The 111022-nt window shown below is 63.8% G+C and carries 107 protein-coding genes, 2 tRNA genes, 1 other RNA gene and 1 pseudogene (2 of these 111 only partly in view); 46 read left to right on the plus strand and 65 right to left on the minus strand.

Features of this window, described 5'->3' with window-relative positions; all coding sequences use genetic code 11:
• Together ACX0MV_RS16855 and ACX0MV_RS16860 are read right to left on the minus strand one after the other, a co-directional pair.
• On the minus strand, positions 1-21 hold the 5' end (the start) of the coding sequence (locus ACX0MV_RS16855) for an EthD family reductase (RefSeq protein WP_458983675.1). 285 nt of this gene lie to the left of the window's left edge; the window shows 21 of its 306 coding nt (coding positions 1-21); it begins with the start codon at positions 19-21; the stop codon falls past the left edge of the window.
• 88 nt (positions 22-109) lie between these two features.
• The gene (locus ACX0MV_RS16860) at positions 110-1087 is read right to left on the minus strand and encodes an NADPH:quinone oxidoreductase family protein (RefSeq protein ID WP_458983676.1); all 978 of its coding nucleotides are present in this window, start codon (positions 1085-1087) and stop codon (positions 110-112) included.
• A 242-nt stretch (positions 1088-1329) separates the two neighbouring features.
• Between ACX0MV_RS16860 and ACX0MV_RS16865 the strand changes: the two genes are divergently transcribed.
• Positions 1330-1740: a flagellar basal body-associated protein FliL gene (locus tag ACX0MV_RS16865; RefSeq protein WP_458983677.1), complete on the plus strand. Its 411-nt coding sequence runs from the start codon at positions 1330-1332 to the stop codon at positions 1738-1740.
• A 24-nt stretch (positions 1741-1764) separates the two neighbouring features.
• Here ACX0MV_RS16865 and ACX0MV_RS16870 read toward each other — a convergent pair whose 3' ends face one another.
• Complete coding sequence (locus ACX0MV_RS16870; protein WP_458983678.1) at positions 1765-2214, minus strand: EVE domain-containing protein; 450 nt, start codon at positions 2212-2214, stop codon at positions 1765-1767.
• Positions 2215-2323: 109 nt separating this feature from the next.
• Between ACX0MV_RS16870 and ACX0MV_RS16875 the strand changes: the two genes are divergently transcribed.
• Positions 2324-2458 carry a hypothetical protein gene (locus ACX0MV_RS16875; protein ID WP_458983679.1) on the plus strand — a complete coding sequence of 45 codons (135 nt, stop codon included), beginning with the start codon at positions 2324-2326 and terminating at the stop codon, positions 2456-2458.
• A gap of 46 nt (positions 2459-2504) precedes the next feature.
• On the opposite strand, the gene ACX0MV_RS16880 is transcribed toward ACX0MV_RS16875, so the two are convergent.
• The 4 genes from ACX0MV_RS16880 to ACX0MV_RS16895 all read right to left on the minus strand — a co-directional run bounded on the left by ACX0MV_RS16880 (position 2505) and on the right by ACX0MV_RS16895 (position 3881).
• Positions 2505-3101 carry a 5-formyltetrahydrofolate cyclo-ligase gene (locus tag ACX0MV_RS16880; RefSeq protein WP_458983680.1) on the minus strand — a complete coding sequence of 199 codons (597 nt, stop codon included), beginning with the start codon at positions 3099-3101 and terminating at the stop codon, positions 2505-2507.
• A 49-nt stretch (positions 3102-3150) separates the two neighbouring features.
• A non-coding RNA gene (gene ssrS, locus ACX0MV_RS16885) (6S RNA) lies at positions 3151-3329 on the minus strand.
• 31 nt (positions 3330-3360) lie between these two features.
• The gene (locus tag ACX0MV_RS16890) at positions 3361-3675 is read right to left on the minus strand and encodes a cell division protein ZapA (RefSeq protein WP_458983681.1); all 315 of its coding nucleotides are present in this window, start codon (positions 3673-3675) and stop codon (positions 3361-3363) included.
• Positions 3675-3881 (minus strand): TIGR02449 family protein, encoded by a 207-nt coding sequence (locus ACX0MV_RS16895; RefSeq protein ID WP_458983682.1) that lies wholly within the window; start codon positions 3879-3881, stop codon positions 3675-3677. The genes ACX0MV_RS16890 and ACX0MV_RS16895 overlap by 1 nt, the downstream gene beginning before the upstream one ends.
• A 156-nt stretch (positions 3882-4037) precedes the next feature.
• On the opposite strand from ACX0MV_RS16895, the gene ACX0MV_RS16900 reads away from it, so the two are divergent.
• The 9 genes from ACX0MV_RS16900 (at position 4038) to gcvH (ending at position 13590) form a co-directional block, all read left to right on the plus strand.
• Positions 4038-4592, plus strand: a complete 555-nt coding sequence (locus tag ACX0MV_RS16900; RefSeq protein WP_458983683.1) for a YecA/YgfB family protein — start codon at positions 4038-4040, stop codon at positions 4590-4592.
• A 33-nt stretch (positions 4593-4625) separates the two neighbouring features.
• Positions 4626-5960 (plus strand): Xaa-Pro aminopeptidase, encoded by a 1335-nt coding sequence (gene pepP / locus ACX0MV_RS16905; protein ID WP_458983684.1) that lies wholly within the window; start codon positions 4626-4628, stop codon positions 5958-5960.
• A gap of 4 nt (positions 5961-5964) precedes the next feature.
• A complete protein-coding gene (gene ubiH, locus ACX0MV_RS16910; protein WP_458983685.1) occupies positions 5965-7149 on the plus strand; it encodes a 2-octaprenyl-6-methoxyphenyl hydroxylase in 1185 nt (394 codons plus the stop codon).
• A gap of 3 nt (positions 7150-7152) precedes the next feature.
• Positions 7153-7635: a DUF4442 domain-containing protein gene (locus tag ACX0MV_RS16915; RefSeq protein ID WP_458983686.1), complete on the plus strand. Its 483-nt coding sequence runs from the start codon at positions 7153-7155 to the stop codon at positions 7633-7635.
• Positions 7636-7649: 14 nt separating this feature from the next.
• The gene (locus tag ACX0MV_RS16920; RefSeq protein WP_458983687.1) at positions 7650-8882 is read left to right on the plus strand and encodes a 2-octaprenyl-3-methyl-6-methoxy-1,4-benzoquinol hydroxylase; all 1233 of its coding nucleotides are present in this window, start codon (positions 7650-7652) and stop codon (positions 8880-8882) included.
• A 189-nt stretch (positions 8883-9071) separates the two neighbouring features.
• Positions 9072-10073, plus strand: coding sequence for an extracellular solute-binding protein (locus ACX0MV_RS16925; protein WP_458983688.1), 1002 nt, complete (start codon positions 9072-9074; stop codon positions 10071-10073).
• Positions 10074-10198: 125 nt separating this feature from the next.
• On the plus strand, positions 10199-11815 hold the full coding sequence (locus tag ACX0MV_RS16930; RefSeq protein ID WP_458983689.1) for an ABC transporter permease: 1617 nt from the start codon (positions 10199-10201) through the stop codon (positions 11813-11815).
• A 206-nt stretch (positions 11816-12021) separates the two neighbouring features.
• On the plus strand, positions 12022-13119 hold the full coding sequence (gene gcvT / locus ACX0MV_RS16935; protein WP_458983690.1) for a glycine cleavage system aminomethyltransferase GcvT: 1098 nt from the start codon (positions 12022-12024) through the stop codon (positions 13117-13119).
• Positions 13120-13200: 81 nt separating this feature from the next.
• Positions 13201-13590 carry a glycine cleavage system protein GcvH gene (gene gcvH / locus ACX0MV_RS16940; protein WP_458983691.1) on the plus strand — a complete coding sequence of 130 codons (390 nt, stop codon included), beginning with the start codon at positions 13201-13203 and terminating at the stop codon, positions 13588-13590.
• 52 nt (positions 13591-13642) lie between these two features.
• Here the strand turns inward: gcvH and ACX0MV_RS16945 are convergent, their stop codons facing one another.
• From ACX0MV_RS16945 to ACX0MV_RS16975, 7 genes are all read right to left on the minus strand, one after another.
• Positions 13643-13945 (minus strand): DUF2388 domain-containing protein, encoded by a 303-nt coding sequence (locus ACX0MV_RS16945; RefSeq protein ID WP_458983692.1) that lies wholly within the window; start codon positions 13943-13945, stop codon positions 13643-13645.
• Between the two features lie 68 nt (positions 13946-14013).
• The gene (locus tag ACX0MV_RS16950) at positions 14014-14619 is read right to left on the minus strand and encodes a GNAT family N-acetyltransferase (RefSeq protein ID WP_458983693.1); all 606 of its coding nucleotides are present in this window, start codon (positions 14617-14619) and stop codon (positions 14014-14016) included.
• Positions 14616-15065 carry an NfeD family protein gene (locus tag ACX0MV_RS16955; RefSeq protein ID WP_458983694.1) on the minus strand — a complete coding sequence of 150 codons (450 nt, stop codon included), beginning with the start codon at positions 15063-15065 and terminating at the stop codon, positions 14616-14618. Before ACX0MV_RS16955 ends, ACX0MV_RS16950 begins: the two co-directional genes overlap by 4 nt.
• A 3-nt stretch (positions 15066-15068) precedes the next feature.
• Positions 15069-16019 (minus strand): SPFH domain-containing protein, encoded by a 951-nt coding sequence (locus ACX0MV_RS16960; RefSeq protein WP_458983695.1) that lies wholly within the window; start codon positions 16017-16019, stop codon positions 15069-15071.
• Positions 16020-16211: 192 nt separating this feature from the next.
• Positions 16212-17996, minus strand: coding sequence for a type IV pilus assembly ATPase TfpB (tfpB, locus tag ACX0MV_RS16965; protein WP_458983696.1), 1785 nt, complete (start codon positions 17994-17996; stop codon positions 16212-16214).
• 94 nt (positions 17997-18090) lie between these two features.
• The gene (locus ACX0MV_RS16970) at positions 18091-19455 is read right to left on the minus strand and encodes a CYTH domain-containing protein (protein ID WP_458983697.1); all 1365 of its coding nucleotides are present in this window, start codon (positions 19453-19455) and stop codon (positions 18091-18093) included.
• Entirely contained in the window at positions 19448-20071 is a 624-nt protein-coding gene (locus ACX0MV_RS16975; RefSeq protein WP_458983698.1) for a serine O-acetyltransferase, read from the minus strand. Before ACX0MV_RS16975 ends, ACX0MV_RS16970 begins: the two co-directional genes overlap by 8 nt.
• A gap of 138 nt (positions 20072-20209) precedes the next feature.
• Between ACX0MV_RS16975 and ACX0MV_RS16980 the strand changes: the two genes are divergently transcribed.
• The 4 genes from ACX0MV_RS16980 to argA all read left to right on the plus strand — a co-directional run bounded on the left by ACX0MV_RS16980 (position 20210) and on the right by argA (position 24852).
• Positions 20210-20887 carry a TIGR00153 family protein gene (locus tag ACX0MV_RS16980; protein WP_458983699.1) on the plus strand — a complete coding sequence of 226 codons (678 nt, stop codon included), beginning with the start codon at positions 20210-20212 and terminating at the stop codon, positions 20885-20887.
• A gap of 37 nt (positions 20888-20924) precedes the next feature.
• Positions 20925-22190 (plus strand): inorganic phosphate transporter, encoded by a 1266-nt coding sequence (locus ACX0MV_RS16985; RefSeq protein WP_458983700.1) that lies wholly within the window; start codon positions 20925-20927, stop codon positions 22188-22190.
• A 76-nt stretch (positions 22191-22266) separates the two neighbouring features.
• The gene (argE, locus tag ACX0MV_RS16990) at positions 22267-23421 is read left to right on the plus strand and encodes an acetylornithine deacetylase (RefSeq protein WP_458983701.1); all 1155 of its coding nucleotides are present in this window, start codon (positions 22267-22269) and stop codon (positions 23419-23421) included.
• 132 nt (positions 23422-23553) lie between these two features.
• On the plus strand, positions 23554-24852 hold the full coding sequence (gene argA, locus ACX0MV_RS16995) for an amino-acid N-acetyltransferase (RefSeq protein WP_458983702.1): 1299 nt from the start codon (positions 23554-23556) through the stop codon (positions 24850-24852).
• A 61-nt stretch (positions 24853-24913) separates the two neighbouring features.
• Here the strand turns inward: argA and rmf are convergent, their stop codons facing one another.
• From rmf to ACX0MV_RS17015, 4 genes are all read right to left on the minus strand, one after another.
• Positions 24914-25117 carry a ribosome modulation factor gene (rmf, locus tag ACX0MV_RS17000; RefSeq protein WP_458983703.1) on the minus strand — a complete coding sequence of 68 codons (204 nt, stop codon included), beginning with the start codon at positions 25115-25117 and terminating at the stop codon, positions 24914-24916.
• Positions 25118-25227: 110 nt separating this feature from the next.
• The gene (gene gshA, locus ACX0MV_RS17005) at positions 25228-26808 is read right to left on the minus strand and encodes a glutamate--cysteine ligase (RefSeq protein WP_458983704.1); all 1581 of its coding nucleotides are present in this window, start codon (positions 26806-26808) and stop codon (positions 25228-25230) included.
• Positions 26809-26982: 174 nt separating this feature from the next.
• A complete protein-coding gene (locus tag ACX0MV_RS17010; protein ID WP_458983705.1) occupies positions 26983-27372 on the minus strand; it encodes a PaaI family thioesterase in 390 nt (129 codons plus the stop codon).
• Between the two features lie 2 nt (positions 27373-27374).
• Complete coding sequence (locus ACX0MV_RS17015; protein WP_458983706.1) at positions 27375-29699, minus strand: Tex family protein; 2325 nt, start codon at positions 29697-29699, stop codon at positions 27375-27377.
• Positions 29700-29920: 221 nt separating this feature from the next.
• Here ACX0MV_RS17015 and ompR point away from each other — a divergent pair, with 221 nt between their 5' ends.
• From ompR to ACX0MV_RS17030, 3 genes are all read left to right on the plus strand, one after another.
• A complete protein-coding gene (gene ompR / locus ACX0MV_RS17020; protein ID WP_458983707.1) occupies positions 29921-30655 on the plus strand; it encodes an osmolarity response regulator transcription factor OmpR in 735 nt (244 codons plus the stop codon).
• Positions 30656-30748: 93 nt separating this feature from the next.
• A complete protein-coding gene (locus ACX0MV_RS17025; protein ID WP_458983708.1) occupies positions 30749-32062 on the plus strand; it encodes an ATP-binding protein in 1314 nt (437 codons plus the stop codon).
• 220 nt (positions 32063-32282) lie between these two features.
• Positions 32283-33020 (plus strand): SapC family protein, encoded by a 738-nt coding sequence (locus ACX0MV_RS17030; protein ID WP_458983709.1) that lies wholly within the window; start codon positions 32283-32285, stop codon positions 33018-33020.
• A gap of 126 nt (positions 33021-33146) precedes the next feature.
• Here ACX0MV_RS17030 and ACX0MV_RS17035 read toward each other — a convergent pair whose 3' ends face one another.
• Both ACX0MV_RS17035 and ACX0MV_RS17040 read right to left on the minus strand, forming a co-directional pair.
• A complete protein-coding gene (locus ACX0MV_RS17035; protein ID WP_458983710.1) occupies positions 33147-33746 on the minus strand; it encodes a GNAT family N-acetyltransferase in 600 nt (199 codons plus the stop codon).
• Complete coding sequence (locus tag ACX0MV_RS17040; RefSeq protein WP_458983711.1) at positions 33743-34294, minus strand: RNA polymerase sigma factor; 552 nt, start codon at positions 34292-34294, stop codon at positions 33743-33745. Before ACX0MV_RS17040 ends, ACX0MV_RS17035 begins: the two co-directional genes overlap by 4 nt.
• Before the next feature lie 59 nt (positions 34295-34353).
• Between ACX0MV_RS17040 and ACX0MV_RS17045 the strand changes: the two genes are divergently transcribed.
• The 14 genes from ACX0MV_RS17045 (at position 34354) to ACX0MV_RS17110 (ending at position 50200) form a co-directional block, all read left to right on the plus strand.
• Entirely contained in the window at positions 34354-34539 is a 186-nt protein-coding gene (locus tag ACX0MV_RS17045; RefSeq protein WP_458983712.1) for a hypothetical protein, read from the plus strand.
• Between the two features lie 28 nt (positions 34540-34567).
• Positions 34568-35686, plus strand: a complete 1119-nt coding sequence (sctW, locus tag ACX0MV_RS17050) for a type III secretion system gatekeeper subunit SctW (protein WP_458983713.1) — start codon at positions 34568-34570, stop codon at positions 35684-35686.
• Complete coding sequence (gene sctV, locus ACX0MV_RS17055; RefSeq protein WP_458983714.1) at positions 35683-37773, plus strand: type III secretion system export apparatus subunit SctV; 2091 nt, start codon at positions 35683-35685, stop codon at positions 37771-37773. The genes sctW and sctV overlap by 4 nt, the downstream gene beginning before the upstream one ends.
• 65 nt (positions 37774-37838) lie before the next feature.
• Positions 37839-38735 (plus strand): FHA domain-containing protein, encoded by an 897-nt coding sequence (locus tag ACX0MV_RS17060; RefSeq protein WP_458983715.1) that lies wholly within the window; start codon positions 37839-37841, stop codon positions 38733-38735.
• A complete protein-coding gene (locus ACX0MV_RS17065; protein ID WP_458983716.1) occupies positions 38732-40087 on the plus strand; it encodes a FliI/YscN family ATPase in 1356 nt (451 codons plus the stop codon). The genes ACX0MV_RS17060 and ACX0MV_RS17065 overlap by 4 nt, the downstream gene beginning before the upstream one ends.
• Complete coding sequence (locus tag ACX0MV_RS17070; RefSeq protein WP_458983717.1) at positions 40074-40499, plus strand: type III secretion system stalk subunit SctO; 426 nt, start codon at positions 40074-40076, stop codon at positions 40497-40499. Before ACX0MV_RS17065 ends, ACX0MV_RS17070 begins: the two co-directional genes overlap by 14 nt.
• Positions 40486-40968 (plus strand): type III secretion system HrpP C-terminal domain-containing protein, encoded by a 483-nt coding sequence (locus ACX0MV_RS17075; RefSeq protein WP_458983718.1) that lies wholly within the window; start codon positions 40486-40488, stop codon positions 40966-40968. The genes ACX0MV_RS17070 and ACX0MV_RS17075 overlap by 14 nt, the downstream gene beginning before the upstream one ends.
• Entirely contained in the window at positions 40965-42041 is a 1077-nt protein-coding gene (gene sctQ, locus ACX0MV_RS17080; protein WP_458983719.1) for a type III secretion system cytoplasmic ring protein SctQ, read from the plus strand. Before ACX0MV_RS17075 ends, sctQ begins: the two co-directional genes overlap by 4 nt.
• A complete protein-coding gene (gene sctR / locus ACX0MV_RS17085; RefSeq protein ID WP_458983720.1) occupies positions 42038-42691 on the plus strand; it encodes a type III secretion system export apparatus subunit SctR in 654 nt (217 codons plus the stop codon). The genes sctQ and sctR overlap by 4 nt, the downstream gene beginning before the upstream one ends.
• Before the next feature lie 7 nt (positions 42692-42698).
• Positions 42699-42959, plus strand: coding sequence for a type III secretion system export apparatus subunit SctS (gene sctS / locus ACX0MV_RS17090; RefSeq protein WP_458983721.1), 261 nt, complete (start codon positions 42699-42701; stop codon positions 42957-42959).
• Positions 42960-42973: 14 nt separating this feature from the next.
• Positions 42974-43774, plus strand: a complete 801-nt coding sequence (gene sctT, locus ACX0MV_RS17095; protein ID WP_458983722.1) for a type III secretion system export apparatus subunit SctT — start codon at positions 42974-42976, stop codon at positions 43772-43774.
• A gap of 46 nt (positions 43775-43820) precedes the next feature.
• Positions 43821-44918 (plus strand): type III secretion system export apparatus subunit SctU, encoded by a 1098-nt coding sequence (gene sctU / locus ACX0MV_RS17100; RefSeq protein WP_458983723.1) that lies wholly within the window; start codon positions 43821-43823, stop codon positions 44916-44918.
• 124 nt (positions 44919-45042) lie between these two features.
• Positions 45043-49752 (plus strand): AvrE-family type 3 secretion system effector, encoded by a 4710-nt coding sequence (locus ACX0MV_RS17105; RefSeq protein ID WP_458983724.1) that lies wholly within the window; start codon positions 45043-45045, stop codon positions 49750-49752.
• A gap of 61 nt (positions 49753-49813) precedes the next feature.
• Positions 49814-50200: a type III secretion system major pilin HrpA gene (locus ACX0MV_RS17110; protein ID WP_458983725.1), complete on the plus strand. Its 387-nt coding sequence runs from the start codon at positions 49814-49816 to the stop codon at positions 50198-50200.
• Positions 50201-50295: 95 nt separating this feature from the next.
• On the opposite strand, the gene ACX0MV_RS17115 is transcribed toward ACX0MV_RS17110, so the two are convergent.
• From ACX0MV_RS17115 to rimB, 15 genes are all read right to left on the minus strand, one after another.
• Positions 50296-50760, minus strand: a complete 465-nt coding sequence (locus ACX0MV_RS17115) for a type III secretion system chaperone (RefSeq protein WP_458983726.1) — start codon at positions 50758-50760, stop codon at positions 50296-50298.
• 13 nt (positions 50761-50773) lie between these two features.
• Positions 50774-51151, minus strand: a complete 378-nt coding sequence (locus tag ACX0MV_RS17120; RefSeq protein WP_458983727.1) for a type III secretion protein HrpV — start codon at positions 51149-51151, stop codon at positions 50774-50776.
• A 5-nt stretch (positions 51152-51156) separates the two neighbouring features.
• Positions 51157-51363 carry an HrpT family type III secretion system protein gene (gene hrpT, locus ACX0MV_RS17125; RefSeq protein WP_458983728.1) on the minus strand — a complete coding sequence of 69 codons (207 nt, stop codon included), beginning with the start codon at positions 51361-51363 and terminating at the stop codon, positions 51157-51159.
• Complete coding sequence (sctC, locus tag ACX0MV_RS17130) at positions 51360-53477, minus strand: type III secretion system outer membrane ring subunit SctC (protein ID WP_458983729.1); 2118 nt, start codon at positions 53475-53477, stop codon at positions 51360-51362. The genes hrpT and sctC overlap by 4 nt, the downstream gene beginning before the upstream one ends.
• The gene (locus ACX0MV_RS17135; RefSeq protein ID WP_458983730.1) at positions 53470-53898 is read right to left on the minus strand and encodes a type III secretion protein; all 429 of its coding nucleotides are present in this window, start codon (positions 53896-53898) and stop codon (positions 53470-53472) included. The genes sctC and ACX0MV_RS17135 overlap by 8 nt, the downstream gene beginning before the upstream one ends.
• A complete protein-coding gene (locus tag ACX0MV_RS17140) occupies positions 53885-54106 on the minus strand; it encodes a serine kinase (RefSeq protein ID WP_458983731.1) in 222 nt (73 codons plus the stop codon). The genes ACX0MV_RS17135 and ACX0MV_RS17140 overlap by 14 nt, the downstream gene beginning before the upstream one ends.
• Positions 54107-54205: 99 nt before the next feature.
• On the minus strand, positions 54206-54787 hold the full coding sequence (gene sctL, locus ACX0MV_RS17145; RefSeq protein ID WP_458983732.1) for a type III secretion system stator protein SctL: 582 nt from the start codon (positions 54785-54787) through the stop codon (positions 54206-54208).
• A complete protein-coding gene (locus tag ACX0MV_RS17150) occupies positions 54759-55343 on the minus strand; it encodes a hypothetical protein (RefSeq protein ID WP_458983733.1) in 585 nt (194 codons plus the stop codon). The genes sctL and ACX0MV_RS17150 overlap by 29 nt, the downstream gene beginning before the upstream one ends.
• A complete protein-coding gene (gene sctJ, locus ACX0MV_RS17155) occupies positions 55340-56203 on the minus strand; it encodes a type III secretion system inner membrane ring lipoprotein SctJ (RefSeq protein WP_458983734.1) in 864 nt (287 codons plus the stop codon). The genes ACX0MV_RS17150 and sctJ overlap by 4 nt, the downstream gene beginning before the upstream one ends.
• A gap of 8 nt (positions 56204-56211) precedes the next feature.
• A complete protein-coding gene (sctI, locus tag ACX0MV_RS17160) occupies positions 56212-56574 on the minus strand; it encodes a type III secretion system inner rod subunit SctI (RefSeq protein WP_458983735.1) in 363 nt (120 codons plus the stop codon).
• 72 nt (positions 56575-56646) lie between these two features.
• Positions 56647-57591: a hypothetical protein gene (locus ACX0MV_RS17165; RefSeq protein ID WP_458983736.1), complete on the minus strand. Its 945-nt coding sequence runs from the start codon at positions 57589-57591 to the stop codon at positions 56647-56649.
• Between the two features lie 58 nt (positions 57592-57649).
• The gene (locus ACX0MV_RS17170; RefSeq protein WP_487247656.1) at positions 57650-57856 is read right to left on the minus strand and encodes a type III secretion system major pilin HrpA; all 207 of its coding nucleotides are present in this window, start codon (positions 57854-57856) and stop codon (positions 57650-57652) included.
• 89 nt (positions 57857-57945) lie between these two features.
• Positions 57946-58863 (minus strand): sigma 54-interacting transcriptional regulator, encoded by a 918-nt coding sequence (locus ACX0MV_RS17175; RefSeq protein WP_458983738.1) that lies wholly within the window; start codon positions 58861-58863, stop codon positions 57946-57948.
• A gap of 382 nt (positions 58864-59245) precedes the next feature.
• Positions 59246-60151 (minus strand): 30S ribosomal protein S6--L-glutamate ligase, encoded by a 906-nt coding sequence (gene rimK, locus ACX0MV_RS17180; protein ID WP_458983739.1) that lies wholly within the window; start codon positions 60149-60151, stop codon positions 59246-59248.
• A complete protein-coding gene (rimB, locus tag ACX0MV_RS17185) occupies positions 60148-60615 on the minus strand; it encodes a retropepsin-like aspartic endopeptidase RimB (protein ID WP_458983740.1) in 468 nt (155 codons plus the stop codon). Before rimB ends, rimK begins: the two co-directional genes overlap by 4 nt.
• Positions 60616-60953: 338 nt before the next feature.
• Between rimB and ACX0MV_RS17190 the strand changes: the two genes are divergently transcribed.
• Together ACX0MV_RS17190 and ACX0MV_RS17195 are read left to right on the plus strand one after the other, a co-directional pair.
• Complete coding sequence (locus ACX0MV_RS17190; protein ID WP_458983741.1) at positions 60954-63770, plus strand: AsmA family protein; 2817 nt, start codon at positions 60954-60956, stop codon at positions 63768-63770.
• Positions 63760-64155: an RNA-binding S4 domain-containing protein gene (locus ACX0MV_RS17195; protein WP_458983742.1), complete on the plus strand. Its 396-nt coding sequence runs from the start codon at positions 63760-63762 to the stop codon at positions 64153-64155. Before ACX0MV_RS17190 ends, ACX0MV_RS17195 begins: the two co-directional genes overlap by 11 nt.
• 21 nt (positions 64156-64176) lie before the next feature.
• Here ACX0MV_RS17195 and ACX0MV_RS17200 read toward each other — a convergent pair whose 3' ends face one another.
• Positions 64177-66114 (minus strand): beta-ketoacyl synthase, encoded by a 1938-nt coding sequence (locus tag ACX0MV_RS17200; RefSeq protein ID WP_458983743.1) that lies wholly within the window; start codon positions 66112-66114, stop codon positions 64177-64179.
• Between the two features lie 250 nt (positions 66115-66364).
• Between ACX0MV_RS17200 and ACX0MV_RS17205 the strand changes: the two genes are divergently transcribed.
• On the plus strand, positions 66365-67996 hold the full coding sequence (locus ACX0MV_RS17205; protein WP_458983899.1) for an acyl-CoA synthetase: 1632 nt from the start codon (positions 66365-66367) through the stop codon (positions 67994-67996).
• A 91-nt stretch (positions 67997-68087) separates the two neighbouring features.
• On the opposite strand, the gene dctM is transcribed toward ACX0MV_RS17205, so the two are convergent.
• The 5 genes from dctM to ACX0MV_RS17230 all read right to left on the minus strand — a co-directional run bounded on the left by dctM (position 68088) and on the right by ACX0MV_RS17230 (position 74636).
• On the minus strand, positions 68088-69368 hold the full coding sequence (gene dctM, locus ACX0MV_RS17210) for a C4-dicarboxylate TRAP transporter large permease protein DctM (RefSeq protein ID WP_458983744.1): 1281 nt from the start codon (positions 69366-69368) through the stop codon (positions 68088-68090).
• Positions 69365-70009 (minus strand): TRAP transporter small permease, encoded by a 645-nt coding sequence (locus ACX0MV_RS17215; RefSeq protein WP_458983745.1) that lies wholly within the window; start codon positions 70007-70009, stop codon positions 69365-69367. Before ACX0MV_RS17215 ends, dctM begins: the two co-directional genes overlap by 4 nt.
• A gap of 138 nt (positions 70010-70147) precedes the next feature.
• Positions 70148-71137, minus strand: coding sequence for a C4-dicarboxylate TRAP substrate-binding protein DctP (dctP, locus tag ACX0MV_RS17220; RefSeq protein ID WP_458983746.1), 990 nt, complete (start codon positions 71135-71137; stop codon positions 70148-70150).
• Between the two features lie 299 nt (positions 71138-71436).
• Positions 71437-72822 carry a sigma-54-dependent transcriptional regulator gene (locus tag ACX0MV_RS17225; protein ID WP_458983747.1) on the minus strand — a complete coding sequence of 462 codons (1386 nt, stop codon included), beginning with the start codon at positions 72820-72822 and terminating at the stop codon, positions 71437-71439.
• Complete coding sequence (locus ACX0MV_RS17230; protein ID WP_458983748.1) at positions 72819-74636, minus strand: sensor histidine kinase; 1818 nt, start codon at positions 74634-74636, stop codon at positions 72819-72821. The genes ACX0MV_RS17225 and ACX0MV_RS17230 overlap by 4 nt, the downstream gene beginning before the upstream one ends.
• A gap of 171 nt (positions 74637-74807) precedes the next feature.
• Here ACX0MV_RS17230 and ACX0MV_RS17235 point away from each other — a divergent pair, with 171 nt between their 5' ends.
• Positions 74808-76604 (plus strand): methyl-accepting chemotaxis protein, encoded by a 1797-nt coding sequence (locus ACX0MV_RS17235; RefSeq protein ID WP_458983749.1) that lies wholly within the window; start codon positions 74808-74810, stop codon positions 76602-76604.
• Here ACX0MV_RS17235 and rfbD read toward each other — a convergent pair.
• The 14 genes and pseudogenes from rfbD to ACX0MV_RS17305 all read right to left on the minus strand — a co-directional run.
• Positions 76497-77372: pseudogene (gene rfbD, locus ACX0MV_RS17240) on the minus strand (dTDP-4-dehydrorhamnose reductase); the annotation flags it as partial. The gene ACX0MV_RS17235 and the pseudogene rfbD overlap by 108 nt on opposite strands.
• Complete coding sequence (rfbC, locus tag ACX0MV_RS17245; RefSeq protein WP_458983750.1) at positions 77291-77836, minus strand: dTDP-4-dehydrorhamnose 3,5-epimerase; 546 nt, start codon at positions 77834-77836, stop codon at positions 77291-77293. The gene rfbC and the pseudogene rfbD, both read right to left, overlap by 82 nt.
• Before the next feature lie 2 nt (positions 77837-77838).
• Positions 77839-78705, minus strand: coding sequence for a glucose-1-phosphate thymidylyltransferase RfbA (rfbA, locus tag ACX0MV_RS17250; RefSeq protein WP_458983751.1), 867 nt, complete (start codon positions 78703-78705; stop codon positions 77839-77841).
• A 12-nt stretch (positions 78706-78717) separates the two neighbouring features.
• Positions 78718-79785, minus strand: coding sequence for a dTDP-glucose 4,6-dehydratase (gene rfbB, locus ACX0MV_RS17255; protein ID WP_458983752.1), 1068 nt, complete (start codon positions 79783-79785; stop codon positions 78718-78720).
• A 135-nt stretch (positions 79786-79920) separates the two neighbouring features.
• Positions 79921-79996: transfer RNA gene (locus ACX0MV_RS17260), tRNA-Thr, on the minus strand.
• Positions 79997-80282: 286 nt separating this feature from the next.
• Entirely contained in the window at positions 80283-81515 is a 1233-nt protein-coding gene (locus tag ACX0MV_RS17265; RefSeq protein WP_458983753.1) for a methyltransferase, read from the minus strand.
• A gap of 9 nt (positions 81516-81524) precedes the next feature.
• On the minus strand, positions 81525-82214 hold the full coding sequence (locus tag ACX0MV_RS17270; protein ID WP_458983754.1) for an ABC transporter permease: 690 nt from the start codon (positions 82212-82214) through the stop codon (positions 81525-81527).
• A complete protein-coding gene (locus tag ACX0MV_RS17275; protein WP_458983755.1) occupies positions 82211-82906 on the minus strand; it encodes an ABC transporter permease in 696 nt (231 codons plus the stop codon). The genes ACX0MV_RS17270 and ACX0MV_RS17275 overlap by 4 nt, the downstream gene beginning before the upstream one ends.
• A gap of 50 nt (positions 82907-82956) precedes the next feature.
• Positions 82957-83709 (minus strand): ABC transporter substrate-binding protein, encoded by a 753-nt coding sequence (locus ACX0MV_RS17280; RefSeq protein ID WP_458983756.1) that lies wholly within the window; start codon positions 83707-83709, stop codon positions 82957-82959.
• A gap of 17 nt (positions 83710-83726) precedes the next feature.
• Positions 83727-84500, minus strand: a complete 774-nt coding sequence (locus tag ACX0MV_RS17285; protein ID WP_458983757.1) for an ABC transporter ATP-binding protein — start codon at positions 84498-84500, stop codon at positions 83727-83729.
• A 203-nt stretch (positions 84501-84703) separates the two neighbouring features.
• Positions 84704-84779: transfer RNA gene (locus tag ACX0MV_RS17290), tRNA-Phe, on the minus strand.
• 200 nt (positions 84780-84979) lie between these two features.
• A complete protein-coding gene (locus ACX0MV_RS17295; protein WP_458983758.1) occupies positions 84980-85252 on the minus strand; it encodes an oxidative damage protection protein in 273 nt (90 codons plus the stop codon).
• The gene (mutY, locus tag ACX0MV_RS17300) at positions 85249-86328 is read right to left on the minus strand and encodes an A/G-specific adenine glycosylase (RefSeq protein ID WP_458983759.1); all 1080 of its coding nucleotides are present in this window, start codon (positions 86326-86328) and stop codon (positions 85249-85251) included. The genes ACX0MV_RS17295 and mutY overlap by 4 nt, the downstream gene beginning before the upstream one ends.
• The gene (locus ACX0MV_RS17305) at positions 86325-88550 is read right to left on the minus strand and encodes an AsmA family protein (protein ID WP_458983760.1); all 2226 of its coding nucleotides are present in this window, start codon (positions 88548-88550) and stop codon (positions 86325-86327) included. The genes mutY and ACX0MV_RS17305 overlap by 4 nt, the downstream gene beginning before the upstream one ends.
• A 330-nt stretch (positions 88551-88880) precedes the next feature.
• Here ACX0MV_RS17305 and ACX0MV_RS17310 point away from each other — a divergent pair, with 330 nt between their 5' ends.
• Positions 88881-90098 carry a sterol desaturase family protein gene (locus ACX0MV_RS17310; protein WP_458983761.1) on the plus strand — a complete coding sequence of 406 codons (1218 nt, stop codon included), beginning with the start codon at positions 88881-88883 and terminating at the stop codon, positions 90096-90098.
• Between the two features lie 60 nt (positions 90099-90158).
• Here ACX0MV_RS17310 and ACX0MV_RS17315 read toward each other — a convergent pair whose 3' ends face one another.
• Positions 90159-90554 carry an acetyl-CoA sensor PanZ family protein gene (locus tag ACX0MV_RS17315; RefSeq protein WP_458983762.1) on the minus strand — a complete coding sequence of 132 codons (396 nt, stop codon included), beginning with the start codon at positions 90552-90554 and terminating at the stop codon, positions 90159-90161.
• A 247-nt stretch (positions 90555-90801) separates the two neighbouring features.
• On the opposite strand from ACX0MV_RS17315, the gene hisB reads away from it, so the two are divergent.
• From hisB to ACX0MV_RS17350, 7 genes are all read left to right on the plus strand, one after another.
• Positions 90802-91395 carry an imidazoleglycerol-phosphate dehydratase HisB gene (gene hisB, locus ACX0MV_RS17320; protein WP_458983763.1) on the plus strand — a complete coding sequence of 198 codons (594 nt, stop codon included), beginning with the start codon at positions 90802-90804 and terminating at the stop codon, positions 91393-91395.
• Positions 91395-92033 carry an imidazole glycerol phosphate synthase subunit HisH gene (hisH, locus tag ACX0MV_RS17325; protein WP_458983764.1) on the plus strand — a complete coding sequence of 213 codons (639 nt, stop codon included), beginning with the start codon at positions 91395-91397 and terminating at the stop codon, positions 92031-92033. Before hisB ends, hisH begins: the two co-directional genes overlap by 1 nt.
• Positions 92034-92294, plus strand: coding sequence for a DUF2164 domain-containing protein (locus ACX0MV_RS17330; protein ID WP_458983765.1), 261 nt, complete (start codon positions 92034-92036; stop codon positions 92292-92294).
• Positions 92295-92330: 36 nt separating this feature from the next.
• The gene (gene hisA / locus ACX0MV_RS17335; RefSeq protein ID WP_458983766.1) at positions 92331-93074 is read left to right on the plus strand and encodes a 1-(5-phosphoribosyl)-5-[(5-phosphoribosylamino)methylideneamino]imidazole-4-carboxamide isomerase; all 744 of its coding nucleotides are present in this window, start codon (positions 92331-92333) and stop codon (positions 93072-93074) included.
• Positions 93075-93183: 109 nt separating this feature from the next.
• Positions 93184-93954: an imidazole glycerol phosphate synthase subunit HisF gene (gene hisF / locus ACX0MV_RS17340; protein WP_458983767.1), complete on the plus strand. Its 771-nt coding sequence runs from the start codon at positions 93184-93186 to the stop codon at positions 93952-93954.
• A 255-nt stretch (positions 93955-94209) separates the two neighbouring features.
• Complete coding sequence (locus ACX0MV_RS17345; RefSeq protein ID WP_458983768.1) at positions 94210-94965, plus strand: substrate-binding periplasmic protein; 756 nt, start codon at positions 94210-94212, stop codon at positions 94963-94965.
• 186 nt (positions 94966-95151) lie between these two features.
• Positions 95152-95907, plus strand: a complete 756-nt coding sequence (locus ACX0MV_RS17350) for a substrate-binding periplasmic protein (RefSeq protein WP_458983769.1) — start codon at positions 95152-95154, stop codon at positions 95905-95907.
• Between the two features lie 64 nt (positions 95908-95971).
• Here ACX0MV_RS17350 and ACX0MV_RS17355 read toward each other — a convergent pair whose 3' ends face one another.
• The 6 genes from ACX0MV_RS17355 to ACX0MV_RS17380 form a co-directional block, all read right to left on the minus strand.
• Positions 95972-97267 carry a S41 family peptidase gene (locus ACX0MV_RS17355; protein ID WP_458983770.1) on the minus strand — a complete coding sequence of 432 codons (1296 nt, stop codon included), beginning with the start codon at positions 97265-97267 and terminating at the stop codon, positions 95972-95974.
• Between the two features lie 39 nt (positions 97268-97306).
• Entirely contained in the window at positions 97307-98569 is a 1263-nt protein-coding gene (locus ACX0MV_RS17360) for a murein hydrolase activator EnvC family protein (RefSeq protein WP_458983771.1), read from the minus strand.
• Positions 98570-98916: 347 nt separating this feature from the next.
• Positions 98917-100452, minus strand: a complete 1536-nt coding sequence (gpmI, locus tag ACX0MV_RS17365; protein WP_458983772.1) for a 2,3-bisphosphoglycerate-independent phosphoglycerate mutase — start codon at positions 100450-100452, stop codon at positions 98917-98919.
• 146 nt (positions 100453-100598) lie between these two features.
• Positions 100599-102794, minus strand: coding sequence for a YccS family putative transporter (gene yccS / locus ACX0MV_RS17370; RefSeq protein ID WP_458983773.1), 2196 nt, complete (start codon positions 102792-102794; stop codon positions 100599-100601).
• A 154-nt stretch (positions 102795-102948) separates the two neighbouring features.
• Complete coding sequence (locus ACX0MV_RS17375) at positions 102949-104823, minus strand: SLC13 family permease (protein ID WP_458983774.1); 1875 nt, start codon at positions 104821-104823, stop codon at positions 102949-102951.
• 178 nt (positions 104824-105001) lie between these two features.
• Entirely contained in the window at positions 105002-106186 is a 1185-nt protein-coding gene (locus tag ACX0MV_RS17380; RefSeq protein ID WP_458983775.1) for a BaiN/RdsA family NAD(P)/FAD-dependent oxidoreductase, read from the minus strand.
• Between the two features lie 244 nt (positions 106187-106430).
• Between ACX0MV_RS17380 and ACX0MV_RS17385 the strand changes: the two genes are divergently transcribed.
• Both ACX0MV_RS17385 and ACX0MV_RS17390 read left to right on the plus strand, forming a co-directional pair.
• Positions 106431-106580: a DUF3096 domain-containing protein gene (locus tag ACX0MV_RS17385; RefSeq protein ID WP_458983776.1), complete on the plus strand. Its 150-nt coding sequence runs from the start codon at positions 106431-106433 to the stop codon at positions 106578-106580.
• A 180-nt stretch (positions 106581-106760) separates the two neighbouring features.
• Positions 106761-107492, plus strand: a complete 732-nt coding sequence (locus tag ACX0MV_RS17390) for a substrate-binding periplasmic protein (RefSeq protein ID WP_458983777.1) — start codon at positions 106761-106763, stop codon at positions 107490-107492.
• 75 nt (positions 107493-107567) lie between these two features.
• On the opposite strand, the gene dbpA is transcribed toward ACX0MV_RS17390, so the two are convergent.
• From dbpA to betA, 3 genes are all read right to left on the minus strand, one after another.
• Entirely contained in the window at positions 107568-108947 is a 1380-nt protein-coding gene (dbpA, locus tag ACX0MV_RS17395) for an ATP-dependent RNA helicase DbpA (RefSeq protein WP_458983778.1), read from the minus strand.
• A gap of 354 nt (positions 108948-109301) precedes the next feature.
• Complete coding sequence (locus tag ACX0MV_RS17400) at positions 109302-110036, minus strand: hypothetical protein (RefSeq protein WP_458983779.1); 735 nt, start codon at positions 110034-110036, stop codon at positions 109302-109304.
• Between the two features lie 226 nt (positions 110037-110262).
• Positions 110263-111022, minus strand: partial view of a choline dehydrogenase gene (gene betA / locus ACX0MV_RS17405; protein ID WP_458983780.1) — the final stretch only. 923 nt of this gene lie beyond the right edge of the window; only the last 760 of its 1683 coding nucleotides appear in the window; its start codon lies off the right edge, out of view; it ends in the stop codon at positions 110263-110265.

The raw sequence follows: 111022 nt of genomic DNA on the forward strand, positions 1-111022 counted from the left end.
CAGCACGGTAACGCAATACATGGTGGACGCCTCATGCGAGCGGAGGCGTCAGTATGGATAGCCCTGGAAACAGCTCGCCAGTGTCCGAATGGACAGCTGGCGAACGGGCTTAGCGTACCTGCACGACAATCTTGCCGACCGCCTTGCGCTGACCAAGGGTGTCGATTGCCGCAGCGGTCTGTTCCAGCGGGAAGGTCTGCGAAACCAGTGGCTTGACCTTGCCTTCGGCGTGCCAGGCAAACAGCTGCTGAAAATTCGCGGCGTTGTCCTGCGGCTGGCGTTGGGCGAACGCGCCCCAGAACACGCCAACGACCGCAGCGCCCTTGAGCAGGGTCAGGTTGACCGGCAGTTCGGGAATGCGCCCGCTGGCAAAACCGACCACCAGCAGCCGGCCATTCCAGGCAATGCTGCGCACCGCCTGGTCGAAAAGGTCGCCGCCGACCGGGTCGTAGATCACGTCCGCACCCTGGCCGCCGGTCAGGCGTTTGATTTCGTCCTTCAGGTTGCCGTCGGTGTAGTTGATCAGTTCGTCGGCACCGGCAGCCTTGGCTACCTCGAGCTTTTCTGCGCTGCTGGCCGCGGCGATGACCCGGGCGCCCATGGCCTTGCCGATTTCGACGGCTGCCAGACCGACACCACCGGACGCGCCCAGCACCAGCAGAGTTTCGCCGGCTTGCAGATTGGCACGCTGCTTGAGCGCGTGCATCGAAGTGCCGTACGTCATGCCGAACGCGGCAGCGCTGGCAAAATCCATACTCGCCGGGATCGGGATGACGTTGTAGCCCGGCACCGCGACCTGCTCCGCGAAGCTGCCCCAACCGGTAAGCGCCATGACCCGATCGCCGACGTTCAGATGACTGACTTTTTCGCCGACGGCGCTCACCACGCCTGCCGCTTCTCCGCCTGGGGAAAACGGAAAAGGCGGTTTGAACTGATACTTGCCTTCGATGATCAGGGTGTCGGGGAAATTCACGCCCGCGGCGTGCACGTCCAGCAGGATCTCGGTCTTCTTCGCTTCGGGGCTGGCGATTTCTTCCAGTACCAGGGTTTCGGCGGGGCCGAAGGCTTTACACAGCACGGCTTTCATCGGGCTTTACCTCTGCGGGTGACGGGGCTTGCAGTGTAGGTGCGAGCGACTCAGGGTCAACGAGCATCGCTGGTTATGATGGTCATGCATAAGCATTGGGCTTGGGCCGCGAGGTTGCTGTGGCTATGCTAGGGTGCGTTCTCGACGGCCCCGCGTTTACCCGTGCCGGCTGGGCTTGTGAGCACTTGGCGCGGCGAAGGTACCTGTTGCAACGCATACCCATAGGTCTTGGAGAAACACCCGTGAAAGTCTGGATCGCATTGCTGTTGGCGTTTTCCCTGTCGTCTATGGCGCAGGCCGAGGAAGACGAGGAAGCCACAGAGGCCGCTGCGCCGGTTGTGGCTTACATCGGGCTGATGCCCGCGCTGGTCGGCAATTTTGGCGCGGGGCCGAAGCTCAAATTCTTCAAGGCGGATATTTCGCTGCGCGTCACCGGTACGGATGTCGAGGCCTTGGTCAAACACCACGAACCCCTGATCCGCAATCAGCTGGTGATGCTGTTTTCCCAGCAAACCGAAGCCACCATGAACGCGCCCGATGCCAAGGAAACCCTGCGCAAGGAAGCGCTCAAGCAGGTGCAGGATGTACTGACCCAGGAAGAAGGGAAGCCGCTGGTAGAAGACCTGCTCTTCAACAACCTGATCATCCAGTAGGCAGTGCGCAGAGCGTTGACTGTCTCAGCGCAAGGCCAGGATTGCGGCCCACTGGTCATCGCTGACCGGCATTACCGACAGTCGACTGCCTTTTTGCACTAGCGGCAGCTCGAGCAGTGCAGTTTGTGCTTTCAATTCGGCGAGGGGCAGCACCCGCGGAAAGGCTTCGACGTAGTCCACATCAAGCGCGCTCCACGGATTTTTCTCGGGGCTTGCCTTGGCATCGAAGTAATGGCTGCTTGGCTCAAGTGCGGTAGGGTCGGGGTAGGCTGCAGTGATGATGCGAGCGATGCCGGCGATGCCTGGCTCGGGGCAGCTGGAGTGATAGAAGAAGAACAGATCGCCGATCTGCATGCTGCGCAGGAAATTGCGGGCCTGGTAATTGCGCACTCCATCCCAGCGCGCGTGACCGAGCCGTTGCAGGTCGTGAATGGATAGTTCGTCGGGCTCCGACTTCATTAGCCAGTAAGGCATGAACTTTGCTCCTGAGGTTGGGTCCTGTAGCGGACTGGGCGTTTAGCCTGCTCGAAAATAACTGCCGCGCGGTCCACCGTGCGCCTATGCCTGTAGGGGGAGGCATTCGATGAAACGTAAACCTGATCTACTGTGGGTGTTGGTTGTCCTGTTCAGCCTGGGGGTGGTTACAACCGGTTACACCCAGAGCCAGTGGGACAATCAAGCTGATATACCGGCTATCCAGTCGCAAGCTGCTGGCTGATCCGCTTGCACCGCAAGGAACGCGGTGCCGCCATTAATGCCAGTCGTTAATACCAACCTTTGTCCGTCACAGTCGCATCCAGCGGCACGTCCCAGCTGGCGGTAGCCAGTCGATCCACCTGCTGACACCCATGAGCCAAACCCAGCAATGTCGGTTTGTGCCAATTTTTGCGCATTTTTCGGTAAGCCAGGCTGCGGTCGTAGAAACCACCGCCCATGCCCAGGCGCCCGCCAAACCGATCGAACCCAACCAGCGGCAGTAGCACCAGGTCCAGCGCCCAAATTTTGCGTTGCCGCTTTGGGTTGCGCCTAGGTTCGGCGATACCAAAGCGATTGGCGATCAGCGTCTCGCCTGGACGTATCCGCTGAAACACCATTTTTGTGCGCGGCCAGGGGCTGAGTACGGGCAGATAGGTGGCTTTGCCGCGACGCTGGGCGGCGCTGAGGAGTGACCGAGGATCGATTTCGCCATCGTTGGGCAGGTACAGGGCGATATGCCGGGCGCGACGAAACAGTGGATGATGGGCCAGCTGTCGATAAAGCGCTTGGCCGGCCTGACGCTGCGCCACGGCACTGAGCGCGCGGCGTTGTTGGCGCAATTGGCGGCGCAACTGAGGGCGGGAGAAAGCGTTGGCTTCGAGCATGTTTACATGCAGGCCCTATCGCCCGGGGCAGGCAATAGGTAAGGAAATTTGACTCCCCGACGTGCCGCTGTCGGCTTAGCCCTTGAACCCGAAAGTTCAAGGTGGAGGTTGCAGGAGGCGTTAAGGCTTTCCGTCAGGCGGACATGCACACCGGCCCCGACATGCAACCCCCGGGTTTGTGCGTATCGGCTCAGGGACATCACCAACTGGCGCACACTCCAGGGAGCGGTCGCCAGTATACCCCAATCCTCGCTTGCAATCAGACCCCTTGTCCGTCCGCATCGCTGGCCAGGGCATGGTCGACCCGAACCAGCAGGTCGCGGACATGGTCGCGGGTGGACGTGGCTTGCCGATCGAGGTGCTGCTGTTTGTGCAGCAGGTCGTGGGTGATATTGAGTGCGGCCATCACGGCGACGCGGTCGGCCCCAATGACTTTGCCGCTGGAGCGAATCTCGCGCATCTTGCCATCCAGATAGCGCGCAGCGCTTTCCAGGTTGGCACGTTCATCGGCGGGACAAGCGATGCAATATTCCTTGTCGAGAATTTGCACATTTACGGTGTTCGACTGGGTCATTAGTCCTGCTCCAGGGCTTTCAGGCGCGAAATCATCGATTCGACCTTATGCCGGGCCATTTCGTTCTTTTCGATTAAATGGGCGCGTTCCTCGCGCCAGGCCTTTTCGTTCGCCAGGAGAACCCGGTTGTGGGCCTTGAGCTGCTCGATACGCTGGATCAGCTGGTCCAGCTTGGTCGTAAGGGCATGCAGATCGGCGTCTTCCATGGGGTCTCGCTAAGGCAAGTGTTGACCGGACTATATAGGCTTGTCCCTAAGTAAGGTCAAACCTGTCGGCGTGCGTCGATGGTCTTGGCGCGCTTGCCGGTGCTAGGATACGAGGCCTCCATTCTAGTGATTGCGCCGCTTGGCGCCTAGTTATCTATGCCAACTTCAAGCTCCCCGTACGCCGCATTTGCCGCCCTGCTCGCCAGCAGCGGCCACTCCGTTTCCCCCGCCGAATTGCATGGTTTGCTGCTGGGTCGCAGCTGTGCCGGCGCCGGCTTTGCCATCGATGACTGGCTGGTAGACGCCGCCGAACTCCTCGGCGCCGCGCCGCAGGACACCGTACGTCAAGCCCTGATCGGCCTGCAGGAAATGGCCAAGGGCGAACTGTCCGGCAGCGAAGTGACGGTGGTTCTGCTGTTGCCTTCCGATGACGCGCCGCTGAGCGAGCGGGCCGTCGCGCTTGGCCAGTGGTGTCAGGGCTTTCTCGGCGGTTTCGGCCTCACCGTGCAAGACAAGGCCTTGAGTGCCGAGGCCATGGAAGTATTGCAGGACCTTTCCGCCATCGCCCAGGTGCAGAATGCCTTGGAAGAATCGGAAGACGGCGAAAACGACTATATGGAAGTGATGGAGTACCTGCGGGTTGCTCCGTTGCTGTTGTTCAGCGAGTGCGCCAAGCCCGTCGCACCGGCCGCCAAACCGTCGCTGCACTGATTGCCAATCCGTTTGAAGTGAGCCGAATCGCCCATGATCAGCATCCCCAAGTCTGAATACGCCCGTCGGCGCAAGGCGCTGATGGCGCAGATGGACCCCAACAGCATTGCCATCCTGCCTGCTGCGCCGGTCTACATCCGTAACCGCGATGTCGAGCACATCTACCGTCAGGACAGTGATTTCCAGTACCTCTCCGGCTTTCCCGAGCCGGAGGCGGTGATCGCGCTGATTCCCGGACGCGAGCATGGCGAATACGTGCTGTTCTGCCGCGAGCGTGACCCCGAGCGTGAATTGTGGGATGGCTTGCGGGCCGGTCAGGAAGGCGCGGTCAGTCAGTACGGCGCCGACGATGCGTTTCCCATCGGCGATATCGACGACATCCTGCCGGGGCTGATCGAGGGTCGCGAGCGGGTGTATTACGCCATGGGCACCAATCAGGAGTTCGATCGTCACCTGATGGAATGGATCAACGTGATCCGCTCCAAGGCGCGCCAGGGCGCGTCGCCACCCAATGAATTTGTCGCGCTCAACCATCTGTTGCATGACATGCGCCTCTACAAGAGCGCCGCGGAAGTGAAGGTCATGCGCGAGGCTGCGGAGGTCTCCGCGCGCGCCCATGTGCAGGCGATGCGGGCGAGCCGCGTCGGGTTGTTCGAATATCACCTGGAAGCCGAGCTGGATTACGAATTCCGCAAGGGCGGGGCGAAGGTGCCGGCCTACGGTTCGATCGTCGCCGCCGGCAAGAACGCCTGCATCCTGCATTACCGCGAAAACGATGCGCCGCTGCGCGATGGGGAGCTGGTGCTGATCGATGCCGCCTGTGAAATCGACTGTTACGCCAGTGACATCACCCGCACCTTCCCGGTCAACGGCAAATTCAGCGCCGAGCAGAAAGCGATCTACGAACTGGTGCTGGCTTCCCAGGAAGAGGCGTTCAAGCACATCGCACCCGGTAAGCACTGGAACGAAGCCCATGAAGCCACCGTGCGGGTAATCACCAGCGGGCTGGTCGAGCTGGGGCTGTTGCAAGGCGATGTCGATGAGCTGATCTCAAGCGAGGCCTACAAGGCGTTCTATATGCACCGCGTCGGCCACTGGCTGGGCATGGACGTGCATGACGTCGGCGATTACAAGGTCGGCGGCGAGTGGCGGGTATTGGAAGTCGGCATGGCGATGACGGTCGAACCGGGCATCTATATCGCCGTGGACAACCTCAATGTCGCGAAGAAATGGCGCGGCATCGGGGTGCGCATCGAAGATGACGTGGTGGTGAGCAAGACCGGTTGCGACATTCTCACCGCTGGCGTGCCGAAGACCGTCGCCGAGATCGAAGCGCTGATGGCTGCCGCTCGCAACGAGGCCGCTTAACAACATGCCGGTCGAACTCGCGATCATCGGTGGCGGCCTGGTCGGCGCCAGTTTGGCCCTGGCGTTGCAAGCCGAGGCCAAGCGGCGCGACTGGCGGATCAAGCTGATCGAGCCCTTCACTCCGGGCGCTGGTTATCAGCCCAGCTACGATGCACGTTCGACGGCATTGTCCTTTGGCACCCAGCAGATTTATCAACAACTGGGGCTGTGGTCGGCGATCAGCGCACGCGCCGAACCTATCACCCAGATCCACGTATCCGACCGCGGCCGCTTCGCCGCGGCCCGCTTGAGTGCCGAAGCGGAGGGCGTTCCGGCGCTCGGCTATGTGGTAGAAAACGCCTGGCTGGGCGAATGCCTGTGGCAAGCGCTGGATCAGACGGTCGTCAGTTGGCGCAGCCCGGCGGAGGTGACGCGCATGGAGCCGGAGGTCGATGGTTATCGGCTGACCTTGAACGATCAGTCCAGCATGCGCTGCGATCTGGCGATTCTGGCGGACGGCGGTCGTTCCGGTCTGCGAGAGCAATTGGGCATCGGCATCAGCCACACGCCTTATGGGCAGAGTGCGCTGATCACTAACGTCAGCCCGGCGGATGCCCATGGCGGCCAGGCGTACGAGCGCTTTACCGAAGATGGGCCGATGGCGATGCTGCCGCTGACGGATAACCGCTGCGCAGTGATCTGGACACGTGTCGCGGCCGATGCCGAACGTCTGTTGGCGTTGACTGATCGCGAGTTCCTCGCCGAGTTGCAGCAGGCATTCGGCTACCGGCTCGGCGCGCTGCGCCAGGTCGGCAGCCGCCATCTGTACCCGCTGGCACTGATCGAGGCGCAAGAGCAGGTCCGCCCCCATCTGGTGGTGCTGGGCAATGCGGCCCACAGCCTGCACCCGATTGCCGGGCAGGGTTACAACCTGTCCCTGCGCGATACCCTGGCGCTCGCGCAAACCCTTATAAACAGTACGGCTGCGCTCGGCGATTTCGCGACGTTGCAGCGCTATTTGTACGCTCAGCAGGCCGATCAGCAGCTCACCGTGGGTTTTTCCGATCAGGTCACGCGGCTGTTCAGCAGTGGCGAGCCGGTGCTCGCTGCTGGTCGCAACCTGGGCCTGCTCGGCCTCGATCTGTTGCCACCGGCGAAACGCTGGTTCGCCCGCCAGGCCATGGGCCTTGGCACCCGCGCAGAGTCTTGAACCATGTCGGCGAATAAACTGGCGCGCAAGGCGCGGCTGCTGCGCTGGGCGCTGAATCTCTATCCGCCCTATCTGGGCGCAGGTGTGCGGGTGCGGCAGATCAGCGCGGACTTTCGTCAGGTGCAGGTGAGGATGGGCCTGGGCTGGTATAACCGTAATTATGTCGGCACCCAGTTCGGCGGCAGTCTGTATTCGATGACCGACCCGTTTTTCATGTTGATGCTCATGGAAAACCTCGGGCGTGATTTCATCGTCTGGGACAAGGCCGCGCGCATCGACTTTATTGCCCCCGGCAAAGGCCCGGTGTACGCCGACTTCAGCATCGACGAACAGTTGCTGAGCGACATTCGCCAGCACACCGCAGACGGCGACAAGTATCTGCCCGAACTGCATGTGGACGTGCGCGACGGCAGCGGCACCCTGGTGGCGCGGGTGCACAAGACCCTTTATGTGCGGCTCAAGCCGCGCGCTCGGCAGGCAGCCTGAACAAGGAACATGTGATGCATGCGGATCTGATCATCGTCGGTGCCGGTATGGTTGGCAGCGCGCTGGCCCTGGCCCTGCAAGACCAGGGTGTGGAAGTTCTGCTGGTCGACGGCGGTTCGCTCAGCGTCGAACCCTTCGATCATGCGGCGCCCTTCGAAGCCCGGGTTAGTGCGCTGTCGATGGCCAGCCAGCGCATTCTCGAGCGGCTAGGTGTGTGGCAGGGCATAGTCACGCGGCGCAGCAGCCCTTATGGCGACATGCAGGTGTGGGACGGTTCCGGTACTGGCCAGATCCATTTCAGCGCTGCCAGCGTGCATGCCGATACGCTCGGCCACATCGTCGAAAACCGGGTCGTACAGGACGCGTTACTCGAGCGTCTGCATGACAGTAGTGTCGGCTTGCTGGCCAATGCGCGGCTGGAGCAGCTGCGCCGCTCCGGGGACGATTGGCTGCTCACCCTGACTGACGGTCGGCAACTGCGTGCGCCTTTGCTGATCGCCGCCGACGGTGCCAATTCCGCGGTGCGTCGCCTGGCCGGCTGCGCCACGCGCGAATGGGATTATCTGCACCACGCGATCGTCACCAGCGTGCGCTGCGCGCAGCCGCATCAGGCCATGGCCTGGCAGCGTTTCACCGATCAGGGGCCGCTGGCGTTTCTGCCGTTGGCCGACGCGCGCGAGGGTGGAGTCGACGAGCAGCGCTGGTGTTCGATTGTCTGGTCGACCACGCCGGCAGAAGCCGAGCGCCTGATGACGCTGGCCGACGCCGATTTCTGCCGCGAATTGGGCAAGGCCTTCGAGTGGCGTCTTGGCGAGGTGCTGCAGGCCGATGCGCGTCTGTGCATCCCGCTGCGGCAACGGCATGCCAAACGCTATGTGGAGGAGGGCCTGGCGCTGATCGGCGATGCCGCCCACAGCATTCACCCCTTGGCTGGCCAGGGCGTCAACCTGGGCTTTCTCGATGCAGCGGTACTTGCCGAAGTGCTGTTGCACGCCCTGGCGCGTGGCGAACGCTTGGCTGACGAGCGCGTGCTGAGCCGCTACGAGCGCCGGCGCATGCCGCATAACCTGGCGATGATGGCGGCGATGGAAGGCTTCGAGCGCCTGTTCCAGGCCGACCCGATGCCGTTGCGCTGGTTGCGTAATGCCGGCCTCAACTGGGTTGATGACCTGCCCGAAGCCAAGGCGCTGTTCGTGCGTCAGGCGCTTGGCCTGTCGGGTGATCTGCCGGAGCTGGCGAGACGCTGACGTCGGCAGACGTTGTGCGGCTCACTTGCGAAACCTGACGGCGGTCTGGGATGTGATGAGCCCGGCGTCGGTCGCCTTGCTCGTTGCTTATGTCCGCTTACATCTGTCGTCACGGGAAAGTTGAGAAACTAAATAGCATTCACTAGTATTTGGCCTCTCAACTCATCTTTGCTCAAAGAGGCAAGATACATGCAGGTAAGCAAGCGTTTGTTCGCCGCTCTCACCCTCACCGCACTGGCTGGCGCCGTACAGGCCGCCGATGAAGTGGTGGTTTATTCGGCGCGTATCGACGAGCTGATCAAGCCGGTTTTCGATGCCTACACGGCCAAGACCGGTGTGCCGGTGAAATTCATCACCGACAAGGAAGCACCGCTGCTTGCCCGCCTCAAGGCCGAAGGCGAGAACACCCCGGCCGACATGCTGATCACCGTGGACGCCGGCAACCTCTGGCAAGCCGAACAGGAGGGCGTACTCAAGCCTCTGGATTCGTCGGTCATCGAAGCCAATATCCCGCCGCAATACCGTTCCAGCACAGGCGCCTGGACCGGGCTGTCGTTGCGCGCGCGGACCATTTTCTATTCCACCGAGCGGGTCAAGCCGAGCGAGCTGTCCACCTATGAAGCCCTGGCGGACGACAATTGGGAAGGCCGCCTGTGCCTGCGCACCAGCAAGAAGGTCTACAACCAGTCACTGACCGCTACCCTGATCGAAACCCACGGCGCGGCGAAAACCGAAGAAATCATCAAGGGCTGGGTCAACAACCTGGCCACCGATGTGTTCGCCGACGACACCGCGCTGCTGCAGGCGATCGATGCGGGTCAGTGCGATGTAGGCATTACCAACACCTACTACTACGGTCGTCTGCACAAACAGCAGCCAGACCTGAAAGTTAAGCCGTACTGGCCGAACCAGAACGATCGCGGCGTGCACGTCAACCTGGCCGGTGCCGGCGTCACCAAGCACGCGCCGCACCCGGAAGCAGCGCAGAAGCTGCTGGAGTGGATGACCACGGAAGAAGCACAGGGGCTGTTCGCGAGCCTCAATCAGGAATTCCCGGCCAACCCGAAGGTGTCGGCCTCCGAGGAAGTGAAGGCCTGGGGCAGCTTTAAAGCTGACGCCATTCCGGTAGAAGTGGCTGGCAAGCGCCAGGCCGAAGCAATCATGCTGATGGACCGTGCTGGCTGGAATTGATCCAGTAGTGCGAGGCCGGCTGGCGATACCGTCATTGGGTATCGCTCAAGCCGGCTAGGTCTGCCGTTATACTCGACGCCCCGGCTCAGCTCCGGGGCGTTGTGTTTGTGTCCTGAGGATTTTGCGTGGCCCACCCTGCCCAGCGTCGCTGGTATCCCATCGCGTTCGCCCTTGCGTTGCTGGTGTTGTTGCCGATCAGTGTATTGCTGGTCAGTTGGCATGACATTGACCGGCAGATTTGGGCGCACCTGTGGCAGACCCAGCTGCTGCGGCTGATCGGCAATACGTTGTTGCTGGTGACGGGCGTTGCCATTGGCGTCACCCTGCTGGGCGTCAGCCTGGCGTGGCTCACCAGCCTGTGCGAGTTCCCCGGCCGGCGTTGGCTGGACTGGGCGCTGATGCTGCCATTTGCGATTCCCGCCTATGTGCTGGCGTTCGTCTTCGTCGGCCTGCTCGACTTCGCCGGGCCGGTGCAAAGCCTGTTGCGCGACTGGTTCGGCAACAGCCTGCGTGTACCCAGTGTGCGCTCCAGCGGCGGGGTGGTCGTCGTTCTGGTGCTGGTGTTCTATCCCTATGTCTATCTGCTGGCACGCAATGCGTTTCTCGCACAGGGCAAAGGCCTGATGGAAGCGGCGCGGGTACTTGGGTTGAGCCCGTGGCAGGCGTTCTGGCGCGTTGCGCTGCCGATGGCACGCCCGGCGATCGGTGCTGGGCTGGCGTTGGCGATCATGGAAACCCTGGCTGATTTCGGCGCGGTGTCGGTGTTCAATTTCGATACCTTCACCACCGCCATCTACAAGACCTGGTACGGCTTCTACAGCCTCACCAGTGCAACCCAGTTGGCGAGCCTGCTGCTGCTGGCGGTGATGCTGGTGCTGTACGGCGAGCGCCGAGCGCGCGGCGCGGTACGCCCGGTCAATGAACGGCCGCGGGGTAAGGCGCTGTATCACCTCAGGGGTGGTCGCGCCCTGGCCGCGAGCGCCTGGTGTGGGCTGGTGTTTGCCTGCGGCTTCGTGATCCCGATGCTGCAGTTGCTGGTATGGTTCTGGCAGCGCGGGCGTTTCGATCTGGACGAACGATACAGCGCGCTGATTCTGCACACCCTGTACCTGGGCAGCATGGCCGCGCTGATCACGGTCAGCGCGGCGCTGCTGCTGGCATTCGCCCGACGCCTGGCGCCGACCCGGGTAATGCGTTCGACGGTGGGGCTGGCCAACCTCGGCTACGCGCTGCCGGGTTCAATGCTGGCGGTGGCCATCATGCTGGCCTTCAGCTACCTCGACCGCGAACTGGTGATTCCGTTGTCGAGCTGGTTGGGCGGTGCAGGCAAGCCGCTGTTGCTCGGCAGCCTGTCGGCTTTGCTGCTGGCCTACCTGATCCGCTTCATGGCCGTTGCCTACGGGCCTTTGGAAAACAGCCTGGCGCGAATTCGGCCATCGTTACCGGAGGCTTCTCGCAGCCTCGGCGTCGGCGGTATCAGCCTGTTCTTCAAGGTCTACTTGCCGCTGCTGGTGCCCGGCGCACTGTCCGCAGCACTGCTGGTGTTCGTCGACGTGCTCAAGGAAATGCCGGCAACGCTGCTGATGCGTCCTTTCGGCTGGGATACCTTGTCGGTGCGCGTGTTCGAGATGACCAGCGAGGGCGAATGGGCGCGCGCGGCCCTGCCGGCGCTGAGTCTGGTGGTGGTCGGTTTGTTGCCGGTGATCCTGCTGATTCGTCGCTCGGCGCGGCGGATCGGCTGACGGCAGTGCTGCCGTCGAGGTTCGGCGCCGGCATCGCCAGCCACATGGGCACACGTTTGTCGGGATGACCCGTCTCCACCTTGCGGCTACAATGCGCGCCATTCGCTGCGGCGCGTCATTTGACAACCCGTGCCAGTCCCTGCCTTGGCAGGTTCAGCCGGGTCCAGCGCTCGCCGCCGCTCTGTCACGCCCGGAAGGAGACACCCATGGGACAGCGCACACCGCTCTATGACCTGCACCTTGCACTGGGCGCCAAGATGGTCGATTTCGGCGGATGGGACATGCCGCTGCATTACGGCTCCCAGGTCGAGGAACACCATCAGGTCCGCCGCGACTGCGGCGTGTTCGACGTCTCCCACATGACCGTCGTGGATGTGGCAGGCCCGCAGGCCAAAGTCTATCTGCAGCATCTGCTGGCCAACGATGTCGAACGCCTGAACGGCCCGGGCAAGGCGCTCTACAGTGCGATGCTCAACGACCGGGGCGGGGTGGTCGACGACCTTATCGTCTATCTCGGCGATGTGGGGCAGGGCCAGGCCGATTATCGACTGGTGGTAAACGCTGCGACCCGCGCCAAAGACCTGGCCTGGATGCAACAGCAAGCGGCCGAATTCGCCGTCGAGCTGAGCGAGCGCAGCGACCTCGCACTGCTGGCAATCCAGGGCCCGCGTGCGCGCAGCAAGACTGCCGAGCTGGTCACCCAGGCCCGCGCCACCTTGATCCATGACCTGAAACCTTTCCAGGGGTTAGCTGAGGGCGACTGGTTTATCGCCCGCACCGGCTATACCGGCGAGGACGGTCTGGAAATCATGCTGCCTGTCGATCAAGCGGTGGGTTTTTTCAACGACCTGGTCGGCGCCGGTATTTCACCGATCGGCCTTGGCGCGCGCGACACCCTGCGCCTGGAAGCGGGCATGAACCTGTATGGCCAGGACATGGACGAACAGGTATCGCCCTTGGCAGCCAATATGGGCTGGACGGTAGCCTGGGAGCCGGCCGTACGGCGGTTCGTCGGCCGCGATGCACTGGCGGCGCAGAAGGCGCGCGGTGGCCAGGCCAAGCTGGTCGGGCTGGTGCTTGAGGAGCGTGGCGTCTTGCGCGCCCACCAGGTGGTGCGGGTCGACGGCGTGGGTGAAGGTGAGATCACCAGCGGCAGCTTTTCCCCCACCCTCAGCAAATCCATCGCCCTGGCGCGGGTCCCAGCTGCAACCGGCGAGCGCGCCGAGGTGGAAATTCGCGGCAAGTGGTACCCGGTACGGGTGGTCAAGCCGACCTTCGTACGCCACGGCAAGGCGCTGATCTGAAGCGCCGATGTCACGATTCTTTAAAGCCCTGCTAAATTTTCCTGACGGCGCGGTCGCCGTCCTGTCCTGAGAGGAACGACAATGAGCACTATCCCCGCCGATCTGCGTTACGCCGCCAGCCACGAGTGGGCGCGCCTGGAAGCCGATGGCAGCGTTACCGTAGGTATTTCCGATCATGCCCAGGAAGCTTTGGGTGATGTCGTCTTCATTGAGTTGCCGGAAGTCGGCAAGACGCTGGCCGCAGGTCAGGAAGCGGGTGTGGTGGAATCGGTGAAGGCCGCTTCCGATATCTACTCGCCCGTCGGCGGCGAAGTGATCGCGATCAACGAAGGCCTCAGCGACAGCCCGGAAAGCGTCAACAGCGACCCTTACGGCAGCTGGTTCTTCAAGCTCAAGCCGCAGAATCCAGCCGAACTGGACAAGCTGCTGGATGCCGCGGCCTACAAAAGTGCAGCCGACAGCGACGCGTGATCTGCAGACCTGCTGCGTACAGCGTGGTGATTCAGGGCGGCTTGGCCGCCCTTTATTTTGCCTGCGGTTCCGCCGCCAGAATCGCGCTGGCCAGTTCGATATCAGAGGCCTGCATCTGCGGGTGTTCAGCGCGCAGGCGCTGCAGCGTCGCCTCCAGATAAGGCCCGCGCACCAGGCCATCGCTGGCGACGAAGGCACTCGCCTCATCGCGCGCCGGAACCATCAGTTTGTTGTCCTTGAAGGTCATGTAGGTGGAGGCGGTAGTCGCTCCGGATGACAGAATGTCGCGCCAGTCGGCGGCGAAGGTCGGCGCGGCTGCGTAGAGCGTTAGGATCAGCAGGTAGGTACGACGCATGGCGATGACTCCTTTGGCTGGGTCTACTAAATGGGAGTCCGGCCTGCGCACGAGGTTCCAGGTCTGGGTTATTCGCCGCTGCTCTGCAAGTAGTGCTGGTACAGCCCATCAATCTGCAGGCCGCCGGTCTGGAGCAAACCATGGCGTCGATAGAACGGCAGATTGCGCGACACCGCGGTCTCCAGCGCCACGTTGCGACACCCTTGCGCCTTCAGCTGCACGAGGCATTGGCTGAGCAGCACGCTGCCCAGGCCGCGGCCCTGCTGGTCGGGCGCGATGGCAATGAATTCGATGCGTGCGCAGCGCGCGTCGATGTGAGCATCGAAGCCGGCGAGCAGCCGATCCAGGCGAGCCAGACAATCATCGCCACAATAGCGACTGATCGCCTGGCCAATGCGCTGCACACTCGCTGCGCTGGGCTGCTGCCCGGCGAGGCTGTAGTAGCAGACGCCGACCAGGCGCTGCGCCTGCCAGACGGCCAGCGTGGGCATCTGGTTGTCACGGTGAAAACGCTGATAGGACACCAGATAGGCGTGACGACGCTTGGCGTAGCCGGTGCGCTCGGCGAACAGGTACCAGCCCAGGCTGGGGTCGGTGGCGAAGGTGAGGTCCAGCAGATCCAGCGCGTCCGCATCCTGCGCCGCTGGCAGCGGCGCCAGGTGCAGGTCGGTCAAGCTACGGCTTCGACGTGCAGAATGACGCCGTCCTGGCCAACGACCCTGACCGCACTGCCGGCGGGCAGCTCAGGTCCGCTGACCAGCCAGAGCGAATCGCCCGCCTTGATCTTGCCGCGCCCGCCGTTGATCGCTTCATGCAGGGTGAACTGGCGGCCGAGCAGTTCGCTGCCGCGGCGATTCAAGCCGGGTTGGTCGGACGGCTTCTCGGCCGTGCGCTGGCGGCGCCACCAGTAAACGGCGGTGAGCACCGAGAACACGGCGAACAGGATGAACTGCCATGCCCAGGGTAGCTCCGGGAACAGGAACGTCAGCACGCCAACACTGGCTGCGGCAATGCCGATCCACAGCAGGTAGCCGCCTGCGCCGAATACTTCGAGGATCAGCATCAGCGTGCCGAATGCCAGCCAGTTCCAGAAGGACAGGTGTTGCAGGTAATCCCACATCGCTTAACCCTTCCGCTCGCCGGAGACGGGGCCAGTGACGGCACTGCCGCCGAAGGTGGCTTTGACGATTTCGCCGATGCCGCCTATCGAACCGATCATCTGGCTGGCTTCCAGCGGCATGAGGATCACCTTGCTGTTGTTGGCGCTGGCCAGATGGCCGAGGGCATCGATGTACTTTTGCGCGACGAAGTAATTGACCGCCTGCACGTTGCCGCTGGCGATGGCTTCGGAGACCACCCGAGTCGCTTCAGCTTCGGCGCCGGCAGCGCGCTCGCGGGCTTCGGCTTCGAGGAAGGCTGCCTGACGCTGGCCCTCGGCCTCGAGAATCTGCGCCTGCTTCTTGCCTTCGGCGGTGAGGATGGCAGCCGCGCGCAAGCCCTCGGCTTCGAGAATCTGCGCACGCTTGATCCGCTCGGCTTTCATCTGCCCGGACATGGCCGCCATCAGGTCGGCCGGCGGGCTGATGTCCTTGATTTCGATACGGGTGATCTTGATGCCCCAGGGGGCAGTGGCTTCGTCGACGGTCTTGAGCAGTCGCTCGTTGATGCCGTCGCGCTGGCTAAGCATGGCGTCCAGCTCCATGGAGCCGAGCACGGTGCGGATGTTGGTCATCACCAGGTTGCGGATCGCGTGCTCGAGGTTGTTCACCTCGTAAGCGGCCTGGGCCGCATTGATCACCTGGAAGAAGCACACGGCGTCGATCTGCACGGTGGCGTTGTCGGCGGTGATGACTTCCTGCGGCTCGATATCCAGCACGCTTTCCATGACATTGAGCTTGCGGCCGATGCGGTCCATCACCGGCACGATGATGTTCAGGCCTGGCTTGAGCGTGTTGGTGTAACGGCCGAAGCGCTCCACTGTCCATTCGGACCCCTGCGGTACGACCTTGAACCCCATGAAGACCACAGCGACTGCCAGGCCGACGAACAGAAAGATGACGCTGCCGATTTCCATTAAAGACTCCATATCCGTGGGTAACGCCTGTTGTGCGAGTTGGGTGTGCTGCAGTCATTTGTCCCGGCAGCCACAGCCGGACTCGGGGCCGCGGCCGGCCTGGTTCAGGTCGGTCGAGCGAAGCGGGTACGGATGGCTAGAGTAAAGCGCAAAAGTGGCGTTATTGCTGCGCAGACGCCGAGACGGCGTGGCTCACTTCTGCTCGCTTTGCGGGGTGACGCGCAGCACTTCCTCAATGGTAGTGAGTCCGGCGGCAACTTTCTGTGCGCCAGATAGCCTTAGGCTGCGCATACCTTCCTTAAACGCGTGACGGCGCAAGGAAATCAGATCGGTATCGGCCGTAATCATCGGCTTCAGCCCGTCGTTGAGCACCATGATCTCGTACACCCCGGCGCGCCCCCGGTAGCCGGTATCCCGGCACTCCAGACAACCCACGGCGCGGTGCGCACCGGTTGGCGGCGGCGAGCTCCAGGGTTTTGTCAGGCTCTGCCAGTCGTCCTCGCTGATTTCATGGGGCGCCTTGCAGTGGGGGCACAGGGTGCGTACCAGGCGCTGGGCCATGACCCCGAGCAACGTCGCCTTGAGCAGGTAATGTGGCACGCCAAGTTCAAGCAGGCGGGTGATGGCACTGGGTGCGTCATTGGTGTGCAGGGTTGAGAGCACCAGGTGACCGGTCAGCGCCGCCTGGATCGCCATTTCAGCGGTTTCCAGGTCACGGATCTCACCGACCATGATGATGTCCGGGTCCTGCCGCATCAGGGCGCGTACACCGCTGGCGAAGGTCAGGTCGATGTTGTTCTGCACCTGCATCTGGTTGAAGGCGCTCTCGATCATCTCGATCGGGTCTTCGATGGTGCAGACGTTTACCTCGTCGGTGGCCAGCTGCTTGAGCGTGGTATACAGCGTGGTGGTCTTGCCCGAGCCGGTCGGGCCGGTCACCAGAACGATGCCGTTCGGCTGCCCGGTCATGGTCGTCCAGCGCTTCAGGTCGTCGGGGGAGAATCCCAACTGGTCGAAGCTTTTCAGCAACACTTCCGGGTCGAAAATCCGCATCACCATCTTTTCGCCGAACGCGGTGGGCAGGGTCGACAGGCGCAGCTCGACTTCGCCGCCATCCGGAGTCTTGGTCTTGACCCGGCCGTCCTGCGGCTTGCGCTTTTCCGCGACGTTCATTCGCCCCAGGCTTTTCAGGCGGCTGACGATGGCCATGGTCACCTGGGGCGGGAATTGATAGACCGTGTGCAGCACGCCGTCGATGCGAAAGCGCACGCTGCCCTGCTCGCGGCGCGGCTCGATATGGATATCGCTGGCGCGCTGCTGGAAGGCGTACTGGAACAGCCAATCGACGATATTGACGATATGCGCGTCGTTGGCGTCCGGCTCCTGATCCTGAGCGCCGAGGTTGAGCAGTTGTTCGAAGTTGCCGACTCCGCTGACCTTGGTATCCCCCGCGCTGGCGCCGGTAACCGACTTGGCCAGGCGATAGAACTCCACGGTGAAACGTTGGATATCCAGCGGATTGGCGACCACGCGCTTGATGGGCCGCTTCAGCACATGGGTCAGGTTGGCTTCCCAGCTGCGCATCAGCGGCTGGGCGCTGGCAATGGTGACGCTCTCGCTGTCCACCGCCACCGCGAGGATCTTGTGGCGTTGGGCGAATGCGTAGGACATCAGCGGCGTGATCGCCGCAACGTCGATTTTCAGCGGGTCAATACGCAGATAAGGCTGGCCGGTAAATTCGGCAAGCCATACGGTGAGGTATTCCAGGTCGAGTTTCTTGCCGGGCCGGCTGAGGTCGTCCAGTTGCTGGGCCGCGAGAAACTCCAAGGGGTGCTGCTGATTGTTCACCGCGCTACGGCGAATGGTCAGGCATTGCTCGGCGTTGTCCTGAGCGACTCGTCCCTGGGCGACCAGCTCGCGCAACAGGTCGTTGAAATCCAGCAGACGATCAGGGGCGTTCGAGGCTAATGCAGACATGGGACTCCTTGCGAATCGGGCGGTAAGCGGCAAGCTTAGAGCGGCACGCGGAAAACTGCTGCGTGCCACCGCATAAAACGCGCTGGCCGTGGCCTTACTTGAGCAGCGTTCTCCAGGCTTTCAGCGAGGCCACGGTCTGTGCCTGTGCCTGCCGCGCGGCCAGCAACTCGGGGTCAATCGGGCGGTGGGCCAGTTCGCCGAGCTTGCTCAGTTCACCGTACAGGCGATCGACTTCCGGCACGTCGAGCACGTCACGGGCCAGGCGCAGCCAGATCAGCAAGCGCTCGATGCGCGGCAGTTGTTCAGCCAGGTCTTCGGGCTGTTGCTGGTAGCGCACCAGTTGCAGGGCCTGACCTTCTTCCTTGATCAGGGTCGCCAGCCAGTTGCCCAGCGGTGCGGCGCCCTGTCGGTTGCCGCGGTTGTTGCGCGCAGCGGTCCAGTCACGGGCGAGCAGCCAGCGCGAACTATTCAGCGAAAACTGACCCCAGCGGGTGTTTTCCAGTTCAGCTGCGAACAGCGCCGGCGCGGCCTGGCGCATCGACTCCTCGGTCTGGCCGGCGAGCACCCGTGGCCGCCAGTCAGCGAGCAGGCCATCGAGAAGCTGGCGCAGGTCGCTGCTGCTGCTGCGCGGCGCCGCTTGGCCGAGGCTGGTAATCAACGCGCGCAGGCCAATCAGTTGCTCAAGCCAGTCGCTCAGCAGGCGCCAGTGACCGTTGAAACGGTATTGCTCGGCCAGGCGCTGGCTGCTGGCGAGCAGGTGCCAGGCCAGAGCGGCGAAGCTGTCATCCAGGCTGTGCTCGGCCGTCAGCGCAGGTGTTGGCAGATTGAGCGCATAGCTGCTGGCGTCGAACAGGCGATAACCGCGCTCGGCTTTGCTGATATCGCATGGCATCAATGGCAGGTCGGCGGCCAACTCTGCAGCCAGTTCCAGCAGCGCGTCGGGTTCGCCCTGGCGCAGCTCCAGTTCCAGCTCGCAGATCGGCTCTTCCTGGCCATTGGCGATGACCTTGCCCAGGTCCAGCGCCGCTTCGATTTGCACCTTGGCTTTGCCGCGGCCCCAGGCGATGTCGGCGCGCTGGCGCACGAAGTCGGTGGTGAAGATCGGCTGCAGCAGGCTCTTGTCGAGATCCGCCAGCGCGGCTGGCCAGCAGCTGTCGTCGAGCTTGCTCAGGTCCAGCTCGGCGCCGCTCAGGTACCAGTCCCACTCGTTGCGCTCGGAGAGTCCCGCAACGCTCTGGCCGCGGCTCTTCAGGGTCTGGATGACCTGGTCGCCATCACGGCGCAGGCGCAGGGCGACCTTGGCGTTGGCCAGGTCGCGCGCGGGGGTGTCGAAGTACTGGTTGAGCAGATCGCGTTGCTCCCAGCCATTCTTGTTGCGCTTCTTCAGCAACGGATGGTCACGCAGCGCCGCGAGGGTTTGCTGGCTGACCCGCAGTTTGATTTCGGTTTCTTTATTCATCGGTATCTACATTTTGATGTGCGATTTCAGCCGATTGAGCGCGGCGTGAATGCGGAGTGCTGATCGGCGAGTGGCGGGCCGTGTTTTCGGCCAGCCGGGAAACATGCTGGGTGATGTGGGTGTGCCGCTCGGGCACGTCCTTGTTGACGAATGAAGCGGCGGCGATGGTCGCACCATCGCCGATGCGCAGACCGTCGCCGATGATACAGGCGTTCGCCCCCACGCTGACGTTGTCGCCAATCACGATGGGCCCGCCGTCGTCGTCGCGCTGGCCGATGGTGGTGTTCTGGAAAATGCTGAAATTCTTGCCGATGATCGCCTTGCGCGTGATCACGATGCCCACCGGGTGGGGAATGAACAGGCCCTCGCCGATCTGCGTTTGCAGGGGGATTTCGATGCCGAATCGCTCGCTGATACGGTCGCTGAGGCGGCGGGCGCGGTTACGCCAGAAGCGTGAGCCCGACTGATCGAGAAACTGGGCGAACCGGTACCAGAACAAGTAGCGATAACGTGACCGCTGGCGGTACTTGACCAGCAGCCGTCGCCAGGAAAAGCGCTTGTGCTCGCCACCGAGCAGTTCGATATGCCAGTAGCGCTTCAACTGCGCGAATGTCATGTAGCGACCCTCTGTATCGTCTGCCGGGCGTTTATCGCTGAACGCCAAGCGTGAAATGTGACAGTTCGATGACCTGCGCTGGCGAGCCCTGGGAGCGGGCCGTATACTTGCCGCCTTTCCAAAACCAGGGTTCACCCTATGCCAATCAATCCCTTTGTCAGCCTGTTCGGCCGCTCGCCTATTGGCCCTATGCAGCAGCATATCGCCAAGGCTCATGAGTGCGCGGCGAATCTCGTGCCCTTCTTCGACGCCGTGATGGCCGAGAACTGGGCTGAGGTGGAGCAGGTGCAGCAGGAGATGGTGCGTCTGGAGAAGGAGGCTGACAAGCTCAAGAAGAGCGTGCGTTTGCACCTCCCGAAGAGCCTGTTTCTACCGGTACCGCGCTCGGATCTGCTCGAGCTGCTGAGTGTACAGGACAAAATAGCCAACCGCGCCAAGGACATCGCCGGCCTGATGCTGGGCCGCTGCATGACGATTCCACCCGGCTTGCAAGCGCTGATGCGGCCGTATGTACAGCGCACCGTGGACGCCAGCGCCCAGGCGCTGAAGGCAATGAAGGAGCTGGACTCCTTGCTCGAAACCGGCTTTGCCGGCCGCGAGGCAACGCTGGTCGAGACCATGATCATGGAGCTGGACGATATCGAGGAAGATACCGACCGCTTGCAGATCGACGTGCGTCGCCAGCTGTTCAAGCTCGAGAAGGAACTGCCGCCCATCGATGTGATGTTCCTCTATCAGATCATCGAGTGGATTGGCGATGTCGCCGACCGTGCCCAGCGTGTGGGCAACCGACTGGAACAACTGCTGGCGCGCTAGGCGCCAGTGTCCTTTCTGGGATCAACGGAATTTATTTATGTCTTTGATTGCGGACTACGGCTTCGTACTCCTGGTACTGGCTTGCCTATTCGGTTTTTTCATGGCCTGGGGCGTGGGTGCCAATGACGTGGCGAACGCCATGGGCACCTCGGTCGGTTCCCGTGCGCTGACCATCAAGCAGGCGATCTTCATCGCCATGATCTTCGAGTTCTGTGGCGCTTACCTGGCCGGCGGCGAAGTGACCGAAACCATCAAGAACGGCATCGTCGATGCCGAGGCGATAACGCCTGACCTGATGGTGCTGGGCATGATGTCGGCGTTGCTGGCAGCCGGTACCTGGCTATTGATCGCCACCAGCCGCGGCTGGCCGGTATCCACCACCCACTCGATCGTCGGCGCGGTCATCGGTTTCGCCGCCGTCGGTGTCTCGGTGGAGGCCGTGCAGTGGTCGGCGGTTGGCCCGATCGTCGCCAGCTGGGTGGTAACCCCTGTGCTCTCCGGGCTGGTCGCGTTCGGCCTGTTCATGAGCGTGCAGAAGCTGATCATCAACACCGACAACCCCTTCCTCAACGCCAAGCGCTTCGTGCCGCTGTACATGTTTGCCACCGGTTTCATGGTGGCGATCATGACGCTGACCAAAGGCCTCAAGCACATTGGCCTGGAGCTCAACAGCAATCAGAGCCTGCTGCTGGCCGCCGGTGTCGGTGCGCTGGTCATGCTGCTGGGCATCGCACTGCTGAGCCGGATCAAGATCGACGTCGAGGCCGACAAGGATTTCCATTACGCCAGCGTGGAAAAGGTCTTCGCGGTATTGATGGTCTTCACGGCTTGCTCCATGGCCTTCGCCCACGGCGCCAACGATGTTGCCAACGCGGTCGGGCCGCTGGCAGCGATTGTCGGCGTGATCCAGTCGGGCGGTGATCTCACCATTGGCGCCAAGTCCGCAGTGCCGGGCTGGGTTCTGCTGCTGGGCGCCGTGGGTATCGTTATCGGCCTGGCCACCTATGGCTACAAGGTGATCGCCACCATCGGTAAGGAAATCACCGAACTGACCCCCAGCCGTGGTTTCGCCGCCGAACTGGCGACCGCCACCACGGTCGTGAGCGCATCGGCCATCGGCCTGCCGGTTTCGACCACCCATACCCTGGTTGGCGCGGTGCTGGGTATCGGTATCGCTCGTGGTATCGGGGCGCTGAACCTGGGCGTGATCGGTTCGATCTTCATGTCCTGGCTGATCACCCTGCCGGCAGGCGCCGGCCTGTCGATTCTGTTCTTCTACATCCTGCGCGGCATCTTCCTCTAGGTCGCACCGCCGTCCTTGGCGGTTCCATCTCGGCGAGCGATGGCCCTATCATGGGCCTCGCTTGCGGAGATCGTCGATGAACCTGCCGTCCTTCAAAGAACAATTCGCCGCGCTGATTGCAGCGCCTTCGGTGAGTTGCACCCAGGCCAATTGGGACCAGAGCAACCGCCCGGTCATTCAGTTGCTGGCCAACTGGCTTGGCGATCTCGGTTTCGCCTGCGACGTGCAGGAAGTTTCTCCCGGCAAATTCAACCTGCTCGCCAGCTACGGCAGTGGCCCAGGCGGTCTGGTGCTTGCCGGCCATAGCGACACCGTGCCCTTCGATGCGGCGTTGTGGCAGACCGATCCGCTCAAGCTCACCGAGGTCGACGGCCGCTGGGTCGGCCTCGGCAGTTGCGACATGAAGGGGTTTTTCGCGCTGATCATCGAAGCGGTGCGCCCCTTGCTGGAACAGCGCTTCCGGCAGCCGCTGCTGGTTCTCGCCACCTGTGATGAGGAAAGCTCCATGGCCGGCGCTCGCGCCCTGGCAGCTGCCGGACGGCCGCTGGGGCGTGCGGCGGTGATCGGCGAGCCGACGGGCCTGAAGCCGATCCGCCTGCACAAGGGGATCATGATGGAGCGCATCGACATCCTCGGGCAGAGCGGCCACTCCTCCGACCCGACGCTTGGCCATAGCGCCTTGGAAGCAATGCAGGATGTGATGCTCGCGTTACGCGACCTGCGCGCGCAGTGGCAGCGCGAATTCAACAACCCGCAATTCGGCGTGCCGCAGCCGACCCTGAATTTCGGCTGCATCCACGGCGGCGACAACCCTAACCGCATCTGCGGTCAGTGCTCCTTGGAGTTTGATCTGCGCCCACTGCCGGGCATGCAAACGGAAGCGCTGCGCGCCGCGATCAGGCAGAAACTGCAGCCGCTGGCCGAGCAGCACCGGGTCGCGATCGACTTCGCACCGCTGTTCCCCAGCGTGGCGCCCTTCGAGGAGCGCGCCGACGCGGAACTGGTGCGGGTGGCGGAACGTCTTACCGGGCATGCCGCCGCGGCAGTGGCATTTGCCACCGAAGCGCCTTATCTTCAGCAGCTTGGCTGCGAGACCCTGATTCTGGGGCCCGGCGATATCGATTGCGCGCACCAGCCCGGCGAATACCTGGAAATGTCACGCCTTGAACCGAGCGTGCGTCTGCTACGTGAGCTGATCAACCATTACTGCCTGAATCCCGCCCCGCTATGACCTGTGAAGCCAGGAGGAGAGAACGCGTGAAGCTGTTTCAACTGCGACGATAAATCCGCTGCCACCGGCTGTTCGTCTGGCGCCTAGCCGCGCCCATCATGCGCTCTACGACTTTCATAGGTTATCTTCACCATGCACGACTACGTCAATTGGCTGCGCCACGCTTCGCCCTACATCAATGCCCATCGCGATTGCACCTTTGTGGTGATGTTGCCGGGGGAGGGTGTTGAACACCCGAATTTCGGCAATATCGTTCACGATCTGGTGCTGCTGCACAGCCTCGGCGTGCGCCTGGTGCTGGTGCATGGCTCACGGCCGCAGATCGAAGCGCGCCTGAATGCACGCGGCCTGACCCCGCATTTCTACCGCGATCTGCGGGTGACCGACGGCCCGACCCTGGAGTGCGTGATCGACGCAGTCGGGCAGCTGCGGATCGCCATCGAAGCGCGCCTGTCGATGGACATGGCGGCCTCGCCGATGCAGGGTTCGCGGCTGCGCGTAGCCGGCGGCAATCTGGTGACCGCGCGGCCGATCGGAGTGGTCGAGGGGGTCGATTATCACCACACCGGCGAAGTACGCCGGATCGATCGCAAGGGCATCGGCCGCTTGCTCGACGAGCGCAGCATCGTGTTGCTGTCGCCGCTGGGGTACTCGCCGACCGGGGAAATCTTCAACCTGGCCTGCGAGGACGTCGCCACCAGCGCGGCCATCGAGCTGGGTGCCGACAAGCTGCTGCTGTTCGGTGCCGAACGCGGCCTGCTGGACGAGGAGGGCAAGCTGGTGCGCGAACTGCGGCCTCAGCAGGTGCCGGCGTACCTGGCGCGGCTGGGCAACAGCTACCAGGCGGAACTGCTCGACGCGGCGGCGCAGGCCTGCCGTGCCGGGGTGAAGCGCGCGCACATGGTCAGTTATGCCGACGATGGCTCGCTGCTGACCGAACTGTTCACCCGTGATGGCGGCGGTACCCTGGTCGATCAGGAACAGTTCGAATCCTTGCGCGAAGCGAACATCGGCGATGTGGGCGGCCTGATCGAGCTGATCAGCCCGCTCGAAGAGCAAGGCATTCTGGTGCGGCGTTCACGGGAAGTGCTGGAGCGCGAAATCGGCCAGTTCAGCATCGTCGAACGCGACGGCCTGATCATCGCCTGCGCGGCGCTGTACCAGATCGCCGACTCGGACTTCGGCGAACTCGCCTGCCTGGCCGTCAATCCGGCCTACCGGCATGGCGGCCGCGGTGATGAATTGCTAGAAAGAATCGAGGAGCGGGCGCGGGCCCAGGGTCTGAAAACCTTGTTCGTGCTTACCACACGAACCGCCCACTGGTTCCGCGAGCGTGGCTTCGTGCCAAGCAGCGTTGACCGTCTGCCAGCGGCCAGGGCGTCGCTGTACAACTTTCAGCGCAATTCCCAGGTGTTCGAGAAGACGCTCTAGGATGAATGGGTTCGGGACATTCAAGTCCGAACCAGCGGCAGGTTGGAAATGGGTGGGCTGATCAGGCGATTTTCTGCTTGTGCAGCAGGTGCTGCTCCCGCCCATCGTCCCAGCCGGCTTCCCAGGCGGCGGCAAGCACGGCTGCACTGTGGCCGTGACCGCCGTTGGGCTGCCCCGTCAGGCCGGCCATGTAACCCTGCTGGTAGACCTTGTTGAGGCTTTCCAGGCTCCATTGATGATCATCGGGTTGAACGTCGGACTCCATGGGCGTAGCTCGTGTTGATCTCCTCAATCCATGCTAGCCCTGCTTCGCCCGGCTGTCTGAACCGTTGGTCTTGCCTTTTACACCGCCGACGGCTTCTGTGACGCGGCTCGCTATACCGCCATGGCCAGAATACTGGCCTGGTAAGCAGCGGCGAAGCTGTCGAAATCGCCTTCCTCGCCAGCCTCGAGCTCGACCTGATCGGCCAGCGACTTTGCCGCCGCTGCTTCGAATGCCAGCTGCTGCGCCTGGCTTAGCGGCTTGTCGCGGAAATACTGGGCGTGCTCCTTGCTGTGGCGCAGGGCGAACTGGCTGAAACTCTCGCCTTGCTGCAACTGCGCCAGCACCTGGGCCGATGGCGTCAGGTTAGGGTCTTCGATTTTCGCGCGCTGCGCCTGCAGGGCACGCTGATGGGCGTCGCCCGTCAGGCTCTGGTCGAGCAGGTCGGCCAGCGGCTGAATCTGCTCAAGCAGTTCATGGGCCCAGGTCTGCAAGGCTACGGGGCCATCGCCGCGCTGCAGCTGCAAACCGGGACGGCGTCCTTCCTTGACCACGCTGAGGAAGTTGTCGGTGCAGGCGTGGCATTCGCGGCTTTCCAGCAACGGGCTGTCCTGCAGGGCGCAGAACAGCAGGAACGCGTCGAGGAAGCGCGCTTCGCTCAGGTCGATGCCCAGTGGCAGGAACGGGTTGATATCCAGGCAGCGAACTTCGATGTACTGCACGCCACGGGCCATCAGCGCCTGGATCGGCCGTTCGCCGCTGTAGGTCACGCGCTTGGGGCGGATGTTCGAGTAATACTCGTTTTCGATCTGCAGCACGTTGGTGTTGAGCTGCAGCCATTCGCCGTCTTTCTTGCTACCCACTTCGACGTACGGCGGATAAGGCGTGGCGACGGCCTTGCGCAGGCTGTCGGTGTAGCTGGCCAGGTTGTTGTAGCAGGGCGTCAGGCCGGCCTGGGCATTGCTCTGGTAGCCCAGGTCGCTCATCCGCAGGCTGGTTGCGTAAGGCAGGTAGAGCGTATCTGCGTCGAGCTGCTGCAACTGGTGCGGGCGCCCGCGCAGGAATCCTGCATCGATCGCCGGCGAAGCACCGAACAGGTACATCAGCAGCCAGCTGTAGCGGCGGAAGTTGCGGATCAGGGCGATGTAGCGCGCCGACTGATAGTCCCGCGCGCTGCTGGTATCGCCCTCGGCCTGCTGCTGCAGCTGCCAGAGCTGCTCGGGCAGGGAGAAGTTGTAGTGAATCCCGGCGATGCACTGCATGGTCTTGCCGTAGCGAAGCGCCAGGCCCTTGCGGTACACGTACTTGAGCCGGCCGATATGGGAATCGCCATAGCGGGCGATGGGGATCTGTTCTTCCTCCGGCAGCGCGCCGGGCATCGACGGGCTCCACAGGTATTCGCCATCGAGCTTGCTGTAGGCGAAGCGATGGATATCGTCGAGGCTGGCTAGGGTTTCGGCCGCATCCGCCAGCGCCGGCGTGATGAACTCCAGCAGTGACTCGGAGTAGTCCGTGGTGATCTGCGGGTGGGTCAGCGCCGAGCCCAGCGCCATCGGGTGCGCGGTCAGCGCCAATTGGCCGTCACCGTCCACGCGCAGGCATTCACGCTCGATACCGTGCAGGCATTGGGAAAGCAGGGAGAGGTTGGCGCGCTCGCCGAGCAGGGCCAGGCGGCGGGAGAACAGGTCGCTCAAGATTGCATTCCTTCACGCATCGGTCGCCCCAATATGGGGGTGGGTCAGGCTGTCTACAAGGGGCAACGACAGCGTCTTTCTGCGCAGGTGATGCCTGCATCGACGCTGTTGATCTTGCTACCTGGATCGGCTGGCTGATTGCTGCCAGTTATAACCCAGCTGCGCGTCCGGCAGTTATACGCAGGCGAAGGTCGCTTGCGCCTTGGCGACCAGTTTTTCGCCCTGGCGCACCTCGGCTTCGATCACCTGGGTTCGCCGGCCGCTGTGCACCATCCAGGCGCGACAGAGCAACTCGCCTTCGCTGACGCTGCGAATATAGTTGATCTTGCATTCCAGGGTGACGCTGCTCGGGGCTCCGTCGGTCAGGCTGTGGCTGGCCTGGCCCATGGCGGAATCGATCAGCGAAAACAGCGCGCCGCCGTGCAGCTTGCCGTGCAGGTTGCGCAGGCCGTCGTGCATGCTCAGGCGCAGTACGGCTTCGCCACCCTCGGCCTTGACGATCTCGAGGCCGAGCAGGCGGCCGAAGGCGCTGCTCTTGCCAATTGCCTCCGCGGCCTCGCTCATCGCTACTTTCTCATCTGCTTGGCGTTGGCGAACAACGCGGCCATGCCGGCGTTGGCCGGTGCCGGCTTGTCCTGGCTGGTGTGACGTTCGCTGCGCGGCGCGTTGCCCCGCGCTTGTCCGCCACGCGGCGCGCCGCGTGCGCCTTCGACCTTCTCGCCGGGGGTGTCGCCCATGCGCATCGACAGGGCAATGCGGTTACGCGGGATATCCACCTCCATCACCTTGACCTTGACCACATCGCCGGCCTTGACCGCTTCGTGCGGGTCCTTGATGAATTTCTCCGACAGCGCAGAGATATGCACCAGGCCGTCCTGGTGCACGCCGATATCGACAAAGGCGCCGAAGTTGGTGACGTTGGTCACCACGCCTTCGAGGATCATGCCCAGCTTGAGGTCGTTGAGGGTTTCCACACCGTCCTGGAATTCGGCGGTCTTGAACTCGGGGCGCGGGTCGCGGCCCGGTTTTTCGAGTTCGGCGAGGATGTCGCCGATGGTCACCAGGCCGAAGGTTTCGTCAGTGAACTTCTTCGGATCGAGGCGCTTGAGGAAGCTCGCATCGCCGATCAGCGAGCGGATATCACGGCCTGTATCGGCGGCGATGCGCTGCACCAGCGGGTAGGTTTCCGGGTGCACGGCGGAGGCGTCCAGCGGGTTTTCGCCATTCATCACGCGCAAGAAGCCGGCGGCTTGCTCGAACGTCTTGTCACCCAGGCGCGGCACCTTCTTCAGTGCGTCGCGGGTCTTGAACGCGCCATGGGCGTCGCGATGGGCAACGATGTTCTGCGCCAGGGTCGTGTTAAGCCCGGAGATGCGCGCCAGCAGCGCCACTGAGGCAGTGTTCACATCGACGCCGACGGCATTCACGCAGTCTTCCACCACTGCATCGAGCGAGCGCGCCAGCTTGAGCTGGGACACGTCATGCTGGTATTGGCCGACGCCGATGGATTTCGGGTCGATCTTCACCAGTTCGGCCAGCGGGTCTTGCAGGCGGCGGGCGATGGACACCGCGCCACGAATGGAAACGTCGAGGTCGGGGAATTCCTTGGCGGCCAGTTCCGAAGCGGAATACACCGAGGCGCCGGCTTCGCTGACCATCACCTTGGTCATGTTCAGGCCGGGGTATTTCTTGATCAGCTCGGCGGCCAGCTTGTCGGTTTCGCGGCTGGCGGTGCCGTTGCCGATGGCGATCAGGTCGACCGAATGCTTGGCGCACAGCGCGGCGAGCACGGCGATGGTCTGGTCCCACTGGTTTTTCGGCACGTGCGGGTAGACGGTGGCAGTGTCGAGCAGCTTGCCAGTGGCATCCACCACCGCGACCTTGCAACCGGTGCGCAGGCCCGGGTCGAGGCCCAGGGTCGCGCGCGGGCCGGCCGGGGCGGCCAGCAGCAGGTCATGCATGTTGCGGGCGAATACCGAAATGGCTTCGTCTTCCGCGCCTTCGCGCAGTTCGCCGAGCAGGTCGGTTTCCAGGTGGGTGTAGAGCTTGACCTTCCAGGTCCAGCGCACCACCTCTGCAAGCCACTTGTCGGCCGCGCGGTTCTGGTTGGCGATGTCGAACCGCTCGGCGATCATGCCTTCGCAGGGGTGCATGCTGCCGGCTGCTTCGTCGCCGACCTTCAGGCTGGCGCTGAGAAAACCCTCGTTGCGGCCCCGCAGAATCGCCAGAACGCGGTGCGAAGGGGCACTTTTCAGCTTTTCGTCGTGCTCGAAGTAATCGCGGAACTTGGCGCCTTCCTCTTCCTTGCCGGCGACCACGCGGGCACTGAGGGTGGCGTTGTCCTTGAGGAAGCCGCGCAGGTTGCTGAGCAGGGTGGCGTCTTCGGCGAAACGCTCCATCAAGATGTATTTGGCACCTTCGAGCACGGCCTTGTTATCGGCGAAGCCTTTCTCGGCGTCGATGAAGCGCGCGGCCTCGGTTTCCGGGTTCAGCGTCGGGTCGCCGAACAGTGCGTCGGCCAGCTCGCCGAGGCCAGCTTCCAGGGCGATCTGGCCCTTGGTGCGGCGCTTCTGCTTATAGGGCAGGTACAGGTCTTCGAGGCGGGTCTTGGTGTCGGCCAGGTTGATTTCGCGGGTCAACTCCGGGGTCAGCTTGCCCTGTTCCTCGATGCTGGCGAGGATGCTGGCACGGCGATCATCGAGCTCGCGCAGGTAGCGCAGGCGCTCTTCCAGGGTGCGCAACTGCGTATCGTCCAGGCTGCCGGTGACTTCTTTACGGTAACGAGCGATGAAAGGCACGGTCGAACCTTCATCGAGCAACGCCACGGCGGCTGCGACCTGTTGCGGGCGTACGCCCAGCTCTTCGGCGATGCGGTTGTTGATGCTGAGCATAAAAAGCTATCCACACTGGAACGAAAAACCGGCCACGCAGACGGCGGGCCAGACGAGAACGCCGCGCATTATAAACACCGTGGCACGGCGTGCTGCGCAGCAGCCGGGGAAAAATCTGCTAACAATGGACACCACGCCGGCATGGGTCGCTGAGCCATAATGCGGCAGTTGGAGCTGCAGGCATTCGCTGAATGCCGCAGATTCTTGGTCAAGGAGCCCCTATGAGCAGCACTGCACTTCCGGTTGAAGGCGAAAAAATCCTGGTCGTCGACGACGACGCCCGCTTGCGGCGATTGCTTGAGCGCTTCTTCGACGAGCAGGGATATCGCGTCCGCGCGGTGGAAAACGTCGAGCAGATGGACCGTCTGCTGTCGCGCGAGCTGTTCCACCTGGTGGTGCTCGACCTCATGCTGCCGGGCGAGGACGGGTTGTCCGCCTGCCGCCGCTTGCGTGCGGCGAACAACCAGGTGCCGATCATCATGCTCACGGCCAAGGGCGACGAAGCCAGCCGGATCCAGGGGCTGGAACTGGGCGCCGACGATTACCTGGCCAAGCCGTTCAACCCGCGCGAGCTGCTGGCACGGATCAAGGCCGTGCTGCGCCGCCAGACGCCGGTGGTGCCGGGTGCTCCGGGCAGCGAAGACGAAAGCGTCAGCTTCGGCGAGTACGAATTGTCCCTGGCGACCCGCGAGCTGAAGAAAGGCGACGAAGTGCACATGCTCACCACTGGTGAGTTCGCCGTGCTCAAGGCCCTGGTGCAGCACGCCCGCGAGCCGCTAACCCGCGACAAGCTGATGAACCTGGCCCGTGGCCGCGAGTGGGATGCCCTGGAGCGCTCCATCGACGTGCAGATATCCCGCCTGCGCCGGCTGATCGAGCCGGACCCGTCCAAACCGCGCTATATCCAGACGGTCTGGGGCGTGGGTTATGTATTCGTGCCGGATGGCAACAAGTAGCCAGTAGGGTGGATGGCGCGTTGTTCATCCACCAAGACTTCCGCTCGGTGGATCGATGAGGCGCGATCCACCCTACGACCCCATCGAGTCGCCATGAAAACCCCTGTCTGGTTTCCGCAAAGCTTCTTCTCTCGCACCCTGTGGCTGGTGCTGATCGTGGTGCTGTTTTCCAAGGCGCTGACCCTGGTTTATCTGATGATGAACGAGGACGTGCTGGTCGATCGGCAATACAGCCACGGTGCGGCGCTGACGCTACGGGCTTACTGGGCCGCCGCCCCGGAAGACAGGCCGACGATCGCGGCGGCGGCGGGGCTGAAGCGGGTTCCCCACGATGCGGTGCCGGCCAGCGAGCAGCACTGGCCCTATAGCGAAATCTTCCAGCGGCAGATGCAGTCCGAACTCGGGCCGGACACGGAGGTGCGGTTGCGCGCCCACAGCCCGCCGGCGTTGTGGGTGCATGCGCCGACCCTGGGCAACGAGTGGTTGCGAGTGCCGCTGTATCCCCATCCGCTGCGCGGCCAGCGCATCTGGAATGTTCTGGGCTGGTTTCTGGCAATCGGCCTGCTGTCGACGGCAGCGGCCTGGATTTTCGTTCGCCAGCTCAGCGCGCCGCTCAAGCGCCTGGTTTTCGCTGCCCGGCAGATCGGCCAGGGGCGCAGCGTACGTTTGCCGGTAGGCGATACGCCGAGTGAAATGACCGAGGTGTACCGCGCCTTCAACCAGATGGCCGAGGACGTCGAGCAGGCCGGCCGCGAGCGCGAGCTGATGCTGGCCGGCGTCTCGCATGACCTGCGCACACCGCTGACGCGCCTGCGTCTGTCCCTTGAATTGCTCGACAACGACTCCGAGCTGACCGAAGACATGGTGCGCGATATCGAGGACATGGACGCGATCCTCGACCAGTTCCTCGCATTCATACGTGACGGCCGCGACGAACCGGTGGAGACGCTCGACCTGCTCAATCTGATTCGCGAAGTGGTCGCCCCCTACAACCAGCAGCAGGAGCTGGTGCGGCTGTGCCTGGAGCCGGTGCCGGAATTTCCGCTGCGGCGGATTTCGATCAAGCGCCTGCTGGTTAACCTGATCGAGAACGCCTTGCGCTATGGCGGCAATGCGGTCGAGGTGGCGGTGTCGCTGTCCGGCGACTGCAGCGCACCCTACGTGGTACTCAGCGTGCTCGACCGAGGCGCGGGAATCGACCCGGCCGAATTGGGCAGCATCATCAATCCGTTTATCCGCGGCGACCGCGCCCGGGGTGGCCAGGGCGCCGGCCTCGGCCTGGCGATCGTCAAACGCATTGCGGCGCTGCACGGCGGCAGCGTCGAACTGCGCAACCGTTCCGGCGGCGGCCTGGAGGCGCGGGTGTGCCTGCCGCTGGGCCTGCTGCTGCCGCGCGATGCGGCATAGGCATACGCATAGCGCCGTCCTGTCTGGCGAATATGCTCAACAGGACGCCACCGATGGAACCAGCCGGCGTCTCGTTGCCACTCAGGCCACTGCACATCCTTACTGCGATGTGCGCGAGATTGGCGCCGCGCTCAACCAGCATGCGCTCGCGCTGTCATAGATAGCCGCTGCCTCGCCCGGCTGGCTTCGGCCCCGTTCAACCGTTTCAGGAGAACCGCCCATGACTCAGATGCTGCTCTATAAGGACGTCAAACGGCTGAATCGCGATGAGCACAAGTCGTTACGGCTTCACAGCCTGGGCAACAGTGAGTTCGCGGCCGGTACCCATATGGTGCCCCTGGCCGGCCTCGAGTTCTTTCAGGCCGCGCGCCACTACCCGATCCTGTTCGTCGGCGACGAACAGCCGATGCCGATTGCCCTGCTCGGCCTCGAAGAAGGCCACAACGGTTTTGTCGACGGCAATAAACAGTGGTTGGCCAATACCTATATGCCGGCGTTCGTGCGGCGTTATCCGTTCGTGCTGGCGCAGGACAGCGCCGCCGAGTTCACCATCTGCTTCGACGCGGCCTACGCTGGCTGGAACGAGCGCGAAGGCAAGCAGCTGTTTGGTGATGATGGCAGCAACAGCGAATACCTCAACGAGATGCTTGGCTTCCTGCAGCAGTTCACCCTGGAGATGGTGCGCACCCGTCTATTCGTTGACACGCTCAAGGCACTTGGCCTGCTGACGTCACGTTCGCTGGAGCTGACCCACAGCAATGGCGAGCGCTTTACCCTGAGCAATTTCCAGATGGTCGATGAAGAGAAATTTCTTCAGCTCGACGATGCCCAGGTGGTCGACCTTCATCGTGCGGGTTATCTCGGCTGGATCTACGCGCACCTGATGGCGCTGGGCAATGCTGATCAGCTGTTTGAAAGCTTTCTCGCCAGGCGCGCGACACAGTCGACCCGTCACTGAACGGCTGAGCTAAAGGCGCACGAACGAACTGGCGGGTAGCTGGCGGTCAGTCTAGGCAACACGGCTGCCGCCGCTGAGCCTGTGATGATTGGGGTCGCCCGACAGCCTGGCTGGGCGATGAGGCTGTCACACGTAGGCAGCCTGCGCTGAGGCTTCCGATTGCTGGTAGGGCATTTTTTCCATGGCCTCGGGCGCACGCGGTGTCAGAGGCAGGCCATAGAGTTTGACGTCGCAACGCACCTCACCAAAGCGCGCGATCTTTGGCATATGCCCCCACAGTTCGCCGCCAAAGCCACTGGCCATGTGCTTGCTGGCTTCATTCTTGTCGATCACCCAGGCCACCAGGGTTTCGAAGCCATAGCGTTCGGCGAGGATCACCGAAGCCTGGCCAAGACGGATGCCCATGCCTTTGCCGATATAGTCGTGGCGCACGTAGATCGATACCTCGCCGGTCAGGCGGCACGCCTGTGCGCCCCAGCAGAAGCGGTTTACCGTCATCCAGCCGATCACCTCGCCGGCGCGCTCCAGCACATACACCGGGTCGCCTTCCTTCACATAGAAGTCGATGAAAAACGTCATCTCCTTGACCGACAGCGGCCGGACGACGGGCGAGTTGGCGCCGGTGGCGGCGGTTTCGTTGAAGATTTCGGTCATCGCCTCGAGGTCAGCCTCGGTGTAGCGGCGAATGCCTCGCGGCAGGTGTTTGCGCCCGGCGATACGGTTCATGCGCGGACCTCCTGGTACACGCTGCGCTTGAGGTGCTCGCGCGCGCGCGACAGGCGCGAGCGCACCGTGCCAATCGGAATACCCAGGGTTTGCGCGGTGTCACGGTAGCTGCCGTCCGCCTCAATGGCGGTGTGCAGGGTGTCGCGCATTTCCTGGGGCAGGCGAGCCATGGCGCTGAGGGTGCGTTCGAGCATCCGACGCGACTCGAATTCCAGGCTCGGATCCATGCTCTGCTCGTGAACATGGGCGTCGGCGTCATCGAAGGCGCTGTGCTGCGGTTGCGCATAGAAGCGGCGGAAGTGGTTGCGGATCAAATTCATGGCAATGCCGCACAGCCAGGTGTCGGGCTTGGCTTGTCCGTTGAATTTTTCGCGGTTGCGCCAGGCTTCCAGGTAGGTCAGCTGAAGCAGGTCTTCGGCATCTTCAGGGTTGAGTACGCGCTTCTGGATGAAATGGCGCAGTTTGCGCTCATGACTCAGGTCGAACTTGATCGCAGCAAACGGCGACGGGTGACGGTCGCAGGACGTGCTCAGGGTCAAATCCTTCATGGTGGCTTTTCCTCAAGAATCGGTAGAGGTCGGCAGGCTGCCGACAAAAAAACCACAGCATGAGCTATGCCACCGTGCTTAGCGTTCGCAACACCATGATTGATAAGATAAATATTATTTTGACATCAATTCTGGCTGTGCAGATTCTTGCAAAGCGAGGCGTTTGCTTGTGCCAAATCTTGCTCGATTTGCCAGAGCGCGGTGGCGATGGAACCGTTTGCGTGGCGCAGGCCACTCAGGGGTAATTCCGCAATCGATGACCTGCCGACTTTCATGAAAATCGACGCGTCCAGCACGGCTCAAACCCTGCAGAACCTCGCCCAGGCCGCCACCTTTGGTGCCGCCAAGGGCGCGCCTGTCGCGGTCCAGGCGCATGCCATGGAAGAGGTCGGCATGCTGTTCAGTCAGAACGTCGAGCGCAGCAGCAAGGCGCTGAGCAAGCGTCAGCTCGACATGGCGGGCGCCGAGCCGCGCACGGCGAAAGTCGAAAAGCTCGAAGTCATCAGCAAGTGGTACAGCCAGCTCGGCCATCCTGGGCAGGTCAGCCTGGTGGCGCTGGCCCAGCGCTCGACCCAGCTGCTGCACCAGCAGCCCACGCTGGGTGCGGTTCTGCACCTGAGCGAAGGCGACCCGGCGCGCGCCGATCTGGTCCTGCAAGCCGCCACCGTGATGGCTGAAAGTGAAGGCCGCAAGCGCGAAGCAGCGCTTGCCCGCGAGTACCTGGCGCGCCTGCGCAAGGCCTACCGCGCGCAGATCGACGCGGGCATGAACATCGCCGAAGCGCTGCTGGCAACCGGCGGCGACCCGGCACTGCGCCAGGCGGTGCGTCAGCTGTATTACAACACCGTGGTGCTCAAGCAATCGCTGCCGGGCATGATGCAGGCGCTGCTCGGCCTGTTTGGCGAGCAGGATTTCGACAGCGGTCTGCAGACGATGCGACGTGCCCTGGCCGACGACATCGCCGCTGAAAACCCGTCACGGCCCTCGGGAAAATTGCGCACCCTGCTGCTGGGCCTGAATGCCTCCAGCCACCTCGGCAGCGTGTTGCAGAGTTGCCGCGGCTTATTGGAGCGGTTGGCTTCGAGCCGGCTGGAGCAGCAGCTCAGCGCCGTGGCCTTGCTGCAACGGCTGGTGGGCTATGCCGCAGGCGGTTTCAGCCCCGCCGAAGCGCAGCGCCTGGGGCGTGAGCTGGGCGGTGAGCAGGCGCACGCGCAGTTGGTCTCGCTGAACGCGCTCTACCCGTTGATCCAGCGCCTGCCGCTGCCGCTGTGGCGCGACGGCAAGAGCCGGCAGAACGCGCTGAAGAACCTGCTGGCTCTGATGGACCAGCGCTCACGCCATGAGCCGCGTGCGCAGGCGGTGGTGCCGGTGATTGCAGGGGTGGCCCGATGATCGCCTTGCTCAATCGTATCGCCCTCGCCGCCGTGCGCCGTACCGAAGTGGTCGGCGCCTTCGTCGTACTGGCCATCGTGTTCATGTTCATCATGCCGTTGCCGACCTGGCTGGTGGACATCCTGATCGCGGTGAACATTTGCATTTCCTGCCTGCTGATCGTGCTGGCGATGTACCTGCCGCGGCCGCTGTCGTTTTCCTCGTTCCCGGCGGTGCTGCTGCTGACCACCATGTTCCGCCTGGCCTTGTCGATCGCCACCACCCGCCTGATTCTGCTCGACCAGGACGCCGGCCATATCGTCGAGGCGTTCGGCAACTTTGTGGTGGGCGGCAACCTGGCGGTCGGTCTGGTGATTTTCCTGATCCTGACCGTGGTCAATTTTCTGGTGATCACCAAGGGCTCGGAGCGGGTCGCCGAAGTGGCGGCACGCTTCACCCTGGATGCCCTGCCGGGCAAGCAGATGTCGATCGACAGCGACCTGCGCGCCAACCTGATCGACGTCAACGAGGCGCGTCGTCGGCGCGAGCAATTGTCCAAGGAGAGCCAGCTGTTCGGTGCCATGGACGGTGCGATGAAGTTCGTTAAAGGCGATGCCGTAGCGGGCCTGGTGATCGTGGTGATCAACCTGATCGGGGGCTTCACCATCGGCATGATGCAGCACGACATGGGCGCCGGCGAGGCGATGGAGCTGTACTCGGTGCTGACCATCGGTGACGGCCTGATCGCGCAGATTCCCGCGCTGCTGATCTCCCTCACCGCGGGCATGATCATCACCCGCGTGTCGCCGGACAACCAGATCGGGGGCAGCAACATCGGCCGGGAGATCGCCGAACAACTGATGAGCGAGCCCAAGGCCTGGGTCATCGCGGCCGTCGGCATGCTCGGGTTTGCCGCGCTGCCGGGAATGCCGACCCTGGTGTTCATCGTGATTGCGCTGATTACCGGGAGCATGGGCATCGTTCAGCTCTGGTTGCGCTCGCGGGCCAGCGAGGCGAGTCGAGCTGGAGCGCAGGGAGGATCGGCCAAGGGCCAGGATGATCAGGAAGACCTGCGCAGTTTCGACCCGTCGCGCGCCTATCTGCTGCAGCTGGCCAAGACGCAGCAGGACAACCCGGCCGCCCAGGCGCTGCTGCGCGCCCTGCGGCAGAAACGCAACGGGCTGGTAACGGGCTTCGGCCTGACCCTGCCGCCCTTCGAGCTCGAGTTCAGCGGCGCGCTCGCCGACGACGAGTTCCGCTTCTGCGTACATGAAGTCCCGATGCTCAAGGCAACCTTCGGTGAGCGCCTCGCCGTCGCCCGCGGACCCTTGCCGGCCGAGCCGATCGATGGACTGGTAGGGAGCGTCGAGCGCGATGAGCAGCAGTGGTTGTGGTTGCGTCCAGACGACCCGCTGCTGGCCGATGAACGTATCGAAGCGATTCCGGCCCAGGAGCTGATCGTCGAGCGCATGGGGCGCGCGATGCTGGCCACCGGGCCGCAGTTCCTCGGCCTGCAGGAAAGCAAGTCGATTCTCAGCTGGCTCGAAGCCGGGCAGCCGGAACTGGTACAGGAGCTGCAGCGGACCATGCCGCTGGCCCGCTTCGCCGCCGTGCTGCAGCGCCTCGCCGGCGAGGGTGTGCCGCTGCGCGCGGTGCGCCTGATCGCCGAATCGCTGATCGAGCACGGCCAGCATGAGCGTGACGTGGCCGCCCTGACCGATTACGCGCGCATTTCGCTGAAAGCGCAGATCTACCACCAGTACTGCGAAGCCGACGGCCTCAATGTCTGGCTGCTCGACCCGGAAAGCGAAGGGCTGCTGCGCGATGCGTTGCGCCAGACCCAGACCGAAACCTTCTTTGCCCTGGAGAGCGAACACACCCAGGCCCTGGTCGCGCAGCTGCGCCAGGCTTTCCCGCTGCGCGCGAAAAAAATCGCGGTGTTGCTGGTCGCCCAGGACCTGCGCAGCCCGCTGCGCAATTTATTGCACGACGAATTCAACCACGTGCCGGTGCTGTCGTTCGCCGAGCTGCTGAGTACTGCACAGGTCAAGGTGCTCGGGCGCTTCGACCTGTCCCAGGTGCAACTGGCCCGCAGCGAAGTGGCCTAGGCGATGGCCAGCACACGGCATGGCAGTAACGCGGGACACCACCCGCTGAATTGAGGGACCTGAGCATGTTCGAACTACGGGTGATGAGCGGCCTGCACCGTGGTGCAGCACTGCCGCTGATAGGGGAAAGCTGGTGCGTGGGCGCCTCGGACGAGGCTGACCTGGCGCTCTATGATCCGGGCATCGGAGCGCTGCACGCCCAGCTGCGCTGCGTCGATGGACGCTGGTCGGTGGAAGCGCAGGACGGCCCGCTCAGCGACGAGCAGGGGCAGCGCCAGGCGCTGATCGATCACCTGCCGATGGGCGCGCTGTTTGCTGTCGGCGGTATCTGGTTGTGCGTGGTGGCCGCCGATCAGCCCTGGCCGGAAGACGCTGCCGAGCTGATCGACTCGGCGCAGCCTGCGCCGCACCCTGTGCCGCGTCAGCAGGGTTCGCGGCCGTCCTGGGCCAAGCGCGTGGCCATTGCGCTGGTGGTGATCACCCTGGGCACTAGCGCCTGGGCGCTCAGCGTGCCGGCGGTCGACCCGCAGCGCGCGACGCCGACCCTGCAACGCGACGCGCAGCGGCCGACGCTGGAAACCACCGCCGAGGTGCGCCGTGAGCTGACCCGCATGCTGCAAGAGCGCGACCTGTCGGCCTGGGTCGAGCTGGAAGAGCGCGAGGAACGGGTGATTCTCAAGGGCGCGCTCGCCGAGCGGCAGTTGGCGGTGGCGCAGCGCATGGTCACCCAGTTTCTCGACCGCTTCGATACGCCGATCGCCATCACCGATGCACTGCAGCCGCGCAAGAATGAGTTGCCGTTCAAAATCGTGCAGATCATCGGCGGCAAGCACGGCCATGTGGTGACCGAAGATGGTCGGCGGCTGTTTCTCGGCGACGAAATAGACGGCCTGCGCCTGACCCAGATCGACAACGGTTCCCTGCGCTTCGAAGGCGAGCAACGCTACGAGGTGACCTGGTGAGCGAAGCTGCTGCGCGCCTGGAGCACTGGCATGCGCAGCACGCCCGACGCCTGGCGGTATTTGCGCCGGTCGCGGTGCGCGGGCGGGTGCAACGGGTTAACGGCATCCTGCTGCAGTGCCGATTACCCGGTGCGCAGATTGGCGACCTGTGCCGCGTTGACAAGAGTGGCGGCGACAGCCTGCTGGCCGAGATCGTCGGCTTCGATTGCCAGGACGCGCTGCTCAGCGCTCTAGGCGGTCTCGAAGGCGTGCGCGTCGGCGCCGCCGTCGAGCCGCTCGGCATCGCCCATCGGGTTCAGGTTGGCGATGGGCTGCTGGGCCAGGTGCTCGATGGCTTTGGCCGGCCGTTGAGTGGCCAGGGGCCGAGTGCCTTTGCCGAACCAGGCATCACCAACGCCCGGGCCGTGATCGGCGAGGCACCGGCGCCCACCTCGCGGCCGCGCATCAGCCGTGCGTTGGCCACCGGAATTCGCGCAATCGACGGCTTGCTGACCCTCGGCGAAGGCCAGCGGGTCGGCCTGTTTGCCGGTGCCGGTTGTGGCAAAACCACCCTGCTGGCGGAAATCGCGCGCAACGTCGACTGCGACGTGATCGTCTTCGGCCTGATCGGCGAACGCGGCCGTGAACTGCGTGAGTTTCTCGATCACGAACTGGATGCTGAGCTGCGCAGCCGCGCCGTGCTGGTTTGCGCCACCTCGGACCGTTCGAGCATGGAACGGGCCCGCGCCGCCTTCACTGCAACGGCAATCGCCGAAGGGTTCCGCCAGCAGGGCAAGCATGTGCTGCTGCTGATCGATTCGCTGACCCGCTTCGCCCGTGCCCAGCGTGAGATCGGCTTGGCGGCCGGCGAGCCCATGGGCCGAGGCGGCCTGCCGCCTTCGGTGTACGGCTTGCTGCCGCGCCTGGTGGAGCGCGCCGGGCTGACCGAAGAGGGGGCCATCACCGCGCTTTATACCGTGCTGATCGAACAGGACTCGATGCAGGACCCGGTCGCCGACGAAGTGCGCTCGCTGCTCGACGGCCACATCGTGCTGGCGCGCAAACTCGCCGAACGCGGTCACTACCCGGCCATCGACGTGCTCGCCAGCCTTTCGCGTATTCTGGCCAACGTCGCCGACGAGGACCACCTGCGTGCCAGTTTCGGCATGCGCCGTCTGCTTTCCAGCTACGAGCAGATCGAGCTGATGCTGCGCCTGGGCGAATACCAGGCTGGGGCCGATGCCCTGACCGACCTTGCGGTCGAGTCCCGCGAGGCGGTCAACCAGTTCCTCCGCCAGGACCTGCGCGAGCCGACACCGATGGTTGCCACGCTCGATCACCTGGCCGGGTTGACCGCCTATGTCCCGGCATGAGCTGGCGGCCCTGAGGCCGATTCGACAACACCGCGAGGCCCAGGCCGAACGGGCCTGGCGCGAGGAGCATGGACGCCTGCAGGCGTTGCTCGAACGGGAGCGGCAGGCCGAGGCGCAGCTCGAGTGCGCCCGGCTGCAACAGCGCGAGCAGCGCGCGGCCCTGTCGCGCGCCCATCAGGGCCAGACGTTGACGCCGATGCTGCTGGCCGCCTGGGGCGAGCAGGAGAAACGCCTGCTGGCGGAACTCGGCAAGCAAGCCCAGGCCTTGGACGCGCTGCGTCAGGAGCGCCTGCAGCAGGATCAGCAGGCCGTGCAGGCGCGTCAGCAGTTACGCGGGCGACAGCGCCAGCTGGAAAAGCTGCGGGAGCTGTCCCGCTTGCTCAAGGAGGCGCCCGAGCATGAACCCTGCTGAGGTCAAACAACCGCCCCGCGAGGCGTCGACCACGCGCTGGCGCGACAGTGATCAGGAACCGGCCGGCGGCATGCAGAACCTGCTGGTGCAGGGCGATGGCCGCTGGTTTGCCCAGTTGCTGGGCAACCAGGGCGGCGGCAGCCAGGGCCACGCCGACGGCGCCGGGGCGCTGAGCAGCGCGGCGCTGCTGGAGGTCGGCACCCTCAACGCGCTGGTTGATCAGCTGGCGCCGCGCCTGCACGACCTGGCCGAAGCGCCGCTGCAGGCCTTGCTGCATCTACCACAGCTCGGGCGAGTCAGCGTTTCGGCTCGGCGCGTGCGCGGCGAGGGGTGGGACATCGACCTGCGCGCCGACGACCAGGACAGCCAGGAGCGTCTGGCCGCCTGTCAGCAGCGCTGCCAGGACGCCCTGGGTCAGGCGCTGGGTCAGCCAGTGACGCTGCGGGTGGATGAGGAGCGGGTGGCATGACCGCTGCCGTGCGCCTGGGGCGCCTTTCCGCGGTTCACATGCAGGCCATGCGCCGGCTTGGCCGAGGCCTGGGTCTGGCATTCCAGGTCGCCGACCAATGGGGCGAATTACGCCTCGAGCCCGGTCAGGCGCCGTCGGGGGGCAGTCTGGTGAGCCTGGAAACCGGCCACGGCGCCATCGCCCTCAGCGAGGCGGCTGCAGTGCTGAGCCTGCTGGGCGATTGCCCGGTGGTGCTGCCAGCGTCGCCAGGCGACCAGGACGACTGGTTCTGGCCGCTGTTTCACGCCTCGCTGAGCCCGCAAGTAGCGGCCCTGTTCGGTTACCTGAAACCCCAGGCTGCAGCAGCTGCGGGTGGGATCGACTGCCGGCTCAGTGTGACCCTCGGTGATTGCCGGGCGCTGAGCCGCCTGAGCCTGGCGCCTGAGGTGCTGCTGGGGTTGTGCGCAGGCGCCCCCTGGCACTCGCTCGCCGCACCGCTGCCGGATACCTGTCGGCTGCAGGTGCCGCTGCTGCTCGGTCACCTGCGCATCGCGGCCGGTCAGCTGCGCGGCCTGCGCCCCGGGGATGTGCTGGTGCCTGAGCTGCCGTTGTTCGACCCCGCGGGCTACGGCGAAATACGCCTGGGTAGTCAGGTAGTGGCGGTGCGCGCGGATAACCAGGCAGTGCCTTTGCGCTTGAGCGTACTTGCCCTTGAGGAGAACCGGATGGACGATGAATTTTCCCAGGACCCGGCGGCAAACGCCTGGGACAGCCTGCCTTATGACGCCCCGGGCAGTTACCCGGATGAGTACGCGGAACCGCCAGCCAGTGGGTATGCCGATAGCGCACTGGCGGACCCGCACGCCGAGCCGTTCGACAGCCTGGTGCTGCCGCTGACCCTGCGCTGCGGGCAGTTGCGCATGAGCCTCGGCGAGCTGCGCCAGTTGGCGCCGGGAGCGGTGCTGGAGGTGGCCGGGGTCACCCCCGGCATGGCGAGCCTGTATTACGGCGAGCGGCCGGTGGCGCAGGGTGAACTGGTCGAGGTCGAAGGGCGGCTGGGGCTGCAGATCACCCGTGTGGATTTCGCTGAATGAGTTTCCAGGGCGTCGATCCCTTTCTGCTGGCACTGTTCATTGGCGCGATGTCGCTGATGCCGCTGTTGCTGATCATCTGCAGCGCCTTTCTGAAAATCGTCATCGTGCTGATGATCACGCGCAACGCCATCGGCGTGCAGCAGGTGCCGCCAAACATGGCGCTGTACGGCATCGCCCTGGCCGCGACGCTGTTCGTCATGGCCCCGGTCGGCCATCAGGTCGCCGAGGGCCTGCAGCAGCGTCCGCTGGATTTCAGCAGTACCGAAACCCTGCAGGAAACCGCGCTGGCCGCGGTGCAGCCGCTGCAGCAGTTCATGGCGAAGCACACCGACCCCGACATCCTTACCCACCTGCTCGACAACACCGCGCGCATGTGGCCGAAAGAACAAGCCGAGGTCGCCAGCCGTGACGACCTGATGCTGCTGATTCCGGCGTTCATGCTGTCCGAGCTGCAGGCCGGTTTCCAGATCGGCTTTCTGATTTATGTGCCTTTCATCGTCATCGACCTGATCGTCTCCAACCTGTTGCTCGCGCTGGGCATGCAGATGGTCGCGCCCATGACCATTTCACTGCCGCTGAAGCTGCTGCTGTTCGTCCTGGTGCAAGGCTGGACGCGGTTGCTGGACGGTCTTTTTCTCTCCTACATGTGAGGTGGCGATGGATGCCTTGGGGTTGTTCAAGCAGGGGATGTTGCTGGTGGTGATCCTCTCCGCGCCGCCGTTGATCGTCGCCGTGGTGGTTGGTGTGCTGTCCTCGCTGGTGCAGGCGTTGATGCAGGTGCAGGACCAGACCCTGCCGTTCGGCTTGAAGCTGGTGGCGGTGGGCGTGAGCTTGCTGCTGACCGGCCGCTGGATCGGCAGCGAGCTGATGCAGCTGATCCACATGGCGTTCGACATGATCGCGCAGTCGGGCCATTAGCACGGTGGGTCGGCATGGCTGAGTCCGTTTTCGCGCCGCATTTCGAGTTGCTGCTGGCGATCGCCCTGGGCATGGCGCGCATCTACCCCTGCGCTTACCTGATACCGGCGTTCTGCTTCGAGCATGTGCGCGGGCTGCCGCGCCACGCCATCGTCTTCGCCCTGGCGTTGCTGCCCGCGCCGGGCATTCGCAATGCCCTGGTGATGGACAACGCCAGCTGGCTGACCCTGGGCGCGCTGATGTTCAAGGAAGTGGCCCTCGGCGTGCTGCTCGGGGTATTGCTGGCCATGCCGTTCTGGCTGTTCGAGTCGGTCGGCGCGCTGCTCGACAACCAGCGCGGCGCGCTGATTGGCGGCCAGCTCAATCCCTCGCTCGGCCAGGATGCGACGCCGATCGGTCACCTGTTCAAGCAGATGACCATCCTTCTGCTGGTCGCCAGCCTCGGCCTCGGCACCCTGACCCAGGTGCTGTGGGACAGCTACCTGTTGTGGCCGCCCACCGCCTGGTTACCGTTGCCGGCGGCGGATGGCTTCGATGTGTTTCTCACCCAGGTCGCCGAGACCTTCACTCACCTGATGCTCTACGCCGCGCCCTTTATCGCGCTGTTGCTGCTGGTCGAGTTCGCGATGGCCTTGCTCAGCCTGTACAGCCCGCAGCTGCAGGTGTTCATCCTCGCCATGCCGGCGAAGAGCCTGATCGGTCTGGGCTTCCTGCTGTTCTATCTGCCCACCCTGTGGGACCTGGCGCTCGGTCACCTGGAAGGCCTCAAGGATTTCAGGCACATCCTCGGGCTGTTGCTGCAGGTGCCGCAGTGAGTGCCTGTGGGGAACGCCGGCATGGCCAGGCGACAGGAGCGGGCCGATGAGCGAAGACAGCGGCGAAAAGAACCAGAAAGCCACGCCGAAGAAGATTCGCGACGCGCGGCAAAAGGGCCAGGTCAACCAGAGCCAGGACGTAATCAAGCTGCTGATCCTCGCGGTGGTAGCCGAGACCGCGTTGCTGCTGTCCGATCGCAGCATGCGGGCGATGGAAGAGATGGTCGCGTTCCCCATCGAGCGCATGCAACAGCCGTTCACCCGCGCCCTTCAGGAGGTGCTGGCGCAAGCTGGTGGCGTGCTGCTGGGCATCAGCCTGATCACCGTCGGCCTGGCCATCGGCATGCGCCTGCTGGGCAGCTGGATGCAGTTCGGTTTTCTGTTCGCCCCCGAGGCGCTGAAGCCGGATTTCAATCGGCTCAACCCGGTGGCCCAGGCCAAGCAGATGTTTTCCGGTCAGTCGCTGATGAACCTGCTGATGGGGCTGGTGAAGGCGCTGTTTATCGGTGCGCTGGTCTACCTGATTACCCTGCCGGCGCTGAGCGGTCTGATCGGCCTGGTGCATAGCGATCTGCAAAGTTACTGGCGCGGCCTTGCGGAGCTGTTTCGCCGGGTGCTGCATATCAGTCTGGGCGTGCTGCTGGTGCTCGCCGCGCTGGACTTTGCCTTGCAGAAGTACTTTTTCGTCAAGCGCTTGCGCATGAGCCACGAGGAAGTGCGCAAGGAATTCAAGACCCTGGAAGGCGACCCGCTGATCAAGCTGCAGCGCCGCAACCTGGCGCGCCAGCTGCTCGAGCAGCCGGCGAGCAAGCCGAAACCGGTCGAGGAAGCGGACATGCTGTTGATCAATCCCACCCACTTCGCCGTCGCGCTGTTCTACCGCCCCGAGGAAACGCCCCTGCCACAGCTGATCGACAAGGGCGCCGATGATCAGGCGCGGGCGCTGATCGAGCGAGCCAAGGCGGCGCGGGTGCCGATCATCCAGTGCGTGTGGCTGGCGCGCACCCTGTACCGCGAAGACATCGGCCGCTTCATCCCGCGGGAAACCCTGCAGGCGGTGGCCCAGATCTATCGAGTGCTGCGCGAGCTGGACGATGAAGCGACCCAGGGCGTGATCGAAATGCCCGACCTGGGGCAGAGCTAGGCGGCTGCGGAGCCAGGCGCTTTTCCTGGAGCAGCTGCCGGTCGTCGGCGTGGGCGGAACCCCTTACCCGGCTGGCGCCACTCAGAGGCAACTTCCCGTCCTTCACGTCAGAGGAACGACGTCCATGCGAGGCATCCACAACCTCCCCGTGCAGCAACAGCAGCCGGTCAATGCGGCGCAGAACCTGGGTAACCCGCCTGAAGTGCAGCAAGGCAGGGCACATCGCTCCTTCGGTCAGCGGGTGGTCAGCCTGTTTCGCCGCGGTCAGCAGGGCCAGCAGCCACCGCAGGTGCAGCAGGGCCCGCAGCGTGCTGCCTTTCAGGCGCCGCTGACGCCCCAGGTGGACGCCGCAGGCAATCTCACGTTGAACAATTCACTGGCGGGCGAGGCGATCGAGAAGCAGCTCAACCAGCCGCACAAGGAATACTCGCAGCTCACCCCGGATGCTACCGGGGTCCGCGTGCAGGTGAAGCAGCGCAATCCCGCGCCTGGCACCGATCCGCGTGCCCGCGATGCCGTGCATCTGCAACAGACCCCCGCCGTGATCGGCGTGCTCAAGACCAGCCGACCCGCGCTGGCGCCCATGAGCCCGAACAACCCGCAGGTCCCCCTGCCCAATGGCCAGCCGGCGTTTCCGCCAAGCCCCGGGCGCGCGCATCTGGGCCAGATCAGCGGCGTCCATACCGGCGCCGATGGTGTACAGGCGCGCCTGCATCAAGGGCGGCGGCAGCACTTTGACACCGCCACTCAGCGTTGGCAGCCGGCGGCCGACCAAACCCCCTACAAGGCGCTCAAACGCCAGGGCGATGGCGTTGTGCATGGTGTGCAGCGAGACGCCGAGGACCTCAGCGCGATAGTTGGTGAGTCCGCCACCCTGCACAAGCAGGGCAGCCAGGCACAGGTGCGTATCGGCGGCGACAATCTCGGCTGGTCCACGGTCACGCTGAAACAGGCCCCCGCCGCCAACGCCGCGCCGCCGCAGAACCCGACGGACCTGGATGCCAAGCGCATTGGCTATTCCGCCGATGGCTGGCTGTATGCCTGCAATGGCGATGGCGAGCTGTTCCGTGGCAACGAAAACAGCGTGACCCTGGGCGGCACGCCGGAGCAACCCGAACTGCCGAGCATGGCCATGAGCAAGCTGCCCCTGGCAACGCTTGAGCAGGCGTTGGGCGGTCGGGCGGAGGTCGAAGGTTTCATGCATGACGATGGCGGTCAGCTCAACGCCCTGGTGCGCGACCAGCATGAACAGCTGCACGCCTGCCCCATCGATGCGCAAGGGCGACCCACGCCAGCCTGGAACCTCAGCGATGCGCTGGTGATGACCAAGGACGAAGGGCTGGCGCAGCTCGACCAGCCGCCGGCCCATGCCCAGGTCGACCTCGGGCCGCGCGGCAAGGTTGCCGTGCACGGCGGGCGCCTGCATGGCTGGAACGAGCAGACCCAGAGCTGGACCGCCAGCAACCAGCGTGTCGACCGGCTCGACCGCGGCCTGGATGGCAAGGCCTACGTGCTGCAGCACGGCGAATTGAAGGCGGTCAAGGCCAGCAACAGCGGCGAGACCCTGCGCCGTGGTGCCAGCCACGACCTGACGCCAGCGGGCAAACGGACCAAGGTCGAGCTGGACGCGCCACTCGCCGGCAGCCCCGAGCGCAAGCTCAGCGCCTTTGCAGTGGTGGACGACAAGCACTTTGTTGCCCTCGGCCGCGACAACGTCCTGCATGCCCACGTCGATGGCCGCACCACGGCGCTGGCATTGCCGGCGAACGTCGGGCGCATCGAGTCGCTGGCCCTGGACAACGACAAGAACCTGTACGCGCAGAGCGACACCGGATCGATTCATCGGCTTGATCGTCAGCACTGGCAGAAGGTCTTTCCCGAGGCTGTCTGGCACAACGAGCGCACCGCCGATTTCCAGCTCGCTGACCGCAGCACGCTGCGCACCGGCGCGGACAAACGGCCGGTGGCCCGGTTTGGCGGTCAGGAACATCGGCTTGTCGAGCACGATGGTGGCCGCCAATGGCAAGCGTTGCAGGCGCAACCGCAGCAGCCGAACCTGCAGCAACGGCTCGAGGGGCACCATTCGCCGGGCAAGTTAGGCGGCGCCAACGTGACCACGTCCAGCCATGTGCTGACCCACACCACCGAAGGTGTCGCGCACAAGGACCGCGGGTTCGGCAGCGGCTTGAAAAGGCATTTCCACCCGCTTGATGCGGTCAAGCAGACCGGCCTGGATATCCAGCATCACTTCAAGGGGCGCGAAGGGCTGCGTGATGTCTATGCCGACGAGCGCGCGCTGCTCGAGCGCCTCCCCGTCCTGGCCAGTGCCCCGCAGCGTATGGAGAACCTCGACGCTCGTCTGGCTGGGCTGAACCTGCCCGAGCAGGCACAGCCGCTCCGCGACGCGATGCAGAGCCTGCGCGGCGACGTCGAGAAAAGCAGCCAGCGCAGCGCGGTTCGCCTTGGCCAACTGCACGGCATCGTCGATGACCAGGGCGTGGTGAAGGAGGATTACCGCCCCTCGCTCAAGTCGCGCATCCAGAGCGGGCTCAACCCCGGCGGCCGGCATCGGGTCACCAGCCAGTTGCACGATGCGTTCCTCAATGCCTCGCCCTCGGCGCAGAACCCTACGCGCACGCTGTTGCACGAGTACCGGGAAAAAGATCTGCACCTGTCCCATCGCGGCCTCGATCAGCGGGCCGACAAGGGCGATCGTTCGGCGCTGGTCAAGGACCAGCTGATCTTCGATGCCCATACCCTCAGCGAGCTGCACGCGCTGACCGACGAGCTGCAGCACATGCAAGGCCAACCGCTGGACCAGGCGCGTCTTCGGGAAATCGGCGAGCGTTTCGAAACCCTGAAGCAGCGGTACGAGAGCAGCGACATCCGCATCTTCAGCGATGCCAACATCACCAACCATGGCCAGCTGGAGCGCCTCTACGACCACCGCAAGCGCCTCGCCAGCGAGCTGGGCAGTCAGAACCATGCGCTCAATCTCAATACTCGACGGGCCCTGGGGGTGGCCGCCAACGACGTCAATGGCGCCCTGGTGGACAACGTCCGGCGCATGGACGCCGGCGACTCCCTGGCCATGACGCGCACCAAGGGCACGGCGTTGAATACCCCCTACATCTCGACGCCGTTGCCGTTTCTCTGGCTGGGCGCCGGGGTGGCCAAGGAAAACAGTGTCGGCGTGTCGCTGAGCCGCACTGACGAAGGCGCCGACGTGCAGCTCAGCGGTAGCCGCAGTCGTGCCGGCAATGTCCTGGTCGGCGCTGGCGAGTTCTTTGGCCAGCGTGGCGGGCAAGGTTTCCAGCTCGGCGTGTTCGCCGGCGCGGAGCTCAACACCACGGTCGGTCGCAAGCGCGAAAGCGACGTGAGCTTCTCGGTCAAGGACGGGGATCTGGAGCGAGTGATGGGCAACCTCAGCGACCGCGACGGCAAGCTCACCGACCTGCTGAGCCTGGGTACGGAACACAAGGCCACTGAAACCAGCAAGACCACCCTGGATATCGACCTGTGGGCGGGCGTCGAAGGGCGCGCGCACTTCGGCAACTTCACCGATGCGCCGGCGCCGAACCCGGTGACCGCGTTCATGCGCACCTCGCTGGGGCCGGCGCTGAATGCCAGCCTGCTGCATGTGGAGAACAGTACTGCAGTGAGCCATGGGCCGGATGGCGAGCGTGGCAAGAGCGGCGGGTTCAATGCCCAGGTGTTGCGCAAGGGCGACGCAGGGGTGTATTTCCGCCCGGTCCAGGGCGTTATCTCGTCGAATATCCAGTCCGGCGGGCAAAGCCGAGCCGGCCTTCTCAACCGAACGCCGCTGGAACTGTCGGCCAAGGTCAACCTCGATCGCAGCAAGCAGCGCTCGTTCAACGTGGCCTTCAAGCTGCCCGAGCCGGTAAAGCGTGAAACGCTTGGCGAGGTTTTCAAAAGCCTGCGCCGCGAGTTTCCCGAGCAGCGCGGGGCTGCTGGGCTAGCGATGCCCGCGGCCGATGAGAGCGTGAATGACCAGTTCACCCGCCTGACGGCCTGGAAGAATCAGCTGGCGGACGGACCGCGCACCGAGGGGCAATACGGTGCGCTGCACGACTTGCAGCAGCTGCAGCATCAGCACACGGCGTCCAGCGAGCAGCGCCGCCAGTTCAGTTCGGCCGAGCGCACCGTCTCCGGGACCAGCCTGGGCAACCACATGCCGCTGGCCAAGCACATGCGCACCAATGGCACCCACGGCTGGCTGAACGAGGCGTCACGCGCGAATGGCGCCGAACTGCGCGAACTGCTGAGCAGCGACCCGCGCTTCGCCGACCTGGTCAAGGGTCTGGAAGAGGGCAAAGGCACGGACGCGTCGGTGGTTCTGGAACTCAAGGACAGCGTGCGTCAGCGCATCGAGGCGCGTTGCGTGGCTGGCGAAAGCGTCGACCGCGAACTGCGCGAGGCGCTGAGCAATCGCGACAACCTGCGGATCAAGAGCATCAGCGTCAAGCGCACCGCCACGCAGAGTCATGGCATGGCGACGCCGCCGCTGATTCTCGGGTTCACCAGCAACGCGTCGATCAGCCACAGCCACGTCCAGGGCAAGATCGACTTCAAGTACGGCCACAACGAGGACCGGCCACTGTCGTACAGCCTGGATGGCGAAATCGCCAAGCAGGGCGTGGCGAGCGATCTGATCCGCAGCCTGCACCAGGAGGAGCGGGTGACCATGCGCTTCGTCGGCAACCAGCCGGACCTGAGCATGGCCGATCCGCGGCACGGCGCCGACCCTGGCGACCTGGACAATCGTATCGACCACCAGCAGAACCCGGCCAATCGGCCAGGCGGGCTGGTCTGATGGCAGCAGCCCGCACCTGCACCGTGCCCATGCACGGTGTCGGTTGCGTAGGAGAAAACCCATGACAGCGATACAGCGCACTACCGCCGCGACGCCAGCTGCAGCCACCGGCACGGGCGGCGCGAGCGGGCTGACCCAGCAGCCCCGTGTCCCTCAGCAGCGCACCGCACACAGCCTCGCGCAGCGCGGTATGCACGGCTCGCAACCGCAGGGTGTCCACCAGCAACCTCAGGACCCGCAGGCTCAGCCGTCTGCATCGGCCGCCAGCCAGCAGGGGATGCATGACCTGGAGCGCGCCAATGCCGCCGCGGCCGAGTTGAATGCCATGTTCAACAGCCAGAAAACCCTGGCAGACACCCTGAACGCCATGCTGACTGGCATGGCCGATTCGTCCAGCAAAGCCACCGCCGCCTGCAGTGAGGCAGGCAAAGGCATCCGGGTCAGCTAGCGCCGCGCAGGCGCTTTACCGAGCGATATCCATCGGTATCAGCGCAAGCGGTTCGCCACGTGCGCTGAAGGTTGGCGGTTCGAGTCGAGAAAGGCTTAACGCAGGGCAGCGGCCATGGGGTTGCTCCCCAGGCTGCTGCGTTGTGTGGGTGCGCCAGTGGCCGGGCGTTGGCGGCTCAGCAGCTCGCGGGTGTCCTTGACCTGGGCGATAAAACCGACCACCCAGTGGCAGAAACGCTCCTCGCTCAGGCTGTCCAGCGGGCTTTGCGCGCACAGCCGCACCTCGCCTCGCTCGTCCAGGGCCAGCCAGCAGCCGCGCAGCGTGTCGATACGGAAGTTGAGTTCCAGCAGTTGCTTGTGCGCAGTGGCCGAATGCAGCGGCATCTCGATGGCGCAGTGAAGGATGGCGGTGTCGCTGTGCGCCGGGATCTCGATCACGGCGGCTTCCTTGCCCTGGGCATCGAACAGCGCACACACGCCCTCGTCCAGGCTCAGTTGGGTATTCAGGTGCTGGCCCAGGGCGGCCATCAGACGCTGTGCTTGCGGTTGCGGTGTATGCATGGGAGGCCTCGTTTCAGTAGGTAGGGGACAGGTCGTCCAGATGCTCCAGGCCGACCAGCAGCAATTCGTGGCTCTGGATGTCGCTGAGCGCTTCAAGGGCAATCGGCCGTTCGGGCAAGGCGTGCCAGACCACCAGCGCGCGATGCGGGTCGATGAACAGGAAGTACTGGTCGAACAGTTGCGGGTCTTCGAAGCGTCGCTCCAGCGAGCGGCTCAGCTGGTTCGGCTGCAGCACGTGGCTGTGCACCTGCAGCGCCAGGCCGAGGCTGTGGGGCTCGCGGCGCAGGCAGAATTCGATGCCCGGCGCCAGTTCCCACTGGGCGGGCATGCCGGCAGCGACGCTTTCCTGGAACGCGCGCTTGCCGGTGGTGCCGTTGTCATGCAAAGACATCGGCGTTACTCCCCAAGCGGCACGATGCTGTGATCCATTGGCTGCTCCTCGCTGCCCAGGCCGTTGCGCATTCCCGGCGCCCACCAGATCACCAGCGTGCGCAGGTCCGGGTCGGCGCGCTCGCATTGCCCGTCCTGGCAGGCATCACGGCTGGCGCAGCCGCCCAGCAGCAGGGCGGCGAACAGCAGGGTGATAGTCGACGCGTGGCTCATGGCTGAGTCCTCGGGGCAGTGGTCAACAGGGACGGTCGCGGTGCGCGCAAACTGTCCGGGTCGGGCGTGCGCATGGCGACGAAGACTTCGGCTTCCTCGCCCGGCGCGAGCCAGGCCCGTGGCCAGATGCTCACCGCCAGGGCGCGGCGGCCGCCGCAGCCGGCCTCGTCGAAGCGCAGGCGCTGCTCGCCGGTATTGCGCACCACCCCGACCGCGATGCCATAGTCCGGGCCGCTGAACCATTGCGCGCGGCCGGCATCGAGTTGCAGCGGGCCCTGGTTGCCACACAGGGTATGCGGTACGTAGGGCACTTCCGCTTCGGCGAAGCCGGCCGGTACTTCCCCGGTGGCCAGGCCGACCAGTGCGCGGGTCACGTCCCTGCGGCTGATCGAACGGCGGCCTTCGCGGCGCTCGTTGACCTGGGCAATGGCGCTGTCGACCCGGTGGCGATCATCCGGTGCCAGGTAGCGCGCGGGGTCAACCTGATCACCAATCAGCCGCGGAGTGAGAATGAACAGCCGCTCGCGCCGGCTGGTCTCACGCCGCGTGGAGGAAAACAGCAGTTTGCCGATGACCGGAATGCTGCCGAGCAGCGGCACGCTTTCTTCACTGTCGCCAGACTCCTCGACGTGGAACCCGCCAATCACCAGCGAGCGCTTTTCGCCCATCACCGCCTGGGTGCTGACGCTGCCGCGGCGGATGGAAGGGGTGGTCTGGCCGGCCACCGATCGTTCGATCTGGCCGTCCTCGATATCGACCACCATCTGGATCAGCGACGCGCCTTCTGAGTCGATGGCGTGGGGTACCACCTGCATGCTGGTGCCGGCGGTGATGGGCACGATGTTGGCCACCCGCTCGCCCACCGCCGTCAGGTATTCGGTGCGACTGAAGTCGATGACCGCCGGCTGGTTTTCTAGGGTCAGGATCGAGGGGTTGGCCACCACCGATGCCGCGCCACGGCCTTCGAGTGCGCGGATTTCCGCAAAGAAGTCGCCGTAGTCCTGGATGAACAGCGTCGAGGACGCACCCGGGGCGAGCAGCGAGGCGCCGCCGATGTTGTCGCCGCTCTCGACGTTCCAGCGTGAGGCCAGTTCAGCCAGTTGGCTGCGGTCGATGTCGAGGATGATGGCGTCGATCTCGACCAGTTTGCGCGGAGTGTCCAGGTCCACCATGACCTTTTCGTACAGCGAGCGGCGTTTCGGGTCGTCGTAGATGAGCACCGCATTGTTGCGGATGTCGGCCTCCACGCGAATCTTGCCGCCGCCCTTGCCGGAAGTCGGCAACCGGCTAACGCCGCTTTGGCCGGCGCGGCTGAGCAGCATCTGCTCGAACTGATCCTGCCCCGAGCCCTGCACACCCTGCAGGGTGTTGAACGCGCCCATGGGTTGCGGCGCGCCACCGGCAGTGGCCGGCAGGGTGGCGGTGCTGCGGGTCTCCAGCAGGCTACGCAGGATGCTGGCGACGCCGGGGATGGTCAGGGTGTCGCCGCGGTAGCTGATGTTGCGGTCGGCGGCGCCGGCATAGCGCAGCGGGAAGCTGATGATTTCCTGCTTTTCCTCCTCGCTCTTGCGCTGCTGGGTGAAGCGACTGACCAGTTGCACGTAGCGGCTCGGGCCGGACACCAGCACCACGCCCTCGTCGGGCAGCTCGCCCCAGCCGAAGCGCTTGTCCAGCAGGCCGATATTGGTCAGCGCCTGCTGCAGGTCCGGCACGGCATCGGCGGAAATTTCCAGGCGGGCCGAGTCCTGCTGGTCGAGCGGGCTGACGTACAGCGTGTTGTTGTAAACGAACCACTGAAAGCGGTGTTCCAGGGCCAGTCGGTCGAGGAACGCCTGGGACGAGTCGGCGCGCATCTTGCCGCTCACGGTGCCGGCGACCCGCCCGTCGATGTCGAGGATCACGCCGAAGGTGGTGGCGAAGTCGTTGAGTACCGTGCTTAGCGGCGTCTCTTCTGCTTCATAGGCATACGCATTGGTTTTCCAGGCGTCCGGTACGGCGGCACTGAGCGGCTGCGGGACGACCCACAGCAGCGTGAGGGCGCCGAGCACAGGCAGCCAGTGGCGACGAATGCAACGCAAGGTCGCCGGGTGACGCGTGACGCTGGCATTAGGCATAACGGATTCCTTCTCCGATAAGGCCGGGCGGCAGGCTCAAGGGCCGCGCTTTGGGTGGCGTGGTGGGCGGTTCGCTGAGCATCGATTGCCAGGTGTCGCGCTGGTTGAGCAGCACCTCCACGTGGTTGAGCAGGGTGTCGCAGTCACATGTCTCGCCCAGCCATTGCAGCAGCCACAGCTGGCCGCTGGCGGGATCGCGGGCAAGGGCACCGGGAAAGTGCGCAAGGCTGGGGTGACCCAGGCGCAGGGCTTGTTGCAGGCCGCTCTCGTCGTGCGTGCGGCCGTTGAGGGCAACCCCGAGGGACAGTCCACCGGGCAGCCGCTGCACCTGCACCTGGCCGTTGTCGGCGCTGAAGTCGAGCAGCGGCTCGTTGCCGGCCAGCCAGCGGGTCAGGTGTTCGGCCAGCTCATGGCATTGCATCAACGATGGCCTTGGCCAGGTTGTGCTTGATCGCGGTTTCCTGGTTCACCGCGTAGCTGGCGGTGGACATCTGCCGCATCGCGGCGACGAAGCTGTGCATGTCGTCCAGGGAATAGCCGTCGGCATTCATGGCGATCTGGTCGAGTTGGGTCTGGGCTTGGTCGAAGCGGGTGTCGAGACGGCGTTGTACGGCATCGGCTGACGGCATGGCGATTTCCTCCGTGGGCAATTGTTTTTGCTCTGTGGTCAGCGCGGCAGCAACGGTTCCATGAAAGTCCCGCCGCATGAAGGTCATCAGGCCATCGCGTTACGGGGTTGGCACGTGCAGCGCTTCACAGGCGGAGCGCCAGTCGAGTTGGAAGTCGCCTTGCTCGGTACTCAGGCGCACCTCGTCGTCGGCCAGGCTGGCATCGGGCTGCAGGCGCCAGGGCGTGGCAGGCTGTTGATCCAGCCAACGCTGTACGGTGTCGCGCACCTGGGGGTGACAGCGCAGGGTGGCACTGACCGGCTCGCTCTGGCTGGCGCTCAGTTGCTTGAGCAGCGCGTTCAACCGAGCAGGTTCCGGCGTTTCGCCAAGCAGTTGCTGCAATGCTTGATTGACCAACTGACTGGCGTGACTTTCCAGCAGACGATTGATTTCCAGGCGCTCCTGCTCCCAGCGCATGAGCTGGTGCTCGGCCTGTTGCCAGAATGCCTGGCGCGCTTCGGCGAGTTGCGCCTCGGCGTGGCGTTCGGCCTCCTGCAATAGCGCTGCAGCCTGTTCCTGGGCATGGGCCAGCACCGCCTCGGCACGGCCGCAGTCGATCAGGGTCTCGCGCCTGATCAGCGGTTGCGCGAGGCGGGGCGCGCCGGCACGCAGTTCAACCAAGCGCCGGGCTAGCATCGGCATGCTCCTGTTCCGGATGACCATTCGCGGGTGTTTTCGCGCTGCGCCAAAGCGCAGCCTGCCACAGCGCATCGAGTTTGCCGGCCGGGGCGCAGACGGGTTCGTGCCGTTCGAGCGCATCGATGCGGGGGCGCGGGAAACTCAGGCGCAGCCGTTGCCAGGCGGCCATGCCGACCCAGGCGCGCAGCAGGTTCAAGGAGTCGGGCGCCTCGCTCAGCCAGTGCCGCGGGCGCAATGCCTTGGCGACGCTCAGGCACCAGCTGCGCTGCTCGGCAGACAGCTGGTTGTCCTCCTGGGGGTCGCAGGTGGCGGCCACCAGGGCGAGGGTGAGCTCGCGGCGGGCGAGGTTGCTGGAGATGAATTCCAGCAGCGCCACGTGAGGCGGCGGCGGGGTGCAGGGCAGGATGCCGAAAGCCCGACACAGCTCCATATGGTGGCTGCGGGCGAGTGCATCCAGGCGTGACAGCTCGACCCCGGCGAGGGCTGTCGGCGTCCAATCCGGGTGCGCCTGGCGCCAGGCCGTGGTCCACCAGTACACCCAGCTACGTTCCTGATTCATGCCGCATTCCCGTCAGGGCGAGACGGCGCCTGTGGCCGTGGGGCGAACGCCGGGCTGGCCACGACGCGCGGTGTACCTGGCGCAGCGGTGCTGCTGGCTGGCAGGCTGGCGACGCGCTTGCGTTGTTTCAGCCACCAGTAGCCGCCACCCAGGGCGCCAAGCAGCAACACCAGCAGGGCGAGGCCGCCGTAGAGCATGCCCTGCCAGTAACCAAGGTCATCGCGAGGGACCAGAAAAGGCCCGAGGTACGCCAGTTTCTGCTGCTCGCGATAGCGGGCGGCCGGCACGAAGACAACGGCCAGCTTGACCTCGTCATTGGCAGCGCTCGCCATGCCGGGAATGCCGCTGGCGACCATGCGCCGGACTCGCGGCCGCGCACTGTCGGGGTCGAGGTCGCTGGTGTGCTTGATGAACACCGAGGCCGAGGCGGGCTGCACGGGCTCGCCAGGCGCGACCCGTTCGGGCAGCACCACATGGACTCGGGCGACGATGACGCCGTCGATCTGCGACAGCGTCGCTTCCAGCTCCTGGGACAGGGCGTAGATGTAGCGCGCGCGTTCTTCCAGGGGGGTGGAGATCACCCCCTCCTTGCGGAAGATATCGCCCAGGCTAGAGCGCGAGCGACGCGGCAGGCCGGCGGCGTCCAGTGCTCGCACCGCACGGGTCATGTCGTCCGGATCGACCAGTACGCTGACGCCTTCCTTGTCGGCGCGCTTCACCGAGCGGATGCGCTTGTCCGCCAGCTCGGCGATCACCTCGTTGGCGTCCTGTTCGGACAGCTGGCTGTGCAGCTCGACGCGTTCGCCACATCCCGCCAGCAACAGCATCAGCAGGGCAGCCAGAAGCACACGGCTTGGCATGATGGGACCTACTGCAGGTTGGTGAGTTTTTCCACGGCCTGGGCACCTTTGCTGACCATCTTCGCGGTCAGCACGCTTTCCAGGTAGAACGAGGACAGCGAGCGGTTGGCCTTGACCATGTCCATCGGGTCGGCGGTCTTGGCGGCCTTCTGCAGGGCGCGGTCAGAGCGCTCGGAGAGTTTCTGCAAGGCTTCCGAGCGATTGGACAGCTGGCCGATGATGCGCGAGGCAACGTTGTCTTCGCTGGCAGTGGTGGCGGTCGGCTTGTTGAGTGCAGCGCTGAACCAGCTGACGTCGGACTTGAGCGGTGCCTGATCCAGCGGTTTGGCTGCAGCGGCACCCTGGGTTATGTCGATACTTTCAATCTTCATGGCGAATTCCTGGCGAGACGTCACGGTAAAAGCCGCGACAGCCGCCAGGCATGCCGCGGCACGGGGCGAAGCTCAGGCCGACTGGCCGTAGAGCTGCGCCATGATGTTGAACGCTGCCGTCGACGCGCCCATGTTGAGCGACACGTCGCTCGGTTTCAGCGAGCTGAGATCGAGGTCACCGAACAGGCCCCCGGTCTGCGACGAGCCATTGCCGACGGTGGCAAAGCTGGCCATCTCCTGGTTGATATTGCCGATCGCCTTTTCGAACAAGGCGGTTTCTTCGGCATTCAGGTAATTGTCCTCACCCAGTTCGTCGACCCAGCTGCTGACCTTGCCGTTGGCGTCATGGGGTTTGCCGAACACGTCCGGGTTCTGGTCCATGTACAGCGCCACCTGCTTGAGGATGTCCATGTCGTCGCTGGAAAACGTCGCGCCGCCCTTGCCATCCTTGCTCAGCACGCCGCCCAGGGCTTCGCTGCCGAGGGTGGAGAGAAACTGCATCAGCTGGCTGATCAGGTCGCTGCCGCCAGTGCCGGGCTGACCGGTGGGCAAGTTGCTGAGCGGAGATTCGCCGCCGAAGGGCAAGCCAGTCGAACCGCCGAACAGGTTTTGCGCGTCACCCGCGCCGGCGAAGGGCGAGTGCGACGTGCCGGGGGAAAACAGCTCGTCGGCAAAACTGTTGCCGCCGCTCTTCTCACCGATCATGTCGGCGAGAACCTGCATCAGCACGTTCAGGTCGACCTTGTTATGGCCGCTGGTCAGTGCGTCCTGCCAGGATTTGCCGTACTGGCCGGGGCTGCCGTATTTATCCGCATGCTCGTCCATGAATTTGCCGAGCAATTCGGCGAGTTTGCTGCCTTCCTTGATCGAGCCGTCTTCGTTGAGCATCGACTCGGCAAGCAAGCGGGCGAGCATTTCCAGCACGCTGCCACCGTCGCTGCCCGTCGGGCTGCAGCCGCAGGTGCCGGTGATGCTTGGAAATGCGGTTGCGTTGCTGATCGTACTGAGGTTCATCATGAGGTGTCCTCCTCACTGGGCGAAACCCCCGGCCGGCTGGCCGGGGATCGCAGCCGTCTCAATAACGGATGGCTTTGCCGGACTCCGACGCTGCGTTGAGCGCCTTGTTACCGGAATCCACAGCACCTTGCATGATGCTGTTCATGGTGTCGGTGATCATCTTCTGGGACTGGAACTGGGCGTTCATGGTGGTGGTGGCGGCAGACGTTGCGTCCATCTGAGCCATCGCCGCGGTGGATGCAGCCAAAGAAGCTCCCATAGCCATAGTCGTATCTCCAAATGGTTGAGGTAGGTAAGCCCGAGAGCGGGCTCACCTTTCTGTGGCGAAGAAAAACCAAACGGTTCCACGAAATATCAGGAAGGGGAGATTTCCAGGCACTTCATGCGGTGATAGAGGGTGCGCCGGGCGATGCCCAGCTCGCCGACCACCGCATCGATGCAACGGTGGTGGCGGCGCAGGGAATCCTCGATCAGCAGCTTCTCGATCTGCTGCAGGCGCGCCTTGAGGCTCATGCCGGCACAGAGGCTGCTGTCTATGCTCGACAGCGGCGGCAGACCGAGCACATAGCGTTTGGCCGCCGAGCGCAGTTCACGCACATTGCCCGGCCAGTTGTGGCAGATCAGTTCCTGCAGCAGGGTTGGCGGCGGCATCTTCAATGACCAGCCACTGGCCTGCGCCTCCTTGCGGGCCAGGTTGATGAACAGCGGCACGATCTGCTCGCGGCGCTGGCGCAGCGACGGCAGCTTGATGCTCACCACATTCAGGCGGAAATACAGGTCGCGCCTGAAATGGCCGTTTTCCACCAGGTCCTGCAGCGAGGTCTGGGCCGATGCGATGACGCGCATGTCGACGGGAATGAACTGGGTTGAACCGAGCCTTTCGATACCCCGCACCTCCAGCACGCGCAGCAGCTTGGCCTGCAGCGACAACGGCATGCTGTCGATTTCATCGAGATAAAGGGTGCCCTGGTGCGCTGTTTCGATAAAGCCGGCGCGGGAATGCACGGCGCCGGTGTAGGCGCCGTTGACCACGCCGAACAGCTGGCTTTCGGCCAGGCTTTCAGGAATGGCCGCGCAGTTGATGGGCACGAAACTGCCCTTGCGCCCGGACAATTTATGAATCTTCTCGGCCAGCGTGTCCTTGCCGGTGCCGGTTTCACCACGGATGAGCAGGTCGACGTTGAGAGGTGCAGTGCTTTCGGCAATCGTCTCTAGATCGAAGATTTCAGTGGTTGATGGTTGATGGTCAGCGGGGTCAAGCGTGTTTGTCATCACTATCGCCTCGGATCAATTCTCGCCGGTCATTGTTACCAGCATGACGGCAGCAAAAATGTGACATCGCCCTGAATTGGGCCGCGCGAAATCAAGCGAAAGCTGATTCGCTCATTATTGTTGTTGTGGTGCGGAAGTCGCGAGCGGGAGACTGCTTTTTTTCCCGTATTTCTGACCGAATCGACAGGCCGTAGGTTCAATAAATCCGCTGAAAGGATTTTTGTGAAACAGCTCTAGGACGAGCGTTCCAGATGGGCTGCGAACAACAAGCGAAGCGGCGAATGCACGGCATCTTTCGAAGGTCCCGCGGGCGCTGAACGCAAGGGCGTAACGTCGCGGTTTGGCTGAATGATGGCGTGGGAAATTGCTTCGATGACGCGTGCTAGCCCTTGCCCTTGGTGCGGGTCAAGTGAGGGCCGGCGTTCTTCTCCAGGTACTGGATGACCAGGCTGGCGACATCCTTGCCGGTGGTGGTTTCGATGCCTTCGAGGCCCGGTGAGGAATTCACTTCCATCACCAAAGGGCCGTGGTTGGAACGCAGGATATCGACGCCCGCCACCGACAGGCCCATGACCTTGGCGGCGCGGATCGCCGTCATGCGTTCTTCCGGGGTGATCTTGATCAGGCTGGCGCTGCCGCCGCGGTGCAGGTTGGAGCGGAACTCGCCGGGCTTGGCCTGACGCTTCATCGAGGCGATTACCTTGTCGCCGACCACGAAGCAGCGGATGTCCGCACCGCCGGCTTCCTTGATGTATTCCTGCACCATGATGTTCTGCTTGAGGCCCATGAACGCCTCGATCACCGATTCCGCCGCCTTCTCGGTCTCGCACAGCACCACGCCGATGCCCTGGGTGCCTTCCAGCACCTTGATCACCAGGGGTGCGCCGTTGACCATGGCGATCAGGTCGGGAATATCGTCGGGTGAGTGGGCAAAGCCGGTCACCGGCAGGCCGATGCCGCGGCGCGACAGCAGCTGCAGCGAGCGCAGCTTGTCGCGCGAACGAGCGATCGCCACCGACTCGTTGAGTGGGAACACGCCCATCATCTCGAACTGGCGCAGCACTGCGCAGCCGTAGAAGGTCACCGAGGCACCGATGCGCGGCACCACGGCATCGAAGCCTTGCAACGGCCGACCGCGGTAGTGGATCTGCGGCTTGTGGCTGGCGATGTTCATATAGGCGCGCAAGGTGTCGATCACGACCACTTCATGGCCGCGTTGCTGACCGGCCTCGACCAGGCGTCGAGTGGAATACAGGCGCGGGTTGCGCGACAGCACGGCGATCTTCATTGGGCACCAGAAAGGTCAGCAAGAGTGGGTTTGTTTTGCACGTAGGACAGCGCCGGGTTGACCAGCAGCATGCCTTGAATCAGCGCTTTGGAACCGAGCAGAACGCGGTAGCGCATGGTCTTGCGGCAGGTCAGGGTGAATTCTACGGGCCACTCGCGCTCGCCAAGGGTCAGGCGGGTGCGGATCACGTAGCGCGACTGCGCGTGCCCGTTCGAGCTTTTGATGGTTTTCACCGATACAAGTTGCGCCTCGCAGCGGTGGCGGCGCTGCACCAGCGTGCCCAGGTGCGCGGTGAAGCGCACCCATTGCTCGCCCTCGCGCTCGAAGGGCTGGATATCGCTGGCATGCAGGCTGGACGTGCTGGCACCGGTGTCGATTTTCGCGCGCAGACCGACCATGCCCAGGTCCGGCAGATTGATCCACTCGCGCAGGCCGATCACGTTGAGTTGGTCGAAGCTGTTCAATAGACCCGTCCGCAATATTTCCGGGCATTCTAGTTGGCTCGTATGACAACCGCATCCGCCAATTGATTCGCTTTCCTTGGCGCTCGACGGCCGCTGCCAAGGGCGATACCGCGCGGGCGTCTGCCGACTTTCGGCCGTCGCCCTGGCGCTACGCAGTCTGGGTGCCGCGACAGGTTGGTGGTTCGGTTCGGTGCTGCATTCGCGTCATTGGCAGCGGCGTACCCCACATTAGCCTGAGTTTTTTCGCCGGCGGCTGGTCGACTCCTCTATGGGCCTGCCGATCGGGTGGGTAAGCACCCATCTCGGCCTTGGCTGGGGTGAAGCTGACGGAGGCAAACATGGTAAACGCGCTCAGATGGAGCCTGCTGATCCTTGCGGGGCTTGCGGTACTGCTGACGCTGGCTGTTTCGCTGCTGGAGTCGCAGTGGGCGCGGCGGCAACTGGAGGAGGGCTTCAGCCAGCGCCTGGACGGCCGTGAGGTGCAGATCGGCAGCCTGGGGTTCGCCTGGGGATGGCCGCCTGGCATCCACCTCGACCAGGTCAGCGTGGCCAATGCTACCTGGGCCGACGAGGAACAGATGCTGCGACTGGCAGTGCTGGATCTGACCCTGGATGCCAGTGAGTTGCTCAAGGGCAACCTCAGTTTGACGCTGCTCGGTCTCGAACAGCCGGTGATTCATCTGGTCCGTCGCGAGGACGGCAGCGTCAACTGGGCGCCGCTGAAATCCCCCGACCCGAACGAGAAGGGCATGGGCATCGACCCGCAGGTGATCAAGATGACCGATGGCCAGCTCAGCTTTCGCGATGCCAAGCTAGGCGCGGATGTAAGTGTGTCGTTCGAAACGACTCGGGATGACGTCGGTGAGCGACATCTGACTATCCAGGGTCAGGGGGAGTTGCTCGGCAAACCGTTGCAGTTCAGTGCCAAGGGCGGGCCGCCCAGCCAGGCGCTGGCGCAAGGCTCGCCCTATGCCGCAAACCTGCAGGGAAGTCTGGGGCCGATTCAGCTGAGCTTCGTCGGCCAGGCCCAGGAGCTATTGCAGCTCGAATCGCTGCAGGGTGAGCTGAGCCTCGCCGCGCCTGACAGCATGCGGGTCGCCGGGCCGCTCGGAATGGCTGACCTGCAGGTGCCGGCCTTCGCGGCCAGCGCCAAGGTGAGCCATCAGGACCAGCGCTGGTCACTGGAAGATATCGAGCTGCAGAGCGGCGAAAGCCAGCTATACGGCGCGCTGACCTACGTGCGCGGGCAGACGCCGCGCCTCGACCTGCAGATTCAGGCCGACCGGCTCGACCTCAACCATTGGGGGGTGATGGCGCTGGTTGCAGACGGCGACGCCGAAACGGATTCGTCCGCTTCTCCGCAGCAACGCCTGGTGCAAAGCCTCGAGCCGTTGCGCCGTTATCAGGGCAAGATCGACCTGCGTATCGGTCGGCTCGACTACGGCGACGCCTCGCTGAGCGAGCTGGAAATTCATGGCCAGCTGGCGGATGGGCAGCTGGAGATCGAGCGCCTGCATGCCGTTCAGGATGACGCAACGCTGAGCGCTCAGGCCTCCCTGAGCTTCGCCTCCAGCACGGCAACCGGCCGCATCGATGTCGAGCTGGATCAGGTCGATCTGGGCCGGGCATTGGCGCCGCTGGGGTATCCGCAGCTTGGCACCCTGGACGGCGAGCTGCATGTCCGCCTGGATGAAAACGCGTTGCGCATCGACGACAGCCCGCTCAGTTACCACGCGCCAGCGCAGCGCCTGCATGTGCAACTGCGCGCCGCAACCGCCGAGTCGGGTGGCCTGCATCTTCAGGGCACGGGCTCGCGCAACGACGTACCATTTCAATTCGACCTCAGCGTCCTGCCGCCAGCCGACCTGCTGGCTGCGCAGCCATTTGGTGTAGCGGGCAGCGTGAGCGCGGGAGACACCACGCTGAGCGTTGATGGGCAGGTGATCCAGCCATTGCAATTGGCCAGCCTCGACCTCGATTTCGCCATCGACGGGCCGAGCCCATCACGGCTCGAGGGGTTGACCGGGTTGAGTCTGCCGAGACTGCCAGCGTATCGGGCGCAGGGGCGGCTGAACTGGGACGCGCCCTTGCTGCGTCTGCAGAATGTGCAAGGGCACTTCGGCGACAGCGATGTCAGCGGCGATGTGCGGCTGCGCCTGGGCGATCGGCCGATGCTCTGGGCGACCCTGTATTCGCAGACGTTGAATATCACCGACCTTTCGCCGGCACAGGATGGCGCTGCGCGGCCGGCGCGCGCCGAGGTGTTTTCCGCCAACCCTTGGCAATTGGCATGGTTGCGCACCTTCGATGCCGAACTGGATTACCAGGCGAACAACGTCAACACCCGCACTCTGCCGCTGGGCAGCGTCGACCTGGAGCTGAGCCTGGCGAATGGCCGGATCGAGGTGCAGCCGTTGCAGATCGGTTTGGGTGGCGGCGAGGTGTCCGGCCGGCTCAACCTGGATGCGCGGCGATCGCCACTGAATGCGCAACTGGAGCTGGCGGCCACGAGGGTTCAGCTCAAACCGCTGCTGCGCCATGGCGACCTGCCGAACGTCGCCGAAGACTCGGCGGGGGTGATCGGCGGCCAGCTGGGTGTGCGTGCTTCCGGTGACTCGATGGACGCGCTGATGGCCGACCTCGATGGCAAGCTTGAACTGGCCATGTCCGGCGGGCGGCTGGACATGCTCACCGTCGAATTGCTTGGCCTGGATGGCGGCGAGCGACTGGTAAGCACCCTTACCGAGGCTGATACGGTGCCGATGGATTGCGCTTATGCACGATTCGTTGCCGAGGCGGGGCGGGCGCAACTGGAGCAGTTCTTCGTCGCCACTGCAGACAGCAACTTTACCGGCGGCGGCACCGTCAACCTCGCCACCGAGCGCCTGGACCTGGCCTTCGAAGCCCATCCCAAGGACGTCAGCATCCTTTCCAGCGCCTCGCCGGTGCACTTACAGGGTACATTGAGCAACCCGGCGGTCAGTGCCGTCAGCGACGAGTTGCTGGCCAGAGCCGTTGCCAGCGTGATCGGCGTCGTTGTCGCGCCGCCGTTGGCGATACTGCCTTGGATCGAACCCGGGCTCGGCGAAGGCTCAGGCATGGGCTGCCGGAAAGTTCTGCAGGCTGAACAACGAATGGGAACCGATGAGCGATAAAGACGACGACAAGGTGCGCCTGGACAAGTGGCTCTGGGCGGCACGCTTCTACAAGACCCGCGCACTGGCCAAGGCTGCCATCGAAGGCGGCAAGGTGCATTGCCGAGGTGAGCGCTGCAAGCCTGGCAAGGAGCCGCGGGTGGGCGACGAACTGGTGATTCGCAATGGCTTCGATGAGCGCACGGTGCTGGTTCAGGCGTTGTCCGCGGTGCGCCGAGGCGCGCCTGAAGCACAGGCGCTGTACAGCGAAACGGCCGACAGCATCGAGCGCCGGGAAGCCGCTGCGGCGCAGCGCAAGGCCGGCGCCCTGGGCATGCAGACCGATGGCCGGCCGAGCAAGAAGCAACGGCGCCAGCTCCATCAGTTTCGCGACGACCAGGGCTGAGCCCGGCCGCCGAGGGCGCTGTCAGTCGAGCATGTCGGCGTAGCGCTCGTCCGGCTTGAACACCAGTGGCTGAGCGAAGCCCGGCACGTTCACCTGCTGGGGGCTGATCTCGATCTGCTTGTCGTCGATCAGGTCGTTGCCGAAGTTGTAGATGATGTCCAGCTGGCCCTGGGTGGCCTGCTGGTCGTAGCGCTGCGCGGCGGCGCGGGTCTGCTCCCGGCGTGCGCAGTAGTCGGCGAAGGCAACGCGGCCGTGACGCTTGCGCAGCATCCGCTCCACCACATGGGGCGCAAGCACCGTCGCGCTGGCGTTGTTGCCGCCAAAGCCCTTGGAGTTGATAAAGCACACATCGAGCTGCTCGGGGTCGCGCTGGCGGTCGGTGGTGGCAAAGCTCAGGTGTTGCTGGTGCACATCCTCGGCTACCGCATCGATGGTCTTGATCCCGGGAATGACGCCGTACTTGAAACTGCCGAGCGCCGAGATCAACTGATCGCCGCTGGCGGTCGCCAGCGAATGGCCGACAAAGGCCTTCACCGCGGTGACCGGCCACTGTTCGATGGCGAAGGCGCTGGCGATTCGGTCGAGAATTTCCGATTCGGTGGTGCGGTTGGCCGGTGTGCTGGAACCATGGGCGTGAACGAAGCTGCGCTGGCGCACCGCGTCGATGCCCAGCAGGCTGACAGCGCTGGCCACGGCCTTGGCGACGGTCAGGTAATTGCCGGGGCCGGGTGCGGAAATGGACTTCTTGAAGCCGTCGGCATTGATGAACACATCCGGCACTGCGCCGTGAATGTCGGCACCCAGTTCGAGGGCGAGTTCGTCGTCCATCAACACGACGAACTGGCAGGCTTCGGCCAGGGTGAAGCCGCAGTTCTCGCCGAACGGCCGGCTGGCGCGGCGGAAATCAACCTGCTCCTGGGCCATCTCGGTCTTGCCTTCGATCTGCCGCAGGCCGTCTTCGGTGGCCAGCGCGCCCATGGCGCCGTAACCCTCGATGCATTCCTGGGTGATTGGCGCTTCGCTGCTTCCGATTATGACTACCCGCGCTTTGCCACTGGCAATCTGTTCGATGCCCTTCTGCAGGTTATAGAGGAAGGTGGCGCAGGCGCCGGTGATGGCGCCGGTGGTGCCAACGCTGCCCAGCACATAGGCGTTGATAAAGTCCGCCGACATGGTGTTGAGGCCCAGGGCCAGCTGTTTGGCGGTGACGCGCCCGCCCTTGAGGCGCGATTGCATCAGGCCGCCGAAGCCGTTTTCATCCAGCTGGCTCATGATGCAACTGGAGAACACCGCGACTTCGTCGGGGGCCACGTGCTGCATGATGGTCTGCCAGTCGATGCCGGTGGCGCGCAGCGCATCCGTCACGCCAACGATGGTCATCTGCAGGCCGCGCGGGTGGAAGCGCGAGTTGTACAGCTCGCCAGGCTCGAATCCGCTGGGCAGTTGGCCGGCGGATTTCACCGGCAGGGCGCGGTAGCTGTCGACGCGGAATTCGCAGTTGTCGTGCAGGGTGACGCGTACTTCGCTGGCATTCAGTTCCTCGACTGACCAGTTGGCCGGCAGCGGCTCGGGCAATTGCTTGCGGCCGCTGATGAAGCTCAGCGGCGTACCGTCCACGGCGCCCACGCTGATGGTTTTCTGCCAGTGGGCGGCGTCGACATCCAGGTGCTGTTTTTCGATCCGGCGAACCAGCGTCGAGGCGAGGATCTGCTCGGCATAGCGTGCATCAATGTCAGCCAGGCTCAACACGCTGCCGTCAGCGGTCTGGTAGGCACCATCAACCACGCGCAGCAGCTTCATCATCACGGCCAGGCCCGCGAGGGTTTGCTGACGTGCCGGCGTGTCCATCGACTCGATGACGGTGCGGCGAAAACCGTGGTGGAAGGAGCTGCGCCCGGCGGCGTTGTAGCCACCAAAACCAACGATCACAGGCAAGCGTGAGGGCACTCGATAACTCACTGGACAACTCCTTCAAATATTCAAGCCGGACAAGCTCAGGTCATGCTATGCAGGCTTGTCGCCCGTTGCGCAAGGCTCTAGCCCGAGGGTTTACGCGGCGGGCGAACACAGGCTCGGCTGTTTGGATGCCTATGCTGACGTGACTTATGACCTGCAAGTCACGATTTTCGACCAAGGTCGCGCATCGATAAAGCCGTACGGCTGCTAGGGTTTATCTGCCCCTGTTCTGCTGGAGACACCAATGCACGGCATCAATCCCTACGAAGACGGACTGCCGCGCGACGCGGCGAATTTCCAGGCACTGAGCCCCTTGAGTTTTCTCGAACGCGCAGCGAGCGTCTATCCGTTGCGCCTGGCGCTGGTGAACGGCGCGCAGCGGCAAACCTGGGGCGAGACCTATGGGCGCTGTATCCGCCTGGCCTCTGCGTTGGCGCAGCGCGGCATCGGCCTCGGCGATACCGTGGCGTTGATCGCGCCGAACGGGCCGGCCATGTTCGAGGCACACTTCGGCATTCCCATGTGCGGCGCCGTGTTGAACGCCATCAACACCCGCCTGGATGCCGAAACCATCGCGTTTATCCTGCAGCACGGCGACGCCAAGGTGGTGCTGGTCGACAAGGAATTCGGCGAGTTGCTGCAGCGGGCACTCGACCTGCTGCCGCGCCGCCCGCTGATCATCGATATCGACGACCCCGAGTACCAGGCCGGCCAGCGCATATCCCCATTGGATTACGAAACCCTGCTGGCCGAGGGCAGGCCGGATTACCCCTGGCAGATGCCGGCGGACGAGTGGCAGGCGATTGCCCTGAACTACACCTCCGGCACCACGGGCAACCCCAAGGGCGTCGTCTACCATCACCGCGGCGCGCACCTGAACGCGCTGTCCAATGCGATGTGTTGGGACATGACGCGCTTCCCGGTCTACCTCTGGACCCTGCCGATGTTCCACTGCAACGGCTGGTGCTTCCCCTGGGCGCTGGCAGCCTACGTTGGCGTCAATGTATGCCTGCGCCACGTGCGCGCCGAGGCAATCTATCCGGCCATCGCCGAGCACGGGGTTGACCACTTCTGCGCCGCGCCGATCGTGCTGAACATGCTGGCCAATGCCGACGATGCCCTGAAGGCACTGAAGACCCGGCCGGTCAAGGTGCTGACCGCTGGCGCCGCGCCACCCGCAGCCGTGATCGAAGCCATGGAGGCGTTGGCGTTTCGCGTCACCCATGTTTACGGCCTGACCGAAACCTATGGCCCCAGCGTGGCCTGCGAATGGAAATGCGAGTGGGACGGTGAGACTGCGGAGCAGCGCGCCCGGCTGAAATCCCGCCAGGGCGTGCGTGCGCCGCTGCTCGACGACTTGATGGTGGCGGACCCGGAAACCCTGCAGCCAGTGCCCAAGGACGGCGAGACCCTCGGCGAAATCTTCATGCGCGGCAATGTGGTGATGAAGGGCTATCTGAACAATCCGACCGCCACCGCTGCGGCGTTTTCCGGTGGCTGGTTCCACTCTGGCGACCTGGCCGTGTGGCACGCCGACGGCTATGTGGAGATCAAGGACCGCTCCAAGGACATCATCATTTCTGGCGGCGAGAACATCTCCTCGATCGAGATCGAGGATGTGCTCTATCGCCATCCGCTCATTCTGGAGGCGGCGGTGGTGGCCGTGGCGCACGCCAAGTGGGGGGAAACGCCCTGTGCCTGCGTCACCCTCAAACCCGGCGCGTCATTGACTGCGGAGGAGGTGATCGCGTTCTGCCAACAACGCATGGCGCGCTTCAAGGTACCCGGCCAGGTGCTGTTCACCGAGTTACCGAAAACCTCCACCGGCAAGGTGCAGAAATTCGTTTTGCGCGAGCAGGCCAAGGCGCTGGCGGCGGGCGAGTAGCGGCAGCGCGCCTGCAGTTTTTCAGCCGGCAAAAAAAAGCCCGGCATCAAGCCGGGCCAAGAGTGGTACATGAAGTACCCACAGGAGTTGCTTACATGCCCAGCAGGTTCGGCAGAGCCATGGAAACCGCTGGTACGTAGGTGATCACCATCAGGAAGCTGAGCAGCAGCATCAGCCACGGCCATGCCGCCTTCACCACCGCGGTCAGCGGCATTCCGGTGACGGCCGAGGTGACAAACAGGTTGAGCCCCACCGGCGGCGTGATCAGACCGATCTCCATGTTCACCACCATGATGATGCCCAGGTGAATCGGGTCGATACCCAGTTGTACGGCGATCGGGAACAGAATCGGCGCAAGGATCAGGATGATCGCTGACGGCTCCATGAAAGCGCCCGCAACCAGCAGCACGATGTTCACCACCAGGAGGAACTGCCACGGCTGCAGGCCCATGTCGATCACCCAGGCGGTAATCGTCTGCGGGATCTGCTCGGTGGTCAGTACGTGGGCGAAGAGCATGGCGTTAGCGATGATGAACATCAGCATGATGCTCAGCTTGCCGGACTCCAGCAGCACCTTCGGGCACTCGCGAACGGTCATGTCCTTGTACACGAACAGCGCGACAAAGCCGGCGTATACCGCCGCTACCGCGGCCGCTTCGGTCGGGGTGAACATGCCGGTGTAGATACCACCGAGGATGATCACCATCAGCAGCAGGCCCCAGATCGCTTCGCGGGCGGTGGCCATTAGCTGGCGGAAGCTGGCGCGCGGCATGGCCGGCAGGTTCATCTTCCGCGCGACGATGTAAATCGCCACCATCAGCACGAGGCCGAGCAGGATGCCGGGGATTACGCCGGCCATGAACAGCTTGCCAACCGACTGCTCGGTCGCCGCGGCGTACACCACCATCACGATCGATGGCGGAATCAGGATACCCAAGGTGCCGGCGTTACAGACGATACCGGCGCCGAATGCCTGCGGATAACCGGAGCGTACCATCCCGGCGATGGCGATCGAGCCCACCGCCGCAACGGTCGCCGGCGAGGAGCCGGACAGCGCGGCGAACAGCATGCACGCCAGCACCGCCGAGATCGCCAGGCCGCCACGGATGTGGCCGACGCAGGCGTTGGCGAAGTCGATCAGCCGCTTGGCCACGCCGCCGGTGGTCATGAAGGCGCCGGACAGCAGGAAGAACGGGATCGCCAGCAGGGTGTAGTGCTCGCTGGTCTCGAACAGCTTGATCGCCAGCGAACGCACCGAGTCCGGGCTGAACAGCATGATCGTGACCGAGCCGGCCAGGCCCAGCGAGGCGGCGATCGGCACGCCGATGAACATCAGCAAAAACAGCAGGACGAAGAGGAACAGAATGGTCATTGCGCGCTCCCCTTGGGTTGAGTTTCATCGTGTTCGGTCAGCTTCAAGGCATCGGCCGCTTCGTCGGCGAGGCCCAGGCCGGTCTGCTGGTTGCGCAAGATCCGCACGAGAATTTCGAGAAAACGGATAAACACCATGGCGTAGCCGAACGGCACGATCATGGTGATGTGCCACAGCTGGATGCCGTAGTGGCCGAGGTCTTCGGCGCCAATGCCGGCGGTGAACAGCGTGTTCACCCAGTCGAAGCTGGCGATGGTGATCAGGCCGGCGTACCCGAGGCAGCACAAGCAGGCGATGATGCCGATGATCCGCTGGGTCGGTTTGCTGCACAGCTTGACCAGTGCATCGACGCCGATATGCCCGGCGGTGCGCACGCCGTAGGCCAGGCCGAAGAAGATCAACCAGGCGAACAGCGCCTTGGTCAACGCGCTGCTCCAGGTCATGGCCTGGGCCAGGTCGAGAATGAAATCACCGATGGCGAGCAGGGTTTCGTTGCCGCCAAAGAAGTCACCCAGGGTGTAGAACAGGGTGTAGAAGTTATTGAGAATTACGTAAACGAATGTCACAAGCGTCATTGCAGCCAGGAGAAAAGCGATAAAGCCTTCCTCGAAATGCTCCCAGACGCGCCGCAAGGCGTTCATCGATAGTGTCTCCCGCTGAACAACTGGAAAAGACCTGAGATGGGCTGGCACCTGAATGCCGGCCCGTCAGTACGCGGCGAGGAGCGGCGGCGCTAACCATCAGGCTGGGCCGATGGCTGGCGCCGGGCTCTACCCGTCTTACTGGTTGGCGGCGTCTGCTGCCTTGATCAGGTCGGCACCGATTTCAGCTTCGAACTTGCCCCACACTGGCTTCATCGCATCGCGCCATGCGCCGCGCTGTTCAGGAGTCAGGGTGATGATTTCGGTGGTTTTGGCGTCGAGGATGCGCTGCTTGTCGCCATCGTTGAGGGCACCCGCCTGCTTGTTCACCTCAGCGGTCACTTCCACGATGATCTTGTCCAGCTCACTGCGCACGTCGGCAGGCAGGCCGTTCCAGAACTTGGTGTTGGTGATCAGCATGTAGTCCAGGACACCGTGGTTGGACTCGGTGATGTACTTCTGCACTTCATGCATCTTCTGGCTGTAGATGTTCGAGTAGGGGTTCTCGGCACCGTTGACCACGCCAGTCTGCAGGCCCTGGTAGACCTCGGCGAAGCTCATCTTGCGCGGATTGGCGCGCACGGCCTTGAACTGCTCTTCCAGTACGGCGGAAGCCTGTACGCGGAACTTCAGGCCACGGGCGTCTTTCGGCTCGCGCAGCGCCTTGTTGGCGGACAGCTGCTTGAGGCCGTTGTGCCAGTAGGCCAGGCCGGTGATGTTCTTGTCTTCCATTGACTTCAGCAGCGCCTGACCTTCAGGGCTTTGCTGGAAGCGGTCAACGGCGGCCATGTCCTGGAACAGGAACGGCAGGTCGAATACCTGGATCTGCTTGGTGTACTGCTCGAACTTGGCCAGCGATGGCGCGATCAGCTGAACGTCGCCCAGCAGCAGCGCTTCCATTTCCTTGCCGTCGCCAAACAGCGAGGAGTTCGGATAGACCTCGACGCGAACCTTGTCGCCCAGGCGCTCTTCGGCGAGCTTCTTGAACAGCGCCGCGCCTTGGCCTTTCGGGGTGTGCTCGGCAACCACGTGGGAGAACTTGATGACGATCGGATCGGCCGCCTGGGCCAGGCCGGCGATGCTCAGCGACAGGGCGCATGCGAGCGCCTTGGCAGTCAGTTTGAACATGGAATGCTTCCTCTTGTTTTGATTATCGCGTTAAGCGCCGCAGCGCAGAAAACGGGCGAACAAGAGCAAGTCTAGGCGGCCTGCCGGAAAACGACGGGCGCATGGCAGCGATGGCCTGGACTTGTACTTATTTTTTCTGGTTCGCCTAACAAGAGTAGAGCAACCGGCATGCCAGCCCGGTTAAGCGCGGGCAACATAACGCCAAGAGCCCGTTGCTGTGCGCCTGTATCGCCATGCGCTGTGGGTTTTGCCCAGCCCAAGGTAAATGGAAATAGCTAGAAATGGCGGAAAACCGCCATTTAGTCGAATTCTTCTGGCGAGCTTCCGCCAGTGTCCGCAACGCTCAGGCCATGTTTGCGCAGTTTGTCGTGCAGGGTCTTGCGCGGCACACCGAGCGCTTCGGCGAGGCTGCGCAAGGAACTGTGCGAGCGAGTCATCTCGGCGGCGATCAGTGATCGTTCGAAGGCCTCGACCTGCTCGCTGAGGCTGCCGCCAACGGGCGCGCTGCTGGACTGGCCGCTGGCGTGGGATTCCAGATCGAGGTCCAGGCCCAGGGCAAAGCGCTCTGCAGCGTTCTGCAATTCTCGAACGTTGCCGGGCCACGTGTGGCGCAGCAGCGAGGCGCGCTGCCCTGGCTGCAGGTCCTGCAGCGGCAAACCGTGGCGGCTGCTGGCGGCCTCGGCGAAGTGCTGGAACAGCAGCAGGCAATCCTCGCCGCGTTCGCGCAACGGCGGAATGCGCAACGGTGCAACGTTCAGGCGGTAATACAGGTCGGCGCGAAACCGCCCCTGATCGGCGGACTGGCGAAGGTCTTCCTTGGACGCTGCAATGACGCGAATATCCAGCGGAATCAACTGGTTGCCGCCGAGGCGCTCGACCACGCGCTCCTGCAGCAAGCGCAGAAGCTTGACCTGGACTTCGAGCGTCATGCTCTCGATTTCATCGAGAAACAGGGTGCCGCCGTTGGCGAACTCGAACTTGCCGATACGGCGCTTCTGCGCGCCGGTGAAGGCCCCCGGCTCATGGCCGAACAGCTCGCTTTCCACCACCGATTCGGCCAGCGCGCCGGCGTTGATCGCAACGAACGGGCCGCCGCGACGGCTCGACAGATCATGCAGGGCGCGCGCGACCACTTCTTTGCCGGCACCGGTTTCACCGAGGATCAGCACGTCAGTGCTGATGCTCGCCAGTGCGCCGATCTGTTCGCGCAAGCGCGCCATGGCAGGCGACTGGCCGACCAGGCGGCCGCTCAGTTGCTGGCGGTCGGCCAGGGCCAAGCGCAGGCTGCGGTTGTCGAGTACCAGACGGCGCAAGGCCAATGCGCGGCGCACGCTGTCGAGCAGGTCCTCGCTGGCGAAGGGTTTTTCCAGGAAGTCATAGGCGCCGGCGCGCATGGCCTGTACGGCGAGGGGCACGTCGCCGTGGCCGGTGATCAGCAGCACGGGCAGGTCCGGGTCCTGTTCGTGCAGCTGCCTGAGCAATTCCAGGCCATCGACGCCGGGCATGCGGATGTCGGTTACCACCACGCCGGGCCAGTCGTGGCCGATCCGTGCCGCCACGCCGCGGGCATCCGCCAGGCTGGTGACTTTCAGCCCGGCCAGGTCGAGGGTCTGGCTCAAGGCCTGGCGCAGGTGTGAATCGTCGTCGATCAACAGCACCTGGGTGCGCGCGTCTAGGCTGGTCATGTCGAATAGTCCTCGGGTGACTGGGAGTTGACGCCGTGTTCGGCGGCGCGCAGGCGCAGGGTCAGCACGGCGCCGCCCTGGGGGTGGTTGGCGAACAGCAGCTCGCCGCCCAGGGCGCGCACCAGGGTGTCGCAGATGGCCAGGCCAAGACCGAGGCCCTGGGCGCTGGTCTTGGTGGTGAAGAACGGCTCGCGGGCGCGCAGCAAGGCCTCCGGCGAGAACCCAGGGCCATTGTCGCGCAGCTGCAGGTCGATGCCGTCGGCATGGGTTTCGGCGATCAGCCAGATGCGTCGGGGTTGCGCCACCTCGCTCAAGGCGTCCAGCGCATTGGCCAGCAGGTTGCCGAGCACCTGGCGCAAACGGGTTTCGCCGGCCTGGACCCATAAGGTGGCACTCGGCAGGTCGCGGATCAGCTCGACGTCCATCGCTCGCCGGCGGTTCGCCAGCAAGGCCAGGGCGTCGTCTATCGCCGGCTGCAGCGCCACGCTTTCCGGTGCATGGCGGTCGCGCCTGGCGAACGCACGCAAATGGGAAATGATCGAGGCCATGCGCTCGGTGAGCTGGCTGATCAGGCTGAGGTTGGCGCGGGCATCTTCGTTGCGCTGGTGGTCGAGCAGCACGCCGGCGTTTTCCGCGTAGCTGCGAATGGCCGCCAGGGGCTGGTTCAGTTCATGGCTGATGCTCGCCGACATGGTGCCGAGGGCCGACAGCTTGCTGGCCTGCACCAGCTCATCCTGGGCCCTGACCAGCTCCTGCTGAGCGTGTTCGCGCTCCAGCACCTCCTGCTTCAGGCGGCTGTTGAGCAGCTCCAGGTCCTGGGTACGCTCTTGCACGCGCTGCTCCAGTTGCTGACGCGCGCGGGCATCCAGGGCAATCCGCTCGAGGTAGTGACGGCGGCGTTGCATGATCAGCCCGAGCAGCAACATCAGCAGCAACAGCATGCCGCCGCCCGCAGCAACCGCGGTGCGCACGGGCCGGTCGAGCAGGCTGCGCGGGGCGAGGATGCTGACGGACCAGCCGGTCTCGACCAGTTCGCGCTGTTGGCGAATCCAGTTCTGTTCATCGAGTTGCAGCGGTGGCGGCGCCAGGGTCGGGTAGGGGCGGTTGGCGGCGATTGCCGCGCGCTCGGCAGCGTCGAGCGGACGGCTGGCGGTAAAGCGCCAGTCGCTGTTGGACGTGAGGATGACCACCCCGTTGGCGTCGGTGACCAGCAGCTGTTCCGGGGTATTGCCCCACAGCGTTTCGGTGTGGTCCAGGTCGACCTTGACCACCAGTGCGCCAAGGATGTGCTCGCCGTCGCGCACCGACGCGGCGAAGTAGTAGCCACGCTTGCCCGAGGTGGTGCCGAGGCCGAAGAAGCGCCCCGGGCGGCCGGCGATGGCTTCGCGGAAGTAGGGACGGAAGGCGAAGTTGCGTTCGACGAAGCTGTCTTCCTGTTCCCAGTTGGACGCGGCCAGGGTCTTCCCGTTGGGGTCCATCAGATAGATCACGTCGGCGCCGGTTTGCGCTTGCACCCGGTCGAGCAGGCGATTCGCGTTATCCACCACCCGATGGTTGTCGGGCCGGCGCAGCACGCCACGCAGCGCAGGCAGGTCGCCGAGGATCTGCGGCAGCACTTCATAGCGGCGCAGGGTGCCGAGCAGGTTGGCGACGTAGAGGTCGAGGGTCTGGCGATTCTGTTCGATCAGCACGCCGTTGTAATAGCGCTCGGCCAGTTGCTGCAGCGGCCAGAGCAGCGGCGTGAGCAGCAACGCCAACAGCGCCAGGCTGCGCCAGCGCGGTCGTTGCGGGGTGTGGGGCCTATCAGTGGACATACATGCTCGCGGTCGCCAGCCAGGTCAGTGGGGTGTTTATAGAATAACCAAGCAATTCTCCGGCCATGGACAATACTCCAAGCTGATGGGTGTCGCACTGCCAGCAAGGCAGTGCCGCTTGACCGCGCCGAGCAAGGAAGGCCCGCGCCTCTTTTTGTTGGGAGAACGCTCATGCTTGCTCAGGTTTCGGTACGCGCGCGGTTGCTGTTGTTGGCCGTGGTGCCCCTGCTGGTGTTGGTTGTTGTGATCGGCATGGCGTTGTTCAACGCGAGTCGGATCAATCAGAGTTTCGAGGAGCTGTTTGCTGATCGGATGAAGCCGATCAGCCAGCTTAAGGCGGTGTCCGATGCCTACGCGGTCGCCATGGTCGACGCGTTGCACAAGTACCGCGCCGGGGTGTTCGACGAAAGCCGGCTGCGCCAGGAGTTTGCCGATGCGCGCGAGCGCGGCGATCAGGCCTGGGCCGCCTATACCGCAACCAACCTGACGCGTGACGAGGCAAACCGGGTCGAACGGGCCAAGCTGCATCTGCGCGATGTACAGCAACTGGCGGATCGCTACCTCGGGCAACTGAGCCGGGGCGCTTTGCTCGCCGAGGAGGCGGCGCCATTCAACCGCCAGCTGTATGCGACTTTCGACCCGCTGGGTGCGGAACTGGCCGGCTTGATCAACCTGCAGCTGGAAGAAGGTGAAAAGCTCAGCGTGCAGACCGGCCAGCTGTACCAGTCAATGAAACGCAACTTCATGATCATCGGCGCGGTGGCCCTGGTCCTGGTGCTGCTGGCGGCGTTGGTGATCGGGCTGTCAATCATCCGGCCGCTCAAGGGGCTGCGCGCGTTGATCAGCGAAGTACAGCAAAGCGCCAACCTGACCCTGCGCGCCGATGTAAGCGGACGCGATGAGGTGTCGGATACGGCACGAGCATTCAACGCGATGCTGGAGTACCTGCAGGCGTTGATCCGCCATCTCAGCGATGCGGCCACCCAGCTGGCGGCGGCGTCCGAGGAAATGAGCGCGATCAGCACTCAGGTCAGCCAGGCGGCGTCGACTCAGGGTGACCAGACCAGCATGGTCGCCACTGCGGTCCATCAAATGAGCGTTGCGGTGCAGGAGGTGGCGCAGAATGCGCTGACCACCGCGCAGACCGCGACTGCTGCCAACCGCGAAGCCCGCCAGGGCAGCGAGCTGGTGCAGGCCAACCTCAAGGCTATCCAGGGGCTGTCCACCTCCGTGGAAAAAGCTGCCGAGGTGATCGATAACCTGCACAGCCAGAGCGACGAAATCAGCCAGGTGCTCGGCGTGATCCAGAGCATCGCCGAGCAGACCAACCTGCTTGCGCTCAATGCGGCGATCGAAGCGGCGCGCGCTGGTGAGGCCGGGCGCGGCTTTGCCGTGGTAGCCGACGAAGTACGCAGTTTGGCGAGCAATACCCAGAAGGCCACCGAATCCATTCGCGGGATGATCGAGGCCTTGCAGGGCGGCGCACGCAGCGCGGTGCATGCCATGCAGACGTCGCGCGATCAGGCGCAGAACAGTGTCAGCCATGCGCGCGAGGCGGGCGAGGTGCTCACCCATATTGCCTATGCCATTGAAGGTATCGCCGACGGCAATGCGCAGATATCCACCGCCACCGAAGAGCAGACGTCCGTAGCCAATGAAATCAGCCAGAACATCAGCAGCCTGAACGACAGCATCGGCGAGGTCGTCAACGGTGCCGAGCAGAGCTCAGTGGCCAGTCGCGACCTGGCCAAGCTGGCCAGCGATCTACAGCTGCCAGCGCTTCAGGGCCTAACGAGGCGCGCTCAGGCACTCGAGCAGCGCGCTGTGCCAGTCGGGCAGCTGCACCCGCCAGTCATTTTGCAGGCGCGAGCAGTCGAGCCTGGAGTTCAGCGGTCGCGTGGCCGGTGTGGGGTAGGCACTGCTCGGGATCGTCTGCAATTGCGCGGTGGGCTTGCCTTGGCCGCGTAGCTGCTCGGCAATGGCGCTGGCGAAGCCGAACCAGGAGATCTCGCCCTGGCAGGTTAGGTGATACAGCCCCCAGGGTCCGGCCTTACCGTCGCGCCAGTGCTGGATCAACTGGTGGGTCGTCGCGGCAATGGTGCCCGCCCAGGTGGGGGCGCCAATCTGGTCGGCAACCACGCTCAGGCTGTCGCGTTCCTGCAGCAGACGTTGCATGGTCAGCAGGAAGTTGCGCCCGTGCAGTGAATACACCCAGCTGGTACGCAGGATCAGGTGCGCGCCGCCAGCGGCTTGAACAGCCTGCTCGCCGGCCAGCTTGCTGCGGCCGTAGACGTTGAGCGGGTTGCTCGGGTCGTCCTCGGCATAAGCGTCCGCTTTGCTGCCGTCGAATACATAGTCCGTGGAATAGTGGATCAGCGGGGCGCCCAGCCGAGCGGCCTCTTCTGCGAGGATGCCGGGTGCACGGGCATTGATCGCAAATGCCAGCTCCGGCTCGCTCTCGGCCTGATCGACCGCCGTATGGGCGGCGGCATTGATGATCAGCTGCGGGCTCAGGCGGCGCACGTGCCGACGAATCTGCTCGGGGTCGGCCAGGTCGAGCTGGTCGCGGCCGAGGGTGACGAGCCCGCTGTGACCCTGCAGGCTTAGCTGCAATTCACGGCTGAGCTGGCCGTGCTGGCCGATGAGCAGAATGCTCACGGGAACAGCTCCGCATCGCCCAGGCTGCTGCCGTTTTGATCCTTGGCCGAGAGTTGCGGCGGTTCGGCGAGCGGCCATTCGATCGCCAGCGTCGGATCATCCCAGCGGATGCAGCGCTCGTGGGCGGGGGCGTAGTAGTCGGTGGTCTTGTAGAGAAACTCGGCGTATTCGCTCAGCACCAGAAAGCCATGGGCAAACCCTTCCGGTACCCACATCTGCCGATTGTTCTCGGCGGAAAGCATCACCCCGACCGACTGGCCGAAGGTCGGCGAGCTGCGCCGCAGGTCGACGGCGACGTCGTATACCTCGCCAGCGGTGACACGCACCAGCTTTCCCTGGGCCTGCTGCAGCTGATAGTGCAGGCCACGCAGCACGCCACGCTGCGAGCGCGAGTGATTGTCCTGGACGAATTCGCGCTGAAGGCCGGTGGCTTGGGCGAAGTCGCGGGCGTTGAAGCTTTCGAAGAAAAAGCCGCGTTCATCGCCGAATACCTTGGGCTCCAGAATCAGAACCTCGGGCAATGCTGTACGGATTACCTGCATGATCATTCCTCTGCCAAACCGAATAGATACTGGCCGTAACCGGTCTTGCCGAAGGCCTTGGCTTGCCTGAGCAACTGGTCGCGGTCGATCCAGCCTTGCTGGTAGGCGATTTCCTCAAGGCAGGCGACCTTCAGGCCTTGACGGTGCTCGATCGTCTGCACGTATTGAGAGGCGTCCAGCAGGCTGTCGTGGGTGCCGGTGTCGAGCCAGGCGAAGCCGCGGCCAAAGCGCTCGACCCGCAGCTCGCCGCGCTGCAGGTAGGCATTGTTGACGTCGGTGATCTCCAGTTCGCCGCGGGCCGAGGGCTTCACGGCCTTGGCGATCTCGATCACCTGGTTGTCATAGAAATACAGACCGGTCACCGCATAGCTGGATTTCGGCTTCGCCGGTTTTTCCTCGATGGAGATCGCCCGGCCGCTCTCGTCGAACTCGACCACTCCAAAGCGCTCAGGGTCCTTGACCCAGTAACCGAAGACGGTGGCACCGGTATTGACCGCCGCGGCGCTCAGCAACTGTTCGGTAAAGTGCTGGCCGTGGAATATGTTGTCACCAAGGATCAGGCAGACCGAGTCGTCGCCAATAAAGGATTCGCCAATCAGGAACGCCTGCGCCAGGCCGTCCGGAGAGGGCTGTTCGGCGTAGCTCAGGTGCAGGCCGAACTGGCTGCCGTCGCCAAACATCTTCTGGAAATTGGGCAGGTCCACAGGTGTGGAGATGATCAGGATTTCGCGTATGCCGGCGAGCATCAACACCGACAGCGGGTAATAGATCATCGGTTTGTCGTAAATCGGCAGCAGCTGCTTGGAGACCCCAAGGGTGATTGGATGCAGACGCGTGCCGGAGCCGCCCGCCAGAACTATTCCCTTCATTCGCCGATTTCCTTACAGGGCGCCAAGGCGCTCACGTTGATAGCTGCCATCCTGCACGCGACGGCACCAGTCGAGATTGTCCAGGTACCAGCGGACGGTCTTGCGCAAACCGCTGGCGAAGGTTTCCTGCGGCTTCCAGCCCAGCTCGCGTTCGACCTTGCTGGCGTCGATGGCGTAGCGCAGGTCATGGCCGGGGCGGTCCTTCACATAGGTAATCAGGATTTCATAGCCACCGGCACCGGCACCGGCGTCCCGGCGTGGCGCCAGTTCGTCGAGCAGCGCGCAGATGCTGCGCACCACGTCGATGTTCTTCTGCTCGTTGTGCCCGCCAATATTGTAGGTCTCGCCTACCACACCCTCGCTGACCACCTTCAGCAACGCGCGCGCGTGGTCTTCCACATACAACCAGTCGCGCACCTGCTGGCCGTTGCCGTACACCGGCAGCGGCTTGCCATCCAGCGCATTGAGGATGACCAGCGGGATCAGCTTTTCTGGAAAGTGAAAAGGCCCGTAGTTGTTCGAGCAGTTGCTCAACAGCACCGGCAGCCCGTAAGTGCGTTGCCAGGCGCGGACCAGGTGATCGGACGCCGCCTTGCTGGCCGAATAGGGCGAACTGGGCGCGTAGGGCGTGGTTTCGGTGAATAGGTCATCAACGCCGTGCAGGTCGCCATATACCTCATCGGTGGAAATATGGTGAAAGCGAAAGCGCTGCTTGCGCTGCTCGTCCAGCTGCGCCCAGTACGCGCGGGTCGACTCCAGCAAGGCATAGGTGCCGACTATGTTGGTCTGGATGAATGCTGCCGGGCCGTCAATCGAGCGGTCGACGTGGGATTCGGCAGCCAGGTGCATGACGGCGTCCGGCTGGAACTGCGCCAGCGCCGCGGCGACCGTTTCGCTGTCGGCAATATCGGCCTGGAGAAATTGATAGCGGGGACTGTCAGCAACGCTGAGCAGGGACTCGAGGTTGCCGGCATAGGTCAGCTTGTCGAGATTCAACACCTGATGGTCGGTGTGATCGAGCAAATGGCGAATCAACGCCGAACCAATAAAGCCGGCGCCGCCGGTAACCATGATGCGCATAAGAACTTGCCTTTTCTAATTACAGTTCTGTGTGTATATGCCATCTAGCTCGGTGATGACTACGATCGTGGATAGGGTTCTGTTGTGAAGCAGCTAAATAAAAAGGCCTGCATCATTGCAGGCCTTTTGAAAGTGTGGTGCCGGCACCAGGAATCGAACCCGGGACCTACTGATTACAAGTCAGTTGCTCTACCAGCTGAGCTATACCGGCATTTGAGGGCCGCCATTATATCCATTCATTTGCTTGAGTAAAGCCGCCAGCGCACAGATAAATGCGGCTGGGCTATCAGTAGCAAAGTCTTTATGCACAACTGAATGCTTGAGTACGGGGATGCATTGAAAAAGCGTGCGCTGCGCCTCGCATTTTCTCAAGTGCTTGGTATCGTTGACGATTTATGGCCTGGCTAAATACACAGTGGACTGCTTGGCGCCAGAGCTTCGGCGTGCTGGCGCGGCGCTGAAAATTTTATCAACACAGTTATCCACAGCTCGCCGGGCTAACGTTCAGCAAGTAGTAACAGGTTGCGCGGCGTAAGCGTGCCTGGGCAGAACATGCCCAGCCTTACCTGATAACCCTGCTCTTGCAGGTAGAGGGCTCGGTCGAGCAGCAACCAGAGTTCCAAGGGGCGTCGAAACAGCCCACGCACCAGCTCCAGGTTGCGCACCTGGGCGAGTCTTTGCCAGCCATCGGCCTCCAGTTGCAGCCAGTCAGGTGCCGCCTGGCTTTTACCTTGGGCGTTTTGCATGTCGAGCTCCTGACTGCTTGCCAGGTGCAGGCAATAGTCGGCAAAAGGCTTTTTTAGCCAGGAGGCGGCGAGCGATGGCGTTGGCAGGTATTCATCGATGCCGCGCAGGCGCCGTTGCAGCAGGTCGAAAGCCAGGCGGCGGGCCATCGACAGGTCGCGTTGCTGGCGCACGCGGGCGCCGGCGGTCACGGTTTCTGTCAGCGGAAGGGCGAGGTCGTCGAGCGATAGCTGCAGCGCCGAGCCCTGGGCTGCAACGGATAGCGGCTGATAGTGCGAGGTGCTGATGCGGTTGTAGCAGCAGGGCGCGACTGCCAGCTGGCGGCAGCCGACCTCACTGGCCAGTTGCAGCAGGCGCACGTGCAGATCGCCGCAGGCATGCAGCGCCACCGCGGTATGGTCTGCTGCCAGCCGTGCGCCCGCGTCGTCTGCGAGTACATCCTGACAGAGGTGTTGTGCATCGAGGTGCAGGCGTCTGCTGATCCGCTGACCATCCAGCACCAGCGCCGGATCCTGTTCCAAGCATGTTAGCGGACGGCTGTCATAGGCCAGCACCCGGCCGAGGTGACCTTTGCCTGCGCACCAATCCAGCCACCGCTGCGTCGGCCGAGCAAATTGCAGGCTGGCGGCGAAGGCCTTGATCTGTAGCCATTTGCGGCCCGGCACATCTACCGAGAAACGTGCTGACAGCTCGGGTTCTGCGTGCTGCGGCAGGCCACCAAGCTGGGTCAGGGCCTGGGATTCGCTGGCCAGGGCAGGGAAGGGGGCAGGCGCCGCCAGCAGATGAGGCTGGTTGTGCGCGGCTTCGGCCTGCTCCAGGCTGCGCGCACGCAGCCAGTGCGCCAGCTCAGGGTGTTCAGCTTCCCAGGGCAGGTGCTGATGGGTGAAGGGCCGTGGCCGCCACAGTTGTTGGTGGGCAATCAGGAACCTGTCCAGCGCCTCAAAGCGTTGGAGCAGCTCGGCGCCGGCAAGTGTCTCGTCGCTCATGGGCCGCCGTCAGCGACCCTGGCAGGCATCGACGCGCAGCCAGCGCTCCAGCAACTTGAAGCCGCGTACCAGGAGGAAGGCGATCAGCAGATAGAACATGCCGGCGGCGAAGAAGATTTCCACCGGCAGGTAGGTGCGGGCAATGATGGTGCGCGCCATGCCGGTCAGCTCCAGCAGGGTCACGGTGCTGGCCAGCGCGCTGGCCTTGAGCATCAGGATCACTTCGTTGCTATAGGCCGGCAAACCGATCCGCGCCGCGCGCGGCAGGATGATGTAGAACATCGCCTGGGCGCGCGACATGCCCAGAGCGCGCGCTGCTTCGACTTCACCCTGGGGAACGGCTTGAATCGCGCCGCGAAGAATTTCCGCGATATAGGCTGCGGTATGCAGCGTCATGGTCAGGATGGCGCACCAATACGGGTCGCGCAGGTAAGGCCAGAGCGGGCCCTGACGCACCACATCGAATTGCGCCACACCGTAATAGACCAGGAACAGCTGCACCAGCAGCGGCGTGCCGCGGAAGAAAAAGATGTAGCCGTAAGGCACTGCGCGCACGAACCAATGCTTCGATGCGCGGGCAATGCCCATCGGCAGGGCCAGAATCAGGCCAGCGATAACCGCGATGGCAACCAGTTCAAGCGTCAGTGCCGCACCTTCAGCGAGGCGCGGCAGCCATTTGATGATCACTTCCCAGTTCATGTCGCGCTCCTGATAAAACCACGGCTAGCGCGCTTTTCGAGGAAGTGCAGGCCGATCATGGCAAGCACGGTGAGGCCCAGGTAGATGAAGGCGGCCACCAGGAAGAACGTGAAGGGCTCTTTGCTCGAGGTCACCGCGATCTGCGAGCGGCGCATGATTTCCTCCAGGCCGATCACCGATACCAGTGCTGTGTCTTTCATCAGAATCATGAACAGGTTGCCCAGGCCGGGCAGGGCGATGCGCCACATCTGCGGCAGGATCAGTCGCCAGAAGATTCGTGGTTTCGACAGTCCCAGTGCCTGTCCGGCTTCGCGGTGGCCTTTGGGGATTGCCAGAATCGCACCGCGGAACACCTCGGTCGCGTAGGCGCCAAAACAGATGCCGAGGGCGATGGTGCCTGCGGCGAAGGCGGAGAGCTCGAGGCTTTCCATGCCCAGCAGATCAGCCAGGCTGCGCATCAGGTTGACCGTACCGAAATAGATCAGCAACACCCACAACAGCTCGGGGATGCCGCGCACGATGGTCGAGTAGGTGCCGCCAAGCCATCGCAATGGCTTGTAGGGCGAAGTTTTGGCCAGCGCGCCGAGTAAGCCGAGCACCAAGCCCAATGCCAGCGCGCAAAGCGCCAGTTTGATGGTCATCAGGGTGCCGGCGGCCAGCGCGGGGCCGAATCCGTAGAGGTCGAAATTCATGGGGGCTCAGAAGCCCGCGCCGCCGCAGGGGGCGGCGCAGAGCCGGCTGCTTAGTAGATGCTGAAAGGGAAGTACTTATCGTTGATCTTCTTGTAGGTGCCGTCGGCGACGATTTCTTTCAGTGCGGTGTTGAGCTTCTCACGCAGCGGGTCGCCTTTACGTACGGCGATGCCGATCTTGTCGTTGTCGAAGACCGGGTCGCCCTTGAATTCGAACTCCTTGCCGGCATCGCTCTTCAGCCATTCCCAGTTGACGAAGCTGTCAGCCAGCACGCCGTCGAGACGACCGGAGGAGAGGTCGAGGTAGGCGTTTTCCTGGGTGTCGTACAGCTTGATGTCGACCACGCCGTCCAGGTTGTCTTCCAGCCAGGTGCCGGCGATGGTAGCGCGCTGGGCGCCGATCACCTTGCCTTTGAGGCTGGCTTTGTCGGTTTTGAAGTCGCTGGCCTTCGGTGCGATGAACTGCAGCTTGTTGGTGTAGTAAGGGTCGGTGAAGTCCACCGCTGCCTGGCGCTCTTCGGTGATCGACATGGAGGCGATCAGGAAGTCGAACTTCTTGGCGTTCAGGGCTGGAATGATGCCGTCCCAGTCGGAGGTGACTACTTCGCACTCGGCCTGCATCTTGGCGCACAGGGCCTGGCCGATTTCTACGTCGAAGCCGCCAACCTGGCCGCTGGCATCGATCAGGTTGAAGGGCGGGTAGGCGCCTTCGGTACCCAGTTTCAGTTTGTCAGCAGCGACGGCGCTGGTGCCGAATGCCAGAGTAGCGGCAGCGGCCAGCAGGAGTTTTTTGTAGTTCTGCATGCGATGTTGCTCCGTGTTTAGCGATTGCTGGACATGAATTGTTTACAGCGCGCCGAGTTCGGGTTGTCGAACACCTGCTCGGGCGAGCCCTGTTCTTCCACCAGGCCCTGATGCAAGAACACCACTTCGCTGGATACCTGGCGGGCGAAGCCCATCTCGTGGGTCACCAACAGCATAGTGCGACCTTCCTCGGCGAGCGCGCGGATCACACTAAGCACTTCTTGTACCATTTCCGGGTCGAGTGCCGAAGTTGGCTCATCGAACAGAATCACTTTCGGCTGCATCGCCAGGGTTCGGGCAATGGCCGCACGCTGTTGCTGGCCACCGGAAAGCTGGTTGGGATAAACGTGGCGTTTGTCGCCGATACCGACCTTGGCCAGCAGCGCCTCGGCCACTTCGGTGGCTTCCGCGCGGCTCTGGCCCAGCACGCGGCGCGGCGCTTCGATGATGTTATCGAGCACGCTCATGTGCGGCCACAGGTTGAAGTTCTGGAAGACGAAACCGATTTCGCTGCGCAGCCGATTGATCTGTTTGCCGTCTGCGGCCACCAGGTCGCCATTTTTGGCGGGCTTCAGCTTGAGTTCTTCGCCTGCGACGAAGATCTGTCCCTTGTGCGGGTTTTCCAGCAGGTTGATGCAGCGCAGGAAGGTCGATTTGCCGGAACCGGAAGAGCCGAGGATGGAGATCACATCGCCGTCGCGGGCCGTTAGCGAGATGCCCTTGAGCACTTCGAGGTCGCCGTAGCGTTTATGCAGATCGCGAATTTGCAGCGCGGGCGTGGCCTCGGCCATGGGGTGTCCTCTTCTTATTCGAGCGCGCTCAGGCGGTACTGGCCTGCGTGGCGAGGCGTCAAGCTAGCATAGCGTTTCGCCACCCGCCAAGCCGTTTGGCGCGCATCAAAGGGTTGTAGCGGAAGGGTGTCGCGTCAGTGCAGTTGGCTGTCGCGCAGACACAAAAAAGCCCGATACGCTGATCGGGCTTTTTTAGTTGTTAGTGGTGCCCAGGGACGGAATCGAACCGCCGACACGGGGATTTTCAATCCCCTGCTCTACCGACTGAGCTACCTGGGCAACGGGGCGCTATTAGACGGATTTGGCAGGTAGGTGTCAAGCGCGCTTTTCAAGAATATTTAATCAATACGGGCGGTTAGGTTTAGTGGGGCTTGTATGGGGGTGGGTCAGCGGGGTTGGTTGTAAGTCGGTGCATGTAGCGACAGCAAGGCGTTTTCCCTGGGTATCGCTGCGCTCAACCCAGGCTACTTGCGCACGTGTTACTCGCTGGGGGGGACGTAGCCTTCGGCCTGGGCGTATTCCTCGCCGGAGAGAAACTTGTCCATTTCAGCCTGGAGGAACTTGCGGTCTTCGGCGTTCATCATGTTCAGGCGCCGCTCGTTGATCAGCAGCGTCTGGTGTTTCTGCCACTCGTCCCAGGCTTGCCTGGATACGTTGGCGTAGATGTCTTCGCCTTTGGCGCCCGGGTAAGGCGCGCGGTCTAGGCCGGGCAATTCCTGCTTGTGCTTGCGGCACATCACGGTGCGGGTCATGGCTGCTCTCCTGTAATGGGTTCGGCATTGAGGGCGTCTGCGGCGCGCTTCAGCAGTTTTTTCACTGGGGCAGCGAGGCCCAGGCGCGGCGGGGTGGCGAGGTTATACCAGAGCCAGTCGGCCTCGGCCACGTTGTCAGGCGCGGTCTCGACCCGGATTAACCAGGGCTCGATGGCCAGCTGGAAGTGGCTGAAGGTGTGCGTCAGCCCGTCCAGCGCATGGCGTGAGCCCAGGCTCAGCGCGTGGCGGTCGGCCAGCGCGTCGAGGCTGTCCAGGTCGTCGAGTTCGGGCAGGCTCCACAGGCCGCCCCAGAGCCCGCTCGATGGCCGGCGGTAGAGCAGTATGGCGCCGTCGCGGTTGGCGAGGATCGGCATCAGCGTGCGCTTTTGCGGCAGCGCCTTGCGCGGCTTGGGAATCGGGTAGCGGATCTCCAGGCCGAGCGTGTGCGCCTGGCAGCCGCTGCGCAGCGGGCAGAGCAGGCAGCTCGGCTTGCTGCGGGTACAGAGTGTGGCGCCCAGGTCCATCATCGCCTGGGTGTAATGGTTGACGCGCTCGCGCGGGGTAAAGCGCTCGGCGACGTCCCACAGTTGCTTGGCGACCTTGGGTTCGCCTGGGTAGCCTTCCTGGGCCACGTAGCGCGCCAGTACGCGCTTGACGTTGCCGTCGAGAATCGGCGCACGCACGCCCATGCTCAGGCTGGCGATGGCGCCGGCAGTGGAGCGCCCGATGCCAGGTAGCGTAGTGAGTGCCTCGATGTCGCGGGGGAATTCGCCGGCGTGTTCGGCCACGACGATTTTCGCGGTCTTCTGCAGGTTGCGTGCCCGGGTGTAGTAGCCGAGGCCGGTCCACAGGTGCAGCACTTCATCTTCCGGCGCCTCGGCCAGGGCCTGCACCGTTGGCAGCGCGGCCATGAAGCGGTCGAAATAGCCAAGCACGGTGCTGACCTGGGTCTGCTGCAGCATGATTTCCGATACCCAGACCCGGTAGGGGGTGATGCCCTGTTGCCAGGGCAGGTCCTTGCGCCCGTGGCGGTCGTACCAGTCCAGCACGGCGCTGGAAAAATGCTCGGGGCTCATCGATTGAACAAGCCCTTCAGCGCGTCCTTCAGCTCCGGGCTGACCTTGTCGCCGAGTTTTTCTTCGATCTTCTCGTTAAGCTTGTCGCCGGCCAGCTTGGCCGCCACTTTGCCCAGCCCGTCCTGATCGAGACGGCAGGTCTTGGCGCCCATTTCCAGCGGGCCGCGGCAGCGTACCGGCCAGGCGATGCCGACGTAGCGCTCGTTGACCTGGCAGGCCGGGTCGGGCATTTCCCGCTCATCGCCGATCAGGGTGATACCGACGCGGTAATCCAGACCCAGCACGCGCAGGTCCAGGTCACCATTGCCGGCAACGGCCAGGCCCGGAATGCGCGCCATCAGGTCCGGATTGCTGGCCACACCGTTGCGAATGTTGAGGGTGCCGTGCAGCGTTTCGAAGGGCGTGTCCTTGCTGCGCGGCTCGCTGGTCAGGGACTCCCGGTTGAGCGTGGCGATGCCGCGGCACAGCTGCTGTTCCAGGTTGGCGTCAACCAGTACGCCTTCGCTGAGGGCAAAATTGGCCGTGCCGTTGAGGCCCTCGACCCAGGCTTTCTGGCTATTGCCGCGGGTGTTCAGGTCGGCTTGCAGATCGAGCAAGCCCTTGAGCGGCGAAGCCTGGTCGTCGGCCTTGAGGAAGGGCTCGACGGCTACCCGGGTCAGTTTCTTCTGCACGCTGAGTAATGGAATGGCGGGGCGCACGTCGATGGTTGCGCTGGCCGCGAAGGCGCCGCTGCCGAGGTTGCCGCGCAGTTCTTCCAGGGTCAGCAGGCCGCCCAGGCTTTTGCCTCGCAGCTCAAGTTTGCTGATGGATTGCGTGTCCACGGTCAGCTGATCAAGGCCCAGGACGAGTTGCAGGTCGAGCTTGCGCAGCGGCTCGACCGGCAGCACCTTCTCGTCACTCCAGGCCTGCTGTGTCGGCGGGTTGGGCAGCGGTGTGGTGCCGCTTTGGCCGGCATCGGCGACGCTCGCCTTGACCTCGGCCTTGCGTGCGCTGCCGGCATCCTTGCTGGTCTGGCTTTGTGCGTGCAGGTAGCGATCGAGGTTCAGCTGGTCGCCCTGCATGTCGATGCGCAGTGCTTGCTTGGCGAAGTCGGCCAGAGCGATCTGCCCGGTAAAGCTGGTGTCGTCGAGCTTCAGCTTCAGGTCTTCGAGCGTCAGGCTGTTGCTGGTGCCGCTCAGGCGAGTGACCAGTTCGAATTGGCTGAGGGTGGTTTCATCGCTCATCGGCGGGACTTCCTGGCCGACGGTGGCGAAGAATTCACGCAGGTTGAGCGGTGCGACCGACAGGCCGCCGGCAAGCTTGGGCTGGTTGTTCAGGTCGCGGACTTTCAGCTCGCCGATGGCGCGCAGCTGATTGGCGGACAGCTTCAGGCTGTTCCATTCCGCGACCTGGGCGGCCAGGTCGACCAGCAACTGGCCTTGGGCGGAGTAGGTCAGGGTCTGGCCATTGAAGGGCTCGCCTGAGACCTCGCCGGACAACTTGGCATCCTCCAACTGATAACGCTTGAGCGCGCGGTCGAAGCGCAGCTCGCCCTGCAGTTCGCTGCGGGCGCGCAGCACCGGCTGATTGGTGCCGAAAAATGCGCTGAGCTTGAGCGGGATATTCGCGCCTTCGCGAATCGCGCCGGTGGTCAGCTGAATGCTTTCGGCGCTGAATTGCTGACCCTTCTGCACGTCGTGATAGTCGATGCGCGCGCTGTTGACGATCAGGCTGTCGATATCCAGCTTGAGCGGCTGGGGGCTGGTGTAGCGGTCTTCGCTCTGTTCGGCGGGCGCCGTTTCGGGGCGTGCGGCAGTGGAGTCGGCCGTCGTGGCATTGGCCGGCCGCCCTACGTCCTGCCAGTTGCTGCGACCGTTTTCATCGCGCTGCAGGTTGAGGTTGAGGCCGTCGATGCGGATATCGCTCATCTGCACTTCTTTGCGCAGCAGCGGCAGCACGCGAACCGACAGGCCGAGCAGGCGCAGGTCGGCGAATGCCTTGTCAGGTGTGCTCGCGCTGGCCAGCGTCGCGTCGGTCAGCTCTAGGCCAAGCCAGGGAAACAGGCTCCAGCCGATGTCGCCGTTGAGGGTCAATTCCAGGTTGGCCTTGTCGCGGGCCAGCTCGCGGATTTCGTCTTTATAGTCGTTGGGATCGAACAGGTGGGTGAGGGCGAAGCCCAGCGCCACTATGATCAGCAACAGCCCGAGAAATAGCAGACCCAGGATTTTGCCGAGCGCTTTCATGTGCGAGTCCTTGTATCGATGACTTTAAATTAAGTCGGCGAGTATAGCGCCGCCCGTGCTGATCGACCGTCGAAAAGCTGCAACCGGTTTTTGCTGCGGCAGGTGCCAGGCAGTTCGTTCGAGGGCGCTGGTGGCCGTCGCCGGTTGCTGGCGATTTGGATGGGCAGGCGCGCCGCCGGTTCCCTTGGCCTCGCTGTTTGGCGCAGCCGTCGCGCTTCGTGGGCGGTGGGGCGTCTGGCGTTTTCGGTGCTGCTGTTTGGCGGGTTTGGCTGCCATGGGCGAGGGCCTGCGCGGTTAGGCTGAGCCAACCGAAGAATCGATGAGGCGATTATGAACGTCGCGGTAATGGCGTTTCCGCTGTACATCCTGCTGATACTGCTGGAGCTGGCCTATGAGCGGCACAGCGGCCGCGCGACCTATCGCCTGGCCGACGCCAGCACCAGCATCAACACCGCCGTGCTGCGTGTGTTGCTTGAAGGCCCGCTGCGGCTGCTGCTGATCGTGCCGTACGCCTGGCTGTACGAGCATGCGCGGCTGTTCGATTGGCCAGCCAGTTCGCCGTGGTTGTGGCTGGTCGGTTTCATCGCGGTGGATTTCTGCTTCTATTGGGCGCACCGCACCCTGCATCGGCACAACCTGCTGTGGGGCGCGCACCAGCCGCATCACTCCAGCGAAGACTTCAATCTGTCCACCGCCTTGCGCAAAGGCGCGTTTCAGACGGCATTCGACTGGCCGTTCTACCTGCCCCTGGCCGTGCTCGGGCTGCCGCTGCCGGTATTTCTGCTGCTGCTCGGCATCCAACTGGTCTATCAGTTCTGGATTCACACCCAGCATGTCGGGCGCCTCGGCTGGGTCGAGCATGTGCTGATCACACCGTCGTTGCATCGCGTCCACCATGGGCAGAACGACGCCTACATCGACAAGAACCATGGGGGCGTATTCATCCTCTGGGACAAGCTGTTCGGCACCTATGCCGAGGAGCGTGAGCCGGTGCGCTACGGCGTGACCACGCCGGTCAGCACCTTCGATCCGATTCGTCTGCAGTTCAGCTGGTGGCGCCTGCTATGGGCCGATGCGCTGGCCACCCGGCACTGGTGGGACAAGCTGCGGCTGTGGTGGATGCCGACTGGTTGGCGGCCCGAGGATGTACGCGACACGCCCTGGCCGAAGATGGGCGCGGAGAAGTTTGAATGCGACTACCCGCCCGGGCTCAAGGCCTATGCCTTTGCCCAGTTTGTCGCGATCAATGCGCTGACCCTCGGCTTTCTCGCCAGCGTCAAACGTGCGGCGGTGTGGGAGCCATGGTTGTTGGTCGGGGTGATTCTGTTCGGCTGCATCAGCCTTGGTTTGCTGTTTGAAGGCCGGCGCGGCCTGTGGCGGCTGGAGTGCATCCGTTTGCTGGCGATGGCGAGCGTGGCCCTGGGCTGGGGGTTCTGGCTGGCACCGGCGCAGTGGGCGTTGGGGTTAGGGCTGGCCGGGCTATGTGCGCTGAGCCTGCTGTGGCTTACCTGGCTAGTGGCCAGACCGGGGAGCGTGCAACTGTCGTAGACCTTGCCGCATGCGCGAAGTACTGCTGAGTCGTTCGCCGCAAGCTGATGGGGTGTGACGCTACTCGGCCACCTGCGACCCGTAGCGCGCCACCAGCGCTTGGCGTTGCGGATGCCCTGCGGGGATCCATAGCTGCAAGGGCTTGCCTGCTTCGCCGGCCAACCGCTGCGCCTCGTCAAGTAGGCGGCGGCCGACACCGCGCTGGCGAGTTATCGACCGCACGCACAGATGAGTCAGCAGCCACCGGTCGGCTTGCCGTTCGAGCACGGCGGCACCCAGCAACCGGTCATTAAACCGCCCGACCAGCAAGGTGTTGGCCGCCAGTGCCGCGTCGATCAACTGCTGTGCATCCGCGTAGGGCGGTAGCAGCCAGGTGGGCGCGTCCTGGTAGATCTTGCCCAGGTCGATGCGGTCCTGCGCGCGGGCGGGTGAGGCAAATTCGACGACAACCGGCATGTCCAGTTTCCTGCTCATAGACGCGTGGAGGTTAGGCGGCGTGCGGATCGCGCCTCTGCAAACAGGCGCAGTCTACCCGTGCAGGCGCTAACTCTTCTGGGCAATTTCGCCATTATCGGCGCTTGGAGAAGTGACCAGCGTCGCTGCGCACCGGCGGTTTTTCCGTCTGGTTCGGCTTGCTTCAAGGTTTTGCGCTTATCGGCCTATAATGGTGGCCCTTTCGCACAACGACTTTGTGGAGCTGGTGATGGCCGAACGTACGGCATTCGTCGAGCGCAACACCCTGGAGACCCAGATCAAGGTCTCGATCAACCTGGATGGCACCGGCAAGGCCAAGTTCGATATCGGCGTGCCGTTCCTCGAACACATGCTCGACCAGATCGCCCGTCATGGCTTGATCGACCTGGATATCGAGTGCAAGGGCGACCTGCATATCGACGACCACCACACCGTGGAAGACGTCGGCATCACCCTCGGCCAGGCCTTTGCCAAGGCCATCGGCGACAAGAAAGGCATGACCCGTTACGGCCACTCCTACGTGCCGTTGGATGAGGCACTGTCGCGCGTGGTGATCGACTTCTCCGGTCGTCCCGGCCTGCAGATGCACGTGCCCTTCACCCGTGCGGTGGTGGGCGGCTTCGATGTCGACCTGTTTCAGGAGTTCTTCCAGGGCTTCGTCAACCATGCGCTGGTCAGCCTGCACATCGACAACTTGCGCGGCACTAACACCCACCACCAGATCGAAACCGTATTCAAGGCCTTCGGCCGCGCGCTGCGCATGGCCACTGAGCTGGACCCGCGCATGGCTGGGCAGATGCCATCGACCAAGGGCGTGCTCTGATGCAGACGGTTGCGGTCATCGACTATGGCATGGGCAACCTGCATTCGGTGGCCAAGGCGCTTGAGCATGTCGGCGCCGGCAAGGTACTGGTAACCAGCGATGCCCAGGTGATTCGCGAAGCCGACCGTGTGGTGTTTCCCGGCGTCGGCGCAATTCGCGATTGCATGGCCGAAATTCGTCGCCTCGGCTTTGATGAACTGGTCCGCGAAGTCAGTCAGGATCGCCCGTTTCTCGGCATCTGCGTGGGCATGCAGGCGTTGCTCGAACGCAGCGAAGAGAACGATGGCGTCGATTGCATCGGCCTGTTTCCCGGCCAGGTGCGTTTCTTCGGCAAGGACATGGTCGAAGACGGCGAGCCGTTGAAAGTGCCGCACATGGGCTGGAACGAAGTGAGCCAGGCGATCAAGCACCCGCTGTGGCACAACATCCCGGACCTGGCGCGCTTCTACTTTGTGCACAGCTATTACATCGAGGCCGGCAACCCCAAGCAGGTGGTGGGTCGCGGGCATTACGGCAAGGATTTCGCCGCGGCGCTGGCCGAGGGCTCGCGCTTCGCCGTGCAGTTCCACCCGGAGAAGAGCCACACCCATGGCCTGCAGTTGCTGCAGAATTTCGCCGCCTGGGATGGTCGCTGGTAAATGAGCCGGGCCAAGAGTAAGCCGCCGATCATGACCTTGAGCGCCGAGCAGGAGCGTGAAGCCTGCTTGGTGCTCAAGCGCTTTATGGCCGAGCGCTTCGAGCTTGAGCTGGGCAGCTTCGAGGCCGCCGAAGTGCTGGAGCTGTTTGCCCGCGAGATTGCGCCGCACTACTACAACCGGGCGATTTTCGATGTGCAGGCTCACCTGAAAGAACGGTTCGAGAGCATCGAAAGCGACCTCTGGGCGCTGGAAAAGAGCTGACCCACCGAATTCACACGACTTGAGCAGGTTCAACCGATGCTGATTATCCCCGCAATCGATCTGAAGGACGGCGCTTGCGTGCGTCTGCGCCAGGGCCGCATGGAAGACTCCACGGTGTTTTCCGATGACCCAGTGAGCATGGCCGCCAAGTGGGTCGAGGGCGGCTGCCGCCGTCTGCACCTGGTCGACCTCAACGGTGCCTTCGAAGGGCAGCCGGTCAATGGCGAAGTGGTCACTGCGATCGCCAAGCGCTATCCGAACCTGCCGATCCAGATCGGCGGCGGCATCCGTTCGCTGGAAACCATCGAGCACTACGTCAAGGCCGGAGTCAGCTACGTGATCATCGGCACCAAGGCTGTGAAAGATCCGGCGTTCGTGGCCGAGGCGTGCAAGGCGTTTCCCGGCAAGGTCATCGTCGGCCTGGACGCCAAGGACGGTTTTGTCGCCACCGACGGTTGGGCGGAAGTCAGCACGGTGCAGGTGATCGATCTGGCCAAGCGCTTCGAAGCCGACGGCGTGTCCGCCATCGTTTATACCGATATCGCCAAGGACGGCATGATGCAGGGCTGCAATATCCCTTACACCGTGGCCCTGGCCAACGCTACGCGCATCCCGGTGATCGCCTCTGGCGGCATTCACAATCTCGGCGATATTCAGGCGCTGCTGGACACCAACACGCCGGGCATCATCGGCGCCATCACTGGGCGGGCCATCTACGAAGGCACCCTGGATGTGGCCGAAGCCCAGGCGCTTTGCGACCTGAAAAGCAAAGACGAATAAACAAGCCGTAAGCACCAGGCCGCGAGCCGCAAACAGGTGAGGTAGGGTGCGCCGGGCGCACCTGTGACGGTATTCGGTGCGTGCAGCGCACCCTACGAGAGAGATTGCCATGACACTGGCCAAACGCATCATCCCCTGCCTCGACGTGGACAACGGCCGCGTCGTCAAGGGCGTGCAGTTCGAGAACATCCGCGATGCCGGCGACCCGGTGGAAATTGCCCGCCGTTACGACGAGCAAGGCGCCGACGAGATTACCTTTCTCGACATCACCGCCAGCGTCGATGGCCGCGACACCACGCTGCACACGGTCGAGCGCATGGCCAGCCAGGTGTTTATCCCGCTGACCGTGGGCGGTGGGGTGCGTACTGTGCAGGACATCCGCAACCTGCTGAATGCCGGTGCGGACAAGGTCTCGATCAACACCGCCGCGGTATTCACCCCGGAGTTCGTTGGCGAAGCTGCTTCGCGCTTCGGTTCGCAGTGCATCGTCGTCGCCATCGACGCGAAAAAGGTCTCCAAGCCGGGCGAAACCCCGCGCTGGGAAATCTTCACCCACGGCGGGCGCAAGCCGACCGGCCTGGATGCAGTGCTCTGGGCGAAGAAGATGGAAGACCTCGGCGCCGGCGAAATCCTCCTGACCAGCATGGATCAGGACGGCGTGAAGAGTGGCTATGACCTCGGCGTGACCCGCGCGATTAGCGAAATGGTCGGCATCCCGGTCATCGCCTCCGGCGGCGTTGGCAATCTTCAGCACCTGGCTGACGGCATTATCGAAGGCAAGGCGGCTGCCGTATTGGCTGCGAGCATCTTTCACTTCGGTGAGTATACGGTGCCAGAAGCCAAGGCCTACCTCGCCAGCCGCGGCATCGTCGTCCGTTAAGCGCAACGCCCGGCAGTCCGAGGCCTACGGTGAGCCGGGCTTTAGGAAGGTCGACTCCGGGTTAACCTGCATCATCGCGGTTCGCCGGAGCAGCGCGGGCGACTGCTTGCTCGCGTGAAGCCGCTGCAAAAGCCAACCCATTGTGATTGCCTTTTATTGGCTTAGTTCAGCTACTGTAACCGTGCTCACTTTGCCAGCACCGGCTTGGCTGGTTATCCTGCGTAACAGCCACCTTTTTTCAGATCGAGACCTTCTATGTTCAAAGCTACCCTGCTCGCGGCCTTCAGCACCCTTCTGGTGCTGGCAAGTGGTGCCCGCGCCGAAGTCGACCCAAACTATCGCATGGTGCTGCTGACCGAGAATTTCCCGCCTTACAACATGGCGATCAATGGCAAGAACTTCGCCCAGGAAGACAATATCGACGGCATCGCCGTGGACATCATCCGCGAAATGTTCAAGCGCGCCGGCATCCAGTACAACATGACCCTGCGTTTCCCGTGGGACCGCATCTACAAGCTGGCCTTGGAAAAGCCCAACTACGGCGTTTTCGTCGCGGCTCGTTTGCCGGAACGCGAAACGTTGTTCAAGTGGGTCGGCCCGATTGGCCCGGATGACTGGGTTCTACTTGGCAAAGGTGACAGCAGTATCACCCTCGACACCCTGGAAGACGCCAAGCAATACAAGGTCGGCGCCTATAAGGGCGACGCCATCGCCCAGCATCTGGTGGAAAAAGGCCTGCAGCCGCTGACCGCGCTGCGCGACCAGGAAAATGCCAAAAAGCTGCAGGGTGGGCAGATCGATTTGTGGGCGACGGGCGATCCCGCCGGCCGTTACCTGGCCAAACAGGAAGGTATATCCGGCCTGAAGACCATCCTGCGCTTCGACAGCGCCGAACTGTACCTGGCACTCAACAAGGAAGTGCCGGATGAGGTGGTACAGAAGCTGCAAGCCGAGCTGGACAAAATGCGCGCCGAAGGTTTTGTCGACGACATTCTGAATAACTACCTGTAACCGGAGTTGAAGAGTCGCGAGCGCCGCCTGGGCGGATCGCAGCAGTTTTCAACGGACGGGAACTGAACCCAGCGGGCGGCCACGAGCTGACTCGCTGCCATGGATGGTTGACGCACAGTCGCCGGGCACCTGTCCGAGCACGGATGCCGCTAGCCATAACCACAATACAAGCGAGTGGAAAGAGCTATGTTGAAAACCCTGAAAACCAGTCTGTTGTTCGGCCTCCTCCTGGCGACCTGCGCGGTGCGCGCCGAGTTGCCGGCAGACTACAAAGTCGTGCTGCTGACCGAAAATTTCCCGCCGTTCAACATGGCGGTGGATGACAAGAACTTCGCCCGGGACGACGGCATTGATGGCATCAGCGCGGAAATCGTCCGTGAAATGTTCAAGCGTGCGGGCATCAACTACACGCTGACCCTGCGCTTTCCCTGGGACCGTCTCTATCGCCTGACGCTGGACAAACCCAACTACGGTCTGTTCTCCACCACCTTCACCCCCGAACGGCAACCGCTGTTCAAATGGGTCGGTCCGCTGGCCAAGACCGGCTGGGTACTGCTCGCCGCACCTGGCAACAACCTCAGCGTTGCCAGCCTGAAAGATGCCGGGCAATACCAGATCGGCGCCTACAAGAACGACGCGGTCAGTCAGCACCTGGAAAGCCAGGGCCTGAAGCCGATCAACGCGCTGCGCGATCAGGAGAACATCAAGAAGCTGATCAGCGGCAAGATCGACTTGTGGGCCACCACCGACCCGGTCGGTCGCTATCTGGCCAAGCAGGAAGGCGTCAGCGGGCTCAACACCGTGCTGCGTTTCAACGATGCCGAGCTGTTTCTGGCGCTGAACAAGGACACCCCTGACGAAGTGGTGCAGCGCTTGCAGAAGGCCCTGGATGAAATGCGTGCGGAAGGGTTCATCGACGAGATGACCAACAACTACCTGTAACACTTAACAAAAAGCCCGACCGCAGTGCGCTGCGGTCGGGCTTTTTCATGCCTGGGCGTTGGCCTTAGCTACCGCGGGTGATGTTCAGCCCCTTGAGCAGGTTGAGAGCCTGACTCAGTTGGTAGTCGTCGTCCTGCGGGCGGGCGACCTGTTCGGCTTTGCTGCCGCTGGGTTTGTCCGCGCCGCCGTTACCGTTGCCCAGATGGCCCTGCAGGTCGGCTTCCTTGATATTGGCGTCGTCCTTTTCGCGGGTCAGCTTGGCGCGTGCGACCTCGATATCCGGCACGATGCCCTGGGCCTGAATCGAGCGGCCGTTGGGGGTGAAGTACAGGGCAGTGGTGAGTTTCAGTGCGCGGTCGTTGTTCAGCGGCAACACCGTCTGCACCGAGCCCTTGCCGAAGCTGTCGGTGCCCATCACCACGCCGCGTTTGTGATCCTGCAGGGCGCCAGCGACGATTTCCGATGCCGAGGCACTGCCGCCGTTGATCAGCACCACCAGCGGTACGCCTTCGCTGGCGTCGGTCGGGTCGGCGGAAAAACGCAGCTCGGAATTGGCGATACGGCCTTCGGTATAAACGATCAGGCCCTGCTTGAGGAAGTGATCGGACACCTCCACCGCGGCCTGCAGCACGCCGCCGGGGTTATTGCGCAGATCGAGCACTAGGCCACGCAGCTTCTTGCCGTTGTCCTTGCGCAGCTTGGCCAGCGCCTTGCCCACTTCTTCGCCGCTGTTGACCTGGAACTGGGTGATGCGCACGTAGCCGTAGCCGTCCTCGAGCATCTGGCTCTTGACGCTCTTGACCCGGATCACCGCGCGAGTCAGTTCGACGTCGAACGGCTTGCCGCCTTCGCGCACCAGGCTCAGGGTGATCTTGCTGCCGGCCTTGCCGCGCATCTTTTCCACCGACTCCATCATCGACATGCCCTTGGTGGGCTTGCCGTCGATCTTGACGATCAGGTCGCCGGGCTGGATGCCGGCCGCCGAAGCAGGAGTATCGTCGATTGGCGAGACGACCTTGATGAAGCCATCTTCGATGCCGACTTCGATGCCCAGGCCGCCGAATTCGCCGCTGGTGCTTTCCTGCAACTCCAGGAAGGCCTCGGGCTCGAGGTAGGCGGAATGCGGATCGAGGTTGCTGAGCATGCCCTTGATCGCGTTTTCCAGCAGGGTCTTGTCGCTGATCGGTTCGACGTAGGCCGACTTGATGCGATCCATCACCTCGGCAAAGGTGCGCAGCTCGTCCAGGGGCAGCGGCGCCTGTGGCGCAGTCGCCGGCGTCGCATCGGCGTGCGCCAGGGAGCCGCTGCCAAGCAGGGCGACAGCCAAGGCCAGGGAGGTGAGGCGAGACAGATGCGGCATACGAACTAGCTCCTAACCCTAAAAAGGTATGTGCGACGCTTATCCTTGCGAGCGACACCACTGCGCAGGGTCGCTCGGACGGCCCTGCTGACGGATCGCGAAATACAACGCGGGTGTTTCCTGCCCACCACTGGTACCGACGGTCGCGATGGGCTCACCCGCATCGACCAGCTCACCAGCATCCTTGAGCAGGCTTTGATTATGGCCATACAGGCTTAAATAGCCGTTGCCGTGATCAAGGATGACCAGCAACCCGGCGCCACGCAGCCAGTCGGCGAATACCACGCGACCGCCATGCACCGCGCGAACCTGACTGCCAGCGGACGCGCCGATCAAAACCCCATCCCACTTGGTGCGGGCATCGCCACCGCGCGGCGTGCCGTAACGGGCGACCAGTCGGCCATCCACCGGCCAGGGCAATTTTCCCCGTGCCTTGGCAAAAGGGCCACCGACGCTGGCGCCGGAGCTGACCTGCGGGCCCGACCCTAGCAATGGACCGCCGCTTGGCGGTTTTGTGCCACCTGCGTCGCGCTGCTCGCGCGCCGCAACCAGCGCACGCTGGCGCTCCTGCTCGGCTTCGCGGGCCTGACGGGCGAGGGTTTCTTCAATGGTCTTCAATACGCGCGCCAGTTCGGCCTGTTCCTGCTGGCGGGCTTTGAGCTTCTTGTCGCGGGCGGAGAATTCGCTGTTGAGCTTGGCCAGTGCGGTTTGCCGCTGTTTGCGGACCTCGGCGAGCTTTTCGTGGCGCTCGTCCAGCGCGGTTTTCTGCGCCAGCAACTGGGCCTGCTGGTTGGCGATGTCGCGCTCGACGTTGGCCAACTGGCGCAGGGTTTCGTTGAATGTGGCCAACTGCTCCATGCGCGCTTCGCTGAGGTAGTCGTAGTACGTCAGGGTGCGGGAGAATTTTTCCGGGTTCTGCTGGTTCAACAGCAGCTTCACGTATTCCTGGCGGCCGCTCTGGTAAGCCGCACGGGCCTGGATGCCGATCAGCCGTTGCTGCTCAAGGCGCGCGCCTTCGAGTTTTTTTTTCTCGCTGTCGAGGCGCTGGATTTCCTCTTCGCTCTGCTCGAGTTCCTGCTGTAGCCCGTCGACCTGCTTTTCCAGCTTGCCCATCTCGGTTTCGGTGGTTTTCAACTGCTTCTGCACGCCGGATTTTTCCTGCTGCAGCTTTTCCAGCAGCTTCTTCAGCTCGGCCACATCGGCGCGGGCGGCTTCCAGCTGTTTCTGGGCATCGGCCTTCTCGTCGGCAAACGCCGGAGCAAGCAGGAAAGTCAGGAAAACGAGGGCGAGGGCGCGGAACATGGGGCGGGTAACACCTGGGTGAAGGACGCGCCTAGTATGCCTAAAAAAGCAGCGGCAAGCTGTAAGTCATAAGCGCCAGAAAGTGCGCGGTGCCGCAGGCCGCAGCGTCATGCATCGATCAATGTTTAGGTGCAGGGCCTGCAATTTCGTAGGGTGGACATGCCGAAGGCTTGTCCGCCATCTGGTCGCTCGCGGTGGACAAGGCTGCGCCATGTCCACCCTACAAAATGCTCCGCTTAGCCCCGATGCAATCCGGGGACAATCTGTGCAGATATCAGTACCTTACGGATTGCATCTGGCTGTTAAGTTGCAGACATGGCGCAGCCTTGTCTCCGTTGGCAGCGGGCTCAGTGCAGCTCGACAATGCTGGTGCCGGTCATTTCCGCCGGTACCGGCAGGCCCATCAAGGTCAGCAGGGTAGGCGCCACGTCGGCCAGAACGCCGCCGGCGCGGATCGTCGCCGGGCGTTTGCCGACATAGATGAACGGCACTGGCTCGCAGGTGTGCGCGGTGTGCGCCTGGCCGGTGCCTTCATCGGCCATCTGCTCGACGTTGCCATGGTCGGCGGTGATCAGCGCCTCGCCGCCCACCTTGTCAAGCGCCGCGACGATGCGGCCGACGCAGCTGTCCAGGCACTCGACCGCGGCGACCGCAGCGGAGAACACGCCGGTATGGCCGACCATGTCGCCATTGGCATAGTTGACGATGATCACGTCATAACGCTGGTTTTCGATGGCATCGACGATACGGTTGGTGACTTCCGGTGCGCTCATCTCCGGCTGCAGGTCGTAGGTGGCGACGTTCGGCGAAGGGATCAGGATGCGCTCTTCGCCGGCAAAGGGCTCTTCGCGGCCACCGGAGAAGAAGAAGGTCACGTGGGCGTACTTCTCGGTTTCGGCGATGCGCAGCTGGGTCTTGCCGTTGTTCGCCAGGTATTCGCCGAGCACGTTGGTCAGCGCTTCCGGCTTGAATGCGCTGGGCGTGGCGATGCTCGCCGCGTACTGGGTGAGCATGATGAAGCCGGCCAACTGCGGCACGCGGGCACGCGGGAACTCCTTGAAGTCCGCCTCGACGAAACAGCGGGTCAGCTCGCGGGCGCGGTCGGCGCGGAAGTTCATAAACACCACGGCGTCGCCGTCTTCGACGCGCACCGCCTGGCCCAGCGTGGTGGCTTTGACGAACTCATCGCTTTCGCCGCGCTCATAGGCGGCCTGCAAGCCGGCCACGGCATTGGCAGCGTTGAACTCGCCACGACCGTCGACAATCAGGCCGTAGGCCTGCTCGACGCGATCCCAGCGGTTGTCGCGGTCCATGGCGAAATAGCGGCCGATCAGGCTGGCGATCCGCCCCTTGCCGAGCCTGGCGAAGGCGGCATCGAGCAGCTCGATGGAGCCCAGCGCGCTCTTTGGCGGGGTGTCGCGGCCATCGAGAAAGGCGTGCAGGTAGATTTTTTCGGCGCCCCGTTGCGCTGCCAACTCGACCATGGCGACCAGGTGGTCCTGATGGCTGTGCACGCCGCCGTCGGACAGCAGGCCGAGGATATGCACGGCCTTCCCCGCGCCAACCGCGGCGTCGACCGCGCCGGTGATGGCCGGGTTGCTGAAGAAGTCGCCATCGCGGATCGCCTTGGTCACGCGGGTGAAGTCCTGATACACCACGCGCCCGGCGCCAAGGTTCATGTGACCGACTTCGGAGTTGCCCATCTGCCCGTCTGGCAGGCCCACGTCCATGCCGCTGCCGGAAATCAACCCGTGGGGCTGGGTGGCGCGCAAGTGGTCGTATACGGGGGTGTTGGCCGCGTAGATGGCGTTGGATTCGGGGCTTTCGCTATGACCGAAGCCATCGAGAATGATCAGAACCAGGGGTTTGGGCGTGGCGCTCATAAAGCTGACTCGCTCTGCATGAGGGGGGCGAAGGGGCGGCATTTTAACAGGCCATGGACAAACTACCTACGTGGGGCGAACCCGCACCGCCAGGCTGGCCACCCTATCTGGCCGTTTTCGTGCGGAAAGATTCCCTTGTCGTGTGCTCATAACGGCGCTTGGCTGGCGCGGGCAGTCTGATCCTTCAGCAGGTGCGCGGCCAGGGTGCGTAACGGCCCGAGCTGGCGGCAGATCAGCGCCAGCTGGGTCTGCACCAGGCGTTGGGCATCATCGAGCTCGTCGGGGATCTGCTCCAACTGCTTGGCCAGTTGTTCTTCGGCATCGCTCTGAATCGCCACCGGCTGTTCCGTGGCCAGCTTGCTGGCGATGTCGTCGAGGCTCTGCGCCAGGCATTCGGCACTCTGCAGCAGCTGGCGCGGATCCTCATCGAGCAGCACTTCGCCGCGGTGCGCGCCGAGCCCGGACAGGTAGCTGAGCAGGGTGTGCGACAGCACCAGAAAGCGAAAGCCGATATCCGCCTGCTTACGGAAATGGCCCGGCTCCATCAGCATGTTGCCCAGGTTGGTCGACAGGGTGGCGTCGGCATTGTGCGCGTTGCGCCGGGCCAGGCGGTAAGCCAGGTCGTCACGCTTGCCGCTGGCGTATTGCTGGATGATCTGCCGCAGGTAGATGCTGTTGCAGCTCAGGGTATTGGCGAGCATGCGGTTGAGCCGGCGACCCTGCCAGTCCGGCAGGATCAGAAAGACCGCGAGCCCGGCGATCAGGCTGCCGAGCAGGGTGTCGACCAGGCGGGGAATGAACAGGCCATAGCCGTCGCCGACCTGGTTGAAGCAGAACAGCACCAGCAGCGTGATCGCCGCGGTCGCCAGGGTGTAGCGCGTGCTGCGGGTGGCGAAGAAGGCCACGCCGGCCGCCACCGCGAAGAAGGCCTGGACCAGCGGGCTGGGGAACAGATCGAACAGCGCCCAGCCGAGCAGCAGGCCGAGCACGGTGCCGCCAATCCGCTGCACCAGCTTGCGCCGGGTGGCACCGTAGTTTGGCTGGCAGACGAACATGGTCGTCAGCAGAATCCAGTAGCCCTGGGTCGGATGGATCCAGTGCAGCAGACCGTACCCCAGGGTCAGGGCGACCGACAGGCGCAGCGCGTGGCGAAACAGCAACGAGGTCGGCGTCAGGTGCAGGCGCAGCCGCTCCCAGACTTCCTTCAACGAATGCGGTTCGCGGTCCAGCAGGCTGTTGTCCTGCTGTTCGTCCAGCGCATCGGGGTTGCTGGCGTGGCCGAGCAGACGGTCAAGGGCGCTGAGGTTGCCCGCCAGGGCGTTGAGTGAGCGCAGCAGGTGGCGCCAGGCCGGGTTGCTCTGCACCCGCAGGTGCTCAAGCGAGGTGTGCAGGTCGTCGAGCGCCTGGTGGCAGAGCGCACGGTATTCGAAGGGTTGGCGCAGTTCGATGGCCTGGGCCAGGCGCTGGCAGCCTTCGCCGTGCAGACGCAGCAGGCGTTGGCAGCGAAACAGCACGTCGCTGTGGAAGAACGCTTCGGCCAGCTCGTTGTAGGGGTAGTGCGACGAGCTGGCGCGCTCGTGGATGTCTTGGGCGAGGAAATACAGCTTGAGGTAGCGGCTGACTTTCGGCCCCGGTCGACCGCCACCGACGCGGTGCAGGATGATTTCCTTGGCGGCATTGAGAGCCGCGACCACCTGGCCGTTCTGCTTCGCCAGCGCCAGTCGGCGTTCCTCCACATCAAGCTGGCGCAGGGGCTCGAACAGCGCGGCTTTGAGCTTGAGGTAGCGACCCAGTTCGCGAAACAGCCGCGCCAGGCTGTGCTGCACCGGCTGGTGGGCGAACAGCGCATTCCAGATCACCGACAGCAGGCCGTTCCAGGCGGCGCCCGCCACCAGCAACAACGGCTCCAGCCACAGGCCCGCGGTGCCGCCACGGTGCTCGACGCCGATCATGCTGTAGATCGCCAGAATCAGGGTGGCCCAGCCCAGGGTGGCGTAGCGCTCGCCAAGGGCGCCGAGCATGGTCAGGGCGAAGCTGGACAGTGCCAGCGCGGTGACGAACAGCCAGGGATAGGGAAACAGCCATTCGACCGCGTAGGCTGCCGCGCTGAAGCAGGCCAGGGTCACCAGCAATGCGCCGAGCCGGCCCTGCCAGCTGTCATCGGTTTCCGCCAGGGCGCTGGCGATCACGCCGAGGAACAACGGAATCAGCGCGTGCATCCAGCCCTGCTGCCAGCACAACAGCAGGCTGCCACTGAGGGCGATGAATACCCGCAGGCTGTAGCTGAACTTGTCCAGCGCCCAGAGGCGGCGAAGGGAATGGCGTATCGAGGGGCGAGACATCCGGCGCAGGGTCCTGCAGAAAAAATCGATGCAGCAGACTAGCGGAGTCAGTGACCAACCGGCACCCGCTGCGGCTCCTGGAAAGGAAATTTTTCCAGGGCCGCTACATCCTCAGTCGTTTCAGCTGGGGCCGGCTTGCTGTGTGTGCGGGTACTTACAGCGGCCAGACCAACATCAGCATGGGCACGCTGATCAGCGTGACGATGATTTCCAGGGGCACCCCCAGTTGCCAGTAGTCGCCGAAGCGGAACCCGCCAGGGCCGAGAATCAGCGTGTTGTTCTGGTGGCCGATCGGGGTGAGGAACGAGCAGGATGCGCCGATCGCCACCGCCATCAGCAGCGCATCCGGGTTGATGCCCAGCTGGCTGGCGCCGCTCAACGCGATCGGGCACATCACCGCCACGGTTGCGGCGTTGTTCATCACATCGGAAAGGAACATGGTCACCACCAGCAGCACGGTCAGCACCAGCACCGGGTTGCCCTGGGCGATGGTTTCCATCAGCAGCTGGGCAATCAGGTCGGCGGCGCCGGTGGTAGACAAGGCGCCGGCGACCGGCATCAGGGCGCCGAGCAGGACGATAACCGGCCAGTCGATGGAGTCGTAGATCGAGCGCAGTGGCACCACGCGCAGCACCATGAACACCAGCAGGCCAAGGGAAAACGCCACCGCCGCGGAAAACAGGCCGAACGCCGCCGCGGCGACTGCCAGCACCATCACGCTCAGGGCGATGGTGGCGTGACGCGGGTTAGGAATGCTGATCGCCCGGTCGGCCAGCGGCACGCAGGTGTAGTCGGCGGCGAACTCGGCAATATCGCCCGGCGCGCCGCGCAGCAGCAGCACGTCGCCGGGCTGGATCAGGGTCGAGCGCAGGCGTTTGATCGAGCGGTGGCCCTTGCGCGAAATCGCCAGCAGGTTGATCCCGTAGCGGCTGCGCAGCCGGGTGTCGCTCGCCGTGCTGCCGATCAGTTCCGAGTTGGGCAGCGCCAGCAGTTCCTGCAGCACGCTGGACTCGCCGTCCGCGTCGTCCTTCTTGGGTTTGCTGAGTGCCTGATCGACGTCGGTTTCGCTGCTCGTAGCAGCCCCGTTGTCCTGGGTATGGCTGTCCGTCTGCAGGTCGGTTTCCAGTTCGGCGGGCGGCGGCACGTCAGCGGCCAGGCTCAGCCCCAGGTCGTTGAGCACGTTGCCGAGCGCTTCCGGGTCGGCCTCGATCACCAGCACATCGTCGACCTGCAGCACCCGCCGCGGGTTGGGCGCCGACACGCGAAACTTGTTGCGCACCATGCCGACGACCTGGGCGTCGGCCTCCTCGAGCAGTTGTTCGACCTCGCGCAGGGTCTTGCCGGCAGCTTTGGCGCCCTCCTTGATCCGCGCCTCGGTGAGGTAGGTGCCGGTATCGAAGCTGGCGGCGTTCGCCACTTCGCGCCGGGGCACCAACCGCCAGCCGACCAGGCCGATAAACAGCACGCCCGCCAGCGCCACCGGGACGCCGACCAGGCTGAAGTCGAACATGGCAAACGGGCCGGCGCCGCTTTGCGCACGGAAGCTGGAGACGATCAGGTTGGGCGGTGTGCCGATCAGCGTGGTGATGCCGCCGAGCACGGTGCCGAATGCCAGCGGCATCAGCACGCGACCTGGCGGCAAGCCCTGCTTGCTGGCGATCTGCAGGGCAATCGGCATCAACAAGGCCAGCGCCCCGACGTTGTTCATGAATGCCGACAGGGTGGCGCCGAAACCGGTTAGCGCGGCGATTGCCAGGGTCGGTCCGGCATTGGCCGGCAAAACCCGCCGGGCGATGACATTCACCGCGCCGGTGATCTGCAGGCCATAACTCAATACCAGAACGCAGGCGACGGTGATCACGGCCGGGTGACCGAAGCCGGCGAACGCCTCTTCGTCCGGCACCAGCCCGACGATTACGCAGGCCAGCAGGGCGCCAAGGGCGACGATGTCGTGCCGCCAGCGGCCCCAGATGAACATTGCAACGGTTATCACCAATATGGCGAAAATCAAACCTTGGTCTTGGGTCATGTCGGCAGACAATCCTTGTGCGAAAAGGGCGAGCCAGCGTTAGAGCGCGGCGCGCGATAAAATTCGATAGATCTTTTCCACAGGCGCCAGGCGAGGTTCACAGCGCCCGTATCGCGCCGCTGCCCAAGTCGCTCCTCAAGCCCAAGTCCGGCCAGTTTGGTTGCATGAGCGTGGCCGCTCAGACGTACTGCGCCGCCGCGTACCCCGAGGCCCAGGCCCACTGGAAATTGAAGCCACCGAGGTGGCCGGTGACGTCTAGCACCTCGCCAACGAAATACAGCCCCGGGCTTTTCAGCGACTCCATGGTTTTCGATGACACCTCCCGGGTATCCACGCCGCCCAGGGTCACTTCGGCGGTGCGGTAACCTTCGGTACCGGCCGGCACCAGCTGCCAGTCGGCGAGCTTGTCGGCGATTGCCTTGAGTTCGCCAGGGGTGTACTGCTTCATCGGTTTCGAGGCGAACCAGGTTTCCGCCAGCAGCCCGGCCATCTTCTTGGTAAACAGTTCGCCGAGCAGGGTTTTCAGCTCGCTGTTCGGCCGTTCCTGCTGTTGCGTCGTCAGCCATTCGGGCAGGTCGATATGCGGCAGCAAGTTGATGCTGATGGCATCGCCCGGCTGCCAGTACGAGGAAATCTGCAGAATCGCCGGCCCGCTCAGGCCGCGGTGGGTAAACAGGATGTTTTCACGAAAGCTCTGCCCGTTGCAGCTCACCAGGCAGTCTTCCACCGAGGTGCCGGACAGTTCGCTGCACAGGCTTTTCAGTTGCGGGTCGGTAAGGGTGAACGGCACCAGGCCGGCGCGGGTGGGCAACAGCGTGTGGCCGAACTGTTTTGCCACCTGATAGCCGAAGCCGGTGGCGCCAAGCGTCGGAATGGAAAGACCACCAGTGGCGATCACCAGGGACTGGCAACTCACCGGGCCGATACCGGTGTGCAGCAGATAGCCCGTATCGTCGCGGTCGATCTGCTCGACCGATGTGTCGAGGCGCAGGTCGACGCCGGCCTCTTCGCATTCGGCCAGGAGCAGCCCGAGGATGTCGCTGGCCTTGTTGTCGCAGAACAGCTGGCCGAGCTTTTTCTCGTGGTAGGGCACGCCGTGCTTGGCCACCAGGCCGGTGAAATCCCACTGGGTATAGCGGGCCAGGGCGGATTTGCAGAAGTGCGGGTTTTCCGAAAGAAAGTTGCCCGGCTCGCAGTACATGTTGGTGAAATTGCAGCGCCCACCACCCGACATCAGGATCTTTTTCCCCGCCTTGTTGGCGTGGTCGAGCAGCAGCACCTGGCGACCACGCGCCGCGGCGGTCATGGCACACATCAAACCGGCCGCGCCGGCGCCGATAATCACAACCTGGGTAGCGAGCACGCGAACTTCCTCACGACGACCGCGCCGACATGCAGCGCAAAACAGCGCGCATCTTACCCGCATCCCGCGCGGCCGACAGCGTACCCGGCCCAAGCAAAGCCGCCTGGTCAGGCGCGTGAGAGGAGCAACTGAAAGGCCAGCCGGATTTTTTAAGGCGCCAGTGGTCTATGGAAAGGTGCCCCCTCAGCTAGAGTGCACGCTGCGGTAACGCTTCAATCCATAGACATCTATAAGGAATATAACGATGACGCTCGCACTGACCCCGCTGATTTCGCTGATTGCCGGCATTTTGATTCTGATAGTGCCGCGCTTGCTGAATTACATTGTGGCCATCTACCTGATCATCATCGGTCTGGTTGGGATTTTTGGCGGCCACCTCAACCTGCAGCTCTAGCCTCACGCGTGGCGGTGCGCTGACGCTGTAATGGTGTTCGGCGCACCGTTTGTTCCAGTCAACCGAACTCAGCTTCACCGGCCTGATAGCCCTTCGTTTCAGCCTAGGCCACTCGCTTTCGGCGCTGCTGCTCTCAGCGTCTATGATTAGAAGCTCGTTGCCTCATACGGTTAGCCCTCTATGACTGGACTGCGAATCTGGTTGTTGTTATTGGCGTTGTTGCCGCTTGCAAGTCCCGCCGAGACCCTGCGTCTGGTCGCCAACCCGTGGCCGCCCTTCAATGATCAGAACCTGCTGAACAACGGCGTTGCCTCCGACCTTGTAGATACCGCGCTGACCCGCGCGGGCTACCGCACGCGCTATGCCGAAGTGCCCTGGGAGCGCGCAGTGCGCGGCCTGCAACGCGCCGATTACGATGTGCTGATCAACGCCTGGTACGCGGAAGACCGCACCGGCTTCGGCTATTTCTCCGAGCCTTACCTGATCAACCGTATCCGCTTCTTGCAGCGTCGCGGCATGGGCATCCAGTTCGACAGCCTGACGGACCTCTACCCCCATGCCATTGCGGTGATACGCGGCTATGCCTATTCGGATGCCTTCAGCGCCGACAGCCAGTTGCAGAAAGTCGGCGTCGGCAGTTTCGAAAGTGCCGCGCGCATGGTGCATGCCCGCCGTGTGCAGCTGACCCTGGAAGACGAACTGGTGGCGCGCTATCACCTGAACCGCGAGCTGAGCAGCATCCGCGACGAGCTGGAGTTCCTGCCGCAACCCTTGAGTGAAAACGGCCTGCGCATTCTGATCAGCCGTCAGCACCCGAAGCACAGGGAGATTGCCGAAGCGTTCAACGAAGCGATTGCGGCCATGCAAGCCGATGGCAGCTACGCCGAGATCGTTCAGCGCCACGGCATGTAGCGCCTTGGCAGAGCGTGCGGTGTGCCTGATCGCGGTGAGGCGGCGGCCTGTTAGCCGCTCGTTGCGGTTGCGCCGTTACAGCGTCCGCACGCGCAGCGAGCGGCCTTTGATCTTGCCTTCGGTCAGGCGCTTCAGGGCGATTTTCGCCATGCTGCGTTCCACCGCGACAAACGCCTGGAAGTCAAAGATGGCGATCTTGCCAACCTGGGCACCGGGAATGCCGGCGTCGCCGGTCAGCGCGCCAAGGATGTCGCCGGGTCGCAGTTTGTCCTTGCGCCCGGCACCGATGCACAGAGTGATCATCGGTGGTTGCAGCGGCTCGCCGGCCTTGGCCTTGAGGCTGTTCAGCGGGTGCCAGTTCAGCGGGCTCTTTTGCAGGGCTTCGATGGCCTGGGCGCGATGGCCTTCGGCCGGGGCGACCAGGCTCATGGCCATGCCTTTTTCGCCAGCGCGACCGGTGCGGCCAACGCGGTGGATATGAATTTCCGAATCACGCGCCAGCTCGACGTTGATCACCATGTCCAGGGCGTCGATATCCAGGCCGCGGGCGGCGACATCGGTGGCGACCAGGACCGACAGGCTGCGGTTGGCGAACATCGCCAGCACCTGATCGCGGTCGCGCTGTTCCAGGTCGCCATTCAGCGCTGCGGCGGAAATGCCGTTGGCGGTGAGGTGATCAACCAGTTCCTGGCACTGCTGTTTGGTGAAACAGAAGGCCACGCAGGATTGCGGGCGGAAGCTGGCGAGCAGCTTGACCACGGCGTCCATGCGCTCTTCCGGGGCGATCTCGTAGAAGCGCTGCTCGATCTGGGTGTCGTCGTGCAGCGCCTCGGCCTTGACCTGCTGCGGGTTGCGCATAAAGGCGGCGGACAGCTGCTTGATCCCGGCCGGGTAGGTGGCGGAGAACAGCAGGGTCTGCCGCTTGCTCGGGGTCTGGCCGATGATCTCGGCAATGCTGTCGTAGAAGCCCATGTCGAGCATGCGGTCGGCTTCGTCGAGCACCAGGGTGTTGAGGCCGTCGAGCTTCAGCGTGCCCTTGGCCAGGTGCTGCTGGATGCGCCCCGGCGTGCCGACAATGATCTGCGCACCATGCTCCAGGGAGCCGATCTGCGGGCCGAAGGGCACGCCGCCGCACAGGGTCAGCACCTTGATATTGTCGGCGCCGCGGGCCAGGCGGCGAATTTCCTTGGCGACCTGGTCGGCCAGCTCGCGGGTCGGGCACAGCACCAGGGCCTGGCAGCCGAAATAACGCGGATTGAGCGGATTGAGCAGGCCAACACCGAAGGCCGCGGTCTTGCCGCTGCCGGTCTTGGCCTGGGCGATCAGGTCCATGCCCTTGAGAATCACCGGCAGGCTCTGCGCCTGGATCGGCGTCATCTCGGTGTAACCGAGGGACTCCAGATTGGCCAGCATGGCGGCGGAAAGCGGCAGCGAAGAGAAAGCGGTGTGAGTCACGGTACAGGCCTGATAAGCGAAATGGCGCGCAGTGTAGCAGGCGCGCAGCCTGCACAGGCGTCAACGCGACCGGCGCTCGTAGGCTGGCGTTGAGTGCAGAACCGTAGAGCTATTCGTAAGGCCGTGACTTCGTAGGGTGGATCGGGGCGCGTAGCTGACGCTTCACCCATCCACCCACTGCGATGGTGGATGAAAAAAGCGTCATCCACCCACTGCGATGGTGGATGAAAAAAGCGTCATCCACCCTACACACTCCGTGCCTATGTAGGGTGGACATGGCGAAGCCTTGTCCACCGCGGATGACCGCTGATGGCGGACAAGCCTTCGGCATGTCCGCCCTACGGATCTACACGATCAACCGCCGAGGCTCTGGGGTCGGCTTTTCCATAACAGGTAACCGCCCCAGGCCAGACTCAGCAGCATCAGGACGCGGCCGAGGTTAAGGCAGAGCAGCGCCAGACCCTGGTCGTACTGCAACAGGCCGGTTTCGTTCAGCAGGTAGTGCCAGTCGTGGAAGCCGTAGGGCGCGGAATGGCCGAAGTTGCCGCCAATCAGCGGCAGTTGCCCGGCGCGGGCGTCGGCCATATAGGGGGCGATATCGAGGAAGTTCTGCCCGAACCACCAGCAGCACAGGCTGGCACCAAAGGTGTCGCGCTGGCGCAGCAGCGCGAGCATGGCGGTCAGTGGCATCAGCAGCTGGCCGAGGGTACCGCCGAGGGAACCGATAAACTGGCCGAGGAGACCGAAGAGCACATGACCGGCCTCGTGGAAGGGCAGGTTGACGTTATGCAGAAAGCCCGGCGAGTCGCCGAGGCTGGTGATGTCGCGCAGGATAAAGCTCAGGCCCCAGAGCACGAACAGCACCCAGAGCAGCGCGCGGCCGTACCAGAACGCGCCGGTCTCGGGCGGGGTCAGCAGGCGCTGGCGCAGCCTGGACGCACGCGAGGGCACCGCTTGGGTCTCGGCGATGGCCTCGGCAAACGCCGCCTGGCGCTCGATGTACTGCGCGTACTTGCTGAAGACGATGCCGCAGTGCGGGCAGTCGAGCCGCTGGCGGTCACAGGGTTGCTGACATTTGGGACAGTGCAACGCTTGGTTCCTTCTGCGATGGCCAGCGGCTGGCCATCAGTCTAGAAGTTGCCGCGGCGGGTGTCTGCGACGCTGTCGTCTGCTAGCGCGCTGTTTCGCACTAATCATTGATCAAACACTGCGCGGCTGGCCTGTGTAGGGTGCGTCGTGCGCACCACTGACAACCGGTGCGCGCGGCGCACCCTACGAACTCGGGTCGTCGAAACAATAATCTTCAGCCAGCACACTAGCGCTGCGGCGTACCCCGTATCGGTGCGCCATTGGCCTTGTAGTAAGGCGCGGTACTGCGCGGCAGCGGCGTGCGGCCACGGATTTTGTCGGCGATCTTTTCCGCCATCATGATGGTCGGCGCGTTCAGGTTGCCGGTAGTGATCAGCGGCATGATCGAGGCATCGACCACGCGCAAACCCTGCACGCCATGCACCCGGCCCTGGCCGTCAACCACTGCCATGTCATCCTCGCCCATCTTGCAGGAGCAGGAAGGGTGATACGCGGTTTCGCCGTGTTCACGGATAAAGGCATCCAGCTCGGCGTCGCTTTGCAGCTCGGCGCCGGGGCTGATTTCGCGGCCGCGGAAGGGCTCAAGCGCGGACTGCGCCATGATCTCGCGGGTGATGCGGATGCCATCGCGGAACTCGCGCCAGTCCTGATCGTGGGCCATGTAATTGAACAGAATGCTCGGGTGCTGGCGCGGGTCTTTCGAGGTGACCTGCACGCGCCCGCGGCTGGGCGAGCGCATGGAGCCGACGTGGGCCTGGAAACCGTGCTCGTTGACCGCGTTGCTGCCGTTGTAATTGATCGCCACCGGCAGGAAGTGGTACTGGATATTCGGCCATTCGAACTCGGCACTGGAACGGATAAAACCGCCGGCCTCGAACTGGTTGCTGGCGCCGATGCCCTGGCCGCGGAACAGCCAGTTGGCGCCGATCTGCGGCTGGTTCCACCATTTCAGTGCCGGGTACAGCGACACCGGCTGCTTGCAGGCG

The organism is Pseudomonas cistanchae (genome assembly GCF_054483635.1).

What these genes read in the sequence shown, in the direction of transcription:
- rmf (WP_458983703.1), bottom strand. Translation starts at nt 25,117, where the DNA reads ATGGAGTCCGACGTTCAACCCGATGATCATCAATGGAGCCTGGAAAGC.
- ACX0MV_RS16880 (WP_458983680.1), bottom strand. Translation starts at nt 3,101, where the DNA reads ATGCTCGAAGCCAACGCTTTCTCCCGCCCTCAGTTGCGCCGCCAATTG.
- ACX0MV_RS17110 (WP_458983725.1), top strand. Translation starts at nt 49,814, where the DNA reads ATGACAGCGATACAGCGCACTACCGCCGCGACGCCAGCTGCAGCCACC.
- mutY (WP_458983759.1), bottom strand. Translation starts at nt 86,328, where the DNA reads ATGAGCCCCGAGCATTTTTCCAGCGCCGTGCTGGACTGGTACGACCGC.
- ACX0MV_RS17355 (WP_458983770.1), bottom strand. Translation starts at nt 97,267, where the DNA reads ATGCCGCATCTGTCTCGCCTCACCTCCCTGGCCTTGGCTGTCGCCCTG.
- ACX0MV_RS17230 (WP_458983748.1), bottom strand. Translation starts at nt 74,636, where the DNA reads ATGTCCACTGATAGGCCCCACACCCCGCAACGACCGCGCTGGCGCAGC.
- ACX0MV_RS16960 (WP_458983695.1), bottom strand. Translation starts at nt 16,019, where the DNA reads ATGGAAATCGGCAGCGTCATCTTTCTGTTCGTCGGCCTGGCAGTCGCT.
- ACX0MV_RS16955 (WP_458983694.1), bottom strand. Translation starts at nt 15,065, where the DNA reads ATGTGGGATTACCTGCAACACCTGTCCTTCTGGAACTGGCTGGCATTC.
- ACX0MV_RS16980 (WP_458983699.1), top strand. Translation starts at nt 20,210, where the DNA reads ATGCCAATCAATCCCTTTGTCAGCCTGTTCGGCCGCTCGCCTATTGGC.
- ACX0MV_RS17010 (WP_458983705.1), bottom strand. Translation starts at nt 27,372, where the DNA reads ATGAGCGAGGCCGCGGAGGCAATTGGCAAGAGCAGCGCCTTCGGCCGC.
- argE (WP_458983701.1), top strand. Translation starts at nt 22,267, where the DNA reads ATGAACCTGCCGTCCTTCAAAGAACAATTCGCCGCGCTGATTGCAGCG.
- hisB (WP_458983763.1), top strand. Translation starts at nt 90,802, where the DNA reads ATGGCCGAACGTACGGCATTCGTCGAGCGCAACACCCTGGAGACCCAG.
- sctI (WP_458983735.1), bottom strand. Translation starts at nt 56,574, where the DNA reads ATGAAGATTGAAAGTATCGACATAACCCAGGGTGCCGCTGCAGCCAAA.
- ACX0MV_RS17030 (WP_458983709.1), top strand. Translation starts at nt 32,283, where the DNA reads ATGACTCAGATGCTGCTCTATAAGGACGTCAAACGGCTGAATCGCGAT.
- ACX0MV_RS17040 (WP_458983711.1), bottom strand. Translation starts at nt 34,294, where the DNA reads ATGAAGGATTTGACCCTGAGCACGTCCTGCGACCGTCACCCGTCGCCG.
- ACX0MV_RS16860 (WP_458983676.1), bottom strand. Translation starts at nt 1,087, where the DNA reads ATGAAAGCCGTGCTGTGTAAAGCCTTCGGCCCCGCCGAAACCCTGGTA.
- ACX0MV_RS17115 (WP_458983726.1), bottom strand. Translation starts at nt 50,760, where the DNA reads ATGCATACACCGCAACCGCAAGCACAGCGTCTGATGGCCGCCCTGGGC.
- hrpT (WP_458983728.1), bottom strand. Translation starts at nt 51,363, where the DNA reads ATGAGCCACGCGTCGACTATCACCCTGCTGTTCGCCGCCCTGCTGCTG.
- hisF (WP_458983767.1), top strand. Translation starts at nt 93,184, where the DNA reads ATGACACTGGCCAAACGCATCATCCCCTGCCTCGACGTGGACAACGGC.
- dctP (WP_458983746.1), bottom strand. Translation starts at nt 71,137, where the DNA reads ATGTTCAAACTGACTGCCAAGGCGCTCGCATGCGCCCTGTCGCTGAGC.
- sctJ (WP_458983734.1), bottom strand. Translation starts at nt 56,203, where the DNA reads ATGCCAAGCCGTGTGCTTCTGGCTGCCCTGCTGATGCTGTTGCTGGCG.
- ACX0MV_RS17265 (WP_458983753.1), bottom strand. Translation starts at nt 81,515, where the DNA reads ATGAGCGACGAGACACTTGCCGGCGCCGAGCTGCTCCAACGCTTTGAG.
- sctV (WP_458983714.1), top strand. Translation starts at nt 35,683, where the DNA reads ATGATCGCCTTGCTCAATCGTATCGCCCTCGCCGCCGTGCGCCGTACC.
- sctR (WP_458983720.1), top strand. Translation starts at nt 42,038, where the DNA reads ATGAGTTTCCAGGGCGTCGATCCCTTTCTGCTGGCACTGTTCATTGGC.
- sctQ (WP_458983719.1), top strand. Translation starts at nt 40,965, where the DNA reads ATGACCGCTGCCGTGCGCCTGGGGCGCCTTTCCGCGGTTCACATGCAG.
- rimK (WP_458983739.1), bottom strand. Translation starts at nt 60,151, where the DNA reads ATGAAGATCGCCGTGCTGTCGCGCAACCCGCGCCTGTATTCCACTCGA.
- ACX0MV_RS17175 (WP_458983738.1), bottom strand. Translation starts at nt 58,863, where the DNA reads ATGACAAACACGCTTGACCCCGCTGACCATCAACCATCAACCACTGAA.
- ACX0MV_RS17025 (WP_458983708.1), top strand. Translation starts at nt 30,749, where the DNA reads ATGAAAACCCCTGTCTGGTTTCCGCAAAGCTTCTTCTCTCGCACCCTG.
- argA (WP_458983702.1), top strand. Translation starts at nt 23,554, where the DNA reads ATGCACGACTACGTCAATTGGCTGCGCCACGCTTCGCCCTACATCAAT.
- ACX0MV_RS16975 (WP_458983698.1), bottom strand. Translation starts at nt 20,071, where the DNA reads ATGACATTCGCGCAGTTGAAGCGCTACTGGCATATCGAACTGCTCGGT.
- sctW (WP_458983713.1), top strand. Translation starts at nt 34,568, where the DNA reads ATGAAAATCGACGCGTCCAGCACGGCTCAAACCCTGCAGAACCTCGCC.
- ACX0MV_RS17375 (WP_458983774.1), bottom strand. Translation starts at nt 104,823, where the DNA reads ATGACCCAAGACCAAGGTTTGATTTTCGCCATATTGGTGATAACCGTT.
- ACX0MV_RS17235 (WP_458983749.1), top strand. Translation starts at nt 74,808, where the DNA reads ATGCTTGCTCAGGTTTCGGTACGCGCGCGGTTGCTGTTGTTGGCCGTG.
- ACX0MV_RS16915 (WP_458983686.1), top strand. Translation starts at nt 7,153, where the DNA reads ATGTCGGCGAATAAACTGGCGCGCAAGGCGCGGCTGCTGCGCTGGGCG.
- ACX0MV_RS17385 (WP_458983776.1), top strand. Translation starts at nt 106,431, where the DNA reads ATGACGCTCGCACTGACCCCGCTGATTTCGCTGATTGCCGGCATTTTG.
- dctM (WP_458983744.1), bottom strand. Translation starts at nt 69,368, where the DNA reads ATGACCATTCTGTTCCTCTTCGTCCTGCTGTTTTTGCTGATGTTCATC.
- sctL (WP_458983732.1), bottom strand. Translation starts at nt 54,787, where the DNA reads ATGCCGATGCTAGCCCGGCGCTTGGTTGAACTGCGTGCCGGCGCGCCC.
- ACX0MV_RS17215 (WP_458983745.1), bottom strand. Translation starts at nt 70,009, where the DNA reads ATGAACGCCTTGCGGCGCGTCTGGGAGCATTTCGAGGAAGGCTTTATC.
- tfpB (WP_458983696.1), bottom strand. Translation starts at nt 17,996, where the DNA reads ATGTCTGCATTAGCCTCGAACGCCCCTGATCGTCTGCTGGATTTCAAC.
- ACX0MV_RS17345 (WP_458983768.1), top strand. Translation starts at nt 94,210, where the DNA reads ATGTTCAAAGCTACCCTGCTCGCGGCCTTCAGCACCCTTCTGGTGCTG.
- ACX0MV_RS17390 (WP_458983777.1), top strand. Translation starts at nt 106,761, where the DNA reads ATGACTGGACTGCGAATCTGGTTGTTGTTATTGGCGTTGTTGCCGCTT.
- ACX0MV_RS16900 (WP_458983683.1), top strand. Translation starts at nt 4,038, where the DNA reads ATGCCAACTTCAAGCTCCCCGTACGCCGCATTTGCCGCCCTGCTCGCC.
- ACX0MV_RS16870 (WP_458983678.1), bottom strand. Translation starts at nt 2,214, where the DNA reads ATGCCTTACTGGCTAATGAAGTCGGAGCCCGACGAACTATCCATTCAC.
- rfbC (WP_458983750.1), bottom strand. Translation starts at nt 77,836, where the DNA reads ATGCAGGTAATCCGTACAGCATTGCCCGAGGTTCTGATTCTGGAGCCC.
- ACX0MV_RS16945 (WP_458983692.1), bottom strand. Translation starts at nt 13,945, where the DNA reads ATGCGTCGTACCTACCTGCTGATCCTAACGCTCTACGCAGCCGCGCCG.
- sctS (WP_458983721.1), top strand. Translation starts at nt 42,699, where the DNA reads ATGGATGCCTTGGGGTTGTTCAAGCAGGGGATGTTGCTGGTGGTGATC.
- ACX0MV_RS17060 (WP_458983715.1), top strand. Translation starts at nt 37,839, where the DNA reads ATGTTCGAACTACGGGTGATGAGCGGCCTGCACCGTGGTGCAGCACTG.
- ACX0MV_RS17295 (WP_458983758.1), bottom strand. Translation starts at nt 85,252, where the DNA reads ATGACCCGCACCGTGATGTGCCGCAAGCACAAGCAGGAATTGCCCGGC.
- ACX0MV_RS17270 (WP_458983754.1), bottom strand. Translation starts at nt 82,214, where the DNA reads ATGAACTGGGAAGTGATCATCAAATGGCTGCCGCGCCTCGCTGAAGGT.
- ACX0MV_RS17015 (WP_458983706.1), bottom strand. Translation starts at nt 29,699, where the DNA reads ATGCTCAGCATCAACAACCGCATCGCCGAAGAGCTGGGCGTACGCCCG.
- ACX0MV_RS17070 (WP_458983717.1), top strand. Translation starts at nt 40,074, where the DNA reads ATGTCCCGGCATGAGCTGGCGGCCCTGAGGCCGATTCGACAACACCGC.
- ACX0MV_RS17225 (WP_458983747.1), bottom strand. Translation starts at nt 72,822, where the DNA reads ATGACCAGCCTAGACGCGCGCACCCAGGTGCTGTTGATCGACGACGAT.
- sctC (WP_458983729.1), bottom strand. Translation starts at nt 53,477, where the DNA reads ATGCCTAATGCCAGCGTCACGCGTCACCCGGCGACCTTGCGTTGCATT.
- ACX0MV_RS16970 (WP_458983697.1), bottom strand. Translation starts at nt 19,455, where the DNA reads ATGAATAAAGAAACCGAAATCAAACTGCGGGTCAGCCAGCAAACCCTC.
- ubiH (WP_458983685.1), top strand. Translation starts at nt 5,965, where the DNA reads ATGCCGGTCGAACTCGCGATCATCGGTGGCGGCCTGGTCGGCGCCAGT.
- ompR (WP_458983707.1), top strand. Translation starts at nt 29,921, where the DNA reads ATGAGCAGCACTGCACTTCCGGTTGAAGGCGAAAAAATCCTGGTCGTC.
- hisH (WP_458983764.1), top strand. Translation starts at nt 91,395, where the DNA reads ATGCAGACGGTTGCGGTCATCGACTATGGCATGGGCAACCTGCATTCG.
- ACX0MV_RS17045 (WP_458983712.1), top strand. Translation starts at nt 34,354, where the DNA reads ATGAGCTATGCCACCGTGCTTAGCGTTCGCAACACCATGATTGATAAG.
- ACX0MV_RS17075 (WP_458983718.1), top strand. Translation starts at nt 40,486, where the DNA reads ATGAACCCTGCTGAGGTCAAACAACCGCCCCGCGAGGCGTCGACCACG.
- ACX0MV_RS17150 (WP_458983733.1), bottom strand. Translation starts at nt 55,343, where the DNA reads ATGAATCAGGAACGTAGCTGGGTGTACTGGTGGACCACGGCCTGGCGC.
- ACX0MV_RS17350 (WP_458983769.1), top strand. Translation starts at nt 95,152, where the DNA reads ATGTTGAAAACCCTGAAAACCAGTCTGTTGTTCGGCCTCCTCCTGGCG.
- ACX0MV_RS17105 (WP_458983724.1), top strand. Translation starts at nt 45,043, where the DNA reads ATGCGAGGCATCCACAACCTCCCCGTGCAGCAACAGCAGCCGGTCAAT.
- ACX0MV_RS17280 (WP_458983756.1), bottom strand. Translation starts at nt 83,709, where the DNA reads ATGCAGAACTACAAAAAACTCCTGCTGGCCGCTGCCGCTACTCTGGCA.
- ACX0MV_RS17360 (WP_458983771.1), bottom strand. Translation starts at nt 98,569, where the DNA reads ATGTTCCGCGCCCTCGCCCTCGTTTTCCTGACTTTCCTGCTTGCTCCG.
- ACX0MV_RS17165 (WP_458983736.1), bottom strand. Translation starts at nt 57,591, where the DNA reads ATGATGAACCTCAGTACGATCAGCAACGCAACCGCATTTCCAAGCATC.
- ACX0MV_RS16985 (WP_458983700.1), top strand. Translation starts at nt 20,925, where the DNA reads ATGTCTTTGATTGCGGACTACGGCTTCGTACTCCTGGTACTGGCTTGC.
- gcvT (WP_458983690.1), top strand. Translation starts at nt 12,022, where the DNA reads ATGGGACAGCGCACACCGCTCTATGACCTGCACCTTGCACTGGGCGCC.
- ACX0MV_RS16875 (WP_458983679.1), top strand. Translation starts at nt 2,324, where the DNA reads ATGAAACGTAAACCTGATCTACTGTGGGTGTTGGTTGTCCTGTTCAGC.
- rfbA (WP_458983751.1), bottom strand. Translation starts at nt 78,705, where the DNA reads ATGAAGGGAATAGTTCTGGCGGGCGGCTCCGGCACGCGTCTGCATCCA.
- ACX0MV_RS17305 (WP_458983760.1), bottom strand. Translation starts at nt 88,550, where the DNA reads ATGAAAGCGCTCGGCAAAATCCTGGGTCTGCTATTTCTCGGGCTGTTG.
- gpmI (WP_458983772.1), bottom strand. Translation starts at nt 100,452, where the DNA reads ATGAGCGCCACGCCCAAACCCCTGGTTCTGATCATTCTCGATGGCTTC.
- rfbB (WP_458983752.1), bottom strand. Translation starts at nt 79,785, where the DNA reads ATGCGCATCATGGTTACCGGCGGCGCCGGCTTTATTGGTTCGGCGTTG.
- sctT (WP_458983722.1), top strand. Translation starts at nt 42,974, where the DNA reads ATGGCTGAGTCCGTTTTCGCGCCGCATTTCGAGTTGCTGCTGGCGATC.
- ACX0MV_RS17195 (WP_458983742.1), top strand. Translation starts at nt 63,760, where the DNA reads ATGAGCGATAAAGACGACGACAAGGTGCGCCTGGACAAGTGGCTCTGG.
- ACX0MV_RS17315 (WP_458983762.1), bottom strand. Translation starts at nt 90,554, where the DNA reads ATGCCGGTTGTCGTCGAATTTGCCTCACCCGCCCGCGCGCAGGACCGC.
- yccS (WP_458983773.1), bottom strand. Translation starts at nt 102,794, where the DNA reads ATGTCTCGCCCCTCGATACGCCATTCCCTTCGCCGCCTCTGGGCGCTG.
- ACX0MV_RS16890 (WP_458983681.1), bottom strand. Translation starts at nt 3,675, where the DNA reads ATGACCCAGTCGAACACCGTAAATGTGCAAATTCTCGACAAGGAATAT.
- ACX0MV_RS17310 (WP_458983761.1), top strand. Translation starts at nt 88,881, where the DNA reads ATGAACGTCGCGGTAATGGCGTTTCCGCTGTACATCCTGCTGATACTG.
- sctU (WP_458983723.1), top strand. Translation starts at nt 43,821, where the DNA reads ATGAGCGAAGACAGCGGCGAAAAGAACCAGAAAGCCACGCCGAAGAAG.
- hisA (WP_458983766.1), top strand. Translation starts at nt 92,331, where the DNA reads ATGCTGATTATCCCCGCAATCGATCTGAAGGACGGCGCTTGCGTGCGT.
- ACX0MV_RS16895 (WP_458983682.1), bottom strand. Translation starts at nt 3,881, where the DNA reads ATGGAAGACGCCGATCTGCATGCCCTTACGACCAAGCTGGACCAGCTG.
- ACX0MV_RS17285 (WP_458983757.1), bottom strand. Translation starts at nt 84,500, where the DNA reads ATGGCCGAGGCCACGCCCGCGCTGCAAATTCGCGATCTGCATAAACGC.
- ACX0MV_RS17135 (WP_458983730.1), bottom strand. Translation starts at nt 53,898, where the DNA reads ATGCAATGCCATGAGCTGGCCGAACACCTGACCCGCTGGCTGGCCGGC.
- gcvH (WP_458983691.1), top strand. Translation starts at nt 13,201, where the DNA reads ATGAGCACTATCCCCGCCGATCTGCGTTACGCCGCCAGCCACGAGTGG.
- ACX0MV_RS17120 (WP_458983727.1), bottom strand. Translation starts at nt 51,151, where the DNA reads ATGTCTTTGCATGACAACGGCACCACCGGCAAGCGCGCGTTCCAGGAA.
- ACX0MV_RS16920 (WP_458983687.1), top strand. Translation starts at nt 7,650, where the DNA reads ATGCATGCGGATCTGATCATCGTCGGTGCCGGTATGGTTGGCAGCGCG.
- pepP (WP_458983684.1), top strand. Translation starts at nt 4,626, where the DNA reads ATGATCAGCATCCCCAAGTCTGAATACGCCCGTCGGCGCAAGGCGCTG.
- ACX0MV_RS17190 (WP_458983741.1), top strand. Translation starts at nt 60,954, where the DNA reads ATGGTAAACGCGCTCAGATGGAGCCTGCTGATCCTTGCGGGGCTTGCG.
- ACX0MV_RS17275 (WP_458983755.1), bottom strand. Translation starts at nt 82,906, where the DNA reads ATGAATTTCGACCTCTACGGATTCGGCCCCGCGCTGGCCGCCGGCACC.
- ACX0MV_RS17035 (WP_458983710.1), bottom strand. Translation starts at nt 33,746, where the DNA reads ATGAACCGTATCGCCGGGCGCAAACACCTGCCGCGAGGCATTCGCCGC.
- ACX0MV_RS17170 (WP_487247656.1), bottom strand. Translation starts at nt 57,856, where the DNA reads ATGGCTATGGGAGCTTCTTTGGCTGCATCCACCGCGGCGATGGCTCAG.
- ACX0MV_RS17140 (WP_458983731.1), bottom strand. Translation starts at nt 54,106, where the DNA reads ATGCCGTCAGCCGATGCCGTACAACGCCGTCTCGACACCCGCTTCGAC.
- ACX0MV_RS17330 (WP_458983765.1), top strand. Translation starts at nt 92,034, where the DNA reads ATGAGCCGGGCCAAGAGTAAGCCGCCGATCATGACCTTGAGCGCCGAG.
- ACX0MV_RS16925 (WP_458983688.1), top strand. Translation starts at nt 9,072, where the DNA reads ATGCAGGTAAGCAAGCGTTTGTTCGCCGCTCTCACCCTCACCGCACTG.